Origin of the sequence: Candidatus Poriferisodalis sp. (genome assembly GCF_965208485.1) — a bacterium.
In the GTDB taxonomy this organism is placed as follows: Bacteria; Actinomycetota; Acidimicrobiia; order Acidimicrobiales; family Poriferisodalaceae; genus Poriferisodalis.
The window spans coordinates 1,038,089-1,153,431 of record NZ_OZ242344.1 but is presented as its reverse complement, the minus strand read 5'-3'; the positions used below and the strand labels follow the sequence as shown (position 1 = coordinate 1,153,431).

At 66.9% G+C, this 115,343-nt stretch carries 82 protein-coding genes, 3 pseudogenes and 1 other annotated feature (2 of these 86 running past the window's edge); of the genes and pseudogenes, 45 read left to right on the top strand and 40 right to left on the bottom strand.

The window, feature by feature from the left end; genetic code table 11:
* On the bottom strand, window positions 1–1,112 hold the 5' portion of the coding sequence (locus ACOGXQ_RS05190) for an amidase (RefSeq protein WP_419946374.1). It extends 289 nt beyond the left edge of the window; the window shows 1,112 of its 1,401 coding nt (coding positions 1–1,112); it begins with the start codon at window positions 1,110–1,112; its stop codon lies beyond the left edge, outside the window.
* A gap of 201 nt (window positions 1,113–1,313) precedes the next feature.
* Window positions 1,314–2,810, bottom strand: a complete 1,497-nt coding sequence (locus ACOGXQ_RS05185) for an amidase (RefSeq protein ID WP_419946373.1) — start codon at window positions 2,808–2,810, stop codon at window positions 1,314–1,316.
* Window positions 2,811–3,228: 418 nt separating this feature from the next.
* Here ACOGXQ_RS05185 and ACOGXQ_RS05180 point away from each other — a divergent pair, with 418 nt between their 5' ends.
* The 4 genes from ACOGXQ_RS05180 (at window position 3,229) to ACOGXQ_RS05165 (ending at window position 6,225) form a co-directional block, all read left to right on the top strand.
* A complete protein-coding gene (locus ACOGXQ_RS05180; protein ID WP_419946372.1) occupies window positions 3,229–3,399 on the top strand; it encodes a hypothetical protein in 171 nt (56 codons plus the stop codon).
* 70 nt (window positions 3,400–3,469) lie between these two features.
* Complete coding sequence (locus ACOGXQ_RS05175) at window positions 3,470–4,666, top strand: steroid 3-ketoacyl-CoA thiolase (RefSeq protein WP_419946371.1); 1,197 nt, start codon at window positions 3,470–3,472, stop codon at window positions 4,664–4,666.
* A gap of 119 nt (window positions 4,667–4,785) precedes the next feature.
* A complete protein-coding gene (locus tag ACOGXQ_RS05170) occupies window positions 4,786–5,364 on the top strand; it encodes a thermonuclease family protein (RefSeq protein WP_419946370.1) in 579 nt (192 codons plus the stop codon).
* Between the two features lie 9 nt (window positions 5,365–5,373).
* Window positions 5,374–6,225: a ChbG/HpnK family deacetylase gene (locus tag ACOGXQ_RS05165; protein WP_419946369.1), complete on the top strand. Its 852-nt coding sequence runs from the start codon at window positions 5,374–5,376 to the stop codon at window positions 6,223–6,225.
* Window positions 6,226–6,268: 43 nt separating this feature from the next.
* On the opposite strand, the gene ACOGXQ_RS05160 is transcribed toward ACOGXQ_RS05165, so the two are convergent.
* The 5 genes from ACOGXQ_RS05160 to ACOGXQ_RS05140 all read right to left on the bottom strand — a co-directional run bounded on the left by ACOGXQ_RS05160 (window position 6,269) and on the right by ACOGXQ_RS05140 (window position 11,261).
* Window positions 6,269–6,622 (bottom strand): SCP2 sterol-binding domain-containing protein, encoded by a 354-nt coding sequence (locus ACOGXQ_RS05160; RefSeq protein WP_419946368.1) that lies wholly within the window; start codon window positions 6,620–6,622, stop codon window positions 6,269–6,271.
* A complete protein-coding gene (locus tag ACOGXQ_RS05155) occupies window positions 6,619–7,476 on the bottom strand; it encodes a PIG-L family deacetylase (protein ID WP_419946367.1) in 858 nt (285 codons plus the stop codon). The genes ACOGXQ_RS05160 and ACOGXQ_RS05155 overlap by 4 nt, the downstream gene beginning before the upstream one ends.
* A 74-nt stretch (window positions 7,477–7,550) precedes the next feature.
* Window positions 7,551–8,756 (bottom strand): potassium channel family protein, encoded by a 1,206-nt coding sequence (locus ACOGXQ_RS05150; protein WP_419946366.1) that lies wholly within the window; start codon window positions 8,754–8,756, stop codon window positions 7,551–7,553.
* Window positions 8,757–8,972: 216 nt separating this feature from the next.
* A complete protein-coding gene (locus ACOGXQ_RS05145; RefSeq protein WP_419946365.1) occupies window positions 8,973–10,313 on the bottom strand; it encodes a magnesium transporter in 1,341 nt (446 codons plus the stop codon).
* 261 nt (window positions 10,314–10,574) lie between these two features.
* A complete protein-coding gene (locus ACOGXQ_RS05140; protein ID WP_419946364.1) occupies window positions 10,575–11,261 on the bottom strand; it encodes a TlpA family protein disulfide reductase in 687 nt (228 codons plus the stop codon).
* Window positions 11,262–11,310: 49 nt separating this feature from the next.
* Here ACOGXQ_RS05140 and ACOGXQ_RS05135 point away from each other — a divergent pair, with 49 nt between their 5' ends.
* Complete coding sequence (locus tag ACOGXQ_RS05135; RefSeq protein ID WP_419946363.1) at window positions 11,311–12,363, top strand: hypothetical protein; 1,053 nt, start codon at window positions 11,311–11,313, stop codon at window positions 12,361–12,363.
* 240 nt (window positions 12,364–12,603) lie between these two features.
* Here the strand turns inward: ACOGXQ_RS05135 and ACOGXQ_RS05130 are convergent, their stop codons facing one another.
* Window positions 12,604–14,931: an MMPL family transporter gene (locus tag ACOGXQ_RS05130; RefSeq protein ID WP_419946362.1), complete on the bottom strand. Its 2,328-nt coding sequence runs from the start codon at window positions 14,929–14,931 to the stop codon at window positions 12,604–12,606.
* Between the two features lie 290 nt (window positions 14,932–15,221).
* Here ACOGXQ_RS05130 and ACOGXQ_RS05125 point away from each other — a divergent pair, with 290 nt between their 5' ends.
* Window positions 15,222–17,288, top strand: coding sequence for a 5'-nucleotidase C-terminal domain-containing protein (locus ACOGXQ_RS05125; RefSeq protein WP_419946361.1), 2,067 nt, complete (start codon window positions 15,222–15,224; stop codon window positions 17,286–17,288).
* On the opposite strand, the gene ACOGXQ_RS05120 is transcribed toward ACOGXQ_RS05125, so the two are convergent.
* Window positions 17,216–18,874, bottom strand: coding sequence for a Ppx/GppA phosphatase family protein (locus ACOGXQ_RS05120; RefSeq protein ID WP_419946360.1), 1,659 nt, complete (start codon window positions 18,872–18,874; stop codon window positions 17,216–17,218). The genes ACOGXQ_RS05125 and ACOGXQ_RS05120 overlap by 73 nt on opposite strands.
* A gap of 99 nt (window positions 18,875–18,973) precedes the next feature.
* Here ACOGXQ_RS05120 and ACOGXQ_RS05115 point away from each other — a divergent pair, with 99 nt between their 5' ends.
* On the top strand, window positions 18,974–19,384 hold the full coding sequence (locus ACOGXQ_RS05115) for an acyl-CoA thioesterase (protein ID WP_419946359.1): 411 nt from the start codon (window positions 18,974–18,976) through the stop codon (window positions 19,382–19,384).
* Window positions 19,385–19,388: 4 nt separating this feature from the next.
* On the opposite strand, the gene ACOGXQ_RS05110 is transcribed toward ACOGXQ_RS05115, so the two are convergent.
* Complete coding sequence (locus ACOGXQ_RS05110; RefSeq protein WP_419946358.1) at window positions 19,389–20,174, bottom strand: SDR family NAD(P)-dependent oxidoreductase; 786 nt, start codon at window positions 20,172–20,174, stop codon at window positions 19,389–19,391.
* 149 nt (window positions 20,175–20,323) lie between these two features.
* Between ACOGXQ_RS05110 and ACOGXQ_RS05105 the strand changes: the two genes are divergently transcribed.
* From ACOGXQ_RS05105 to ACOGXQ_RS05070, 8 genes are all read left to right on the top strand, one after another.
* The gene (locus ACOGXQ_RS05105) at window positions 20,324–20,485 is read left to right on the top strand and encodes a hypothetical protein (RefSeq protein WP_419947457.1); all 162 of its coding nucleotides are present in this window, start codon (window positions 20,324–20,326) and stop codon (window positions 20,483–20,485) included.
* 11 nt (window positions 20,486–20,496) lie between these two features.
* Window positions 20,497–20,715, top strand: coding sequence for a hypothetical protein (locus ACOGXQ_RS05100; RefSeq protein ID WP_419946357.1), 219 nt, complete (start codon window positions 20,497–20,499; stop codon window positions 20,713–20,715).
* Window positions 20,716–20,811: 96 nt separating this feature from the next.
* Entirely contained in the window at window positions 20,812–22,062 is a 1,251-nt protein-coding gene (locus tag ACOGXQ_RS05095) for an acyl-CoA dehydrogenase family protein (protein WP_419946356.1), read from the top strand.
* 70 nt (window positions 22,063–22,132) lie between these two features.
* Entirely contained in the window at window positions 22,133–22,915 is a 783-nt protein-coding gene (locus ACOGXQ_RS05090) for an SDR family oxidoreductase (protein ID WP_419946355.1), read from the top strand.
* A gap of 135 nt (window positions 22,916–23,050) precedes the next feature.
* Window positions 23,051–23,782, top strand: a complete 732-nt coding sequence (locus ACOGXQ_RS05085; protein ID WP_419946354.1) for a hypothetical protein — start codon at window positions 23,051–23,053, stop codon at window positions 23,780–23,782.
* 9 nt (window positions 23,783–23,791) lie between these two features.
* Window positions 23,792–25,084, top strand: coding sequence for a hypothetical protein (locus ACOGXQ_RS05080; protein ID WP_419946353.1), 1,293 nt, complete (start codon window positions 23,792–23,794; stop codon window positions 25,082–25,084).
* The gene (locus tag ACOGXQ_RS05075) at window positions 25,032–25,724 is read left to right on the top strand and encodes a hypothetical protein (RefSeq protein WP_419946352.1); all 693 of its coding nucleotides are present in this window, start codon (window positions 25,032–25,034) and stop codon (window positions 25,722–25,724) included. The genes ACOGXQ_RS05080 and ACOGXQ_RS05075 overlap by 53 nt, the downstream gene beginning before the upstream one ends.
* A gap of 83 nt (window positions 25,725–25,807) precedes the next feature.
* The gene (locus ACOGXQ_RS05070; RefSeq protein ID WP_419946351.1) at window positions 25,808–27,001 is read left to right on the top strand and encodes an ISL3 family transposase; all 1,194 of its coding nucleotides are present in this window, start codon (window positions 25,808–25,810) and stop codon (window positions 26,999–27,001) included.
* Window positions 27,002–27,006: 5 nt separating this feature from the next.
* On the opposite strand, the gene ACOGXQ_RS05065 is transcribed toward ACOGXQ_RS05070, so the two are convergent.
* The 4 genes from ACOGXQ_RS05065 to ACOGXQ_RS05050 form a co-directional block, all read right to left on the bottom strand.
* A complete protein-coding gene (locus ACOGXQ_RS05065; protein WP_419946350.1) occupies window positions 27,007–27,939 on the bottom strand; it encodes a hypothetical protein in 933 nt (310 codons plus the stop codon).
* A gap of 71 nt (window positions 27,940–28,010) precedes the next feature.
* On the bottom strand, window positions 28,011–29,312 hold the full coding sequence (locus ACOGXQ_RS05060; RefSeq protein WP_419946349.1) for a hypothetical protein: 1,302 nt from the start codon (window positions 29,310–29,312) through the stop codon (window positions 28,011–28,013).
* 593 nt (window positions 29,313–29,905) lie between these two features.
* Window positions 29,906–30,088, bottom strand: a complete 183-nt coding sequence (locus ACOGXQ_RS05055; protein WP_419946348.1) for a superinfection immunity protein — start codon at window positions 30,086–30,088, stop codon at window positions 29,906–29,908.
* An 87-nt stretch (window positions 30,089–30,175) separates the two neighbouring features.
* Complete coding sequence (locus tag ACOGXQ_RS05050) at window positions 30,176–30,691, bottom strand: DUF4190 domain-containing protein (RefSeq protein ID WP_419946347.1); 516 nt, start codon at window positions 30,689–30,691, stop codon at window positions 30,176–30,178.
* Window positions 30,692–31,042: 351 nt separating this feature from the next.
* Here ACOGXQ_RS05050 and ACOGXQ_RS05045 point away from each other — a divergent pair, with 351 nt between their 5' ends.
* The 3 genes and pseudogenes from ACOGXQ_RS05045 to ACOGXQ_RS05035 all read left to right on the top strand — a co-directional run bounded on the left by ACOGXQ_RS05045 (window position 31,043) and on the right by ACOGXQ_RS05035 (window position 36,153).
* Entirely contained in the window at window positions 31,043–34,207 is a 3,165-nt protein-coding gene (locus tag ACOGXQ_RS05045) for a hypothetical protein (RefSeq protein ID WP_419946346.1), read from the top strand.
* Between the two features lie 308 nt (window positions 34,208–34,515).
* Window positions 34,516–35,001, top strand: a pseudogene (locus ACOGXQ_RS05040) (hypothetical protein); the annotation flags it as partial.
* A 90-nt stretch (window positions 35,002–35,091) separates the two neighbouring features.
* Window positions 35,092–36,153, top strand: a complete 1,062-nt coding sequence (locus ACOGXQ_RS05035; RefSeq protein ID WP_419947340.1) for a diadenylate cyclase — start codon at window positions 35,092–35,094, stop codon at window positions 36,151–36,153.
* Window positions 36,154–36,222: 69 nt separating this feature from the next.
* Here the strand turns inward: ACOGXQ_RS05035 and ACOGXQ_RS05030 are convergent, their stop codons facing one another.
* From ACOGXQ_RS05030 to ACOGXQ_RS05020, 3 genes are read right to left on the bottom strand one after another with little or no spacing between them, the layout of a single operon-like run.
* A complete protein-coding gene (locus ACOGXQ_RS05030; RefSeq protein WP_419946345.1) occupies window positions 36,223–36,795 on the bottom strand; it encodes a DUF6642 family protein in 573 nt (190 codons plus the stop codon).
* 11 nt (window positions 36,796–36,806) lie between these two features.
* Window positions 36,807–37,007, bottom strand: a complete 201-nt coding sequence (locus tag ACOGXQ_RS05025; RefSeq protein WP_419946344.1) for a hypothetical protein — start codon at window positions 37,005–37,007, stop codon at window positions 36,807–36,809.
* A 24-nt stretch (window positions 37,008–37,031) separates the two neighbouring features.
* The gene (locus tag ACOGXQ_RS05020) at window positions 37,032–37,265 is read right to left on the bottom strand and encodes a hypothetical protein (protein ID WP_419946343.1); all 234 of its coding nucleotides are present in this window, start codon (window positions 37,263–37,265) and stop codon (window positions 37,032–37,034) included.
* 247 nt (window positions 37,266–37,512) lie between these two features.
* Between ACOGXQ_RS05020 and ACOGXQ_RS05015 the strand changes: the two genes are divergently transcribed.
* Both ACOGXQ_RS05015 and ACOGXQ_RS05010 read left to right on the top strand, forming a co-directional pair.
* Window positions 37,513–39,609 (top strand): hypothetical protein, encoded by a 2,097-nt coding sequence (locus tag ACOGXQ_RS05015; protein ID WP_419946342.1) that lies wholly within the window; start codon window positions 37,513–37,515, stop codon window positions 39,607–39,609.
* Between the two features lie 201 nt (window positions 39,610–39,810).
* Window positions 39,811–40,947, top strand: a complete 1,137-nt coding sequence (locus tag ACOGXQ_RS05010; RefSeq protein WP_419946341.1) for a Fic family protein — start codon at window positions 39,811–39,813, stop codon at window positions 40,945–40,947.
* 173 nt (window positions 40,948–41,120) lie between these two features.
* Here ACOGXQ_RS05010 and ACOGXQ_RS05005 read toward each other — a convergent pair whose 3' ends face one another.
* From ACOGXQ_RS05005 to ACOGXQ_RS04990, 4 genes are all read right to left on the bottom strand, one after another.
* Window positions 41,121–42,182 carry a hypothetical protein gene (locus ACOGXQ_RS05005; RefSeq protein WP_419946340.1) on the bottom strand — a complete coding sequence of 354 codons (1,062 nt, stop codon included), beginning with the start codon at window positions 42,180–42,182 and terminating at the stop codon, window positions 41,121–41,123.
* 378 nt (window positions 42,183–42,560) lie between these two features.
* Window positions 42,561–43,388 carry a hypothetical protein gene (locus ACOGXQ_RS05000; RefSeq protein WP_419946339.1) on the bottom strand — a complete coding sequence of 276 codons (828 nt, stop codon included), beginning with the start codon at window positions 43,386–43,388 and terminating at the stop codon, window positions 42,561–42,563.
* Window positions 43,389–43,783: 395 nt separating this feature from the next.
* The gene (locus ACOGXQ_RS04995; RefSeq protein WP_419946338.1) at window positions 43,784–44,461 is read right to left on the bottom strand and encodes a hypothetical protein; all 678 of its coding nucleotides are present in this window, start codon (window positions 44,459–44,461) and stop codon (window positions 43,784–43,786) included.
* Window positions 44,442–44,687 (bottom strand): hypothetical protein, encoded by a 246-nt coding sequence (locus tag ACOGXQ_RS04990; RefSeq protein ID WP_419946337.1) that lies wholly within the window; start codon window positions 44,685–44,687, stop codon window positions 44,442–44,444. Before ACOGXQ_RS04990 ends, ACOGXQ_RS04995 begins: the two co-directional genes overlap by 20 nt.
* A 398-nt stretch (window positions 44,688–45,085) precedes the next feature.
* Between ACOGXQ_RS04990 and ACOGXQ_RS04985 the strand changes: the two genes are divergently transcribed.
* Window positions 45,086–45,973: a hypothetical protein gene (locus tag ACOGXQ_RS04985; RefSeq protein WP_419946336.1), complete on the top strand. Its 888-nt coding sequence runs from the start codon at window positions 45,086–45,088 to the stop codon at window positions 45,971–45,973.
* Between the two features lie 202 nt (window positions 45,974–46,175).
* Window positions 46,176–46,442, top strand: a complete 267-nt coding sequence (locus ACOGXQ_RS04980) for a hypothetical protein (protein ID WP_419946335.1) — start codon at window positions 46,176–46,178, stop codon at window positions 46,440–46,442.
* Window positions 46,443–46,585: 143 nt separating this feature from the next.
* Here the strand turns inward: ACOGXQ_RS04980 and ACOGXQ_RS04975 are convergent, their stop codons facing one another.
* Window positions 46,586–48,043, bottom strand: coding sequence for a hypothetical protein (locus ACOGXQ_RS04975; protein WP_419946334.1), 1,458 nt, complete (start codon window positions 48,041–48,043; stop codon window positions 46,586–46,588).
* A 394-nt stretch (window positions 48,044–48,437) separates the two neighbouring features.
* On the opposite strand from ACOGXQ_RS04975, the gene ACOGXQ_RS04970 reads away from it, so the two are divergent.
* The 7 genes from ACOGXQ_RS04970 (at window position 48,438) to ACOGXQ_RS04940 (ending at window position 54,536) form a co-directional block, all read left to right on the top strand.
* A complete protein-coding gene (locus ACOGXQ_RS04970; RefSeq protein ID WP_419946333.1) occupies window positions 48,438–48,881 on the top strand; it encodes a hypothetical protein in 444 nt (147 codons plus the stop codon).
* 47 nt (window positions 48,882–48,928) lie between these two features.
* A protein-coding gene (locus ACOGXQ_RS04965) for an IS3 family transposase (protein WP_419946332.1) occupies window positions 48,929–50,208 on the top strand; the annotation gives its coding sequence in 2 pieces (ribosomal slippage) (window positions 48,929–49,208 and window positions 49,208–50,208; 1,281 coding nt in all).
* Window positions 49,207–49,335: a sequence feature (AL1L pseudoknot), on the top strand. It overlaps the preceding gene by 129 nt.
* A gap of 223 nt (window positions 50,209–50,431) precedes the next feature.
* Window positions 50,432–51,763 carry an IS1380 family transposase gene (locus ACOGXQ_RS04960; RefSeq protein WP_419946331.1) on the top strand — a complete coding sequence of 444 codons (1,332 nt, stop codon included), beginning with the start codon at window positions 50,432–50,434 and terminating at the stop codon, window positions 51,761–51,763.
* Window positions 51,764–52,226: 463 nt separating this feature from the next.
* The gene (locus ACOGXQ_RS04955; RefSeq protein ID WP_419946330.1) at window positions 52,227–52,550 is read left to right on the top strand and encodes a hypothetical protein; all 324 of its coding nucleotides are present in this window, start codon (window positions 52,227–52,229) and stop codon (window positions 52,548–52,550) included.
* A gap of 32 nt (window positions 52,551–52,582) precedes the next feature.
* Complete coding sequence (locus ACOGXQ_RS04950) at window positions 52,583–53,074, top strand: hypothetical protein (protein ID WP_419943787.1); 492 nt, start codon at window positions 52,583–52,585, stop codon at window positions 53,072–53,074.
* 74 nt (window positions 53,075–53,148) lie between these two features.
* Complete coding sequence (locus tag ACOGXQ_RS04945) at window positions 53,149–53,481, top strand: helix-turn-helix domain-containing protein (protein ID WP_419943765.1); 333 nt, start codon at window positions 53,149–53,151, stop codon at window positions 53,479–53,481.
* On the top strand, window positions 53,478–54,536 hold the full coding sequence (locus ACOGXQ_RS04940; RefSeq protein ID WP_419946329.1) for a transposase: 1,059 nt from the start codon (window positions 53,478–53,480) through the stop codon (window positions 54,534–54,536). Before ACOGXQ_RS04945 ends, ACOGXQ_RS04940 begins: the two co-directional genes overlap by 4 nt.
* Before the next feature lie 505 nt (window positions 54,537–55,041).
* On the opposite strand, the gene ACOGXQ_RS04935 is transcribed toward ACOGXQ_RS04940, so the two are convergent.
* Entirely contained in the window at window positions 55,042–56,436 is a 1,395-nt protein-coding gene (locus tag ACOGXQ_RS04935) for an RNA-binding domain-containing protein (protein WP_419946328.1), read from the bottom strand.
* Window positions 56,437–56,740: 304 nt separating this feature from the next.
* Between ACOGXQ_RS04935 and ACOGXQ_RS04930 the strand changes: the two genes are divergently transcribed.
* The 10 genes and pseudogenes from ACOGXQ_RS04930 (at window position 56,741) to ACOGXQ_RS04885 (ending at window position 69,365) form a co-directional block, all read left to right on the top strand.
* Window positions 56,741–57,313 (top strand): MarR family transcriptional regulator, encoded by a 573-nt coding sequence (locus tag ACOGXQ_RS04930; RefSeq protein WP_419946327.1) that lies wholly within the window; start codon window positions 56,741–56,743, stop codon window positions 57,311–57,313.
* Window positions 57,314–57,712: 399 nt separating this feature from the next.
* Window positions 57,713–57,994 carry a nucleotidyltransferase family protein gene (locus ACOGXQ_RS04925; protein ID WP_419946326.1) on the top strand — a complete coding sequence of 94 codons (282 nt, stop codon included), beginning with the start codon at window positions 57,713–57,715 and terminating at the stop codon, window positions 57,992–57,994.
* A gap of 300 nt (window positions 57,995–58,294) precedes the next feature.
* Window positions 58,295–59,473: a cysteine desulfurase family protein gene (locus ACOGXQ_RS04920; RefSeq protein ID WP_419946325.1), complete on the top strand. Its 1,179-nt coding sequence runs from the start codon at window positions 58,295–58,297 to the stop codon at window positions 59,471–59,473.
* A 1-nt stretch (window position 59,474) separates the two neighbouring features.
* Entirely contained in the window at window positions 59,475–60,551 is a 1,077-nt protein-coding gene (locus ACOGXQ_RS04915; protein ID WP_419946324.1) for a DUF4007 family protein, read from the top strand.
* Complete coding sequence (locus ACOGXQ_RS04910) at window positions 60,548–64,129, top strand: hypothetical protein (RefSeq protein WP_419946323.1); 3,582 nt, start codon at window positions 60,548–60,550, stop codon at window positions 64,127–64,129. The genes ACOGXQ_RS04915 and ACOGXQ_RS04910 overlap by 4 nt, the downstream gene beginning before the upstream one ends.
* On the top strand, window positions 64,122–64,970 hold the full coding sequence (locus ACOGXQ_RS04905; protein WP_419946322.1) for a phosphoadenosine phosphosulfate reductase family protein: 849 nt from the start codon (window positions 64,122–64,124) through the stop codon (window positions 64,968–64,970). Before ACOGXQ_RS04910 ends, ACOGXQ_RS04905 begins: the two co-directional genes overlap by 8 nt.
* A 47-nt stretch (window positions 64,971–65,017) precedes the next feature.
* Window positions 65,018–66,568, top strand: coding sequence for a DEAD/DEAH box helicase (locus tag ACOGXQ_RS04900; protein ID WP_419946321.1), 1,551 nt, complete (start codon window positions 65,018–65,020; stop codon window positions 66,566–66,568).
* Window positions 66,556–67,017 (top strand): annotated as a pseudogene (locus ACOGXQ_RS04895) (ATP-binding protein); the annotation flags it as partial. The gene ACOGXQ_RS04900 and the pseudogene ACOGXQ_RS04895, both read left to right, overlap by 13 nt.
* A gap of 180 nt (window positions 67,018–67,197) precedes the next feature.
* On the top strand, window positions 67,198–68,439 hold the full coding sequence (locus ACOGXQ_RS04890) for a hypothetical protein (RefSeq protein WP_419947456.1): 1,242 nt from the start codon (window positions 67,198–67,200) through the stop codon (window positions 68,437–68,439).
* 53 nt (window positions 68,440–68,492) lie between these two features.
* The gene (locus tag ACOGXQ_RS04885) at window positions 68,493–69,365 is read left to right on the top strand and encodes a phospholipase D family protein (protein WP_419946320.1); all 873 of its coding nucleotides are present in this window, start codon (window positions 68,493–68,495) and stop codon (window positions 69,363–69,365) included.
* A 53-nt stretch (window positions 69,366–69,418) separates the two neighbouring features.
* Here ACOGXQ_RS04885 and ACOGXQ_RS04880 read toward each other — a convergent pair whose 3' ends face one another.
* The 3 genes and pseudogenes from ACOGXQ_RS04880 to ACOGXQ_RS04870 all read right to left on the bottom strand — a co-directional run.
* Window positions 69,419–70,579 (bottom strand): exonuclease domain-containing protein, encoded by a 1,161-nt coding sequence (locus ACOGXQ_RS04880; RefSeq protein ID WP_419946319.1) that lies wholly within the window; start codon window positions 70,577–70,579, stop codon window positions 69,419–69,421.
* Between the two features lie 134 nt (window positions 70,580–70,713).
* Entirely contained in the window at window positions 70,714–71,811 is a 1,098-nt protein-coding gene (locus ACOGXQ_RS04875) for an ion transporter (RefSeq protein WP_419947339.1), read from the bottom strand.
* Window positions 71,812–71,826: 15 nt separating this feature from the next.
* Window positions 71,827–72,914, bottom strand: a pseudogene (locus ACOGXQ_RS04870) (IS3 family transposase); the annotation flags it as partial.
* Here ACOGXQ_RS04870 and ACOGXQ_RS04865 point away from each other — a divergent pair.
* Window positions 72,907–73,197: a hypothetical protein gene (locus ACOGXQ_RS04865; protein ID WP_419946318.1), complete on the top strand. Its 291-nt coding sequence runs from the start codon at window positions 72,907–72,909 to the stop codon at window positions 73,195–73,197. The pseudogene ACOGXQ_RS04870 and the gene ACOGXQ_RS04865 sit on opposite strands and share 8 nt — an antisense overlap.
* A gap of 38 nt (window positions 73,198–73,235) precedes the next feature.
* Here the strand turns inward: ACOGXQ_RS04865 and ACOGXQ_RS04860 are convergent, their stop codons facing one another.
* Window positions 73,236–73,796, bottom strand: coding sequence for a hypothetical protein (locus tag ACOGXQ_RS04860; protein WP_419946317.1), 561 nt, complete (start codon window positions 73,794–73,796; stop codon window positions 73,236–73,238).
* 311 nt (window positions 73,797–74,107) lie between these two features.
* On the opposite strand from ACOGXQ_RS04860, the gene ACOGXQ_RS04855 reads away from it, so the two are divergent.
* The 4 genes from ACOGXQ_RS04855 to ACOGXQ_RS04840 all read left to right on the top strand — a co-directional run bounded on the left by ACOGXQ_RS04855 (window position 74,108) and on the right by ACOGXQ_RS04840 (window position 77,373).
* Complete coding sequence (locus ACOGXQ_RS04855) at window positions 74,108–74,749, top strand: nitroreductase family protein (RefSeq protein WP_419946316.1); 642 nt, start codon at window positions 74,108–74,110, stop codon at window positions 74,747–74,749.
* A 290-nt stretch (window positions 74,750–75,039) separates the two neighbouring features.
* On the top strand, window positions 75,040–75,171 hold the full coding sequence (locus ACOGXQ_RS04850; RefSeq protein ID WP_419946315.1) for a hypothetical protein: 132 nt from the start codon (window positions 75,040–75,042) through the stop codon (window positions 75,169–75,171).
* Window positions 75,164–76,471, top strand: a complete 1,308-nt coding sequence (locus tag ACOGXQ_RS04845) for a hypothetical protein (RefSeq protein ID WP_419946314.1) — start codon at window positions 75,164–75,166, stop codon at window positions 76,469–76,471. Before ACOGXQ_RS04850 ends, ACOGXQ_RS04845 begins: the two co-directional genes overlap by 8 nt.
* A gap of 95 nt (window positions 76,472–76,566) precedes the next feature.
* Entirely contained in the window at window positions 76,567–77,373 is an 807-nt protein-coding gene (locus tag ACOGXQ_RS04840) for a 2-keto-4-pentenoate hydratase (RefSeq protein ID WP_419946313.1), read from the top strand.
* 55 nt (window positions 77,374–77,428) lie between these two features.
* On the opposite strand, the gene ACOGXQ_RS04835 is transcribed toward ACOGXQ_RS04840, so the two are convergent.
* The 13 genes from ACOGXQ_RS04835 to ACOGXQ_RS04775 all read right to left on the bottom strand — a co-directional run bounded on the left by ACOGXQ_RS04835 (window position 77,429) and on the right by ACOGXQ_RS04775 (window position 112,430).
* Window positions 77,429–77,815, bottom strand: coding sequence for a RidA family protein (locus ACOGXQ_RS04835; protein ID WP_419946312.1), 387 nt, complete (start codon window positions 77,813–77,815; stop codon window positions 77,429–77,431).
* Between the two features lie 157 nt (window positions 77,816–77,972).
* On the bottom strand, window positions 77,973–78,260 hold the full coding sequence (locus tag ACOGXQ_RS04830; protein ID WP_419946311.1) for a DUF1330 domain-containing protein: 288 nt from the start codon (window positions 78,258–78,260) through the stop codon (window positions 77,973–77,975).
* Window positions 78,261–78,315: 55 nt separating this feature from the next.
* Window positions 78,316–79,236, bottom strand: coding sequence for a TauD/TfdA dioxygenase family protein (locus ACOGXQ_RS04825; protein WP_419946310.1), 921 nt, complete (start codon window positions 79,234–79,236; stop codon window positions 78,316–78,318).
* A 189-nt stretch (window positions 79,237–79,425) separates the two neighbouring features.
* A complete protein-coding gene (locus ACOGXQ_RS04820) occupies window positions 79,426–81,159 on the bottom strand; it encodes a ribonuclease J (RefSeq protein ID WP_419946309.1) in 1,734 nt (577 codons plus the stop codon).
* Entirely contained in the window at window positions 81,156–82,040 is an 885-nt protein-coding gene (dapA, locus tag ACOGXQ_RS04815; protein ID WP_419946308.1) for a 4-hydroxy-tetrahydrodipicolinate synthase, read from the bottom strand. The genes ACOGXQ_RS04820 and dapA overlap by 4 nt, the downstream gene beginning before the upstream one ends.
* A 258-nt stretch (window positions 82,041–82,298) precedes the next feature.
* Window positions 82,299–83,156, bottom strand: a complete 858-nt coding sequence (locus tag ACOGXQ_RS04810; protein ID WP_419946307.1) for a transcriptional regulator — start codon at window positions 83,154–83,156, stop codon at window positions 82,299–82,301.
* A 7-nt stretch (window positions 83,157–83,163) separates the two neighbouring features.
* Window positions 83,164–84,792, bottom strand: coding sequence for a long-chain fatty acid--CoA ligase (locus tag ACOGXQ_RS04805; protein WP_419946306.1), 1,629 nt, complete (start codon window positions 84,790–84,792; stop codon window positions 83,164–83,166).
* A gap of 115 nt (window positions 84,793–84,907) precedes the next feature.
* Window positions 84,908–88,375, bottom strand: a complete 3,468-nt coding sequence (locus ACOGXQ_RS04800; RefSeq protein WP_419946305.1) for a Calx-beta domain-containing protein — start codon at window positions 88,373–88,375, stop codon at window positions 84,908–84,910.
* A 177-nt stretch (window positions 88,376–88,552) separates the two neighbouring features.
* On the bottom strand, window positions 88,553–92,332 hold the full coding sequence (locus ACOGXQ_RS04795; protein ID WP_419946304.1) for a Calx-beta domain-containing protein: 3,780 nt from the start codon (window positions 92,330–92,332) through the stop codon (window positions 88,553–88,555).
* A 177-nt stretch (window positions 92,333–92,509) separates the two neighbouring features.
* Window positions 92,510–95,980: a Calx-beta domain-containing protein gene (locus tag ACOGXQ_RS04790; RefSeq protein WP_419946303.1), complete on the bottom strand. Its 3,471-nt coding sequence runs from the start codon at window positions 95,978–95,980 to the stop codon at window positions 92,510–92,512.
* A 226-nt stretch (window positions 95,981–96,206) separates the two neighbouring features.
* Window positions 96,207–103,757: a fibronectin type III domain-containing protein gene (locus ACOGXQ_RS04785; protein ID WP_419944991.1), complete on the bottom strand. Its 7,551-nt coding sequence runs from the start codon at window positions 103,755–103,757 to the stop codon at window positions 96,207–96,209.
* 292 nt (window positions 103,758–104,049) lie between these two features.
* On the bottom strand, window positions 104,050–111,567 hold the full coding sequence (locus ACOGXQ_RS04780; protein WP_419946302.1) for a S8 family serine peptidase: 7,518 nt from the start codon (window positions 111,565–111,567) through the stop codon (window positions 104,050–104,052).
* Window positions 111,568–111,587: 20 nt separating this feature from the next.
* Window positions 111,588–112,430, bottom strand: a complete 843-nt coding sequence (locus ACOGXQ_RS04775) for a hypothetical protein (protein ID WP_419946301.1) — start codon at window positions 112,428–112,430, stop codon at window positions 111,588–111,590.
* A 535-nt stretch (window positions 112,431–112,965) separates the two neighbouring features.
* On the opposite strand from ACOGXQ_RS04775, the gene ACOGXQ_RS04770 reads away from it, so the two are divergent.
* On the top strand, window positions 112,966–115,343 hold the 5' portion of the coding sequence (locus ACOGXQ_RS04770) for a cadherin-like beta sandwich domain-containing protein (protein WP_419946300.1). It continues 133 nt past the right edge of the window; 2,378 of the gene's 2,511 nt are visible here — the first part of the coding sequence; its start codon is at window positions 112,966–112,968; the stop codon falls past the right edge of the window.

The following is a 115,343-nucleotide window of genomic DNA, read 5'->3' as shown; positions in this document are numbered from 1 at the left end:
AGGTCAAAGCCGCCGGGCTGCCAGAACGCCATGACCCGTCGGCGCCAGCGGGCAAGTTCTTCGAGTGCGCCGACATAGGCGGCCGCCGGCAGCGAATTGCCCAATTCTGCGGACCACCAGTTGGCCGGCTCGATGTCGTCGGCGGTCATCGGGCGGCCCAGCCGCTCGGTCCATCCTGCCAACTCGGTGGCCATGGCGACGGTGCGAACGACGATGGTGTGGTCGGCGAGTTCCGGGGTGTGCCAGCCGTCGGGAGCGGTGTCGGGCTCGACGTGATGGCCCAGCGCATCCAGCAGCGCCGCTGCCTGGGTGAGGGCGTGCCGGACCGGCTCGCCGGCGCGGCCCCGCGGTCCCGCTGACACTGCAATGCGCAGCGGCGGCACAGGCGCAATCAGCGCGCCAGAGAACGTCTCTCCGCTGCCCAGCGGGGGAGCGACATAGGGATCGCCTAGCGCGGGGCGGCTGATGATGTCGAGGCACCGCGCAGCGTCGCGCACGGTCCGCGTGAGCATCCCGTCCACCGCGAAGCCGCCGCGGTGCTCGCCCAGTCGGGGCGCAGTCGAAACTCGGCCCCGGGTCGGCTTGAGGCCCACCAGGCCGCAGGCGGCAGCAGGAATGCGGATCGACCCGCCCCCGTCGTTGCCGTGCGCGATCGGCACGATGCCCGAGGCCACCGCCGCCGCGGAACCGCCGCTGGAACCGCCCGGCGAGCGGTCGAGCGCCCACGGGTTTGCCGTGGGGCCGTAGGAAGCAGGCTCGGTGGTGATGGTGGTGCCGAACTCAGGCGTGTTCGTGCGCCCCACCGAGATCAGCCCGGCGCTGCGGAGCTGCCGGTACAGATGGCTGTCGACGGTGCCGCGCCAGCCCAGATCGACCAGGAATCGGGCGCCGGCATGGTGGTACTCGCCGGCTTGCTCGCAGCCGAGGTCCTTGACCGCCATCGGAACACCGTCGAACGGGACATTCTGTGATCGCGACGCCTGTGAGCTCGGTGCTTCATGCTGTCCCGCCTGGCGTGCTTGCCAGCGCGACATGGCCTCGTCCGCTTCGGCCAGTGCACACTCGGGCCGGGGATGGATGATCGCGTTCAGTGCTGGATTCAGACTCTCCATTCGTTCGAGAGCGGCATGCATCGCCTCGCCTGGATTCGTTTCACCGGATGCGAACGCTTGCGCCAGCGCTGTCGCGTCGGAGGAACGCAGATCGGCGGAATGTACGTCGAGGGAGCGTCGTTCGTCCGGCCGTATGCCAAGGGAGTCTCTGTCGGCGGGCATGTCGCCGTTCTCCGATGCTCCAGCCTCAGCAAGCGGGCCTCAGCCGCTTCCGGCCCACACGGGGGGTGTGCGGTCGGCCCACGGCGCAGCCTGCTCGAGTTGGCCCGCCAGCGACAGCAACAGTTCCTCGCTGGCGTGGGCACCGACGAACTGCACGCCGACGGGCAGGCCGGCAGCGGTCCAATGCAGGGGCACTGACATTGCCGGCTGGCCGGTCACGTTGAACTGCGGCGTGAACTGCAGCAGGTCCGTGAGCCGATCGCGGCCGGTCTCAGGACTGCGCAATTCGCCGAGCCGGGGCGGCGGCTCGGCCATGATCGGCGAGATCAGCACGTCATGGTCGCTCCACCATGCGGCCACCGCTCTGGTCCACGCGTGGCACCACTCGACGGCTGAGAGGTACTGGGTTCCGCTGATGTCGCGGCCGATCTGCATCAGCGCCCAAGTGTCGCCTTCGGTGTCTTCCCGGTTCATCGCTCGGCCCAGCGCCGCCTCGTAGCCAGCCAGAGCCACCACATTGCACACCGCCACGACGGTGCGGAAGTGCTCGAAGAAGTCGTCATCGAACAACTCATCGGGCTTCGAATACTCCACCTGGTGACCGAGGCTCTCCAGCAGTCGTCCGGCGTCTTCGACTGCCCCGGCGCACTCGGGATCAGTCGGGCCCCACCCGGAGTGCGGGCACAGACCGACGCGCAGCGGCTGCGGTTCGCGCCCCGCTGCAGCCTCGAACGTGCCTGCCGGGGGTGGCGCCCAGTACGGATCGCCCGGCCACGGTCGGCTGATGCCGTCGAGTACCCGGGCGCTGTCGCGGACGCTGCGGCTCACCACGCCGTCGACGCTGAACCCGGCCCAGCCGTCGCCCCCCTCGGGTCCCAGCGACACGCGGCCCCGGTTCGGCTTGAGCCCGAACAGTCCGCAGTTCGCTGCGGGAACGCGGATCGAGCCGCCCCCGTCGTTGGCATGGGCGATGGGCACGATGCCGGTCGCCACCGCTGCTGCCGAGCCTCCGCTGGAACCGCCGGTCGAATAGCCGGTGTCCCAAGGGTTGGCCGTCGCCCCGTAGGCCAGCGGCTCGGTCGTGATGGTCAGACCGAATTCGGGCGTGTTCGTTCGCCCGAAGTTCACGAGTCCCAACTCGGCAAACATCGTGGCGAGGTGCGACGTGCTCGACGCGACGTGCCCTGCCTCCTTGAGCGCTGCGTTGCCTGCGTGGTAGGGCTGACCCTCCGTTGTGCAGGTCAGATCCTTGGTCAGGAAGGGAACGCCTGCCAGCGAGCCGCTCCAATCTCCTGCGCTGCGCGTGTCGTCGAGTCGTTCAGCTGCTTGACGCCCGCTGTCGTCGAGGCGCCCGATGATGGCGTTGATCTGGTGGTTCCACCGGTCTGCCCGGGCGATGGCCTCGTCGAGCAGCTCGACTGCCGAGGCCGCGCCCGAGGCGAACAGCTCGTGGGTAGCCACGCCGTCAGGCAGGTCTTCCCCAAGAGCACTCGGAGATGTGGCAGTCGCGACGTCCTGGTTCGAGATCCCGTTCACGCTGAGCAACGTACTCGGCTTGTCGATTGCTCGAACCCGAAGCGAAGAGTTTCAGCTGTCACCAGCCGGATGCAAGGCTGCGGGCCATTGCGGCGGCATCACAGCACGCATTCCCCGTCGAGATGGCCTACTTCGATATGCGTGCTGGATGATTGTTGTTGACTGTTCTGGTTTTCTGGTCTTCGGTCCGGCGCATGTCGTCGTTTGGGCTTGGCGCGTCTCGGCTTGCGTGATGGCGCGGGATTCGGACGGTCGCAGGCACTGGGCGGTTCCAAGCGGAACCGGTTGTCGCGGTCGGTGGCCTGCCTGCAGCTCAGCAGCCGAGCCGGACCCATCGGACCCCATCGAACCTAGGGTGATTCATCCAACCGCCGACCCAAACATCCTGGCTGTCACACCCCCTCGATGTACTGGACGCATGGCAGAACAGCTTGAACTCGGACCCCAGCTCCGGTTGGTGTCGACTGGCCGGACGCCGCACCGGCTGAGCCGGGCCACCCGCCAGGTCGGCTTGGCTGGTGTGGCACGGGCGCGCGAGGTGCTGGCTTCGACGGCACGCCCGCCGGATATCGACCTCGACGCCGCTTGAGCACCGCTGGGAACTCCACGACAGCAAACCCTCGGGCGGGGTGTGCAGGCGCGCAGGTACAGTTCCGGCCATGAGCAGCGCTTCCACCTCCCAGATCCACGACGGCGACATCGTCATCGTCGACGCCGTCCGTTCCCCCGTCGGCCGCCGCGGAGGCGATCTGAGCGGCATTCATCCCTCCGACCTGCTCAGCGACGTGCTCACGTCGCTGATGGAGCGAACCCAGGCCGACCCAGCCGGCATCGGTCAACTCGTGGGCGGCTGCGTCAGCCAAGCCGGCGAGCAGACGGCCAACATCGCGCGCACAGCGTGGCTGGGCGCCGGTTTCCCGCTCTCGGTAGCTGCCACCACGGTCGACGCGCAGTGCGGGTCAAGTCAGCAGGCCACAACCTTGGCGTACGGTCTCGTGCGCAGCGGCGTGGCCGATTCCGCTATTGGATGCGGCGTCGAGTCGATGACGCGAAACCCGATGGGCTCCAGCTACAAGAAGGGTCAGCGCACAGCGACATCCCGCTACAAGGAGCACTACGAGTACACGACGCAGTTCCAAGGCGCGGAGATGATGGCCAAGAAATGGGGCATCAGCCGCGAGGAGTGCGATGCCTACGGCCTGCGCAGCCAGAACAACGCCGCCCGGGCGTGGGAAGAAGACCGCTTCGGCACCCAGATCGTCGAGATCGATGCTCCGGTGCTCGATGACGACGGCAAGCCCACCGACGAGATCCGCCATGTGGTGCGCGACGGCGGCATCAGGCCCACTACGGCGGAGGGGCTTGCCGGGCTCAAGCCCGTGATGGACGGCGGCGTGCACACCGCCGGCAGCTCGTCGCAGATCAGCGACGGCTCGGGAGCGGTGCTGCTGATGCGAGCTGGTCGTGCCGCCGAACTGGGGCTGCGCTCGCTCGCCCGCATCGTCGACACCTGCTTGGTCGGCAGCGATCCCGTGCTGATGCTGACCGGGCCGATCGAAGCCACCAACTACTTGCTCGATCGCAACGGCATGGCGATGTCCGACATCGACCTTGTCGAGATCAACGAGGCGTTCGCGTCGGTGGTGTTGGCCTGGGAGCGCGAGATCAACCCCGACATGGACACCGTCAACCCCAACGGCGGTGCGATCGCTTTGGGCCACCCGCTCGGCGGCACCGGAGCAATTCTGCTGACCAAGGCAGTGCACGAACTGCACCGCGCCGACAAGAGCACTGCGCTGGTGACGATGTGCTGCGGCGGCGGGCTCGGCACCGGCACCATCATCGAGCGGCTCTGAGCGACGGCAAGGCATTCTCGGGGTCCGGCCCGGCTGGCGCCGAATTCGGCGGCGTCGGCCGCTGCCCGAGCACCAGTCGCTCCAAGGGCGGACGCAGAGCGATCCAAGTCGCGGCGGTCGTGGCAGCGTGCGCAGGTGGGTTGGCCGGTTGGCAGCACCTCAATGACGACGAGTCCGCACCGGCTGCCCGGACCGTTCTCTCGGTGCTGTCCGAGACGGCGAGCAGATCGGATGTCGCTGCTCCCAGCGGAGCGCTGCCGCCGAATGCCGTCGTGCTGGCGGTGATCGACGGCGACACGATGGACGTCGATCTGGACGGGCGTCGAGCCACCGTGAGATTCCTCGGCATCGACACGCCCGAGAAGACCGGCGGCTACCTGCCGGCCGAGTGCGGGGGCGATGCCGCCACCCGGCGAACGTCCGAACTGCTGCCGCCCGGCACTGAGGTATTCCTCCAGCGCGACGACGAGCCCTATGACCGCTACGACCGGCTGCTGGCCTACGTGTACCGGGCCGACGACGGGTTGTTCGTGAACCGTTATCTCGTGCTCGACGGCTACGCCGCCACCATGCACTTCGAGCCCAACACCCATCACCGGGCCGTGCTCGACGCGGCCCAAGCGGATGCCCGGGCTGCTGATCGGGGCATCTGGTCGGACTGCGGCGGGCCGGATCAGCCGCTTGCGAGCGCGGGTTAGCTTGTCGGCGTGGCACCGCTTGCCGAGCGGCTCGGTTACGGCCCTCAAGACAGGCTGCTGATCATCAGCGTCGCCGGGCTCGGCGGCTGTCATGCCATGAACGAGGGCGTCTATGCCGCACTGCGCGACGGCTTGGCGACCACGGGGACACTGCTCGTGCCATGCCCGTGGTCACGCGAGGCGGCCGCCCGGTTCCGCGGCGAGGATGTCGGCGTCGCGCTCACCCTGAACGCAGAGTTCGAGCTGTACCGGTGGGGGCCGATCACCCAGGCCCCGTCATTGCTGGACGGCAACGGTGGGATGCCTGCCACGGTGTCCGACGTCTGGGATCACGCCGACCTTGACGAGGTCCGCCGGGAATGCCGGGCACAGATCGAGCGGGCGATCCTGTGGGGATTCGACGTCACCCATCTCGACAGCCACCTCGATGTGCTGAGCGTGCGGCCCGAGTTCTTCGATGTGTACTTGGAGCTGGCGGTCGAGTTCGGCCTGCCGGCACGGCTGATCGAGACCGGCGCCCGGAGGCAGTTGGGCTTCCCCCTCGAAGACCTTGTTGCGGCAGCAGGGGTGGTGACACCGGACCGGGTGATGCGCATCGCGCCGGGCGCGATGGGCCGCTACCGCCGCATCGAGGCGCTGCTCGACTCGCTCGGGCCGGGCGTGACCGAGCTGCAGTTGCAGCCCGCAGCAGACCTGCCGGAACTGCGGTCGCTGACCGCCGAGTGGGGGTCCCGTGTCGAGGACCTGCTGCACCTGCGTGACAACGCTGAACTGCGCACCTTCCTCGAGCGCAGCGGCATCAAGCTGATCGGCTACCGGGGGCTGCGGCGGCTGCAGCGGGCCGAGACGGACCGTCGCTGAGCCAAGCGCCGTTGCGTCTGCCCGACTCCGAGGGAGCGCCGGATCAAGCCGGCGCTCCGAGCGCACCGGCGGCCCGCCAGGCCGGAAGCAGCTCCAGCCACAGCGCCATGTCGCCGGACGCCTTGAGATCGCCTGCCATGTAGTGCTGGGCGGGGTCGGCATCGCCGCGCACCACATCGGCTGCGAGCTGCCACGGCGCCTCCAGGGTCAGATCAGCGCCCCTGGTGGCACCAGCAGACGCAGACCGCAGGACGCCGGACTCGAAGATCAGGCTGACGGCGACTTTGCCCTCGGGACCGCCGCTGGTTTTCATCACCACGGTGCCCGAGACGCCGCCCAACGGCTCATGGCCGGCGTCTGCCCACGCCGACAGGAACTCGTCGTCCAGGAAGCTCACGGACGCAGCCCGGCGAAGAGGTCGTATTCCATCGGCTCCGTGGGGATGCGCGACTCGAGGAGCATGTACTCCTCGCGGGGATGAATGGCATCGGCAACGTCGTCGGGCAGGCCGAACCAGAACGGCGAGCCGGGGTCGACCTGGGTGGCGTGAGCCAGCAGCGCCTTGCGCCGCACCGCGTTGTCGACCTCGATGACGGCCGTTATGCGATCGTCCCGGCTGGGACGCCCCAGCCACTTCTCGTCGAACGGCGAGGGGAGGCTGAGGTCCAGGAAGGCCTGGTGGATGAGCTTCATGCGCTTGTGGGACCACACCGGCGCATACATCTTCATCGGCGTGAAGGGTGGGCCGCACTCGGGACGCCACGCCGACTCGCCGGCATGGGCGAAGGCGGGAATGCAGATGGCCGTGACCTGCAGGTGATCGGGATGGGGATAGCGGGACTGCACCAGCGGGTACGTCAGGATGACCTGCGGGCGCACCCGGCGGATCACTGTGACCAGCTTGGCGACCGCCTCGTCGAGATCGGCGTTCGCAAAGGCGTCAGGGCGGGCGTTGGACTCGGTGTCGGGCATGCCCGAGTCGCGGTAGCCGAGCATGACGACCTCGTCGTAGCCGATTTCGACCGCAGAGGCGTCGAGCTCGGCACGGCGGACCTCGGCCAGATTCGCAGTGACCTCGGGCCGGTCCATGGCTGGGTTCAGGATGTCGCCCTCCTCGCCGCCGGTGCAGCACACCAGCGTCGTGCGGATGCCTTCATCGGCATAGCGTCGAATGGTGCCTGCCCCCTTCGACGCTTCATCGTCGGGGTGCGCATGCACCGCAAGGATCGACAGTCCGGTGTCCAGCGACATCGGCGGTCAACCTATCGGCGTCGCCGCTGTGCTGGCCGTCCGCCCCGCGCTGTCTGCCAAGATCTCAGCGGAACTCACATCGGCGTCAGCTCGACCACTCCAGTCTCGTCGTCGACGTCCATGGCGTACCCGCAGACGGCGGCCAGCCGGTCGCGCCCTTCCTCAGGTCCCGACGCCAGCAACTCGTCGCCGACCCACAGGCGCACCGTGCGCGGCGGGTTGTAGATGTAGCTGGCAGACCGGCGGATGGCCAGCACGTGATAGCCGGGATCAACCGCCAGGCCCAGCGATCCCAGCGTCGAGTCGTCCGCTTCTGATCCCGGCGCGACCGGCACCTGCACGACGACGTCGTCGGTGTCGCCGAGTGCGAGCGCAAGCACCGGGTGGATGTCCTCGTCCTCCAGCACGAGCGAGGTGATGTTGCGAGCCTGATCGCCGATGTCCTCAGCCGCCTCGGCGACATGCAGCAACCCGCGCAACCCCGCTGGGTCGGCGTCTGGCATGTCGGCCATGTCCGCAGCCGCACGCAGCACCCATGTCTGCATCGAGACCTTCATGCCGTCGAGCCGTTCCTGCATCGAGCGGACCTCGCGTGCCAGCGAGAGATCAGCCAACACCAGAGCCGAATAGGCCAGCCCGATCGCGGCCTCCGACAGGTTCTTCATGTCGACGAGCGTGTCCACGGCCCGGTCGAGATCGCTGAGCGCGTGCGCATCGTCGGCCTTGGGGGAATTCCAGCGCTCCATGGCAGCCAGCTCCCGCAGGCGCACGATGCCCGCGGGATCACCGCGCATGAACAGCACGTCGCCCGGCTCGACGATGCTGTCGCCGCCGACGTCAGTGATCCAGCGGCGGCCGCGCTGGATCGCCACCACTCGCATTCCGACGGCCACCGGCAGCTCCATGTCGCGCAGCGGCCGGTTCGCCAAGTGACTGCCGGGGGCCACTACCAGCCGATGCGACACTTCGGCCGCCTGCGCCAAGTCCACGATGAGGGCGCGGGGGATGCCCAGATGGTGCAGCACGATCTTGGCGATATCCACCGCGGCATTGGCGATCTGCTCGATGGACGACACTACTTGCAGCACCGAGCTCATGCCGTCGACCTCGCGCGGATGGCGTACTGCCAGCATCGCTAGGGAACGCATCTCGTGCACCAGCGCGGACATGTCCTCTTCGAGTCCCAGCACGGCATCGGCCATGCCTTCGTCGTCGAAGTAGAGCGCGGCGTAGGCCAAGTCGACCATGAGCTCGGAGGCGTCCTTCGCTTCCGAGAGCATGGACTTCAGGTTTCGGGGTCTGTCTTCGTGGTCTGATCGCATTTCAGATCGTCAGCAAGCGACGCGACGAACTCCGTTCAAGTCGGGGACACGCTCTCACCCGGGGCGGACAGGTCGCTGTGCCAAGCGTAGGCACTGCAGACATGGGGTGAGGAAGGAATTCACGACAGTCGGCGCGATTGGCCTGTCTCACGACAAGCTGCGGCATCGCGTCTGTCACGACAGGCCGATCCAGCCGACGGCGAGCACGAGCGCCGCTGCGCCCGCAAGGTCGACCGTGCTGTTCACCAGCGGGATGCCGTAGGTGTCGGGGTCGACGCCGATGCGGGTCGCCACCACCGTGCCGTAGTAGGCGATGACTCCCGCCAGCGCCGTCGCGATCATGCCGCCGATGAGCGAGATGGCCACTAGGCGCAGCATCCCGGGCGTGGACAGCGAGAACAAGGTGCCGAAGGCGCTCGCGAGCATGCCGTTGAGCACGAATACGGGCACCGTCAGGGTGAAAGCGAACAGGATGTCGAGACGCGCGCCTCGTTGAGGCAGCGCCCGTGGCTCGATGACGCCCAGATGCAGCTTGGTCGACAGCCGGCTCGACAGGATTCCGCCGATGGCACCCGCTGCGGCGAGACATGCGGGCACCAAGATGAGCACGGCACGCTTGTCGGCAAGGTCCTCGAGACGGTGCTCGATCACCACGCCGGCCACGATGAGCACGAGACCGCCGGCGCCCAGCACCGGTATCGATTCGCGCAGGATCTGCCAGAGCTGTTGGAGTCCAGAGCGCCACGCCCAGAACATGGCAGCGGCAGCTCCCACGACACTGGCGGCTGCAATGATCGGTGTGAGGGCGGTGATGCCGACCAGATAGGTGGCCAGGAAGAGCGCCGGCAGCGTGACCACATCGCCGACCGCAGAGATGAGCGGCGCGCTGACATTGTCGAGGTCCCAGCCCCGGCGCGTGCAACTGGCAGCGAGACCGAGCGTGACGACCAGCACCACAATCGAGGCCAGTTGGGCGCCGACGACCGACACCACGATGAGGTCGGTGATGCCGATGATGTCCGACAGGCCGAACACCGGTGCCATCACCTTGGCCATGACGCCGAGCCCCACGGCGGTCACCAGTGTCAGCACGGCCGCAGCGATGATGTTCTGGCCCACGATCGTGTCGCTGCGAGCCGTGGCCCTGAAGGTCCCCGCGTGAATCGTGGTGGCGAGGCGGCTGCCCAGTGCGCCGAAGATGTCGCCGCGCATGCCGATCGCGGCGGGGACGAGCACGAGCAGGCCCGGCAACCGCTCCAGCGTGCCGGTGACCGCTGCGAGCAGGACGCCTGCCGCAGTGGCAGTCAGGCTGCTGACTGCCAGCGCTGTGAGACTCTGGCGGGCACCGGTGACGTCGGGGCCGAGCAGGCCGCGCAAGAAGCCCAGCGGATGCAGACGGCCCACTGGGCGCAGCACTCGGGCCCGCCCGAATGCGCTGGCCCGCCCGACGAGCCGTGCGCTCTCGCGACCCAGCCGGGCGCCCTCACGGCCGATGTGGGCGGCCTTGCCCCGCACCCGCCGGTTCCGCGCGGCTTGCGGGGAGCGGATCGCGCGATCGCCGCGCCGCCGCTCCGGGCTGTGACATGCAGCGCCGCGGCGTGGCGGACTCGCGTCACCGCGAGCCGTCCGATTCTTCACACGCTTGAGGGAGCGGCGCGGCGCAGCATCGCCCTCGGCCATGAGCAAGAGGGTGGCATCCTCATCGTCACGGTCGCGAGATCCGGTCTCGACAAGTGCGAACTGAGGCACCGGCTCGCCGGGATCCGCGGTGCTGGGTCAGGTGGCGGACTCGAGCAGTTCGGCGAAGAAATCCGCGAGCCGGTCGGGGCCGAGGTTGCCGGCGTACCGCAGGACGACTGCGTTGTTCGCGTCGATCGCCACGAGATAGGGCACGGACTGCAAGCCGAAGGCATCGACGACGGAACGCGCCGGGGTGTCGGCAACTACGGGATGCTGCCAGCCTTCCTCACGCAACCATTTCTCCGGGGGATGATTGCCCCGCGTGGCGTCCTCGAGGACCGACACAGCATAGAAATCCACGCCGGCGGGCAGCTCGTTGGATTCCATCCAGCCCGTGAGCTCGGCCACCTCGGCTTGGCAATGCGGGCACCAGTGGGCATAGAACGCAACGACCACCGGACGTCCTCGGGGGGTGATCTGCACCACGTCGCCCGTGAGCAGATCAGCGCCCACAACCACCGGAGGTGTCCGGCCGACGGCCGGGTCGCCCTCCGGTTGCTCGAAGCGGGGCAGCGCAGCGCCGATCACTTCGGTTGGGCGCGGTGCTGCGACGGTGGAGGAGGCAGTGGTCGCCGACTCGGCTGCTGTGGTGGCTGCTGGGTCGGCGGCAGTCACAACCGCGCTGTCGGGTGCGCTGGTGGCCGCCGTCGTCTCATCGCCGCCGCAGGCCGCAGGGAACCCCGCGGAACACAGGAGGATTGCCCCGATTACTGCTCGTCGCACGAGCCACAAGGCTAGACACACCGGCGAGCGCGGCTGGCAGACTTGGCCTGTGGAGACCCGCCAGCTCGAATCGACACCCGGCTTCGTGATCTATGACCTGCCCGACGCCCAGCACTACGTCGGGGAGACCCGCCTCGGCAGCAGGCTCATTCCTGGCAATGCGACGATGCTGGTCCGACATGTCACCTATGTGTTCGCCATGCTCGAACAGCGGCGCAGCGGTGCCGGCGTCGGCCTGAAATCTGACCCGTCCGAGGCCGCCGCAGCGGTCGATGCTCTGGCAGGCGAGCTCGCTGACGACTTCAGATCCGGTCGGCTCTCCACCAGTCCGGGCTTGCGGCTGAACACCGAGTTGCTTGCACCGGTGCTGGCTCACGACCAGCGCAATCTGATCGGCAACGACGACCGCGACGGCATCTCGCTCAACGACGAGCTCATCGGCGTCGGCGCGGCGGCGGCGGCGGCCAGCCTGCTCGGCGGCCTCGACGGCAAGCGCGTCGCCATCGAGGGATTCGGGCCGGCCGGTGTGGGCATAGCTCGCGAAGCTGCGGCGGCCGGGGCCAAGATCGTCCGGATCGCCACCGCGCAGGGCTGCGCTGGCACTCAGACTGATGGCGACCGGCTCGACCCGACGGCGCTCGCGGAGGCCTGGCTGGCGGACGGCGAGAGGTGCGTGGCGTCGCTGTCGCCCAACGGCGAGCCCGCCAAGCCGTGGACGGTCTGGAAGGACGACGTCGACGTGCTGTTCTGCGGCTCGAAGCCCGGCGCTATGTCCGGCGAGGGCGCGTCGATGGCGGGTGCCACGCCCGTCGTCGCGTTCTCAGCAGCGGCTGTGTCTTCCAAGGCGCTGGCCGTGCTGCGGGCGGCGGGCGTGCCAGTCGTTGCTGACTTCGTTGTTGCGGCGGGGCCGGCGTTGGGCTGGTGGGCCGACGCGGCGCTCACGCACAGCGGCCTGCGTTCGGCCACTGCGGACGCCGTGAACGCTGTCATGTCCGAGACCCTCGGCCATGACGACGGCCCATTCATGGCTGCCTGCTACCGGGCCGAGGCCTTCCTGCGGACATGGCAGGACGAGCTGCCCTTTGGCCGGCCACTCGGATGACTCCTCATGACTCCTCAGAGCCGGCGCCGAGCGACGTGCAGCCGGCTCACGAGCGGGACCGGCTGGCCGGCGGCTCGGGGCGGCATGCTCGTCCGATGCTGACGGAGGCTGCGGACTCGCGTGGAAGCTCTGTCGGCGGCACCTTCGCCTCGCCGGATGCTCATGCCTGTGGTCGGCGATGCTGAGGCGACTCTTCACGACATCATCCAACGGCAGCTCACCGCCCGCTGTCCGGACGCTTCAGGCGTCGTCGGGAGACCGGCTTGCCGCGGCATCAGGCAATTCGCCTTCGACGCGCAGGTTGGGGATGATGCGGTCGAGCCAAGCCGGCAGCCACCAGTTGCGGACGCCGAGCAACTCCATCGTGGACGGCACGATCAGCATCCGCACGAGGGTGGCGTCGATGGCGATTGCCGTGGCGAGGCCCAGGCCGAACAGCTTGACGACCCGTTCCTCCTCCAAGACGAAGCTGCCGAAGACGACGATCATGATCGCCGCGGCCGCGGTGATGACCCTGGCGGTCGCAGCCAGCCCGTCGGCGACGGAGTTGACCGGGTCGCCGGTGCGCTCGTACTCCTCCTTCATGCGTGACAGCAGGAAGACTTCGTAGTCCATCGACAGCCCGAACAGCACCGCGAACAGCATCATCGGGATGAACGGCTCGATCGGCGCCGGCTGGATGCCGAGCAGGCTGCCGAACCAGCCCCACTGGAAGACAGCCACGAGCACGCCGTAGGACGCGCCGATGGACAGCATGTTCATGACGACAGCCTTGAGCGGAACCACCAGCGAGCGGAACACGGCCATCAGCAGCAGGAATGAGGCCCCGAGGACCGCTCCGAAGAAAATCTGCATGCGTCCGGCGAGGTAGTCGCTGAAGTCGATCTGGAATGCCACGGTGCCGCCCACCAGCGCATCGACGCCGGTGCCGTCCAGCGCAGTCGGGATGACCTGGCTGCGCAGCGTGTGGACGAGTGTCTCGGTTTCGGCGTCCTGGGGACCGGTTGCGGGCAGCACCCGGATCATCGCCGCCTGGCCATCGGGACTCGGGAACGGGGGAGAGGCCGCCACGACGCCATCGGTCCGGTTCAGCGTCTCGGTCAGCTCCAAGAGCGCGAGGAGGTCCTGGTTGCCTGACGTCTCGGCGACGATCAAGAGCGGCCCGTTCGCTCCCGGGCCGAAGCCGTCGGCGATGAGGTCGTAGGCCTTGCGGGTTGTGCTGTCGGGCGGGAAGTTGCCCTCGTCGGAGAACCCGAGGCGCAACGCGAAGACGGGGGCGGCCATCAGGACCAGCACGACGGTGCCGCCGAGCGCGAACAGCCAGGCTCGGCGCTGTACGACCCGGCTGAGCCGGTACCAAGCGGTGGCGCGCAATGGCTTGGGCTGGCGGTGGTGCAGGATTCGCCTCAGTGGGTTGCGCGGCCCGCCGAAGGCCCCCGCCAAGAGCACTGCAGCGGCTGCGGGCAGCCCGGCCAGCAGCGGACCGATGCCGATGCCGAAGCCCAGCAGCGCCACCGCCACCAGCGCCGCGGCGAGCATGCCGCGGACCCTGGTGGTCGTCATCCGGTTTCTCATCACTCCCAGCACGGCCGGCAGCAGGGTCATCGACCCCGCCATCACGATGGCGACGGTGATTGCCGCAGAGAGCCCCATTCCGGCGACGAAGGGCAACCCCATGAGCAGCAGACCCAGCAGCGACACCACCACGGTCGCACCGGCGAAGACCACCGAACGGCCCGCAGAATCCAGCGCCGCACCCACAGCGTCGAGCGGTCCGAATCCGCTCCGAACCCACTCTCGGTAGCGGTTGAGGATGATCAGTGCGTAGTCGATGCCCACCCCGAGACCGATCATGACCCCGAGCGTCGGGGCGACGTCGGGCACGGTTGCCACGTTGCTGAGGATCGTGATGGTGAGCGCGCCGATGCCGACGCCGATGAGCGCCGTGCCGACGGTCACGCCCATGGCGACGACCGATCCGACGGCCGCTATCAGCACGAACACGGCAAAGGCGAGCCCAATGGCCTCGGTCTCGGGAGGCTCCTGGCCCGAGAGCCATGCACCGCCGACCTCCACCTGGACGCCGGGTATCTCGCGCACGCCGCTGCGGTCGATGAGCTCGCTGATGTGCTCGCCGAGACTGCCCGCTTCGTCGACATTGAACGAGCGGCTGATCTGGACCTCGGCGACGGCGATCTGACCCGCATACGGACCTTGCTGCGCGACGAATTGGCGGCCACCGGGGTCGTACGGCGAGTTGACCGTCACTTCGTCGATGGCGTCGACGGTGGCGAACAACTCGGTGAGTGTCGATCGCACGGCGGGATTGTCCACACCAGAGCTGGACTTGACCACAATCGAGCCGCCGATGTTGGCGCCAATGTCGCCGAAGTGTGCGTGCAGCACATCGCCGGCGCGGTCGCTCTCGGAATCGGGAGTGCTCAGCGCCGCACCGAACGACGGTCCTACGAGTCCCGCGAGCAGCGCGGCAGCGACGGCGAGTGCCAGCCACCCAGCGAAGACGCGCCATGGGTTCCGGAAGCACCACTTGCCGAGTGCGGTGTACATCGGCGGCATCCTTTCGTGCCGGCGAGCGTCGCCGCGGCCCAGCGTGGTATCTGGTTCCCGGCACAGAGCGCTCGGAGAGGATCAGCCGGGCACGCTACCGTCGCATCGGGTTGCGCGGCGCACGCCCGGATGCTGTGCGCTCGAGTGCGCCGGGCGGTCCAGGCGACGACGAACGGAGCGCGCCATCAGCGTTCCCCCTATACGTTTCCTGCCCGTGAATACTCTGTCACACCGTGCCGCGACACTGTGCGGCGCGACATATTGCGACGGGTGAGCCGAGGAGGCAGCAGGTGGCTGTGAGCGAGTCGAACAACGCAGGAAGGCGTCGGCGCCGAGTCGGTCTTGGCCGATGGGCATCGGCGGCCCTCGCCGTGCTGCTGGCGATCCCGCTGGCAGCGGTGCCGTCGGGTGCCCAGGCCGATGAAGAGGGTGCTCAGCCGACGCTCATCTCAGCGGATTCGGTCACGGTGACGATCCTGCACAACAACGACGGGGAATCGAAGCTGCTCGCGGATGTCGAGTCGGGATTCCCGGGTGTCGCGAGGTTCGTCGCAGCGATGCGTGAGCTGCAGGCAGCGGCCGCCGACGCCGGACCCGTGGTGACGCTGACCTCTGGCGACAACTTCCTCGCCTCGCTGGTGTTGAGCGTGTCGCTCGGCCGTGAGGGTCCCATGTACGACTCGATCGCGCTGAGCGGTGTCTACGACGCGATGGCGCTGGGCAACCACGACTTCGACTTCGGTCCCGATGTGACGGCTCGATTCATCGAGGGGTTCGATCCGTCGATCCCGTTCCTGAGCGCGAACATCGGCGTCTCGGCCGAGCCTGCCTTGGCTGCGCTGGCCGAGCGTGGACTGGTGGCGCCGTCGACGGTGATCGAGACCGGCGGTGAGCGCATCGGCGTCATCGGTGCGGTCACCCCACGGCTGGCCAACATCTCGAGTCCGCGCAACGTGATGGTGAGCGCCGTGCTCGAGGCCGTGCAGGGCGAGGCCGACCGGCTCGGGGCGGACGGCGTCGACAAGATCATCCTCGTCAGCCACCTGCAGGCCGTGGACGAAGAGGTGGCGCTCGTTGCCGAGCTCACCGGCGTGGATGTCGTGATCGCAGGCGGCGGCGACGACCTGCTGGCGAACCCGGGCGACACCTGCCAAGCGGGCGAAGCGCCGGTCTCGCCGTATCCGATGTGGGTCGATGACGCGGCCGGCAGCCGGGTGCCGGTGGTCACCGCACCGGGCGGCTACCGCTGCATCGGCAAGCTGGAGGTGACCTTCGACGCCGACGGGAACGTCACCGCTGCGGCGGGTGCCTCGATCGGCGTCGCGCTCGACCGCGATCCCGATGCGACGGTGCAGACGACGGCAGTGGAACCGCTGACGGCCGAGGTGGAGCTGATCGGGGCCACCCAGATCGGCACGAGCGACGTCGGCCTCGAAGGCCGCAAGCCGGTCTTGCGCACTCAGTCGACCAACGTCGGCAGCCTGATGGCGGACGCGCTGCGGGTGCGAGGCCGGCACCTCGCCCCGGGCTTCGGCGTGCCTGCGCCGCAGGTCGCCGTCACGAACGGCGGCGGGCTGCGCAACGACTCAGTCATCGCTGCGGGCACGGTGACCGTGGGCGCCACCTGGGACATCGCACCGTTCAACAACGTGCTGGTGACCGGCTCGGTGTCTCGTGCCACGCTGGCGGAGCTGCTCGAACGGGCGCTGAGTGCGCTGCCGGGCGCGTCGGGCCAGTTCCCGCACGTCTCGGGCATGACGGTGGCCTACGACCCGGACGGCGTGGGCCAGGGAATCGATCGCGACGGCGACTGCGGGCTGATCGATCCCGTCGGCACGCGGCTGCGCAGCGTCACCCTGGATGACGGCACCGAGATCGTCCGCGACGGCGAGGTTGTGGAGGGCGATCCGTTGGCGTTGGCGACGGTCGACTTCCTCGCAGGCGGGGGAGACTGCTATCCGCTGAGAGATCTCGCCTTCACCCGTCTCGGCGCGACGTACCAGCAGGCCCTCGCGGACTACATCGCCGAGGATCTCGGCGGCGCGATCACGGCCGAGCAGTATCCGGTCGACGGCGGCAGCCGGGTCTTGGCACTGCCGGCCCAAGACGGCCCAGAAGACGGGGCCGACGACGAGATGCCCGACAGCGGCGATGCTGCCGGGAGCGATTTCCTGCCCTACACCGTGCGCCCTGGTGACACGCTCAAGAAGATCGCTGCGGCGCATCTCGGGAGCAGCCGCCGCTGGCCGGAGATCTTCGAGGCCAGCAAGGGCCGCGCGCAGGCCTACGGCGGAGCGCTTGCCAACCCGGACTTGATCTTGGTCGGCTGGGTGCTGCGCATCCCGTTGGTGGGGTGAATCGGCCTGCCGGTCACGCCGACTTCAGGTTCGAGCACCACGCTTCGCCCGCTGATCGCCTCGAGCAGGTCGCTGCGGTTCTGGGCGGTGAACAACTCCACTGAGGTGTCGGCGCCGGGTGAGACGCGCGCCATCAGGCGGAGTTCGCCGTTCTGCCTTGGCGGCGACTCGTCGTCTGCCACCCGCACGCGGGTCACCACCTGACGATTCGAGCGGTCCAGGCCGATGGCGACCCGCAGCATGGCCGCCATCCACCGCACCCTGTTCTGGTCGGCCGAATCCAGCGACGCAAACTCGGCGTGCTTGGACTTGGGGGCGCTTTTTCGGTGGTAGCGGGCGACTTGGGCGATGATCTCGATCTCTCGCTCGGTGAAGCCGGTGAGGTGCTCGCTGTTGCGAATGATGTAGTAGCTGTGGCGGTGGTGGGCGCTGTGGGAGATGAAGATGCCCACGTTGTGCAGCAATGAGGCCGCCTCGAACAGTTCCCGGTCCTCGTCGCCGAAGCCGTGCAGCGGGCACAGGCCGTCGAACAGTTCGAGCGCCAGATCGGTGATGTGCTCTGCGTGACGCAGGTCCTCGTGGAAGCTGTTGGCCACGTACATCACGCCTGAGCGCCGCAGGTCCTCGAGGCGGTGGAACGGATCGCCTCCCGGTGCTGTGGCCCGGCGCAGTTGCTCGAACAAGATGCCCTCGCGCAATGCGTAGTCGGACACCTCCATGCGGTTGATGCCCAGCAGATCGAAGGTCTCCTCCAGCAGGAGCGCGCCGCCCACGATGATGTCGGCCCTGCGTACATCCAGTCCTTCGACGGCAAGCCGATCCTCGGGCGTCTTGGCAGCCCACAAGTCCTCAGTGAGCTTGCGGAGTTCCTTCGCTGTGAACGACAGCCTGCCGGTACGGCTGTCGCGGTCGCCGCGCCGGATGGCGCACATGCGTGCCAGCGCGGTGATGGTTCCCGACGAGCCGACTGCGGTCTCGAAGCCGAGCGCTGTGATCTCGGCAGGCAGATGCCCGAGGAACGATCTGATGTGGTTGCGGCACTCGCGCACCGAGCGCTTGCGCGTGCGGCCCTCGGGGAAGAAGCGATCGGTCAGCCGGATCGAGCCCAGCTTGAGGCTGCGCAGCAGCAGCGGCTCGGACCCGTCAGCGATGACGAACTCGGTGGAGCCGCCGCCGATGTCGACGAGCAGGTGGCGCTTGTCCAGCAGCGGCACCGCTGCCAGAACGCCGAGGTGGATGAGCCGGGCCTCCTCGACACCGGACACCACCTCGATGTCCACACCGGCTCGGACGCGGGCCCGCTCGGTGAGTTCGTCGCGATTGGCGGCCTCGCGTACCGCGCTTGTGGCGACCGCGGTGATGCTCTGCGCACCTGCGTGGACGGCGATTCGCTGCATCCGGCCGAGCGCCGAGATGCCACGCTCGATGGCTTCGGGTGCGAGCACCTTCATGTCCTCGCCGCCTGAGCCGAGCCGCACCGGCTCGCGTTCTCGTGTCAATACCTCGAAATGGCCCTCGTCGTCGACGTCGGCGACCACGAGATGGAACGAATTCGTGCCCACGTCGATCGCTGCGATGACGCTCACGCACCGCAACGCTAGAGGGAGCACTGAGCGGCCCAAATGATGTCGGCTCAGCAGATGGGCTCAGCCGGCCCGCCATGATGCCCCACTAGCGTTCCGCCGATGGCGACGCACGCGACCCAAGTCGTGCCCCGATTCGGCGAGCTGGATCCGTACAACCACGTCAACCACGCGGTGTATGTGTCGTACTTCGAGGCCGCCCGCTGCCTGGCGCTGGAATCCGCCGATCTCGCGTTGCCGGACTTGTCGGATCAGGACGTCCAGATTGTGGTGACGAACTTGGAGGTGCGTTTCCGGGTTCCCGCGACCGCTCGAGACACGCTGCGTGTCGAGACCGAGCTGGTCGAGCGCCGTCGCGCGAGCACACGGTGGCAGCAGCGGATCATCCGCGAATCTGACGACATTGTGCTGGTGGAGGGTCAATTGACCGCAGCCATCTGCGACAACAGCGGCAAGCCCCGTCGGCCGCCGCCCGGCCTGATGAACCGGTTCGACGCACTCGCCCCCGGCTAGAGCTTCAGACGACGGGGGAATATCCCCCATCGACATTGATGGCGGTGCCGGTGATGTAGCTGGCTGCGTCGCTGGCGAGGAACAGGGCGAGGTTGGCGAATTCCTGGGCGTCGCCCATGCGGCCGAGGGGAATGCGCTCCCCGACCGCGGCGGTGTACTCCTCGAACGACTGGTCGGCCACGGTGCGCTCCCAGCGGGCCTGCCACTGATGGGTCACCAGCAAGCCCGTGCTGAGTGCATTCACCAGCACGCCGTCCGCGGCGAACTCCGATGCGAGCGCCTTGGTCATCGCCATGCCGGCGGCACGGGTCGCCGAGGTCGGGCACGTCCGCGCTCTCGGGGACTTGGCCTCAGTGTTCAGCGAGTTGAGGATGCGACCCCAGCCTTGGCTGCGCATGTGGGGGAGGCAGAGTCGGCAGAGGCGTATCGCCGAGAACAGCTTCAGGTCGAAGTCGTCCTGCCAGCTCTCGTCGGTGATGTCCAGGAACGGCTGCGCGTTGGACGTCCCGCAGTTGTTGACGAGAATGTCGATCGCCCCGCAGGTCGCCACTGCGTCGGCGTGAGCTCGGCTGATCTCGTCGGCCACGCGGACATCGGCCGAGATCGCTGCGTGAGCGACATTTGGGTTCGCCGCATCGAGCGCCGCGAGCGTCTCGTCGAGCACGGCCTGATCGCGTGCCACCACTGCCACGGAGGCACCGGCAGCAGCGAACGTCTCAGCCATCGCCCGGCCGAGGCCGCGGCTGCCTCCGGTGATCAGCGCCGTGCGACCGTCAAGTCTCAATTCCATGCGCGCACCATATGGCTCGGCACCGACGGCGATGTTCCGAGCGCCCAGTGCGGCAGCGACGCTCCGGCGAGGACCCGAGGTCAGACTGCGGAGGAGTCCTCTGCGCTGATCGATGCCAGAGCGGATGCCGCCAGCACTTCTTCGGCAAGATGACCGTGCGCGAGCGCATCGACGCCATGGCGGACAAGGGCTCGTTTCACGAGATCGGCAAGACCGCCGGCGGCTCGGTCAAGTCGATCGAGATGGCCGGCCGCACGTACATTCCAGAGATCCGCGGCTGGGACACCGTGGTCAACCATCTCTCTCGGTAGCGCCGTCGGTGTTGTTGGCTCTGGGTTCGGACAGCGACACCCCCGACGAGCTGCTGACGGAGATCCGGGAGCGGCTCAACAGCGTCCGATCGCCGCACCGCTCCGCCGAGTTCTTCGAGATCGAGGAGATCATCGACCCCCGTGACACCCGTCCGGTGCAGTGCGAATGGGTTGACCTCGCCCGTCGCACCCTGCGGCCCGGGCCGAGTTCCTTCGGCTACCGGCCGTAGGCCGGTGCCGAAGCGACCAGCACAGTGTCATGGGCCCTGAGCCAGCGCAACCGGTCGCGTGGCAGACTCAGCGGCGGATAACAGGGGAGCGCAACCATGGATCCCACCTATACCGACGAGGCCGAGGACTACCGGGAGAAGATCCAGGCATTCCTGGCCGAGCACCTCCCGGAGAACTGGGGCGGCATGGGCCGGCTCTCGGACGAGGCCAGCGAGACCTTCGTTGAGGAGTGGCGTGCGCTGTTGGCGGAGAACCAGCTCCTCGCGGTGTCCTGGCCGGTTGAGTACGGCGGCGCTGGGCTCAGCGAGGTCGAGCGGATCGTGCTGGCCGAGGAATTCGCCAAAGCCGGCGTGCCCACGGGCGGCAACAACGATGGCTTCAGCATCACGATGGTCGGCAACGCCATCATCGAGTGCGGCACCGAAGAGCAGAAGCGCCACTTCCTGCCCCGGATCATCTCGGGCGAGCACCGCTGGTGCCAGGGCTACAGCGAGCCCGACAGCGGCTCGGACCTCGCCAACCTGGGCACCCGAGCGGTGCTGGACGGCGACGAGTGGGTGATCAACGGGCAGAAGATCTGGACGTCCAGCGGCCATACCGCCAACTGGATCTTCGTGCTGTGCCGCACCAACCCCACCGAGGCGAAGCACCGGGGCATCTCGTTCCTGCTGGTGCCGGTGGACCAGCCCGGCGTCGAGATGCGCCCGATCATCAACATCAACAACCGGCACGACTTCAACGAGGTGTTCTTCACCGACGCCAAGACAGCCAAGGAGAACGTGGTCGGCGACGTGAACGACGGCTGGCGGGTGGCCAACGTGCTGCTCGGATTCGAGCGCGGCCACGGTGCCACCACCGATGCGCTGCGCTTCCGTGACGAGCTCGACCGGATCACCGCTGAGGCCGTGGAGCGGGGCGCCGCCGACGATCCGCTCACGCGCCAGGATCTCGCCCGGGCCCACACCAAGGTGGAGATCATGCGGTGGATGGGCCAGCGCAACGTCACCAATGTGCTGGCGGGCAACGCACCCGGGCCCGAGTCGTCGCTGCACAAGCTGCTGTGGAGCGAGTACCACCAGTGGGTGACCGAGCTGTCGATGGAACTGCTGGGCATGGAGGCGACCGCGCCGAGCGGGCATCCCGCAGCGCACGGCATCAACACTGACGCGGTCGGTGTCGAGTTCTCGTCGCTGGCGTGGGTGCAGACCTTCATGGGCGCCCGGCCGGGCACGATCTACGCGGGCACGTCGGAGATCCAGCGCAACATCATCGGCGACCGGGTGCTCGGGCTGCCGCGTGAGCCGCGCGCCGACGGCGGCCCGTGGAACCAGATCGGCAAGAACTGACCTAGGCAGCACTCGAACTGCACGTATCACGCGCGCACGCGCGCTCGCCCACGACTGAAGGAGACTGACCGTGGAACTGCGACTGGACGGCAAGACCGCGTTGGTGACCGGCGGTTCGGCCGGCATCGGCAAGGGCATCGCGAAGTCGTTCGCCGATGCGGGCGCGAACGTGATGATCACGAGCCGCAAGGCCGACAAGTGCGAGGCGGCAGTGGCCGACCTGGCCGAGACCGCCAGCGGCGAGGTGAGCTACGTCGCCGCGCACATCGGCCACCTCGATCAGGCCGAGCAGGTGATGGGCGAGACCATCGAGCGCTTCGGATCGCTGGACATCCTGGTCAACAACGCGGCGACGAACCCGTGGGCAGGCCCGATGATGGATTGCGACATCCCGCGGCTCGACAAGACCTACGAGGTGAACCTGCGCGCACCGCTGCAGTGGTCGCAGGTCGCATGGGACAAGTGGATGGGCACCCACGGCGGCTCTGTCATCAACATCGCCTCAGTGGGCGGGCATCACACGTCCGAGGCGCTGGGCGTCTACTGCATGTTCAAAGATGCGCTCATGCACATGACCCGCCAGCTCGCAGCGGAGATGGGGCCCAAGGTGCGGGTGAACTGCATCGCGCCGGGACTGATCCGCACTGATTTCGCTCGTGTTCTCTGGGATGGACCCCGCGGCCAGATGATCGCCGACCAGCTGCCGCTCGGGCGGCTCGGCGAGCCGTCCGACATCGGTGAGGCTGCGCTGTTCCTCTCTGCTGCCGGCTCGTGGATGACCGGTCACGTCATGGACATTGACGGCGGCGAATGCGTGAAGATCTCCGGAGAGCTGCCGCTCGAAGAGGGCTGAGCCAGCCTGCCTTAGCCCTGATCCACCGGTGTGATGTGGGTGGGTGGTGTGGCGCGTCCACGAGAAAGGCCTCCTGAGGTGGCGTTTTGCCGTTTGTGGATGTTCGGCGTGATGTCATGACGGGAGGCGCTTTCTGTGAGCACTGTAGTTGGGGGTTTGGACCGGATCGGGGCTGTGTTCGACGACGGGTCTGTGGTCGGCGACGGGGGGCTGGTGCTGGCGGGCACGCTGGTGGGCCGGCTGGGCTTGGAGGGTCTGGTCGGCGAGGCGGTGCGCCCGCCGGGGGCTGGGCGCGGGTCGGGCGCGAAGGTGCTCGCGGCGGTGTGCTCGATGCTGGTGGGCGGGTCGTTCTTTTCTGACGCGGACAGGCTGCGGGCGGGCTCGGCTGGGGCGGTGGTGGGGTTCGCGCCGGTGGCGCCGTCCACGCTGGGGACCTTCGCCCGGTCGTTCGCGTGGGGTCGTGTGCGCCGACTGGACCGCGTCGGGAGTGAATCACCCCACCCCACCGGTGGATCTGGGTTTAGTGCTGCGCCGTTGCTCTCCGAGCGTTGCGCGCCGCTGGTGCTCAGCGAACGGGAAGCTGTCCCCGGGTCCACCGCCGCGTTCCTCGACAACATCCGCGCTGGCGGGGACATTGCAACGTTCACGGTCTTCGGCGGCAACGCCGCCATCACCGCTGGCGCAATCGAGTCCTATCTGGAACCGGCGTCTCGCGCCGAGTTGTCAGCCGTGCCCGGCGAAGCGACCCTGACACCGCACCTCGGGCAGGTGTCGGTGTCGTGGCCGTCCACCGAGGCGCTGGAGGGATCGCCGGTAGCCGGTTATGAGGTCCAGTGGAGGCCTCTCGGCGGGGTGTGGGGTCTATAACAGCGCGCAGTGGTGACCAGGCTGTCCTACGAGGTGGGGGGCCTGGGCGGGGATGTCCACGAGGTGCGTGTTCGGCGCGCCGTCGTGGAGCGGGCCGAGTTCGCGGGAGCCTCGATCGTCTCAGCCCAGGGCACCGGCCCCACGGCGGCGCTTGTTGCCTCGCCTGCTGGAGTCGACGAGGCCAGCAACGTGTCAGCCTTCGATGGCGCGGTGAGTTTCGAGATGACCGGGGAGCCTGTGTGGCCAGCCACCATCGAGCTGCCTGTCGACATGGCCGAGGTCCAAGACGACGACTTCATCTTCCTGATGTCGTTCAACGAGGAACTCGGGGTTTGGCTGCCTGAACCCGGAGCCGTGTTCGATGCCGAACGGGGGGTCGTCACCGCTGAGGTGCACCACCTGTCGGATTGGTTCACAAAGAAAGTTCGGTCGATCGGGTCAGGAATTCGCGGGGGTGCCTCGGCGGCCGTTTCGGGAATTCGCGAGGTCGGCCGCGGTTTTCTCGACACGGTTGACACCGCCGGTGAGGTCATCGTCGAACCGATCGTGAACACGGTCGACATGGGCATCGAGGGCATCAGGACGGCTACCAAGTACGTCTGGGACAGGACCAGTGCAGGTGTCATATACGTGGTCGAGAAGGGTCGCACGTTCGTGGTGAACACCTACGCGGTCACGCGCGAAGCCGCGCTCGTGGCAGCACGGGCCGCCTGGGAGGCGACGAAGCTGGCCGTTGCGATGAGCTGGGAAGCTCTGAACGAGACCGTGGCGGCATGGTTCGAACGGCTCGCTCCGGGCCATGCAAGCTGCGACGACACGCAGCCCGCTTGGGTGGCAGGCGTTGAGCTGCCCGAGCGGGGCGCGCCGGTGGCCGCGTGCGCTGAGGCAGTGAGCGCCGACAGCAGCCAAGACCTGAGGCTGAAGGTGGCGGCGCAGCGCCTATATCCGATGCTGTTCACAGCAATCGACCCGGCGACCCACAAGAAGATCAACATCTCGACCGGCGACGACCCTGGACGCGTCCGCATCGAGAAAACCGAAGGCGGCCCGAGGCTCGGCGAAGTGATAGCCGCTTGGCACTACGCCTCATATGACTCCGACACGCCGGGCCTGCCCGACGTTGGCACGCCATTGCTGCCCGCGAGCGCGACCCACTGGATTCGCATACCCCGATCAGCGCTCGCTGACCCCCTCGCTGACACTGGAAGCCAGCTTGGACAGCTACGCCGCGAACCTCAACACGGTCGTCATGAGCGTCGACCTGCTCGCCGATATCTACGGTGTTCCTATCGGCTCCGATGACATCTCGCAATGGCAAAGCCTGACCAATGAAGTCGAAGACTGCTTCGAGCACGAACGCACCACGCCAAGCACCGAAGCCGAACACTGGCGCTCCTTCGTCGAGACCTTCGCATGCCTGCAGCCGGTCATCCACAAATCGACCTCGTCGAAGGTCATCAAGACGCTGCTCAGCCCCGTCACATTCCTGGTCGGCAGCATCACCGAACTATGGGGCTACCTCAACGCAGGCTACGAAACCCTCACTAGCCAAGCCACCGCCACCGCCAAGATCCACGGCACGCCCGCCTCCGACGATCAATCCGACGGCCCGGAGTCCCAGAATGGACTTGCCGACACCCTTGGCATTATCAGCGCCGTGTCCGCCGGGTGGGGCCATTCGTGCGGGTTGCGCACTGACGGCACCGCGACCTGCTGGGGCGACAACCGCTTGGGGCAGGCGGATGCGCCGTCAGGCAGTTTCGGATCCGGAAACGGCGACGGTCGAACAGTCACATTGACTCAGGGCGGGCTCGGCCCCACATCGCTCAGACCGGGCGAGGGAATCCCGTGCGCGCCGAACACGCCCACGTCCCCCTCTGATCATGCCGCCACTCTCACAAACCCAGACCACAAACAGGCCCTTCGCGATTTCGTGGGATGAGGGTGGGTTGAGGGTCCGTTTGTAGGGGTCGAGGCCCTGCTGGGATCGGTGTTCGTGACAACGCCGAGCCTCAGGGGGCCTCGATGGCGAGTGATGTTATGTCGGTGCGGCTGTGGCTGTCGCAGACCAAGGTGAGCGGGGTGCTCGTCGACGAGCCCGGGGAGCTGGTGGTGGGGGTGCGCTCGACGGTGACGCGTCCGGTGTGCCCGCATTGCGGGGCGAAGAGCGGGCGTGTTCATGACCGGCGAGCCAAGAGGGTCCGTGACCTGGAGGTCTCGGGCCGGCCGACCACGCTGGTGTGGGACCGGCGCAGAATGGCATGCGACGGCTGCGGCCGGCGGTTCTTGGAGGACCATCGGGCGTTCGAGGGCCGCTTCACGGCCCGTCTGGCGCGCCGGGTCGTCGCCGACGCCGGTGACATGTCCGTGCGTGCGGCGGCGCGTCGGCATCGGGTGGGCTGGCATGTCGTGATGGGCCTGGTGATCGCGTGTGCGGGCCTGGCGGGCGAGCATCGCCGCCGGCAGCGGTGCCGGGTGCTTTTGGTCGACGAGACCTCGATCCGCAAACGGCACCGCTACGTCACGGTGCTCGTGAACGGCGACACCGGCAAGGTGCTCGCCATGGTGCCTCATCGCAGCGAAGCCGCCCTGTCGGGGTTCTTGGCCGCCCAGGGGCACCGCTGGTGCAAGGCCGTCAAGATCGTCGTGTCCGACGGGTCGGCGGCCTATGCCGCAGCGATCGCCAAGCGGCTCGGCCACGCCCGCCACGTGCTGGACCGGTTCCACGTGATCCGCTGGTTCGCAGCCGGGCTCACCGCAGTGCGCCGCGACGTCCAGCGCCGCCCCGAGGGCCCAAAGCCCGCCTTCGATCCCGCAGCGTTCCGGGCACGGTTCCTGCTCATGAGACGCCCCGACACCCTCGACGGCGCCGAGCGCAAACGGCTCGAGGACCTGTTCGCCGCCCACCCTCGGCTCAAAGCAGCATGGGACGCGCTCAGCGAGCTGCACGGCCTCTATCTCGCGAAGGACCGCAAAGGCGCCCTCGAAGCCCTCGACCGGTTCGCCGACATCTACGGCGCCGGCCAGATACCCGAGTTCAGCAGTGTCGTTGACACCTTCCTCGCCTGGCATGACCAGATCCTCGGCTGGCACCAAGCCGGGCGGCCCAGCAACGGCCGCATCGAAGGCACCAACAACCTGCTCCAGGCCCTACGACGCCAAGCCCACGGCCTCACCAACCACGCCAACTTCGAAGCCCGCGGCATCCTCGTCACCTAACCTGCTCAAACCGAACCCAGCAACCCGAATCCCACAAAAACGCGAAGGCTCGACATGTTGCCGATCAGGTTGCCCACCGCGTTGACCTCGTCCGTCCACAGGACCCAGCCGGTGCCGACACGCCACGACAAGCCCGGCGGCACCGTCCAGGTGACCTCGACGCCGCCGGCCGAGCGGCACGCGCTCACCGTCGGAGTGGGGAACGGCCGAGTCGGGCACGTGTCGGTGACAGTGCGCCACGAGGTCCATGCGCTCGGAGGCGACCATCCCGACCAGCCGATCGCGTTGCCGTGGCGGCGCTGCGCTCGGCCGCGCACCTGCACCTCGATCGTCTCGCCCGGCTCGGGGCCGCCCGAGACAACGGCGGCTGTGCCCGAGATGGTCGGGGTCTCGGGCCGCCACAGGCCCGCGGGGTCCGAGCCGGCCCGCCACTGCGCCTCCCACTCCGCGTCGTACTCCACGGTCGACGTCGATGCCCACTCGTTCCACTCGGCCTGCCACCCCGACTGCGTGCATGACAGAGCCACAGACGGCGTCGCCAAGGTCGGCGCAGACGGGATCGGTGGCGGGGTGGTGGGCGTCTGCTGCGGCGTGTAGCCGCCCCCTCCGGAGTTGCAGTTGTACTGGCACATCACATGCTGCGAGTGAATGATCTCGCCCTGCTCATTGAACACCTGCACCCGGCATCCGTTCGGGTCGGTGCAGCCCGGTGTGTGGTCGCTCTCGATGATCTGGTCGGCGATCTCCTCGGCCTCGTACGGCTCGCCCGAATGCTCGATGTTTGTCTCCACCTGAACATTGCCGTCAGAGTCCTGCTCGACGTTCTCGATCTGGGTTCCACCGTCTCCGTCGTGGTTGGTGGCGGCTGTGGCGGCTTGCGCCCACAGCAGCGTCGTCAGGCAAACCGCTCCGGTTGCGCTCGCGATCCAGCGACGCATGCAGCTCGTTCTATCCGGTCGTGTTCCCTTCTGTCGGTGGTCTGATTCCATTCATCAACTTCTCCGTTCCGTTACTCCCCGCACGCGAGCGAGCGCAGCACCCGCCCGATCGGATGGTCCGAAGCGAGCACCGGCGAGGGCGTATCGTCTGACGCGCACATCTCGATCAATGCCTCGCCCACGCACGTGGATTCGCGAGCTTGGAACAGCGACCGCAGCGGCCACGCCACCGGTTCGTGGATCGTCGGCGGCCGGCTGGACCGCCACCTCATCCAGTCAGTCAGCAGCAAACCGACATGAACGTCATCGGGCCACGCGCCTGAGCCGGCGATGCCGTCCCGGGTTGCGCGCAGCAGCACCGACAGCGGGGCATGCGGGTCATGGCCGCGGTGTTCCATCGCTGCTTTCAGCGTCGGCAGATGCTCAGGCGCCTCGACGTTCATCGAGGTCGGTGCCATCGTGTCGGGCCACAGCCCCACGGTGTCCATGATCGGGTGGTAGTTGGCGTGCTCGCGCGCCATCTGCGCGGTCACGCCTGCACCGGGCAGCCACATGTCCAACTGCTCGTCGGTCCACCATCCCGATGCAATGTGGTAGCCCTCTAGCTCCACGACTTCGCTGTCCCAGCCGTCCCAGACTCCCAGATAGCGGTCGAGACGGGCGATCAGTGTCGATGTCCACTGTTCGGGCGGACAATGGCTCCACAACGGCAGGTCGATCAGCGCCTGATGATTCCATCGACGCAGTTGCACGTCCACGACCTTCAAGCCGATCTCTTCCTCTGGCTCCGGCTCGGTTGTAATCGGCTCCTGCTCGCCCTGTTCGCCGGTCTTGCCTTCGATGTCGTCACCGGCCTTCGCTTGATCGTCACCGGCCGCGGCTGACTGCTCGGCCGCCTGTTCGCCGCCGGTCTGTGCGGCTTCGTCGGCTGTCCCGCAGCCGGGCTCAGTCTGAGCGGTGAGCGTCAGCGCTGCTGTGTCGTCGCCGGATACCACCGTGTGGACGATGGCCACGCTCGCTGCGTCGCCGTCGGGATCGGGGGTGATCTCTGCCGACTCAAGCTGGAGACTCCATTCGCGTGCATCGAAATAGGGATGCTCAGAAGGAGAGACTTCGCCTTGCCACGAGGCGGGATCGATCACACACGACGCCCACGCTCCCAGAAGCGTGACCCGCACCGAGACCGGAAACACATCGGTATCACCGCCGTCGAAATGCCGCGCGATGCCGACATGGCCCACATGGACCCCGTCGCCGGCGGCCGTGATGTCCGCATAGGCGGCAGACCAGCGCTCGGTCGCGAGTTCGGTGACCGGCGGCTCGGTATCACTGACCGTCGTCATTGTTGTCGTCGGCGACCCGGAATCACTCATCACCGTCGTCGTTGTCGCAGGCGCTGCGGTGGTCTCCGGCGCCGATGTGGCCGGCGCGACCGTTGGCGCCGCCGGCTGCGGCTCCGGATCAGTGCTGCTGCAAGCGGCAATCAGTGTCGCAGCCGAGACGAGTGATGCAATGAGTCTGTGCGGTCGATTAGTCATAGGTGATTCCCCTGTGGTTCGGACAATCACCCGGCAGGTGATTGGCTCAATGAACCCGCGGTCAGAGTGGCCGTATTTTTGATTGATCTGCCCTCAAATGGGGGCTGATCAGGGGATTGATGAACGGCCGCGTGTGCCCGCAGATTCGACGATCGACGGTACTGCAGCTCCGAAATAGGCGTCGTGGGGTTTCCGGGAACTCCGGGACAGCCAGACGCAGCGCCAAGCGGTGATTTTCTGCGCGTGAGCAGGCCATTCACTGAGCGCCCTCGGGGGGCCGATGCCACATCCCGCCGACATGCCCACACGCCAGAGCGGTGCTCCTGCGCGCAATGCGGCCCTGATGCAGCGGTCCTTGCCTGCTTGGCCGGGAACGGCCTGACCGGATACGCCGCGAAGCCACGTGGGCCTCGGACGGCACTCGTGAATCAGCGGTCCTGCGCGAGCGACCACACCAGCGACCCGACCCACCCCAAGAACGTCCAGCCGAGCAGGATGTTCAGCGTGAGGATCGCGACTCGCTGCCGGTGTGCGCGCTTGAAGGCGATGATGCTCGGCAGGAAATAGAGCGGGATTCCGACCAGGACGATGAGAACGATGAGGCCTTCCACGGTTGGCTCCTTTGGCTAGCGGTTCGGTTCAGCAGGCTCGGGCGCCGCGTCGGGGTGCGGCGTGCAGTGCTGCGTTGACGGTTCGAGTCAGGAGAAGAGCTGCCAGATTGCCCATCGCAGCCAGATCGACACGATCCACATCACCGCCCAGGCGCCGATCACGATCCAGCCCAGCACCACCCCAGCCGTGGCCCGTGTCCAGCCGTACCGCGCCCGCAGCAGCGGGTAGCGGCTCAGGGTCCTCCGGGACTTGTGCCCGATGGGCACCGCGAACAGCGCCAAGATCCCGAAGAGAACGATGCCGATGATGCCCAGCACCATCGACGTTGTCGCTCGGCTGCGGGCGTGCGCAAGCTCAGCACGCTGAGTCGGGGTCAGCTCTTCCTCGCTGACGTTGAACTCGGTGGGGGCGGCCGCAGAACGACCCGTGCGAGCTGCAGCGAGGCCTTGCTCGTCTGCGAGGCGGGCAAGGGACCGACGCACCTCGCGGTTGTTTGGCGGCAGCAGTTCTCGCAGTCGAGCCGCAGCCGGACTTAGCTCGCCGTATTCCCGACGAGCGGCCCGAAGCCGGTCGAGGGTCTCAGTGTCAAGGGTCTCGCTCACGGGTGGGTCCCTCCGGTAGCAGGTCAACGATCGCCTTGAACGCAAACACAACTGAACCCGAAGGGACCCCCGGTGGGGGACCCGCTGCTTGTCAGTTGTGTTGCTCCGCCCACGAGAGGACGTTGCGTTCAAGGCGAGCGCAACGGTAGCCGCCGGGTGCTCCTGCCGCGGCCCGAACGCGGCACAAACAACGAATCAGGCGGCAATTGCGTGCTCCGCCGACATCGAAGCCGGTGCACGAGCGTCTTGGTTGGCGCCTTGAGTCATGAGCCAATTGCGAGAGTTTCGAGGACGACGCCAAGCCAAGAAAACCCCACTGGATATTCACAGACTTCGTGAGATCATCGGCAGATGGATTTGCCTGAGCTTGACGCTGCGCTCTCGGACCAGTTGACAGAGGAGTTCCCTGCGCGCGGGCGGCGTGCTATCGAGTCGTTGAGGGCGGCGCACGCGCTGCTGCGGCTCGAACCGGATTCGCTTCCGCAGCATGGTGCATTGGTGGCGTACTGCCTTCGCGATGTGCTCGTCGAGATCGCGAAGACGTCCGAAATCAGCGTCGAGAACAGACGGAATGCGCTGTCGGGGGCGGTCGTCGAGGCGAAGGCTCAGTACGAGAGGGCGTTGGAGTCCTCTGACGAGGAGACGGTCCGGATCGCCCGGCAGGAGTTGTTCTCGCGTATCGACGATCTGGGGGCGTTCTTGGACGAGCCGGGAAGTGTTAATCAGGAGCGCTTGAAGGCGTTGTTCAGGCAGCGGACCGGCACCGAGCCGCTGTCGTCGGGTACGGCTCCGCTGCGGGAGTATCAGCGCTTGCTTGACGCATGCAGTAGCGCGGGGCATAACGGTTGCTCGCTGGACGAGGCCCGGAGGCTGTCGTCCGCATCCCTAGAGTTGCTGCAACGCTTCTTTCTCGCGCACGATCGCGACCCGGAGCCGCTGCGGCAACTCGCTGGCGTCGAGTCCCCGAGCGACGACGACCTGGACGATCTGCGGCGGCGCCTGACCACTCCGGTCGAGTTGCAGGCGTTTCTCCGCCGAGTGGAGGCGCCGGGTTGGCTGTGGAAGCTGGCGCAGTCCGGCGCGTTGGAGATGCCGGACAGCAGCCTGTGGTGGGCTGCGTGCACCGCAGCGATCCGAGTCAGCGATGCTCACCGAGACGAGGTCGTGCGGTGGCTTGAGGAGATGCACCCCCGGCATGCAGCCAAGCCAGCCCACGTCCGGTGCTTCGCATACGCGGCTCGCCGGATCGGCGCAGATGCGCTGGATCTGCTGTTGCGGATTGTGCAAAGGCACCCGACCGATGAGCGAATCGCGCTGGAGGGCCTCGACGCCGCACTCGGTCTGGAGGCAGCGCATCCGATGGTCATCGAGTTCGCCGATGCACTGCTCAACATGTCCAGTTGGGATCTGCTCCATACCGCTGACGACCTGGCGGCTCATGCCGCGAGCGGCGTCGACGAGGACAACGCGCTCGATCGGGTCAGGCGAATCGGCCTCAAGCTGCGCCAGGTCGAGGACGACATAGCGATCAGGGATCTTCGGTCGACTCCATCGGGAACGATGGACGACGCGCACACGGTCTTCCCGCGCGAGCGGGCTTCGGCGGTGCTGGAAAGTCTCACGCGCATGCTCCGGGCAGCTTGGGAGTGGCATCCGGCCTCGGCGCTGCTGGCGTGCATCGACGATGTGCCCGAGCCGGCCCGCGCCCGGTTGCGGGCATGGGTCTTCGGCAACGCTCCCGATGTCGACGCTGACGCGCTCGCCGCAGAAGTGGCCGCGGCGATTGCCACGAGGGAAGCGACCGGCGACGACGTAGCGCTCGTTGAGCGGGCATTGGCCCTCGGCGACAGCGACGTGCTCAGAGCGAGTTGGCTCGACGCCATGGGCGACGCCCCCGATGCCGCCGAGGTGGGGCGCGCTCTCGACGACAGAGAGCCGCTGCCTCGACATACGTGGCGGGTCTCGTCGTGGGTTCCGATCCTGCCGGAGAAGCTCGCCGGGGCGTGGGCTGGCCCGTGTCAGGTTCTCAGCGACGAGTTCGGGGAGGTCAGCCGCGAGGAGCTGCTGACGCGTGACCTGCCTCGAATGCGCCAAGTTGGCAGCCCGGTGGCCGAGCCGCATTTTGCCGACATGTCGCCGATGGATGCGGCCGCGGCTATCGCGCAGTGGCGTTTCGCCGCCGCCGACTTCTATGTCAGCGCCAGGGGCCTCGGCAGAGTCCTGCAGAAGCTGGTCGCCGAGAACCCTGCGGATTGGCTCGCCGACCCCGTCGGCATTGTCAGGGCGCTGCATCATCCCACCTACATCAGCGCCTATCTCAGGGCCGCTGAGACGCCCACGGACTTCACCGCGACGGTCGCAGCGCGTCTTGTTGACGCAGCCGGACTAGCGGCATCCGAACCATGGGAGGTCGTGCGCCTGGGCCGCAGCGGGCATCACTATGAGCCGGACTGGAGAGAGACACGGCGAGCGGCCATCGAGCTGATCGGCAAGATCGCAGCAGCCGGAGCACGATTTGGTGGCCGAGCCGACGACGCATGGAAGCTGATCGAGGACGCCGCGAGACGCCGAACGTCGTCCGGCGATGAGCGCAGAGACGACCAGCAGTCGGCACAGGCAGACGCCCAAGCCAGCGCCCGCGCGCTGGAACTGGCGGTGCGATTCGCAGACGCCGAGCTTCGGGCATCGAGGCCGCTGCGCCCCGAGCTTGAGCCGCTCCTGGACCACAGCCTCAGGCTGAGCGGCGAACTCGGCCTCGAACACCGCAACGTGATCGCATCGCACATCCGCTGGCTGCGCTACTGGCTGCCCGAATGGACAGACGCCGCGATGGCACGCATCATCGGCAGCGACGCGCCCGGCGGCCTCGGCGAGGCCACCTTCGAATCGGTGCTGCGGCTCAACGCACCCAGCCGATGGCTCTGCGAGACCTACCCCGACAGAATCCGCGACGCAGCGAGACGGCAGCGCGAATCAGCGCTGAGACACGTCCTGGTGGCGATGCTGTACGGCTGGGACGCCTACAGCATCGAAGCCGTCGCACAGTTCCTGCAGCGGAACACCGAACTGATCCCCGAAGCCGCCCGGCAGATCGCGGGACTTCTCGGTCACGAGGAAGTCGACCAAGGCCAACTCGCCGTCGGCGTCGAACTGTGGGAAACGCTTCTCGATTCCACTGCCGCATCGTCTCTCGCCGCATTCGGCTGGATGTCCATCGTCGACGCCCTCGAAGACGCACGCTGGACCAAGCTCACGAGAAAGACCGTCGAAGCGGCCAAGGGCCAGTACGGCTGGGACGAACAAGTCGCCAAGCGGGCAATGGCCGAGCCGCTGACCGCGGACAAGCTCGCTATCCTCGATTTGCTCGTGCGCCACACACCCAGCGACTGGGTCCGTCGGATCATCGCCGACAACTCAGAGGCACTCCTCGGCGTCGGACCGGGCCTCGCTGCGACGCCCGAATACCGGCGCCTCCGCACAGCGCTCATCGGACACGGACTGGCAAAGGCAGGCTGACATGTGCGACGGCAACGGCCCAAGATCGCGACCATGACAACTCGGCTCTCAACGCACCAGCCCGGTCGCCGGAGCTTTCGGCTCCGGCGCGGTCGGCAGGTCAACAGAGCGGCCTGAACAGATGCGAATGCCAGACTCACGGAATGGCGGAGCGCACGATGTCCGATGGGCACAAGGCAGGGATCGTGCGTGGGCAGTAGGTCGAGTCGCCTCATCATGAATTCACGTCGAGTGCTTCGGTGATCTGACCGTTCCAGAGGCACTTCCGGTTCAGCGTCGAGAGGGCGGCGCAGCATGCCTTCGATCGAGCCGGCCTGAAGGTCAACACGGCGGTTGTCATCGTCGGGTTCCCCGACAATGACGCGAACGGCCGGAGCGTCAGCTTCGAGTGCAGAGGCGAGCCGGTCCGGCTGAGCGAGCTTGACGGTGTGGGTGCTCGCGCGGATGAGCTGTGTCGGGCTGATCCGCGTTCGGAATCGATCTACGGACACCCTTGGCATCATGAGCGAATTCACGCCGGTCTGAGGCGTCGCGCCATGGCATCGGCGATAGCGGAAGTCCTCAATGCCAACGACAATCTCGCACGTTTCTCGTTCTTCGCGAGCAGCGGAGCGCCGATCGGCGGGCATTACGTGCACACCTGCTTGGGGATCGAGTCGGCCAGGTTCGAGGCGCTGCCGGTCTTCGAGCACACAGATGAGCGATTCAAGAGTCCGCCCTCGCTGCAGCACGCAATCGTCGCCGAGTGTCTGGCTCGGGCCGACGCGGAGTTGCACCAGCCCGATGCAGGCTCCCGGCTCAGCGATGCTCTGGGCGGCCCGCAGGAAATTGTCGCCAGCGCAGCAGAGGCCTTCACTGGGCATCTCGTGCTCTCGGTCGCGGGGATGCCGAACGACCTGCTGAGCATCATGAACAACAGCACCGCGCACGCCTACGAGCGGACCGAGGCCTCAGCGCCTCTGCACATCGTGAACTCGCGCGATGGCGGATATGAGCTTCGGGTGCCGCTGGAGACGCCTATCTCGTTGGGATACTCCAGAGCGCTTCGGAAACTGCTGGAGGCAAGCGACTCGGATTTGGCCGTCATCGCCGACGAGGGCTGCGTGTTGGGGCTGGGAGGCGTCAGCCTGCAGACGCTGTCGCTGGACATCGAGGTGCGGGGGAAGCTGGACTGGAGTCTGTCTGTGGAGGGCACGACGCTCCTGCGCAGCTACGCCGGTGAGGTCTCCTTTCCCCGGCGGCCGTTGGAGCGGGTGGACTTGGCCGACGTCGCTGCGCGCACGATCGGCCAGTGCGACATGGACCGCATCTGGCACTTTGTCGAGGCCGCCCGAGACAGCGATCACGGCATGACGCTCGTCGTGTCATCCGATGCAGCGAGCGAAGCACAGCGGCTGGGTTCCGCGGCTTTCGTCCTGGAACCTTGCGATCTGGATGACGCCGACGTGCAGCGGCTGGGCGCGGTGGACGGTGCTGTCCTCATCGACCCCGAGGGACGCTGCCACGCATTCGGGATCATCCTCGACGGAGAGGCCTCAGGCCAAGGCGACCCTGCGCGAGGATCGCGCTACAACTCCGCGGTCCGCTACCAGCGCGCCCACCCCGACACGTCGTTCATCGTCGTCGTGTCGGTAGACGGCAACGTCAACCTGCTGCCCGCACTGCGGCCCCGTGTGTCGCGTGCCGAGGTCGCAGCGGCCGTCGACCGCTTCTGCGACATCTGCGCACAGGACGAACCTGACGGGGAGGACTACGCCGAAGCGCATCACCTCGTCAGGGACTTTGCCTTCTATCTCGACGCTGATCAGTGCGAGCGCGTCAACCAGGCTGACGAACAGGAGCAGCAGCGACGGCTCGATGCCGGCGGCATCGCAGCGAGGGGGCCGCTGCTTCGTCCGGACCCAGAGATGAACGACTCCTACTTCCATCCCGACGAACCAAGCTGAGGGCCGTCGGAGGGCCGGTGATTCGCACAGGTCGTGCCCTCAACGCCGATACTCGAAGCCAAGGCGTTCCTACAGGCCGGTCGCGTTCTCCCACAGATAGTTGTCGGGTCCGCTGATCTGCCGATAGGTGCTGAACGCCTGCAGCAGCAGTTCGAAGGCGAAGGCCTCGATGTTGTCGACGTCTTTGCGGTAGCCAGTCACGGCGCGTGCCCCGGTGTGCTTGCGGAACTCCTCGATTCGGTCCGGTCCGGCTCGCATTACAGAGCACGAACTGAAGTGGATCACACGGCCGCGGGCGCGTCCGTCGATCATCTCTTCGAGGTCGCCCAAGCGGACCCGGCGTTCGTCGTCGAGCCACAGGTTGCCCGCAGTGCCGTGGAAGCCGAAATACCCGACTTGGTAGTCGTCGTAGTCGTCGAGCCACCGGTCGATGTAGTGCCGCAGCTCTTCTTCGGTGCCGATGTCGCGACGGATGAAGTCGATGCTGATCCACTCATGCAGCGTCTGCAGCAGCGCCGCGATGCTCGCCTTGTCGCTGAGGTCAGCTTCCCAGTTGCCTTCGAAAGCGAACAGGCCCGTCGCTATCGGCTGCGACAGCGAATGTCCGCGGCTCGACGCTGTGAACGATGGCTTGCCGGTCACGACGGACTCCCTCAGTCGTCAGGCACAGTGGCTGTGCCTCGGGCCTGCTCGGCGTCGGAGGCAGGCGTCCCGGCGCAACGTGTCGGCCGGAACCATCCCCAGTCGTGCTGCTCGTCGCGGTCGAGCATGCCCGCCTCGGCGATTTCGAGCATGTTGGCGATCTTGCCGAGCGGCATGGATTCTTCTTCGTCTGCCCACCAAGGCGGGGACACTGCGACGACGCCGATGAATGCGGCCTACACCGGCGGCAGGCTCCGGATGAGGTCGAGCAGCGCGCAGCTCCAGATGATGCTGTCGGGCACGTCGTCTTCATTGCTCGACGCCGTTGGTCCCGGCTTGGGCACCGGGCCGTTCCAGCAGTCCGCGAGACCGAGATAGGACTCGATGTCCAGCGCTGCAGCTCCTTGGCCGCTCGCATTGAGGTAGCTCACGACGATTCGCGCCGCTTGATGATCCATGGCTTCGCTCATGCGGTCTTGGTGGTCTCGGTGTTGTTGCTCGGTGCTCAAGTTCTGGACGCGTCAGGCTGGCACAGCGAAACAGCAGTCGCATCAGTTGCCCCACGAGGCAGGCTGACGGCCGCCAGCGGTTCGGCGAATCAGACCGTCCGCGCAGGTGGTGCTACCTCGTTCGATCCGCGGCGGACAGGTGTCGCCCACCCCGCCAAGAGCCAACAGCCTGTGCCCTCCCCGCCCTGCCTGTCAAGATGGCCAAGCCATGCAGCACGAGCCGGCCGTCACGGGGGATTCCGAAACGTCGGCTGGGGACCGCAAGCTCCTGTCGGCCTTCTACACCGAGCCATCTTCGGCGGCCCTGCTGGCCGAGTTGGCTGTCGCCCGAGTGGACACCGATTGGGGCGACGCCGACAAGCTCGCCAAGCTGCGGATCGCCGACCTGGCGTGCGGCACAGGAGCGCTTCTGGTTGCCGCGTACCGGCGCATAGCGGAGCGCCATCGGGCGAGAGGAGGCGCAGACGGCGCTGCGCACAGTGCGCTGGTCTCCCACGCGTTGATCGGCTGCGACGTCGTGGCGTCGGCGGTGCAGCAGACGGCGACGCGACTGGCGGGCGAACGCCCCGAGGGCGGATGCCGCAGGACCAAGGCGTGGCTGATGCCGTACGGTCTGTCGCCTGGCAGCGACACTGCGCGCATCGGCGCGCTCGATCTCCTGAACACCGACTGCGTGAGCGCCCAGCGGTGCGACGTCGGCATCAGCCCGCGGGACGACGTGGCGACGCTGACGGCATCGGTGCCGCATGGATCGCTGGACGCAGCGATCATGAATCCGCCTTACGCCCGCCCCACCGGCCATGAGGGGGCTAGGCGAGGCACCGCCAATCCGGCGTTCGCCGCGCTCGGGCAGGACAGGGAATCCCAGCGGGCCATGGGGCGGGCCTTGGATCAGCAGGTAGAGCTGCTCAAGGCCGCGGCTCGACGCGAGGCCCGCGACGCCGATCTGTCGGCTGTGCCAGTCGCCTGGAACGGCAACGCTGGACTCGGCACTGCCTTCGTGGACCTCGCTCACGCGAAGCTGAGTGAGGGCGGGACGCTCGCGCTTGTTCTGCCTGCTGCCGTGGCGTCGGGCCGCGCATGGCGTCGGACTCGGGAATTGCTCGCCGGCCACTATCAGAACGTCACGATCGTCATGATTGCAGAGCGCGGGGCCGAGGGATCAAGCGGGCGAGCCTTCTCCGCGGACACCCGGATCGCAGAGGCGATCGTCGTGGCCACCAAGCTCGAAAAGCAGTTTCGCGAGCACATCGCGGAGTCAGTCGCGACCTACGTGATGCTGGACAGAGCGCCCGCTTCGGTCACCGAAGCCGTGGCGATCGCTCGGTGCGTCACAGAGACAGCCGCGTCGACCTGCCCGACGGTGCTCAGGATCGGGGAGTCGCGGGTCGGCTGGGCGCTCGCTGCGCCCTTCGGACCTGGTGTGTCGGGTCAGCCGGGCGGGGTGTCAGAGCCGGGTGTCGCGGCGACCGCGGCGGGACTGACGCAAGGCAGGCTCGTACTGCCGCGGCACACAGAACTGCCTGTCCCGATCACGCGGCTGGACTCGCTCGGCCAACTAGGCCCCTACCACTCCGACATCGACGGCATCAGGTCAGACGGCTCCCTACGAGGACCATTCGACATTGACTTCCTGCCCGACAGGCGTCGCTGTGCGAGCGCGAGCTGGCCCATTCTGTGGTCCCACGATCACCGTTTCGAGAGCACGATGCGGGTCTTGCCGTGTTCGTACGGCACGATCCGACCAGGGGCACGGCCTAAGGCCTTGGCCCGGGCGCTGTGGGACGGGATGCCCGGGATCTGCGGTGCCACAAGGCTGCACATCAGCCGAGACGCGCGGCTGAACTCGGGGTCCATCGCCGCCTGCATGACGCCTGTCGCGTGCATCGGCGGCCGTGCATGGCCGTCGGTCGCGCTGGCATCGCTCGCTCACGAGAAAGCGATGTGCGCGTGGCTCAACTCCACGGTCGGACTCATCGGCCGGTGGTGGGTGTCGAGCCGCCAGCAAGGCGGACGCGTCAATCTCGGCGTCGCCGCGCTCGGGTCGATTCCAGTCATCGACCTCAGCCGGCTGCCCGACGATGCGCTCGGCCGACTGGCAGCCGTCTTCGACGTCTTTGAGGACCAACCAATGCGCCCGGCCAACGAAGCATTCGCAGACGACGTACGCGACGCCTTGGATCAGGAAGTTCTCTGCGACGCGCTTCAACTCCCCGAGTCAATCCTCGACCCACTCAGCACGGTTCGGCTGCAGTGGTGCAGCGAGCCGAGCGTCCACGGCGGCAAGGCGACGAGGCCGACCTGACACAGCCAGCGGGTATCGCTCTGATCCCGTCAGAGCGCCAGATCTGCCTGCGTCGTCAGACGGTCCGCGCGGGAGTGCTGCAGGAAGTCGGCCAAGTCGCGCGGCTCGATCCTTGGCAAACGAGCACAGTTTTCCAAGGATGAATTATGATCCTTGGAAAACCAGCAATGTTTTACAGGGTTGTCGCTCTATAGTTGAAAAATGAGCTTGCTCGATGACGGCGGCGCCGGCATGGTCGTTCTCGGCGACTGGAACGGCACCGAGGTCCGCGCGTGGAAACCAGCGAAGCTCGCAGAACGCGACTTCAGCCTCGATGCATCAGCCGTCCGCGCCACCGAGCAGGCAGCGGCGGCCGTGCGGGCCGCCGACCAGCAGGTGCCGAACACATGGGAGGCGCTGGCACGGCTGCTGCTGCGCCACGAGGGCGTCGCCTCGTCGGGCATCGAGGGCCTCCGCGAGCCGCTGGTGTCGGTGCTGATCGCCGAGCGGACCGGCGCCGGAGGCGCCGCAGGATGGGTCGCGGACAATCTCGCCGTGATCGACGCAGCGCACGATGCTGCCCATCTGCCGCTGAGCGTCGAAACGCTGCACACCTGGCATGCACGTCTGATGCGCAACAGTGACCTTGACCCCGACCTGATCGGCGTGTTCCGCCCCCGGGTCGGCTGGGTCGGCGGAAGCTCGCCCCTCGATGCGGCCTATGTCCCGCCGCCGCCGGGCGAGATCGGCGAACTGATGGACGACTTCATCGCCTTCGCGAACGAGCCGGGAGACCTGGACCCGATCTCTCACGCGGCGATCCTGCATGCGCAATTCGAGGCCATCCACCCATTCGGCGACGGCAACGGGCGGCTCGGGCGCATCCTCGTCAGCAGGAGCCTGCGGCGGGCGCACCTGACGCGTCACTCGACCGTCCCCATCAGCGTCGCCATCGCACGCGACACCGGCGGCTACCTCTCGGGGCTTTACGACTTCGAGCGCGGCGCAGTCGGCCCCTGGGTCAGATGGTTCGCCGAGGTCGCCAAACGAGGCGCAGAGGTGACCGACCGGCTCGCCGACCGCACACGCCAGATCGTCGACTCGTGGAACGACACGCTGAGGCGATTGCGTTCCGACAGCGCCGCCCGTGCCCTGCTGCCGATGCTGATCGCCCACCCGGTCCTCAGCGCACCCGACGCAAGCGATCTGCTGGGCGTCAGCAACACAGCAGCAGCCAACGCCCTGCAATCCCTCGCCGACCACGGCATCCTCGAACCGATCCAAGCACAAACGCCCGGCACCGGGCGCAACCGCAACTGGTACGCCGCCACCGAACTCGTCAACATCTGGACGAACTGACCGGCCGCGCGGCCGACGCGACGGCCCACCAAACCGCAGACGCGCACAAGCCCCCGGACGGGGTGTGAAGCCTGTCCGGGGGCCTGTGCTCGCTGACGCTGCAGACGCAAAACCGCAGGGTGCCAGCGGGTCCGAGAGGGCGCTATGACCAGACGCCCTCAGTACCTGTCAGATCACTGAGGCTCTGGCCATTTGCCTCCGCGGCGGGGCAGGTTGACCCCGGTGCCGTCGGCGCCGGCGCCGCAGGTCGTGAACTGGAAATCGTCCGTGGCCAGACGTGACAGCCGGTATTCCCCGATCTGGTCGTTGTTCGAAGCGTCGAACACCTTGATGAGGCAGAAGCTGTCGCCGCTGGGGGACATGCCGCCGAACACCAGGAACTCGGTGCCGAAGTCCCTCGCACCATCTGGGTCGAAGGTCGTGTCGGTCCCTGCCGGCACGAAACCGCTGATCGCTGAGCCGCTGCCGTACTGGGCCATCCAGACCGTCTTGGTCGACAGCAGGCCCGCTGCCTCCAAGGCGTTGTTGTGATCGTCTGCGCTCTGAGTTCCCGTTGACCCGGTGTAGTCGAACACTGTCGCGGCTTCGTTGGCCGAGCCGGTCGAAGCAAGCTGACCTGCACCCACAGAGGTGGAAGCCGTGCCGTCACCGTCGCGGGCCAGGATGTCGTGGTAGTACTCATCCAAACTGGAGACGTTGGCATCGGTGCCGTTCAGTCCGTTCAAGTTCGGGCAGTTCGCCGTCGAACGCGGTGTCGAGATTGTTCGTGTGATCACGCTGTCGGCCATGTCAAATGTGTCCGACGGGGCCGCGATCGCAGGCGCGGCTGCCGCAGAGACCAGTTGCAGCGTCCGCAGGTTGAGATCTTCTGCCGCCACTTGGCTGTTGGCGAACTGACAGAAGCCCGCGAGCGAGATTTTCCGACGGCCGTCCACATCTGCCGCGTAGTTCTGCCAGTAGCTGTCGGCCAGCTTCGCGACCTCGTCGATGTTCCTCTGCACCACCGAGTTCTCCGAGGACCCGCGGATGAACCGCAGGTACACGAACGTGCCGCCCGCCAACAGCGCGATCAGCAGGATCACGCCGATCAACTGCACCATCTCGGTCGACCCGAGCGCGCCGCGGCGGTCGCTGCGCCGCTTGGCGAGCACACGGCGCAGGGTCCCCGGCCGCGCTGGCGTGTCGGCCGCGTCCTGCGCGGTCTCTGTGTCGATCCGGTCGTCCGTCATCGTCATCGCAATCACCCTCCGGTGCCGATTGCCGGGGGAGTGTGGTGAGCACTGGCTGTGCAGGGAAATCAAACGGCGGTCGCCAACACGGGCCATGCGTGCTGGCGGATGCTCAGATTGCCGAAATGGCGCTTCGCGGGGCCGATTTGCGCCCTCGGAGGGGCATTTCGGGGCCAGAACACGGTCGGACGGCCCTGAGAAGGGCCATGTGATCGGGCGAGGATGTGGAATCGAGCCTGTCTTGCGCGCATTCGGCTGGCTGTATCGCCGACTAGAGCGACAGCGCCGTGCTCGGCGAGCATCATTCTGATCGGCGCCTAGACGACCTTGAGTTCTTCTCGCGGGGGCCAGATGCCGTGCGGCTCGAACGAGCCGGATGCCCCCTTACGTCATGAGGGATGCCGCGAGCGCTTCGGGGTGCTGACCCCACAGCACTTTGCGTTCGCTGTCCACCCAAGCGGCGTCGGAAGGTTCGAGGGGTCTTCGCCCGGACCGGCGCAGCCGAATCCACGCATCGCCTCGTCTGGCGCGCACGATGTCCGTCCACTGGTCAGGGACACGGCTCAAGGCGTCGCTGGGGTCGCTGGCGGCGAGGCGGCGCAGCGCGTCCGCGATGGACGACAGGCGGCGCAGTCCTGCCCGCATCTGCAACGCGTCGCTGATCTCGACGGCTTCCTCGGGGTCGAGCAGGGAGCCACCGTCCTCTGCGAACACCCAGGCGATGCGTTCATCCCATCGAGGCGCAGTCATGTCGTGCTGGGCGGTCTCGATTGCAGCGCGCGCGGGAGACGACATCCATGTGCGCTCGGTCAGCCTCGTTGCGAACAGCGGCACCCGCTCGCTGGGTTCGCGGAACACCGTGATGCCCAGCGGCATCGCTGTCCTGGCGGATTCACGCGGGAACGACAGTTGCGGCCCGATGACCAACGGCACGCCCGCTGCTTCGAGCGCCATCATGTGCGAGATCCGGCGCGGCACAGCACCGAAGACTGCATCGAGGAGGCATTCGTTGGCGTTCATCCACGCAGGCGGGAACGGATGAGGCGCATGGCATTCGACGGCAGGCCCTTCGATGTCGCGGCGCTGCCACAGACCCCGCCCGATTCTTGAGACAGCGCCTTGGGCGACTGCGGCCCGCAGCGCACGCGACGCAGACGACGGCTCGATGCCCGCACGCGCGCAGAACTCACACGTCCGGAATACGAACGGCATGCTGGCGAGCGCCTCCGCAGAATTCACACGAGCAGTAAACACGTGCGGACGCAGATGCGGCGATCCCCTAGCCGATTGCGGCGTTAGCGCCGCATCCACCACTCTTCGTTCTCCCTGCGCAGCGCCGGGGTTCGGACCGTGTCGCTGTCGACGCCCGACACGGCCGCAGCGTCCGCCGACGAACGCCCGCTAGCGGGTCTCTGTGGTGACCGACCCAACGGCGACATCGCCTGCCGCGCGTCGAGTCCGGGCCGGCCGCAGAGCCGTGAGTCGTGCGGCCGGACCGGACCTCATGCTCACACCGTGGGCATTGTGGCGTCGATGGCGCGATCCGAGCCAGTTCGCTTAGCCGGGAAGTCGCTGTGTGAACCCAGGAGTCGGAGGACGAAGTGCCTCTAGATGTAACCCTCGTCTTGGAGTGTTGCGATCGCTGCTTCAGGACTGCGTCGCACTGCTGCCTTCAGTTGGCGTAGGTAGAAGCGCCCTCGGGCCTCATCGAGCACTCCCTTCCATCCCGGGTGCGAATCGACGAGGCGTTCCGTCACGCAGAACTCGATGATGTCCTCAAGGCACGGCCGAAAGCGTCGTCCCCCGACTGGAAGGTGGAGTCGCCGCGAGTTGCGCTTCTTCTGGCCCGACAGGTCGAGCAGGCGTTGAAGGGACTCCGACTTGCCGTCGATGTGCAGGTGGGCCTCCGGGTACGCGTTGGGGGCCGGCCGCACATAGTCGTAGGTGAAGACTGCTTCTCCATCGGCGGTGGCGAGCACGAAGGAACTCTGAGTGTTGCGCAGGTACTTGCACTCCTCGTCGAACGTCAAGGTGTGGTACACGCGCAGTCCGAAGCATTCCGGCTTTTTCGAGATCGTCAGCGGGATGAGATCGCCGCTGCTCCGCTTGACGCCATCCGAAGCGTCGTCCGAGAGCGGTCTTTCGTAGCGGACGAGTGCGCGTCCTCTTTCGTCGATCCTGGCACTGAGATGGATTCCGTTGGTGACCGTATTGTTCAGCAGGCCCGTGATTTCCGCAGCGAAACGACGGGCTTCCTGCTCTAGGTCACCGCGCCGGCTGGTCAAAGGACGAAACGAGGAACCACATGCGTCGGGCGAGTTCGCTCGTGAAGTCGCCCGACTCGGCTTGCTGCTCAAGTTCCTCCCGCGTGCAGCCAGCAGCAGCGAGAGCATCGCTCACGAATTCGCTCACATCCTCGTCGGTGAGATGAATGACCTCGATCTCTTCGGGGTCCGCTGCGTAGGAAGGCAGCTCATCCAAGGTGCGGCCAGCGACCATAAGGGCAGTCATTGCAGGGTTCCTGTGTTCGGGGGGTAGCGACGAGTTTCGCGCTACCCGATGCGACTCCGCGTGAGTCGATGACCTACAGGATATTCACAGGCAGTGACAAATTGCGGCGCTTGTGGTGCCGGCCTCGTCACGGTCTGGTCTGCAGCATCTCCTCTGACCTGCATGTTCATGCTTCGACGCAGCCTCCCGATGCCAGGTGATCTCGCCTGAAGGGGCGCGCTCGCGGCCGCTGTTGCCCACAACCTCAGGCTCGTTCGCACCCGAGGGGCTAGGGCGACGGCGGCGATCGGCCGGTGCGGCATGGCGGGCGCGGCGGGGTGGGACGGCTTGAGCGGGCGGGCTGAGCCGTTTCGAACGCACCGGCTTGACTCGCGGGACTGCGGGATACGGTGCACGCCGTGACTGTCGGCGGCGACTCGTTTCTCAAGATGGACGAGGCCTGCAAGGCCACTCGCAAGCTCATCTCCGATAACCCGATACAGCGCGACGGCTGGGACGGATTCATGGCCGCTCGGGCGTGGCCGTTCGTTACTGCGCTGTACAGCGGCATCGAGCAAGCGCTGAAGATGCTGCTGCAGTTGACGGATTCGAACTTCACTCTCCAAACGTTGAAGGCGTCGCCATACGCGCACAACCTGCAGCGACTGCATGCCGATCTGTCACCGGCGGACAAAGAGCACATCGAGCTGCATTTCGGGGAGCACTGGGGCCTGTTCGAGTTCGAGCAGCTCGATCTCACGTTCGACACTGCCGAGGGGTTCATCTCCCACGTCAACGGCAGCGGCAATGGGCACGGCTACATCTCGTGGAGGTACACGCTGGTCGACCCGTCGGTACAGATCCCTGCGACGGACCTGTGGACAATGTGGGAGATCTGGGAAGCAGTGTGTTGTCGCATTCGAGCCAGACTGTCCAAGCGCGGCGGGACCTGCTTGGCGCTGAGCCAGAGGCTCATTGCCCGGCTTGACGATCTGATCCCGGAAGTAAGTCCGTATGTGAACTTCAGCGACGATTTGCTTCGGTGGCGGGCGAGCGATGACAACGGTGCGCTCGGCGCGTGGTTGGATGTGCTGGTCAAAGCGAATCGCGGCGCCGTGGATCAAGTGCGGGCACCGGAGCGTCTGCGCCCTGAACTCGCACTCATGGCCGACCGCGCCATCGAAGAACTGTCACAAGAATCAGCCGGCCCTGACGAGAAGCAGTTCCTCTGGCAGGTCCAGCGAACTGATCGGGACCTGGTCTGGGATGCCCGCAGCCACGAGTTCGGCTGGGCCGACACGGGATGAACGTGAGCGTGCGGGAAACCGCAGAGACGCTGCCGGTGCTGGCCGACGCGGGCTACAGCAGCGGCCACGAGTGTCCTGAGCGCCGTGCGGGAGGGTTCGCCCGTGTGGTGCTGGTCAAGGTCAACAAGGCAGGCTGGCCGAACTGGGACGTGCAGCACGGCATCGGGGCATTGGCGGCCGGTGAGTGCTTGGGCGGCTCGGCATGCCGGATCGACGGGACCCAGTTGTGCCGATGGTGTTGCGGCGCCAGCCCGCGGGACGCGGACGTTACGCCTGGGGATGGACATGCCTGGTGTGCGGCTGGTGCCATTGGCAGAGCAAGACGCCCAATGTGTGGTTCGAATCGCTCACAGACTGGACCGGGCGAAGCCTCGACGTTCGTGCAGACCTCGGCCTCGTGTGGATCGACGGTGTGCCGTGGCGGTCAGACCGGGCGGAGCAGGAAGGCATGCTGGGAGAGCGGGCGTGACCGTCGTCTAGACCCGGTTTCGTCGAGCGCGTCGTCTCGCACTTCTCGCCGGGACATCGACATCGCCGCCCGTCGTGAATCCCCCTTGTCGGCTGATCTACCCAACGAGGCCGCTGCTACGCAGTGAAGCAAGGGGTGCTTCGCTACGGCCCCGCGGTGGCGGTGGTTGTCCAGTCCCAGATCGGGGTCTCGGATTCGGGCATCGTCACGCTCGCTCCGAGGGTGTTCTCGTAGTGCTTCTTGAGGTCGCGGTTGATGTCCAGCAGTGTGATGTCCTTGGGTGCGTATGTTCTGAGCATCTGCACGACCGCGGTGTCCGCGGGCGGCAGCGAGTACCCCATGACGACGAGTTTGTCGGCACGTTCGAGTCCGCGGCGGGCGACGTGCCAGTTCTCGCGGATGATCTCGTGATCGAACAGGGGGACCTTCGCGAAGCAGGGCGGGATGATGTAGGGAACGAGGTGCGCTATGCGTCCTTTGGTCTCGTCATCGTGGTCGGTGTCGATGGCGTAGATCGGCTGACCTCGCCCGCTTTCGCCAGGGAATTGCCAGTCGATTGATCCGTGCAGCTTCGCAAGGCGGAATGCCGCCGGGAGGGTGCCGTCGCCTATGCGCATGGTGCCGCTGTACTCACTTGTCGGCGTCAGAGGCGCTGCTCGAATCGCGTTCGCGACAAGGACTCCGGCTCCACCTAGGCCGATGTGGTCAGGACGGGCCTCGACGCATCGTTCGATGATCGTGTCGTAGTTCAGCGTGATTACCGTGGCCAAGTTCGACTGCCAGAGCTTGAGCAGGTCGAAGACCAGTGCCGGAAGCCCGACCTGGAACGATTCGCGCTCGACTTCGGCGATGTAGCGCCCCACCCAATCGGCGACGCGCTGGAACATGGCGGCCGCTTCGGTGTTCTCGGCATCGCTCCGGTACGGCTGCGGAGACGCCAGCGAATCGAGCCATGATTCGAAGTCGACTGCTTCCGCCAGGCCGAAACGCCGCGCCAGCGGCCAGTCCTCATCATTGGCTGTGAAGCGCAACGCGGAGAGCAGAGCAGGCATCGTGGGCATCGCGTCACTCAGCGCGCGAGAAAAACCCGCACCCAGCAGGAAGACCTCGCCGCTGCGCTGGCGGCACGGCGAAGGCGGCACAGACTCGTATCCGGCGACCAGCCATTCTCGCGACTCGTCGGCGGTGCGTTGCTCACTGATCCACCAGTCCCAGCTATCTGGGAATCCTTCCTCCGAGGCCCGTTGGCTCATGAGCGTGAACAGGTGATCTACAGCGGCGCCGCCGAGAGGCGTGTTCTGCGGTCCTGTATTGCCCGGCGCGTCGTACAGCGGTCTCGGCAACTGGTGCATCACGCGCACCGCTGCATGAATCGCCTCAAAGAGCGGATACCCGTCCTCAGGGTTGCCCCAGGAACCCCAGGCGTCTGTGGATGAGCTGAGCATTTGTTCAGTCAGTTCGTACACATGAGACAGGAAGCGCTCGGGTGCATCGCGACAGGACTCGCACGCATCCGGATCGACTCGGTCCCACACATGTCGGCGGGCTTCGGCCGCAGCATCCGACATCAGGGAGATGCCCGGATCGTGGTGGTCGCTCATGAATCGAACGCGCTCGCCTTGTGGTGCTTGCGCAAGAGGCGCATCCTCGGAGGGTAGGCACGGCTCCGAGGCAAGCCACTGCCTTGCCGATCGGTCGTCATGCAACACCGAGACTGCTACGCGACCCGGCGTCCTAGAGATCCCGGATACTTGGGTCTCATCTGCCGATTGGACCGCGACGGCTGGCACCGGTTCTGGCGAGGATGGGAAGCGGAGTAGCGGGCCGCGCTGCGATGGCCAAGCGCGCCGGAACCCGATCTACGACCTTCGGGAGTTCCCGGCCTCGAAAGCAAGTGTCGGTGCTCCGAGGCAGGAATCGACTACCTGCCCGCACGCTTCGTCCCCGGCTCGTCGCTCTAGCCTCAGCCGTTCGTCGTGCTCGGGGGTGAGAGAAGTGGAGATGTTGCTTGGCGAATGGTGGGTCGCCAACCCGACCGACGGCACTGGGCACTACGAAGCTCCTGATCCGGCACAGCGCGTTCCCGGTGCGCTGCGGGAGGTTGCCTCTGGTGAGTTCGTCCTGGAGACCATCGGGTACCTCGGAGACCGGCCGGCCATCGCCGGCGGCCCGGAAGGCGAACCGGTCGGGCCGCGTCCTGACATCTGGGGCACTGATCGCGATGCGACCTGCTACAGCCTCTTCGACAACATCAGGTCGCATACGCAGTGGCGTCTCGCGAACGTGTCGGTGTCGGAAGGGCGCGAGGACTGGAGCGTGGGATGGTTGGCCAAGGGCAACGCTTGGGTGACCCCGGGTGAAGAGTGTCGGAGTGCTCGGATTCGAGTCGACGAACTGTCGTCGTGGGCCTTGTACAGACAGCCCAGCAACGTCGAGTGAATCACCCCGGTTTTGGTGGAGGCTCTGTTCCTTGAGAGGATGGAGCGATGCCAGGAAATGGGAGATATCCAGTCGAGCTGCGTGAGCGCGCGGTGAGGATGGTGCTGGAGAACCAGCGTCTGTATGGGTCTCAGTGGGAGGCGATCTGCTCGGTCGCCGGCAAGCTGGGTCCGACGGCGGAGACGGTGCGCAAGTGGGTGCGTCGTGCTGAGATCGACGGCGGCGTCCGCCCGGGGGTGAGCTCGGCGGATCGTGCTCGGATCACCGAGCTCGAGCGCGAGAACCGTGAGTTGCGCCGGGCGAACGGGATCTTGAAGGCGGCGTCGGCTTTCTTCGGGGCGGAGCTCGACCGCCAGTCTCAGAGATAGTGGCGTTCGTGGACGTTCACCGGGACCGGTTCGGGGTCGAGCCGATCTGCGCTGTGCTCGCCGAGCACGGTGTCGGGATCGCCCCGTCCACCTATTACGCCGCCAAGGCCAGGCCGCCGTCGGCTCGGGCGCTGCGGGACGCGTGGCTGCGCGTCGAGACCGCCAGGGTGCACAAGGCGAACTACGACGCTTATGGGGCGGCGAAGGTGTGGGACCACCTCAACCGCGTCGAGGGCGTGCGGGTGGCGCGCTGCACTGTGGAGCGCCTCATGGGCGAGCTGGGCCTGCGGGGCGTGCGGCGGGGCGCAAAGGTGCGCACCACCGTCGGCGGTCCCGACGCCGAACGCCCCGACGACCTCGTCAAGCGGGACTTCGCGGTGCCGGCCCCGGACCGGCTGTGGCTGGCGGACCTCACCTATGTGCGCACCGCAAGCGGCTTCGTGTACGTGTCGTTCGTGATCGACGCCTACAGCCGCCGCGTGATCGGCTGGCAGGCGTCGCGGTCGATGCGCGCCGACCTGGCCCTCGACGCCCTGGAGATGGCCATCTCCGCTCGCCGCCGCGACGGGCGCTGCATCGAGGGGGTCACCCATCACAGCGACATGGGATCGCAGTACCTGTCGATCCGCTACAGCCAGCGGCTCGCCGACAACGACATCGTCGCCTCGGTCGGCTCCAAAGGCGACAGCTACGACAACTCCATGATCGAGAGCCTCAACGGGCTCTACAAATGGGAGCTCATCTACCCACGCGGACCCTGGCAAGGACTGTCCGACGTCGAGTTCGCCACCCTCGAACGGGTCGACTGGTACAACCACCGACGCAGCCACAGCGCCCTGATCGCCGGCCGCGGCAACTACACCACCCCCGCCGAACACGAGACCACCTACTACCGTCAACACAGCACAGCCACCCCGGCCGTGACACAACAACCCGAGTCTCTACAAAACACGGGGTGATTCAACGCGTCCGAACCCACCAAACCCGCCCCAGCCACAAACCAACCCACCCACAACCCGCCCAACACCACACCACCCACCCCACCGGTGGATCCGGGCTAAGCCCTGATCCACCGGTGTGATGTGGGTGGGTGGTGTGGCGCGTCCACCAGAAAGGCCTCCTGAGGTGGCATTTTGCCGTTTGTGAGATCGCGGCGTGATGCCATGACGGGAGGCGCTTTCTGTGAGCACTGTAGTTGGGGGGTTGGACCGGATCGAGGCTGTGTTCGACGACGGGTCTGTGGTCGGCGACGCGGGGCTGGTGCTGGCGGGCACGCTGGTGGGTCGGCTGGGCTTGGAGGAGTTGATCGACGAGGCGGTGCGCCCGCCGGGGGCTGGGCGCGGGTCGGGCGCGAAGGCGCTCACGGCGGTGTGCTCGATGCTGGTGGGCGGGTCGTTCTTCGCTGACGCGGACCGGCTGCGGGCGGGCTCGGCTGGGGCGGTGCTGGGGTTCGCGCCGGTGGCGCCGTCCACGCTGGGGACCTTCGCCCGGTCGTTCGCGTGGGGTCATGTGCGCCGGCTCGACCGCGTCGGGGAGCTGGCTTTGGGCCGCGCATGGACTGCCGGGGCGGCCCCGGCGGCGAAGGCGGTCACGGTCGATGTCGACTCCACGCTGTGCGAGGTGCACAGCGACGCGAAGCACGGCGCCGCGTACGGTCACGGCGGGCGGCTGGGGTATCACCCGCTGGTCGCGGTCCGCGACGACACCGGCGAGATCGTGCACTCCCCGATGCGCAAGGGCTCCTCCCAGCGCGGGAACGCCGGCTTCGCTGTTGAGACCCTGTGCCGGGTGCGTCGCCTGGCGCCCGACGCGGCGCTGACGCTGCGCGCGGACGCGGGGTTCTTCTCCTGGGATCTGATCGACAAGCTCGAAGCGCACGACACCAGGTTCGCGGTCGCTGTCGCCCCCAACCCCAGCGTCACAGCGGCCGTCGCGGCCATCGGCGAGCACGAGTGGGAGCCCATCGACTACACCGACCACGGCGAAGCCCAAGTCGCCGAGGCCACGCTGACCAGCGGCCGACGCGCTGCGGGCAAGCCCAAGCGCACGGTCCGCCTCGTGGTGCGCCGCACCCGCCTCGTCGGCGACCAAGCCGAGCTGTGGCCGAACTGGCGCCACCACGCGTTCGTCACCGACATCGACGACGACGAGCTCGACACCAAAGCAGCCGACACCGCCTACCGCGCCCACGCCCGCGTCGAACAAGCAATCAAGGACCTCAAAGCCGGCGGCCTCGCCCACAGCCCCTCAGGACGGTTCGCGGCCAACGCCGCCTGGCTCGCCTTCGCCGTCCTCGCCCACAACATCGCACGCTGGACCGCGCGCATCGGCCGGGTCCACGAACCCCGCAAGCTCACCGTTGGGGCCACCATCGCCCGACGCCTGCTCAACATCCCCGCCCGGCTCGTCAACCGCAGCGGCCGACCCACCCTGCGGCTGCCCGCCAAATGGCCCTGGGCAGCCCAGTTCACCGCCGCGCTGCGACACATCCGCAACCTGCCCCAGCGCTGCTGAGCAAACCCCAGCGCCACGCAGCGCCGCGCAGCACACCCCAGGCGCAGCACACAAACCAACCCCCGAGCCGACGCCGACCAACCACGCGTCCGCCCAGCCCTCACCCCGCCCCCACGACAAACCGCGCCACCGACATCCCGCCCAACCCGACACCACCCACCCCACCGGTGGATCAGGGCTTAGAGCAGCCAATGCCGCCGCGGCTCACTGACGCAGTGTCGACACCCCCCTCGCCGAATTCCCGGCGGACTCCGGGCGCTCGGGCCGCACTACATTCCCGGGGCAACTCCCATGCTCGAAGCTCCGAGAAGGCCGCCACGGGTCCTAGAGCCAATGTGGAGATTCGCAAGAAATAATGTGGAGATTGCGAAGGCGTGTGTTGCGTCTGACTTCGCCGCGGAGTGTGGGGCAGGAAATGGTTCAAGTCTGGTTGTGTTCTCGCTGAGGAGCGAAGGAGCATCAGATGACGATCAGCGAGGGTCGGCGACGGCCCAAGAAGCTGTCCGCGGAGACGAAGTGGGAGATTTATCTGCAGGTCACGAGCGGGGCGATCACTCAGGCCGATGCCGCCCGCAAGTGGGGGGTGGACGTGTCGACGGTGATCACGATCCGGCGCACGGTCAAAGACGCTGCTTTGGCTGCGTTGTCCCGCAAGCCGGGGCGGCCTGGGGGGGAGCGGTACTGGGAGCTCGAAGAGGCCCAGGCGGAGATCGGCCGGCTCACCGAGGCGGTCAAGGCCCAAGCGATCGAGTTGGCGATCGTGCGGGGAGAATCCGGCTGGGACTGAGCGGGCCGGTCCCGGCGAGAGTCCCCGCCGAGGTGAAAGAACTGGTCCTCAAGACTGTCGACGACGCTGTCGCCGCCGGTTTGTCGCACAGGTGGGCTGCTGGGGTGTGGCAGGTCTCCGACGACCGGGTGCATCGCTGGCGGGCCCGCCGCCGCGAGCTGGGCACTCTCAGCGACCTTGCCCCGGGCGGCGCTGCGGTCCATGGGCTGCTGGGGTGGGAGATCGAGGAGATCCTCGCGGTCGCCGAGGAATGGGGGCCGACCGACCGGTCCCACCGCAAGCTCGCCCACCGAGGCTCCTACGAGGGCCGGGTATGGGTGGCGCCCTCGACGTTCCGGCGCGTTCTGGCTGCTCACGGCCTTGTGCCGGCTCAGCGGCCCCCGGTACCGAAACAGCCAAAGACGCCGTGGCCGCACTGGCTGGTCTGGGCGCCGAACCGGGTCTGGATCTGGGACGTCACCCACTTCGGGCGCGCCCGGCGCTGCGTGTTCGCCATCGTCGACATGGTCTTGTGTTGCGTCTGATTTCGCGCGACGGGTTCTGAGTTTTTTCGAGCAGCGTCGGTCAGGGTTGGCGGTCTCAGCGCAGGAGGCTGCCGATGACCGCTCCGCCGGGCCGGAGACCGAGGAAGATGCTCACAGCGGAGCAGAAGTACGACTTGTGGGTGCGGATGCTGACTGGGCAGATCACCCAGGCCGAGGCGGCGGCGGAGGCCGGCGTGGATCGGTCGGTGGTGTCTCGTTTGCGTGCGGTGGCACGCGACGGGGCGATCGCTGCGTTGGGGGCGTCGAAGCCTGGGCGGCCACGCCGGACGCGGGCCGAGGCGTCCGAGGCGGCGGCGTTGCGGGCGGAGGTGGAGCGGCTGGGCCGCACTGTTGTGGAGCAGGCCGTGGAGCTGGCGGTGCTGCGGGGAAAAACGGGCTGGGGATGAGCGGCCCTGTTCCCGCCCGCGTCGATGGGGCCGCCAAGGAGTGCTTGCTGGGGCTGATCGACGACGCCACCGCAGCGGGATGGACCCACGGCCGGGTGTGCGCGGTGCTGGGCATCGATCGGCGCCGGGCGTGGCGCTGGTCCCGGCGCCGCGACGCGGGGCAGCTCGATGACGCCCGCCCCGGGGGCCGTGCGGTCCATGGGCTGCTGGGGTGGGAACGCGACGAGATCGTGAAGCTGTTCGACGAATGGGGCGACGTCGACCGGTCCCATCGCAAGCTCGCCCACCGGGGCTCCTGTCTGGGCCGGGTGTGGGTGTCGCCGTCCAGCGTGGACCGCGTTCTCGCAGGCCACGGCCTCGCCCTGGCAGGCGTGCCGCGCCCCAAGCGGACGGCTCGCTCGCCGTGGCCCGGCTGGTGCGAGTGGCGCCCCAACCAGCTGTGGTGCTGGGACGGCACCCAGTTCCCCCGATGCCGGCCCGCCAAGCACGCCTACGCGATCGTTGATGTCGTGTCCCGCAAGTGGATCGCCGCCCACCTCACCGGCACCCCGGACTCGGTCGCCGCTCGAGTGCTGTCCGCCGAAGCGCTCCAAGCCGAGGGGCTGCTCACCGACGAGATCGCGGCCCGCTTGGCCGATCCCGACGCCGAGCCGCCTCAGCACGACGACATCCCGCTGCTGCTGGCGCTGTCGGACAACGGCCCCGAGATGCGCGCCGGCGACACCGCCCGCTTCATGGCCGCCTGCTCGATCGCCCAGCACTTCGGCCGCCCATCCACGCCCACCGACCAAGCCTGGATCGAGTCACTCTTCGGGCACCTCAAAGACGAGCACCCCTACCTCGACACGCTGGACCGTCCCGCCGATCTCGCCCGGGAGCCCGAACGCGTCCGGACCCACTACAACGAGAACCGGCTGCACGAAGGCATCGGATACGTCACCCCCCAAGACGAGCACCAAGGCCGAGGAGAACAGATCCGCCGAGCCCGCCGAGACGGCCTCCGACAAGCCGACGCCCAACGCCGCCACGCCCGCCGAAACCGACCACTGCCATGACCAACCCAACACCACCGCCAGCACGCCGACGCTGCTTGAAAAACCCGGCAATCTGTCGCGAAAAGTCAGAAACACCTCAACAGCCCAGCACCCCAACCGAACACCCCACACCCCCTACCCCCCAACGCACCACCCACCCCGCGGCCGGCCCCGTCGCGCCCCCACACCCAAACCCCGACCGCCCAACCCCGCCACCGGCCCCCATCACCTCGCGTTCTTCAGCGTCAGTTGCCTCGCTCACCCGCCCTCCCAGGCCGTCCCGCTCCGTACTGCCCCGAACCTAGGCGCGCGCCGCCTGTTCCCGTGCGATTCCGCCGCTTCGTTTCTATTCCGGTTCTATTCGGGGGTACCTACAAGTGTTCGTTGCAGCGTTCTGACCTGCGGTTTCGCTCTTTGGGGCGCGGTTGCTCGTTCTATTCCGGTTCTATTCGGGGGTACCTACAAATGTTCGCAATACGCCTCTGGCCCGGAGCATCGCGTCATGGGCAGGGTGCTCGGGTTCCATTCAGGGAGTGTCGAGCAGCCAGAACGAACCTCGGCCGTGACCCTCGACCCGAACGAGGCCCATTTCTCGCAGTTCGACGAGCGCTTCGCGCACGTCGGCTGCATCGGCCATGAGCGCATCGGCAAGCTCGCCCCGCGAAGCAGGGCCGACGATCAGCGCCGACAGCACCGCCGCTTCGAGCTTGGAGACCTCCACGCTCGTCCCGTCCGGCCTCAGCCAGTGTCCCCAGCGCGGCACGCTGCAGGCGACCGACGCAGCGCCGGCCACAAAGACCGGGCGGCCGAGGCCTTCCTCGGCGCACCTTCGGATCATGCGCAACGTTCCCGAGCCCAGCTGCTCGACGATGCCTCGCCGGTACAGGCAGCCGAGCATCACCGGATTCCACGGGTGCGAACTGTGCGGCACGTACAGGTCAGCGGGGGTGAGGCCAAAATGCAGCTGACCGGGCGACGACACCTCGAGGCGGTCGGCATACAGCCGTACTTGCACCAGTCCGGCAACTGCGTAGTCGCGATGGCCGAAGGCGTTGGCCAGTGCCTCACGCACGACGGCCCGCGGGATCTCCGAGTCGGTCTCGGACTGCAGGCCGCTGCCGATCTGTGTACGCCAACTCAAGTGCCGGTCGCAGAACGCCATTGCCTTGCGCAGTGAGGCGTACACGTTGTCGTTCACGAGCACATCGTCGCGGAGCTCGTCTGCAAGCTCTGTGCCGTCCACGACCACGAGCCGGCAGCCGAGTGTCGGGTAGCGACCGCCTAACTCCCCGACACGTCCGAAGAGCGCGATGGCACCACGGTTCGGCAAGCCTTCGCCATCCAAGAGGCCGAGCGCCAGCAGCACGTCAGGCACCGAGGCATCTGCATCGAAAGCAGCACGCCCCGCTGCTATGGCGTCGTCTCGAAACTGCTGCACTTCGCGTTCGTCGACTGCTTCGAAGCCGAGTCCCGATGTCTCGAGTTCCCACCGCGCCGTGCCGTGAACCCGTTCCAGCACCAGCGACAACTGGGTCTCCTCGGGCATGTCGAGGGTCGCAGCCCCAGCGCGCACATAGTGACGACCGCGATAGGCGTATGGCTTGCGCGTGCCGGACGGAACCCCTGCCACGATGACCTCGCGGCCGGCACAGTCGGGGAGAGGGACTCGATCAATCGACGGGGGATACCGCGGGTGAATCTCCTGGCATGCGTTGGTGATGTCAGTGAGGGTGTCTTCGCCTACCTGCTGGCCAGTGACGTTGCCCTTCGGGTTGACCCCGAAGATCACCTGGCCGCCCCGGCCGTTGAGCATCGCCGAGAGCGTCTTGACTGCCTCGTGCCGCTGGCCCGTGGTCGCCTTGAACTCGACGGTCTCGGACTCGCCTCGCTGAGCGAGGCGCTCAATCTCCTCGGGCGTCATCGCCTGCCAGTATCGCCGCAGCGCTGATCGGTCCGCGGCACCAGGTCGCGCGGGCGACGGCTGCACCCGCTCATGTCGGTTGCACAGTCATCCGCGGATGATCCCCGCCGACGAGTCCGCGATCCTGCGTTCTCGCTTACCCCGTTCTATTCCGGTTCTATTCGGGGTACCTACAAGTGTTCGCAACAGCGTCCTGACCTGCGGTTTCGCGCTATGGACTATCGCTGCTGGTTCTATTCCCGTTCTACATCCGTTCAATTAGCAGGGATTATCATCTCACATTCTCGATGATATAATCGATTGTATGAGTGAATCAGCGCCGGCTCTGGCTCCGCTCTTCAGGTCCGACCAGCAGTTTCGTCTCCTCGGCGTTCTGTTTGCGGGCACTGGTGCAGAGGTCTCCATCGGGGAACTCGCGGAACGCGCAAGCGTCGCGCAGGCAACCGCAAGTCGAGAAGTAGCACGCTTGGAGCAGCACGGTCTCGTGGTGACTCGCCTACTGGGCCGCAACAGGCTGGTCAGCCCCAACTGGAGCCTCCCGTGGGCGCCCGAACTGCGCTCCATCCTCATGCAAACCGTCGGCGTGGTGGGACGCCTCGGCGATGCGCTTCGGGGGATCGACGGAGTCCACGAGGCGTTCGTATTCGGTTCGTGGGCTGCGCGACTCGAAGGTGAACCGGGTCCGTTCCCAAATGACGTCGACGTTGCAGTGATCGGCACGGCGTCGCTGCGGACGATCCGCCAGGCTTGCCGCAAGGTGGAGCAGGACCTTCGAGTTGATATCAACCCCGTCGTGATTGATCAGACGAGCTGGGACTCCGACGCGCCGGAGCCATTCGTCGCGCACATCAAGGAACACCCGCTGGCAGGCTGCTGAAGAAGAAGGCAGTTTCGAGCGTGCCTGCAACTCTCTGACCTGCGGTTCTGCCTTGGCGATTCCGCGATTTGGCGCATTCTTCAGCTGCCTGCTGGGGTGCTTTCTTGCGCCGAAATTCCGGCTCGGATCCGCAACGCAGGAACTAGCGTCCTGACTTCGCCAGCCGACCTCGGGATGCACCACGACAAGTACGGTGAGCACGCGTCTTCTCTTCCTCGATCACTCAGGTAAGCCTGATGCGAGCCATCCCTCGCGCGCCGTCGTGCTCGGCGGACTGTCGATTCCGTCGGTGCATGTGCCGTCACTCGCACGAAGGTTGCAGTACTCCAAGACCGGCCATCATGACCGATCACTCGCAACCACCAATGGAGTTCGCCCACCGATAGAGCTTGCCCTGCTTTGGACAGATTCATCGAAGCGCAGCCCGTCGCGCCGTCGATTACCGCTGTGCTGCAGCCCAGCTTGAAGCACTTCCTGGAGCCATGCGCAAGCGCCGAGAGCGCGGACCTGCTGAACCGAGTGCTGCGTAGCCGCCGCCGGGTCGTTGAGATCGCGCACGCCAAGGGCGCCAGCAACGTGCGCGTTGTCGGATCAGTCGCTCGTGGGGAAGCGCGCAACGACAGTGACATCGACGTTCTGATCACCGCAGTTCCCGGGGCGAGCCTCTTCGATAGTCGCTGACTTGTAGATGGAACTGGAGCAATTGCTCAACGCACCTGTGCACGCTGCCACTGATGGCGGCATGACCGACGAGGAGCGCGAGGCAGTGGACGCCGAGGCAATCGCACTCTGAGGGGTGTCGCTGCGTCGCGTCATTTCCGAACAGGTTTCCCGCTCCGTCGTTGAGGTTCGTCACACTCTCGAGTTTGGAAACTGGCTGTTCGGCATGGGCAATGCGAAATTCATGGGGTCCATGGGTTGCGGAGGTGCTTGAGCTACGCTCGCCGCAAGGCTGATGCCGCTACCGGTCCGGGGTCTTGAGTGAACGAGATCTATCTCGACTACAACGCGTCCGCACCCTGCGATCCGCGGGTGACCGAAGCGGTGGCGAAGGCCATGACCGACGGGTTCGGTAACGCATCGTCGGCTCATCGGTTCGGCCGGCGGCAGGATGCTGCTGTCAGCGACGCTCGCGAACAAGTGGCCGAGCTTGTGGGTGGGTCACCCAGTGGGGTGATCTTCACTGCGGGCGCGACAGAAGCCAACAATCTGGCGCTCGGCGGATTTGCTGCCGCTGATTCTGAGACCCTGAGTCGCGCCCAATCGACACTCGTGACCTCGGCGGTCGAGCACGCATCCGTGGGTCGGACGGCCGAGGCGCTCGCCGCAGCCGGCCGCTGCCATCTGCAGATCGCGCCCGTGACGCCGGGCGGCTTCGTCGACTTGGAGGCGCTGGTAAGCATGGTGCAGGCGACCGAGGGCGGGCTGCTGGTGTCGGTCATGGCCGCCAACAGCGAAACGGGCGTCCTGAATCCGATCGCCGAGATTGCCAACCTGGTTCACGAAGCCGGTGGGCTCTTCCACTGTGACGCGACGCAGATGGTGGGTCGCCTGCCGTTCGATATGACGGCGCTGGGGTGCGATCTCGTTTCGCTCAGCGGCCACAAGGTCTGCGGTCCGACGGGCGTGGGAGCGCTGGTGGGAACCCGGGAGGCGCTCGCGACCTTGCGTCCGGCAGTGTGGGGCGGCGGCCATGAACGCGGCCTTCGCTCGGGCTCACTGAACGTGGCGGGAATCGTCGGATTGGGAGTCGCAGCCGAGATCGCTGGCGATGAGCAGCCGACCGAGGCCGAGCGACTGGGCGCGTTGCGTGACCGGTTCGTGGCCGCGCTGGAAGGCGAGCTGGCAGACGTCGTGCAGAACGGCGATGTCGAGCGACGCCTGCCCAACACCGCGAACCTGCGATTCAGCGGAGCAGACGCTGACGCTGTGCTAGTGAACATGGATCCCGTCGCAGCGTCGGCGGGGAGCGCCTGCAGCACGGGCGCCATCGAGCCCTCGCCCGTGCTGACGGCGATGGGGCTCTCGCGGGATGCGGCCTTTGAGTCGGTCCGGTTCAGCCTTGGCCGCTTCACGACTGCTGCCGAAATCGAAGTCGCCGCCCGAGAGGTTGTCACAGCCGTTCGTTACGTTCGCCTCATGACCTCCGAGGTGGCATGACATGCAGTTGAGCGAAGCAGCACAGCCGGTGTTCGCACGCCACGAGACCTTCCACCCTCGCTACGGCTGGTTCAGGAAGGCCTACGTCGCGGCGTCACGCGACCCTTACGTGTTTGCGAGCGAAGACGCTCCGGTGCGACTGGGTGTCGGCAAGAACATGGTCCGGTCGATTCGCTTCTGGGGACTGGCCGCGAAGGTCGTCACGGAAACGCCTGATCCCGAAGCGGCATCGAATCGCAAGCCGAACATCGTCGTGCCGACCCGGTTCGGAGAGGCGCTGTTCGGCGATGGCGGCTGGGACCCGTGGATGGAAGACCCAGGCACGCTGTGGCTGCTGCACTGGCGGATGCTGGCTCAGCCGTGCAGGTTGCCTGTCTGGTGGCTGGCGCTCTGCGACTTCAATGCGGTTGAGTTCGAGCTGGAGGACCTCAACAGGACCGTCATGACACAGCTGCGCGCCGTGCCGGACTGGAAGGAGCCGAGCGAGTCCGCAGTCCAGAAAGACCTCAGCGCATTCATGCGCACCTACGCACCGACCGCGCGTGTCGGCAGGGAAACGCTCGACGATGCTGCCGACTGCCCACTGCGGGAACTGCGCCTGGTCGGCCGCTCCGAGGCAACGGGAGCCCATCGCTACAAGCTGGGTCCGAAGCCGACTCTGGCCTCAGCGGTCGCGACGCACGCCGTGCTCGACTGGATCGCACGCATCGGATTGACAGGTCAGACGATCACGCTCGAACGAATTGCGGCAGAACGAGGCTCGGCGGCGAGTGTCTTCAAGCTGAGTGCCGCCGACCTGCTTGTCGCATTGACTCCCGCAGTTGAAGCCTCGAACTCACTCGACCTAGCGACGCCCACCGGGGTACCCCAGCTGTCGTGGGAAGGAGATGCGGCGGCGGTTGCTGCCGATCTGCTGTCCGAGCACTTTGCCGCCACCCCTGCAGTTCCAGTCGCGGGGCTGAGGGGCGATAAGCCGGTGGACTACACAAGCGACTCAGCCGACAGCGACGAGCCGGAAGACACATTGACCCGTCTTGACGCTCTGCAGCAGAAGCGCAACCCGGGGAGACGACGGTGACGACCTTGGCCGACGTCCTGACTGTGCGAAGCCAGTTCGCCCGGTCGGCAAACTTCGAACGCGACGCTGAGAGCGCTGAATCCCTCGACGGATATGTCGTCACAGCGCGAGCGCTCGACGTAGTAGGTCGTGTCGCCGACACGGCCGCAGGGCCGGCCGGAGGCGCCTGGTCCGTCACCGGTCCGTACGGCTCAGGCAAGTCGTCGCTGGGTCTCCTGCTCGACGCGGCCTTCGGGTCGCCGGGTATCGCGCGTGAACGCGCGCTCGACAAGATCTCCGAAGCCTCGTCGGCCGCCAAGGAGGCGGTACTTGAGGCACTGTCGAATCACCAAGCCCGTTCGCACGGCTTCTATCGGGCGCTGGTCACCGCAGATCGTGAACCGGTGGCGCGCACCGTATTGCGCGGGCTGCATCGTGCCGTGGTGCGTCGCCACGGCACGATTCCCGGTTCTGCCGAATTCCCGGCTTCTTCGGTGCTCAAGCTTGCTCAGCGACGCGCAGGCCGGAAGGAGGACCCGGTCGATCCATCAGTCAGCGAACTGGTGGACATCGCAAGCTGTATGGCCTCGCGGGCGCCGCTGCTCATCGTCATCGACGAATTCGGGAAGAACCTCGAGGCAGCCCGCGACAACGAGTCAAGCGACACCTACCTCCTGCAGCGACTGGCCGAAGCTGGCCAGGGCTTTGGCTTGCCGATCTTTGTCGTCACGCTCCAGCACCTGTCGTTCGAGGAGTACCTCGCGGATGTCGATGACCGTCGACGCCGCGACTGGGCCAAAGTGCAAGGTCGATTCGTGGACATCGCATTCACCGAGTCGGCAGCTCAGACGCGTGCGTTGATCGCTCAAGCGTTTGATGTGGGTGAAGAAATCCGTCTGCGAATCGACGATTGGGCCGAGTCGCATGCGCAGGCACTTGCGTCCGCGGGTATCGCCGATCTCAGCGATCCCGCTGCGATCGCTTCATGTTGGCCGCTGCATCCAGTCTCGACATTGGTGTTGCCCGAGCTGTGCAATCGGTTCGGCCAGCATGAGCGGACGCTGTTCTCATTCCTGGCTGGCAATGAGTCCGGCACGGTCGCAACGCTTGCTTCTGGCATCGACATGGACGCTGCAGGTGAGCTCCCGTCGATCGGCCCTGAGGCTGTGTACGACTACTTCATGGGCACCGATGGTGCCGGTGTGAGTGTCACCGGTCGCTCAAGTCGATGGATGGAAATCGCGAGCCGGCTGCGTGATGCCAATGGCCTTACTGACGCTGAGCAGCGTCTCGCCAAGTCGGTCGCGTTGCTGAATTTGGTGTCTGCATCCGGCGCAGTCAGGGCCAGCGCATCCGTGCTTCAGCTCGTCGATCCTGAATCGAGCGCGGTGCTTTCCGGCCTCGAGCAGCGAGGCCTAGTGACATACCGGGCCTTTGCTGACGAGTATCGAATCTGGCAAGGCACTGATGTCAACGTCGTTGAGCTGACGGCAGCGGCGCATGACCGGATCGCCGACCAGCCATTGCACCGAGTACTGGAGACTGCCCACGCGCTTGAGCCCATGGTTGCTGCTCGTCACAGCGCTCAGAACGACACCGTTCGGTTGTTCAGGCGCCGCTTCGCTAATGGTGATGAGACGGTTGAGCCACCCGCTGCACTCGACAGTGTCGACGGTGACCTCTTGCTCGTCACCAACGCCGAAGGCGAGATTCCGACGTTGTCGGACACGGTGCTGGGTTCGTTTGCTGCTGCCAGAAACGCATCGCGTCAGGAATGGAATCTGCGTTCCAAGCCCGTTGTCGTCGCTCTGCCCGACGATGTCGGCGAGCTTGATCGCGCTGCGCGTGAGGTAGCGGCTCTGAGCGATGTGCTTACGGCGCCGCAAGTCGAGGCCGATTGGGTGGCTCGCCGCGAAGTCGGAGAGCGACTGGCCTCGGCAAGATCGCAGTTGGACGCGGCCGTCTCACAGGCATTCAGCACTAACGCCTGCCGCTGGAAGCTGCTCGACAGCGGAGTAGGCGTGCCCCTGAGGCCAGGCCGGGGGAGCGCGCCGCTCTCGGAAGCGGCAGACCTCGCCTACCCGTATGCACCACGCGTGCCAAACGAGATGCTGAATCGCTCTGATCTGACCTCACAAGGCGCAAAGGCTCGGAAAATCCTGTTGACAGCCATGATCGAGCACGGCGTCGAGTACCGGCTCGGTCTCAAGGGTTACGGGCCCGAAGTTGCGATGTACGAGGCTGCGTTGAAGCACGCAGGATTGCATCGCCCCCAAAGGGTTGGCGGCGATCTGGCGTTCGGCAAGCCGCGAATCCGCAGCAACAGCAAGGTCACTGAGGGCCTCAAGCAGATTGAGCAGATTCGCTTCGCACCGGTCTGGGGGGCGATCGAGGGCGCGTTTGAGTCTGCGAAGAAGGCGCGACTCAATGTCCGGGACCTGTACCTCACGCTGGCTCTGCCGCCGTACGGCGTCAAGGCCGGCGTCATCCCCGTCATCGTCACGGCAGCTCTGTTGGCGCGAGCTGACCGAATCGCGATCTACGAACACGGCACCTTCCAGCTCGGCCTCTCTCCGGAGCTGTCCGAGCGCATGGTTCGCAACCCTGAGCACTTCGAGATCAAGCACTTCGCGAACATCTCGGGCCGCCGCCGCGATGCGCTCGACGTGCTTGCGGATCGGTTCGGCATCGACGCGGGACTCGGTGGTCGCCGGGTTGGCAACGTGCTCGCCGTAACTCTCTACCTAGCCGGACGGATGCGCGGCCTTGAGCAGTGGACGCGCCGAACGTCGCATCTGTCGGCCCATGCGCTCGCAGTCCGAGACGCCCTGAACGAGGCAACGGAGCCCGATGTCTTGCTCTTTGAGCTCTTGCCCGTCGCTCTCGGTTATGCGCCCATCGCACCGGGTCGCAAGGGCGCAAAGACGCGACAGGTATCACGGAAGGGCGAATTTGACGCTTTTGCCGACAGGCTTGCCCGATGCATCGACGAACTCACTTCTCGCTGTCGTGTGATGATCGGCGAGCTTCGCGACGAATTGCTCGCTTCCGCAGGTGAACGCACGCGGCTCGCGGTTAGCGGCCCGGCCGCAGGTCTCGTCGATGAAGTACTCGATCGCGAGATGCGCGCGTTCATCTTGACGTTGTCAAACGAGGTGTACGACGACGATTACGACTGGATGGCATCCGTCGTGACGGTGGTCGCCAAGAAGGCACCAACGGAGTGGAGCGATGACGACCTGGCGAGCGTGCGGTCAGAGCTCCCGCGCCGGCTGGCGGCGTTCAACCGCCTCAGAGCACTGCACGCCGAGCACCGAGCCGTTGGAGGAACGCCATTCAACGCCCTGCGAATAGCCGTTACGCATCAATCTGGTAGCGAGGCTGTGCGACTCGTCGACGTGGCTCAAGACGAAGACACGCTCGTGAGAGACGCTGTCTCGCGAATGCTCGGGGACCTGACCGGGAAAATCGGTTCCCCCCAGCGGGCTCTCCATGTTGTACTTGCCGATCTTGGCAAGCGGCTCCTCGAACAGGGCGACGCAATCGACATCGGCCCGTCTCAGGACTCGATGCCATGGGAGGCGGCCGGTCATGGCTGATCAGACACGTCACATCTGTGGCATCTCAGGTGGCAAGGACTCGAGCGCGCTGGCGCTGTACCTGAGGGATCGCGTGCCCGAGATGGAGTACTTCTTCTGTGACACCGGTGCAGAACTGCCTGAGACGTACGAGTTCCTCACCCGGCTCGAGGTCATCTTGGGCAAGCCGATCGCCCGCCTCAACTCTGAGCGAGGGTTCGACCACTGGTTCGAAGTCTTCCGTGGCGCTCTGCCGTCGCCTCAGATGCGTTGGTGCACGAAGGTGATGAAGATCAAGCCCATCGAGGCGTGGATCGGCGACGAGCCTGCAATCTCGTATGTGGCCATCCGTGCCGACGAAGCCAACCGCAAGGGCTACATCTCGACGAAGCCGAACATCGAGAGCCGCTTCCCGTTCGTCGAGGACGGCGTAGACCACGACGGAGTCATGAAGATCCTCGACGACGCCGGAATCGGTTTGCCCGACTACTACGAGTGGCGAACGCGCTCGGGTTGCTACTTCTGCTTCTACCAACGCAAGGCCGAGTGGGTCGGCCTCGCTGAGCGCCACCCGGAGCTATACGAGCGCGCCATCGCTATCGAGCAGAAGGTGCTTCTCGACGCCGGTGCCGACGGGGACGCTGATTTCAGCGAACGTGCGATGTCAGGTCGCCAGTACACGTGGAGCGGCGGCGAAACCCTCGTGCAGTTACGGGACCGACGAGACGACATACTTGCCAAGCACCAAGATGCGCTCGCCCGGGCCAAGTCTGCCCGGCGCAACCTTCCGCTCATTCAGGTGCTCGCTGGTGCTCTCGACGAAGATGACGACGCAGGTGCCTGCACGGTTTGTGCCCTGTAGACATGCATTTCGAACCGGGCGTACGCCCTGAGGAGCTTCTCAGCAGCGTGGACGATCGCCTCGCGAGTCGTCTGTTGCCGCCGGGTGCGTACCGATTGATGCGTACGTTGCAGCCAAGTCTGCTTGAGGGGCCGGATAGACCTCGAACGTTGGCGAGGCTCTTCTCCGCCGAGACGGCAATTGACGACCCCATACGGCGTGGCGACGTTCTAGGTCTTCTGCCCGCAGCCAAGAAGGCGGAACTTGCTGAACGCCTCGGATGTGGGGTAGACGAACTGGGCGATCCCCTCAGTGCCGCCCAGCGCCGGGCAATTCTCGGATTCTTGGGGATCGCCACAACTCCCGAGACGGCAGTGGTCGGTGCTTCGCCACCAGACGTCGTCGAGTCACGTCGGAGCCTGTTTCCCCATCAGAAGCGAGTTGCATCGCGGGTCGAGCAGTTCCTCTATAGGGAGTCGGGCCGAGTGATGCTGCATCTCCCGACGGGCGTCGGGAAGACCCGGACGGCGATGAGCATCGTCGCAACACACCTACGCCAGCGGTCGGACGGGCTAGTTGTCTGGCTGGCCGCCGGCCGTGAACTGCTCGAGCAAGCGGCCGAAGAGTTTCAGGAAACGTGGACGGCTGTCGGGGACAGGCCCGCTCCTTGCCTCCGATTCTGGGCCGACCACAGCCCCAACATCGAGGACATCACCGACGGCATTGTCATTGCAGGCTTAGCAAGACTTCACTTCTATGGGCGCGAACGCGAGAGAATCTGGAACCTTGGGGATCGCACGTCGCTTGTTGTGTTCGACGAGGCCCATCAGGCCGTAGCGGCGACATACATCGATCTCGTTCAGACACTGGTCACCCGTAATCCCAAAACAGGCCTGCTGGGCCTCAGCGCCACGCCGGGGCGAACGTGGGCCGACATTGATGCTGACCTTGTTGTGGCTGAACTGTTCGACCGAAACAAGGTCACGCTGGAGTTTGGTGGGGCGAATCCGATCGAGAAACTGACCGCGGACGGCTACTTGGCGCAAGTCAGCTTTGACCTGCTGAATGTCGAGCCAGGGTTGGCCTTGGCTGCGGAGGATCTGCGCATCCTGCAAGCCACGCTCGACATCTCTGACGAAGTCAGCGAATCACTCGGCGATGACGAGCAGCGCAATCTTCGGATCGTTCAACGCCTGCTGGAGATGGTCGAAAGACACGATCGAGTATTGGTGTTCGCAGCTTCGGTCCGCAACGCGTCGCTTTTGGCCAGCGTTCTACGAGCGCTCGGAATCGACGCAGACGCGATCACTGGTACGACCGAAGCAGGACAGCGCGCCCGTGCGATCAGCAAATTCAAGCGGGCTGGAGGGAAGCGAGTCCTCGTCAACTACGGCGTGCTGACCACTGGTTTCGACGCTCCCTCGGCCAGCGCCGCCCTCATTGCTCGGCCCACCAGGTCGCTCGTGCTCTACAGCCAGATGGTAGGACGAGTGATTCGTGGTCCCAAAGCGGGCGGAACGGAGACATGTGAGGTCGTCACAGTCGTCGACACAACGATGCCCGGCTTCGGTGATGTAGCCCAGGCGTTCATGAATTGGGAGGACATATGGACGGTGTAGCGGAGCAGCTCGACTTCTCGGTGGTCTCACCAGCACTGACCATCGAAGCGCTGCGGGACTCGGGTTACAAGGACACCGATCATGCGCTAGCGGAATTGATCGACAACTCAATTGAGGCCAATGCGGCGCTCGTCGAGCTGATCGCCTGCGAGGTGCCACCAGATCCCGACCAGCCGTACTCGCGGGCTCGCGTCAACGAGATAGCGGTCGTCGATGACGGCGACGGGATGGACCCGGTGACACTGCGTCGCGCCCTTCGGTTCGGTGACGGGACACGGCTCGACCGCCGCACCAGAGGAATCGGACGATTTGGCGTAGGGCTTCCAAATGCCTCGATCTCACAATGTCGGCGCGTTGACATTTGGACATGGAGGAATGGTCCTGACAATGCAATGCGGTGCCACCTCGACCTTGACGCTGTGCGAGCCGGCCAAGGAGACATCCCCGAACCGGTTCCGGCCCCGGTACCTGATCGCTGGCGGGCGGTATCGGAGGCGACGTCGGGTACGTCGGGCACTTTGGTCGTGTGGTCACAACTTGACCGGGTCCGATGGAGAGGCGGCGAAAAGACCCTCGAGCGCACCGCCGAACTCTGCGGTCGCGTGTACCGGAAGTTCTTGAGCGGATCGATGCGGTCGATCGAGATCTCACTGAAGCTTGCGCGAGAGAAAAGCGACGAACTTGAACTCGTTGGGGAGCCACGTCTGTGCCCGCCGAACGACCCGCTGTACTTGATGGCCGGATCATCAACGCCTCCACCGTTTTCCGACAGGCCGATGTTCCAGCTATTCAATGAACGCAACTGGACTATCGAGGTGCGCGACTCCGACGGCGAACTCGTTGGAGGCGAAGTGCAGGTGCGATGTGCCTTGGCAAGGCCCGATGCGATCAACGAGAAGAAATCTGACGTTGCCTGGCCGAAGTCATACCCCAAGGCTGGCGACGCGCCGTGGGGCAAGCACGCTGACCGCAACAAGGGTGTGTCGATCGTCCGGGCTGGACGTGAACTTGAGCTCAGCCAGTCATGGGTGAACAGCTATGAGCCCGAGGAACGGTGGTGGAGTGTTGAGGTCGAGTTCGATCCACTTCTCGACGACATTTTCGGCGTAGTCAACAACAAGCAACATGCTCACGCCTTCGTGTCCGGCGCGGGTTTCGAGTGGGAGGAAGTCGCCGACCCTGGCGAGACGCTTTCCATGTTTCGGGAGCGCCTGATCGAGACATCAGATCCGCGCGGTCATCTGCTTGAGATCTGGGATTGGATCGACGATCAGATCAGCCAAATGCGCAAAGAACGCAAGGCGATCATGAAGGGCACGGGTCCAAGCGGTGGGTCCCGACACCCGACAACCGGCGAATCCGTCGAAGACATCGCGACCAACGTCATCAAGGATCAGAGCGAGCAGGGTGTGAAGGGCTCGACTGACGTCGCGCCGAAGACGAGCGACGAGGAAAAGATCGCCGACATAGCGGAATCGGCACAGCAGGTCCGCGTGGATCCTCAGATCGCCAAGCAATGGGCCGAAGAGACGGTCCACAGTGGCCGGCGCATCCTCATGAAGGGTGCAACGCTTGGTCACGATCACGCATTCTTCGATGTTGAATCCGTCAACGACGTGATTGAGGTCTGGGTCAACGACAAACACCCCGTGTACGCACATCTCATCGAGGTGCTTGACGATGAGACCAGCGGCCAGTCCCTTCAAGAACTTGTCGACCGCCTCGAGAAGGCCAGCTTCACGCTGCGCATGATCATGATTGCTTGGGCCCGCTACGAGGACAAGACGCCACCCGATCTGAAAATGACACTCGAGGATCTGCGTATGGACTGGGGTCGAGAAGCGCGGGACTTCCTTCGAACGATCGAATGACGCGACCCGGCGAGGCAGTTACCGCCCTTTTGGGATCGGCCGAGGAGACATGCTTGATCGTCGCGCCCTTCATCCGGTCTAGTGCGTTGCAGGCCGTGCTCGAAGCTATTCCCGAGGACGTCGAGGTCTCCATCGTTACGCGATGGCGACCCCTCGACCTCCTTGCCGGCGCGAGCGATCTCGACGTGTTTGACGTCGCCGCCGCGCGCAATATTGCGCTCTATCTGCGTTACGACCTACACGCCAAGGTTTTTGCGGCAGATCGCAATTGCCTCGTTGGCTCGGCGAATGTCACTGAAACTGCCCTCGGGTGGCGTGATCCTGCAAATCTTGAGCTCCTAACTGTGGCCAGCCGCGATGATTTCGAGATAGCGGCCTTCGAGGAGGAACTGTTTCGGCTGGCAATCCGAGCAACCCCGGAACACCGAGACGCCATGAAGCGCCTCGTCGCCGATCTGGCCGATGTCGTGCAACCGCTGCCAGACGCGGAGGTCGCGACGGAGGATCTCGCCGCGGGGTTGATGTCGGGAAACTGGATTCCGCGCTCAAAGAACCCTGAGGATTTGTACGCCGTGTATCGGGGGGAGCCTGATGCGGTTGGTCGTGCGGGTTTGCCGGGCATGGAAGCAGAATTGCTGCACATGGGCTTGCCCCCCGCATTGCCGGAACCGCACTTCAACTCGTGGGTGCGCGCAGCAATCGGCCAAAACCCTCTCGTGGCCGAGGTCTTGCGCCTCATCGACGAGAACGGTGCAATTGACGAGTCCGAGGTCGGTGCGACATTAGAGACCTTGGGATCTGCCTACGCGAGCGAGGCCCCCGCCGAAGTCCTAGAGGTGCTTCGTCGCTGGTTCAACCACTTCATGGCCGATCATTTTGAGACGAAGCAAGACTCGATTCGCCTCGTCAGAACCAGATCCATCTAAGGCAGCGCTGCACTGTCGGGCGTCCGAACTCGACTGCCGACTCAGCCCGCTGTTCACCCGAGTTGTTCGACGAATTCTGCGACGGACAGCACTGGGATGCCGTAGTCGCGGGCCTTGCGAGCCTTGCCTGAGCTGCTTGATGCGTCGGCTGCAACCAGCAGGTCGCAGTTCTTCTTGGTGACCGAGCTGACTGGGACAAGTCCGGCCAGCGCTGCCAAGCGCTCCAGCACGTCTCGTCCGACGGCTTCGCCCCCGATGGTCGCTGTGCCGGTGAAGCAGACGCGGGTGCCTTCCGCCAAGGCGACGGAAGGCTGAGTCTCGGTCACCTCTGGGATCGTCGCATCGGTGATGTCGAGCGCTAGCGCGATGCGCTCCATGAGTTCATGCTCTTCACGGGTGATGATGTGGTCGCGTTGTGCCGCGGCAACGATGGAGTCGAAGTAGGCACGATGCGCTTGGTCGATTTGCCGCTGGTTGATGCCGAGATCTTGCGCTGTCTCCAGCAGTTCGCGTCGTTCGGTGTCGGTGACGATGTGGTCGTCGAGTACCCAGTCGAGCAGGTCGAGATAGCTCAAGAGCGCCTCGTCGGAGAAGGGGTAGTGGGCACGCGACACGGTCCGAACCATGTCGTTGGTGCTTGCGGCGCCGCTCGGGCGTCGGAGCGTTCTCGGTCGAGAGCCTTGTTCGATGTAGCCGATGCGGCATGCCTCGGCACTGTTGCTCGGCAGCGCATCATCGTCGAGCAGCAGCGACGCGAGCTGTGCAGTAGCTCGCGCGTCCGAGAGCGCACGATGCTGGTCGGCATGGGCAATGCCGAAGCTCTCGCAAGCCAGTCCGAGCTTCTGCGACGTGGCGCGCAAGGTGCAATATCCCGCTCCGGGATCAAATGCGGTTCCGAGGCGCTGGAACTCTTGACCAAGCAACCGGGCGTCGAACGCCAGATTGTGCGCCGCCAGAACGGTCCCCTGCAGACGCCGGCCGAGCGCTCCTGCCACTTCCTCGAAGGTCGGGGCCGCGGAGACCATCGATGCGGTGACGCCGTGCACATTGACCGGGCCCACATCACGTTCAGGATTGACGAGGGTGTCGATCTCGTCCACCACCTGCCCGGTGTCGATGTCGACTTCGACAGCTGCGAACTCAACGATTCGGTCGTGTCTGCCGAAGCCGGTTGTCTCACAGTCGATGGCGACGATCCGTTGCTGAAGTGACATGGCTGACCTCGCCTGCTTCAACGCTGATTGAGCAAAGTTGATTGTGTTGGCTGGCTGAGTCTGACATTGCCGCCGTGCGCCAGCAAAGCCGGTGGCTGCCGCGGCTGGCGAAGGGTGGCTGCCGATTTAGGGGCTCAGGCGTTGCCCACCGACTCGGAGAGTCCCGGCTGTGATGCTTCCTGCGAGTCGTGCTTGTACAGCGCTGAGGCCAGCAGACCTGATGGCACGGCGACCACGCCGAGGCCGATCAGCACGATGAAGATGCTGAGCAGCTTGCCGCCGAAGCTGAGCGGCTGATAGCCCTCGGCGCCGGCGGTCAGCGACAGCACTGCCCAGTAGAAGCTGTCGAAGATGCTGACGTACAGCGTGTCGGGCTGATCGTGCTCGAGCTCGTAGATGCCCACCGATGCGATGAACATCAGAATCCCCGAGGCCGACACATACACCAGCAGCTCGTCGGCGATGTCCCGGAAGGCTGCACGAAAGCGGTCGAGTGCGGCGCTGCCTCGCACCAGCTTCACGACGCGGAACACTCGCAGCAGTCGCAGCAAGCGCAGAGAGGTGCCGGCCGGGACGTTCGCGAAGCCGCCGAGCACCGCTAGCAAGTCCACGATGCCGTAGAAGGAGAAGACGTAACGCCACGCAGACGGTGCGAGGGCGATGCGCAACACGTACTCGACGGCGAACAGCACCCAGATGACGAGTTCCAGTGTCCACAGCCATCCCGGCAGGCCACCGTCAGCTGCGGTGTAGTGCGTGTCGGCCACCAGGGTGGCCATCGAGAGCACGATGACGACACTGATGAACACGTTGACCCGACGGCCGCGCCGGGTGTCCAAATCGAAGATCTCCCGCACGCATCGCTCCTCTCGCTGCCGCCGTGGGGTGCGAGTCTGGCAACTCCGTCCCACGCTTGGACGACTGCTGGTGGCTGCTGTGGCGCTGTCGGCGGCGGTGCTCCCGACGGGTGAGCGCGCCCCGGTCCGTGACCGCGGCGTGGTGCTGGTTCGTGCGTTGTTGACGGCGGCAGGGGGCGGTGAGGCGTGCAGCGATATCGAAGGGCTGAGAGCGCAGCGGGAGCTGTTCGGCGGCGCGGCGTCGGACTCGACGCTGTGGCGGGTGATCGCCGGGCTGGGCGCGGGCGGTCCGGCGGTGCTGCTGGGCGCGGCTGGGCGGGTGCGCGAGCGGGTGTGGGCGGGCGGGGACCGCAGCAGCGCTCTGGTGGTCGGCATCGACTCGACGCCGGCGGGTGTGAGTCCGCGGAGTGATCGGTGGGGCCGGTAGTGGTTGTAGTCGTGTCGTCGGTCCTCGATGACGACTCGGGCTTCGAGGAGATTGGCGAAGTCCTCGATGTTGAGGCATTCGTCGCGGAGCCGGCCGGGTAAGGACTCGATCCAGCCGTTCTCCCATGGAGCTCCGGACTCGATGTAGGCGGTGTGGGTGCGGGAGGCTCGACACCAGTCGCGTAGTGCGTCGGCGGTGAGCTCGGGGCCGTTGTCCATGCGCAGCCGCTTGGGCGCTCCCCGTGTGGCGGCGATCTGGTCGACGACTCCGACGACCCTGTCGGCGTCGATGCTGTGATCGACCCAGATGGCCAGGGCCTCGCGGGTGAACTCGTCGATGACGTTGAGCAGCTTGAGGCGGCGCCGGGCGGCGGTCTCGTCGAACTGGAAGTCCAGCGCCCATACATGGTTGGGATGCTCGGCGCGCGGCTTCGCCGCGGCACCGTCGCCGAGCCGCTGCCGCTTGCGCCGCTGGGGGCCAGGACGCTGCAGTCGGTGGGCGCGCCACAGCCGCAGGGTGCGCTGGGGGTTGACGGCCAAGCCCTCTCTGGCGGCGATGTCGTGGGCTTTGCGCCATCCCCAGCGAGGATGGGACCGCGCGAAGCGGCACAGCCACTCCCCATAGGCGACGTCCGCGTCCGCCCGAACTGCTGGAGGACGCCGCTGGGCCGAGCGATGCTGACCCGCCACCGCGCACGCCCGGCGCTGCGACACCCCGAACCGGTCCTGGAGCCGCACTGCAGCGGCCCGACGGCGGTCCGGGGTCACCATTTTCCCTCGGTGAGGTCCTTGAGCATCGCCTTGTCCAGCTCGGCCTCAGCGAGCAGCTTCTCCAGCCGGGCGTTCTCGGACTCAAGCTCCTTGAGGCGCTTCACATCAGCGACCCTCATCCCGCCATAGGCGCTGCGCCACCGACTCCAAGCGGACTCGGTGATCTCCAACGCTCGCAGCACCGAGTCCAGCTCCTCGCCGCCGTTCAGACGCTTCTCGCCCTCGCGCAGCTTGCGAACCGCCTGCCCGGGCGTATGACGCCTTCTCCTCATCGTGGTCATCCTCCCATCCACCGGGAATCAGACCCACAACTCATGGACCCAAACCCGGGACCCCTGTCAGCCCTACGGCAGCGATTCCTACGAGTTGGCCGACGGCAGCAGCCAGACCGCCGAGTTCACCGGTGCCCGGCTCGAGTTCATGGACTCGGATGCCTTCGTGCGGGTGGTGTACGGTCCGCCGGGCTGCGAGCCGCTGCTCGGTGTGCTGGCGCTTGAGCCGACGCGATTCGAGGTGGATCCGGTCAGCCAAGAGATCAGACGCACCAAGCGGCCTCGCCTCTGAGGCACCGCGGTGATGACGACCGGGGCCTCGCGGTTGCGCTAGCTGGCTGGGCGAATGTCGAGGTGGGTCTCGATGCGGGCCAACCGGTCGGTGTGATCTAGCAGCACCGCGTTGATGGCATCGAGCCGTGTGTTGACCGCTTCGAAACGTGCGTCGGTGTCTTCGCGGAAGCCGGCCATCTCGCTGCGCAGGGTGCCTGCTTCGTTGTTCATGTCGCTGCGCAGGGTGCCTGCTTCGTTGTTCATGTCGCTGCGCAGGGTGCCTATCTCGTTGTTCATGTCGCTGCGCAGGGTGCCTATCTCGTTGTTCATGTCGCTGCGCAGGGTGCCTATCTCGGTCTTCATGTCGCTGCGCAGGGTGCCTATCTCGGTCTTCATGTCATCGCGCAGCGATTGGATGTCGCTACGCAGCGTGTTGAAGCCGGCGACAGCGAGCAGGAAGACGCCGGCGATGAGCGCACCGAGGACGGTTGTCAGCACGGGGACGAGCAACCGGCGATTCGCGGCGTCGAGGCCGCTCGTCTGCTCGGACGGCTGCCTGATTGCGGGCACAGGTGCCGTCGATGGCGACTCGGTGTCGGAGTCACCTTCTGTCGTCATGGTTGCGATGGTAGTCATGCAGCCTCCAAATGCCGACCATGACCAAGGTTCGTCAATTGCCAGTTAATCTAGATATATTTCAGCCACAAGACCAAGCGACTATCGAGTGCCGTGCATCCCGTCGTTACTGGCGACGTCGCCCGTGTGCGCTGCTGTCGCGTTGCGCTTCCCTGTCGATCGCAGCGAGACCTCCTCGTTACTCGGCGCGGACGCGGGCGGCCAGGGACGCGCTCGGTGGGTACTGTGGCGCCGCCGTCGGCGGGGGTCGGCGTCGGGCCGGCAACGGCGCAATCCAAGGAAACGAGGAAGCCATGGAACTTGGCGAGGCAGCACTGACGTCGATGACGACGAGGTACTTCACAACCGATCCGGTGTCGGACGAGACGCTGGAGCGGGCGTTCGACTATGCGCGGCATGCGCCCCAGGGCGGCAACCGCCAGCCGGTGCGGTTCATCGTGGTGCGCGACGAGGCGAAGAAGCGGCAGCTGCAGGAGTGGTACCTGGAGCCGTGGAAGGCCTACCTGGGCATGGCCCGGTCGGGCGACATCGAGATCGTCGGCGAGAGGGCCAACCGCCTGCTTGACAGCGCTGACCACTTCGCGGAGCACTTCGCCGAGGTGCCGGTGATCGTGGTGGCCTGCGGCTACCTCGACGGCGTGCATCCCACCGACACCGAGCTGGGACGGCTCAGCGTCGTGGGCGGCGGCTCGATCTACCCGGCCGTGCAGAACTTCCTGCTCGGCTGCCGTGAGGCCGGCCTGGGCACGGCGCTCACGACGCTGCTGTGCATGTACGAGCCGCAGGTCGCCGAGATGCTGGACGTTCCCGAGGGCGTGGCCACGGCGGCCCACATTGCCGTCGGCTACCGGTCCACGCCGTTCCCGCGCAAGCTGGACCGCCTGCCGCTGTCGGAGATCGTCTTCGACGAGACCTGGGGCAACCCGACCTACTAGTCCGTACAACAACAGAACCACTCGACGGGTGCATGCCATCGAGTTGTGACGTTGCGGTGTCATAGTGAAGAGATGCGAACGACACTCGACCTAGACGACGATGTGCTTGCCGTAGCGCGCTCGCTGGCACGGAAGCGAGGCGTTTCGATTGGGGCAGCCATGTCGGAACTGGCTCGTCGCGGATGCCGGCAACGCCCGCCGGCTGATTCTGGGGGAGTGCCTGGGTTCGAGGCCGACCTTGACAGCGGCCCGATAACGCCGGAGATGGTTCGCGCAGCGAGCGCGGGTTGGTGACGCCTCTTTCTGATGTCGCACACCTCATCGCCTTGGCCGAACGTCACGGCGGCTGCGTCGCGACCTTCGACAGTGCCATGGCTTCGCTGGCAGACAATGAGTCGCGGGTGCTCGTTCTGAATGCCTGATGACGACGACCCGGCCGCATTCGTCTCGGATCGGTTGGGTGGCCTGCTGGCCCCCGAAAGCGAGATGTTGCGGGCGGCGGGACTTGCCGCCGACGAAGCTGATCTGATTGCTGCCAAGCGACGGTCGCTGAGTGATCCGGTCGTGCGGCAACTGGCACGAGAGCGCTTCGCCGGGCTGTGGGACGAACCCGAGCCGGCGCCGACAGAGGCCGACGAGCGGGGTTCTGAGCGACGCGGCCGGGCCCTGGCGGCGTTCGCCGTCGCGGCGGCTGTGGCTGTGCGCCTGCCCGAGGCGTTCGGATTCGGCTTGGTCGACTCCGACGACGCCGGCTTCTATGCGCGCAACGTCAGCTTGCTTGTCTTGGCTCCGCTGGGCGGCTGGTTCGTCTGGCTGAAGAGGCCGCCGCATTGGGCAACGGCCGTGATCGTCGCCGTCTTCGCAGCTTCCGCAGCCGTCATCAACGCCTATCCGTTCGATGATGACGGTTCGACTTTCGTGTTGGCGGCGCTCCACCTGCCCGTGCTGTTGTGGCTGGTCCTCGGCCTCGCTCGGACCGGAGCGTGCTGGCGGCTGTCAGACCAGCGCATGGACTATGTGCGCTTCACCGGCGAAATGAGCGTCTACTACGTGCTGATCGCACTGGCGGGCGCCGTGTTCAGCGCACTCACCGTCGGCGCCTTCGTTGCCCTCGACGTCGACACGAGGTGGATGACCGAGTGGGTGATGGTGGCCGGGGCGGCAGGCGCAGTGGTCGTCACCGCCTGGCTTGTCGAGTTCTGGGCCGGCGCTGTCTCGAAGTTCGCTTCGATGCTGGCGTACATCTTCACGCCGCTGTTCGCCGCGATGCTGGTGGTGTTCCTCGTCGCTGTACCGGCGACGGGTCGCAGCATCGAGGGCGAACGGGAGGCGCTCATCCTGTTCAACGTGATGCTTGGCTTCGTCGTCGGCCTTCTGCTGTTCTATGGCGCCGCTCGACGCCCGAGCGATCGGCCGGGATTCTTCGATGGAGCTGCGACGGTGCTCGCCGCTGCAGGGCTGCTCACCGGCGTTTTGACGTTTGCGGCCGTGATCGGGCGCATCGCGGACTTCGGTTGGAGTCCGAACCGAGCGGCAATTGCGGGCATCAATGCCATCTTCTTGGTGAACCTGGCCGGGAGTGTTTGGCTCTGCATGGCGTTATGGCGTCGCCAACGTCCATTCGACGATCTCGTTCGCTGGCAGACGGCCCACTTCGTGATCTACGCGGCATGGGCTGGCATCGTCGTCGTGGCCTTCCCGCCGATCTTCGGCTTCGCGTGACTCACCTTGGCGGGTGAGCAGTGTGGCGGAAGCTCTAGCGTTCTCGGCTGGTTGGCGATGAGGCGCGCTGGAGCGCCGGCGACGGGGAGCACGACATGGCGATGACCGACGAGCAGCGGCGGGAAGCGGCCGCGGCGCTGCTGCACGCCGAGAACACCCGCGAGTGGATCGACCCGATCACCGACACCTACCCAGGCGCCGAAATCTCCGACGCCTATGCCATCGGCCAGTACGTCACCGAGGCCAAGGTGGCGGCCGGCCGGATCGTCAAAGGTCACAAGGTCGGGCTGACCTCCAAGGCCATGCGCTCGACCACGGGCGCCACCGAGCCCGACTACGGCACGCTGTTCGACAACTGGTTCCTCGACGAGGGTTCGATCGTGCCGGCCTCGATCCTGAACGTGCCGCTCGTCGAGATCGAGTTCGTGTTCGTGCTGAAGTCCGACCTCGGCGGCCCCGGCACGAATGCCGTGGACGTGATGCGGGCCACCGACTTCATCGTTCCCGCCGTCGAAGTGGTGGACCGGCGCTACAACCGCCGCAGCACCCAGGCCGGCGTGGTCGACAGCATCGCCGACGCCGCCTCGTGCGGCTTCATCATCGTCGGCGGCCGCCCCCAGCGCCTCGACGACGTGGACATCCGGCACCTCGGCGGTGCGCTGTACATCAACGGCGACCTCGAGGAATCCGGCACGGCCGCCGCCGTGATGGGCAACCCCATCAACTCAGTGGCGTGGCTCGCCAGAAAGCTCCACGAATTCGGCGTCACCATGTCCGCCGGCCACTCGATCCTGTCCGGCTCGTTCATCCGTGCGCGCACCATCCGGCACGGCGACGCCATCGTCGCCGACTTCGGCCCCCTGGGCCAGATCAGCTTCGGCGTCGGCTTGCCCGAGGACTGAGATCTCGGCACTGGTGCATATGCACACAGGTGCATATACACACCGACAGGGCGGCTCAGTCTTCGACGTAGGCCTCGAAGGTGCAGGAGATCTGCACCGGGCCGCCGCCTTCCACCTTCATGTTGTGGCGAGCGGGCCGCGACTCGGGGTCGGGGAAGCGCTCCAGCCACGGCCCGTTCAGCGCCGGTCGTGATGCCGCCGGGTCGGTGACGTAGAACGTCATCTTGGCCATGTCGTCCCAGGTGGCGCCGGCCCCTTCGAGCATCTGGCCGACGTGGGTGAACAGGTTCTCGATCTGCTCCTCCAGGGAGTCCGGGATGTCGCGGCCCCCGGGATTGGTCGGCGGTGTGATGCTGCTGGTGATGAACGGCCCGATCCGCGTCGCGGCGGGAATCGGATTCGCGTGCTGGAAGCTCTCGATCTCAATCGACGTGCGCGCCATAGTGCTCGCTCCTGGTTGGGTAGTGCCGGAACGCAACCGTAGACGCGGGTCGGGCTAGGAGACTGCTGAGCAATTGCCGAAATCGCCGATTCACGGACACAAAGCCGCAGGTCAGAGCGTTGCAGACTTGCCCGGATCCGAATAAATCAGCAGTTTCCTAGACGCCCTCGACGACCACCATCTGGAATTCGGCTGCACCAGCCCTGACATCGCGGGCGTGGCGGTATTTCTCGGAGTCGTAGAACCCCTTCGCCGAGTCCACGTCGGGGAACTCCAGCACGACGAGGCGTCGGGTCTCCTCGGGGCCCTCGAGGGTCACCGATTCGCCGCCTCGCACGATGAACCTGCCACCGCTCTCGGCAACAGCGGCCGGCGACAGCGCCTTGTATTTCTCGTACTGGTCGGGGTCGGTCACGTCGACCCGCGTGATGACGTAAGCAGTCACATGGCTCCTCTCACAGCCGGATGGATGCTGGCAGTCCCGGAAACAAGCGCCGCCGCTAGCCCGAGTTGAGCAAGTGCTCGCGATCGTGCTTGAACCCAGCGGACTCTGCCGTGTGGTTCAGTGCCAGCTCGGCAGCCAGATCGCCCGCAATACAGGTGTGCCGCATCTTGCGAGGCTGGGACATGTCGAACGGCACGCCCTGATGCATCAGACGGCGGTTGTCCCAGATCACCGCCTCGCCCGCGGTCCAGGCGTGCTGGTAGATGCGCGGCGGCTGGCAGGCCTCCCGGTTCAGTCGGTCCAACAGCGCCACCGACTCGTCGGGATCCATGCCGATGATGTCGTGCGCATGGCGGCCGATGAGCAGGTTCGGGCGCCCGGTATCGGGATGGACCTTCACCAGCGGCCGGACTGAGACGTCCATGTCGTGGCAGCCGTACATGCCGTAGCTGCCGTCGTCCTTCTGCTTCGGCAGCAGCCCCGCCCGACCCTGGCTGTAGTAGAGCGAATGGTGCGCTTCGAGCGTGTGCACCAGATCGCGGTCTTCTTCTGAAAGCGCCTCGTATGCCGCTCGCATGTCGGCCCAGCCGGTGTCCGCGCCGTCGCGGGGCACCAACTCGGCGGTGAACACTGCGCCCTTGGCCTGCGGGGGCATGTAGGTGCTGTCGTGGTGCCAGCCCCAGTTGCCCTTCAGCGACTTGACCAAGTCGTCGCCGGACTCGTGGTGGACTTCGCCGTCCTTGCCGACATTGGAGATCGGCGCCGCATTGAATTCCAGATTGCCGAAACGCCGTGCAAATGCGTCCTGCTCGTCGCTGGTCAGGAACAGGCCCGAGAAGATCAGCAGCGCGTACTCCAGCCAGGTTTCGTGCAGTGCGGCAAAGGTGGCGTCGTCGATGGAGCGCAGCTCGATGTCGTGCCCCCACGCTCCGAACGTGGCATCGAGCGGCTCGATGTCGAGCGTGACAGCCGTCATGGCCGGACCGTGCCACCGGTTCCGAATTGGCTTCGGGGTGCGCTGGATCGGTCCAGGGTTCAGCTTCCGGCCGAAGTCGGTCTGCGGTCTGGCCGCCGGCATTCTCGACACCGATGCAGAGGCCTTCTCCCACGGGTTCGAGTCTCCGGAAATGGTCGGTCGAAGCTTCCCGAACTGATCGGTCGAAGCTCACATGAGGGAGATGACGGCAGCGGAGATGGCGGGACGGCGCTGGGTGCGGGTGCCGACGAAGCGGCCCGCAGCGCGGCGGATCGCCCGCTCGATCTCTTCCGCGTCAGGGCTGGCCCGTGATGCGTTGACAGTCCGCTCGACGGACTCGGCGACCTCGTCGGCTAGGGCTTCGACCACGTCGGCGTGCTTCGTCGTGTCGAGCCAGCCGCGCGAAGCGACATCGGGTGCCGCTGCCAGGCGGCCTTGGGTGTCAAGCACGACGGTCACGTGCACGAAACCTGACGTGAGGGCAAGTCGTTCGCCGATGACCTCAGCATCGGGGTCGTCGAGGGTCCCGTCCACGTAGTGATACGGCGCCGGGACGCCGGCGCGCACTTGGAGCTCGTTGCCTTTGAGCGTGATCTGTGCTCCATCGGTCAGCGTCAGCACCCGCTTGGCTTTCATGCCGAGTTCGCGGGCGAGCTGCGCGTGACGAGCCAGCATGTGGAACTCGCCCTCGATCGGCACGAACCAGCGCGGTCGGCACGCTTCGTGCAGGTCACGCAGTTCGTCACGCTGTGCGTGGCCTGAGGTGTGCACCATCTCGTGGCCGTCGTGAATCACCTCAGCACCTTGGCGGGCCAGACGGGACACCATGCGGAACACGGCTCGCTCGTTGCCCGGGATCGGATGACTCGACAGGATGACCGTGTCGCCGTCTCGGGGCGTCACGTCGGAGTGCGCTCCGCTGGCGATCTGCGAGAGTGCTGCGCCAGGTTCGCCCTGGCTGCCGGTACAGACGATGCAGAGCTCGGAAGGCGCGAAGCGTTCGAGCTGCTCGACGCCGTACAGCGCATGCTCCGGAAGGTCCAGAACACCCAGTTGGCGTGCGATGCGGAAGTTGTTCACCATTGAGCGACCCACAGGGACCACGACGCGGCCTTCGTCGGCTGCGGCGTCGCAGACCTGCTGGATCCGGTGCAGGTGACTGGCGAAGCAGCTCACGATCAGACGCCGATCTGGGCGCTCGCTGAACAGCCGGCGGAGCGTGGCGCCGATCTCGGTCTCCGACGCACTGCGGCCCGGGCGGTCAGCATTGGTGGAATCGGCCATCAGCAGGGCGATGCCCTCGTCGCCCAGTGCTCGCAGGCGTCCCAAGTCGGTCAGCCGACCGTCCACCGGCGAGGGGTCGATCTTGAAGTCGCCCGTGTGCACGAGCGCGCCGGCGGGCGTGTGCAGCACGACGCACAGGCTCTGGGGCACCGAGTGGGTGATCGGCAGCACCTCGACGTCGAACGGGCCGATCCGGCGTCGCTGGCCGTCGTGGAGCAAGTGGTAGCTCGTGCGGTGGCTCAGCTGGGCTTCGGTCACCTTGTGCTCGGCGAGCGCCATCGTCAGCGCCGAGCCATACAGCGGCGTGGCGATGCTGCGCAGGAAATGCGGCACCCCGCCGAGGTGATCCTCGTGGCCGTGGGTGAGGACGAGGCCGACGACGTCGTCGGCTCTCGATTTCAGCCACTCCATGTCGGGCAGAATCTGGCGCACGCCGGGTATCACGGCCGGATCGGGGAACATCACCCCGAAGTCGATGACGAGCAGCTTGCCGTCCTGGGAGACGACGGTGCAGTTGCGCCCGACATCGCCTAGCCCGCCGAGGAAGGTGACGGTGACCGGCGACGAGGTCGTGCCGCCCCGCTGCCCGCTCCGGCTATTGCTCCGCTTGCGGCCCGTTGTGGGTCTGGGCGCGCTCAAGTCTGCTTCAGCCGGGCGTAGACCTCACGAGCGCGGTCTTCGAGACCCTCAGGCGTCGGGCCCATCGGCAGTCGCGGCTCGCCGACCGGCAGGCCGAGCGTGCGCAGCATCGCCTTGGTCGGCACCGGGTTGGGTGCTGCGTCGCCGGTTTCGAAGTCGAAGCTCTCGAGCAGGGTGGCGTTGATCTCCCGGGCCTTGGTGGTGTCGCCCGCTTCCCAAGCGTCGAACATGGCGATGTGCTCGGAAATGGCCCAGTGCGCAGCGACGCTGATCACGCCCACCGCGCCGACGGCCAGCAGTGGCAGCGTGAAGCTGTCGTCACCGCTGTACACCTCGAACCCCTCAGGTGCCTCGGCGATGACCCTCGCGGTCTCGCCGGGGTTGCCCGCAGCGTCCTTCACCCCCACGATGTTGGGGACCTGCGCCAGCTCCAGCAGCGTGGGCGTGTTGATCTTGCGCCCCGTGCGGATCGGGATGTCGTACATGATGACCGGCAGGTCGGTGCACTCGGCGACTGCGCTGAAGTGGGCCTTGATGCCGACTTGCGAGGGGCGGTTGTAGTACGGCGTGACGGCCAGGATGCCGTCCACGCCGAGTTCGGCTGCCTTGCGGGTCTGGCTCACCGAATGCGCTGTGTCGTTGGTGGTGGTGCCCGCCACGACTGGGACTGTGACGGCTTCTGCGACCGCGCGCCAGAGATCCCAGTCTTCTTTGTCGGTGATGGTGGGGGCCTCACCGGTCGTGCCGGTGATGACCAGGCCTTCGGCGCCTTCGCCTACGAGCCAGCGGGCCAGCGTCACCCCTGCGTCGACATCCAGCGAACCGTCCGCCGCAAAGGGCGTGATCATCGCCGGAACCACTCGTCCGAATCGCGCGCTCATGGGTTGGAGACTACTGCGGTGCCCGCGACCGCCTGCAACTGATAGCGATCCGCCACTCGGAGTCGCCGCAGCAACTTCTGGCCTCCTAGTGCCGCGTCAGCAAACGTTTGCGCGGTTGCTGGCGCCGTCGCTTCGCCTGCGAGCAGGCCCTCCAGCGATCCCCGCCACAGCGAAGGTTGCTTGACACGGCACTAGCACCAGGGCGAAGCGAGCTTCAATGTGGTTTCGCTTTGTCGGAATGTCGCATCTCCGCCGGACTCAGACGCTGCCTTCGTCGGCCCGGTTGATGCCGAGCGTGGCCAGCAGATCCTCGTGCAGCTCGAACCACACCGTGTGATAGCTGGGCATCATCGGCTTGGTGAGGTAGTCCAGCTCGCCGGCCTGCAATCTGGTGAGCGCCTCAGCAAATCTGGGCGCGTAGTTGTCGTAGCGAGCCATCACGCTGCAGAGCTGGTCGAGCACCCCGCTGAGTTCGCCGTGCAGCGACTCCAGCCGGTTGATGATGGCTGCGTCATAGTCAGGGTCGCTGTGGTCGTTGAGCCGTCCGCCGTCTCCCGGTCCGTCGGTGTCGGCAGCGGGATGATCTTCTGACAGCACCTGCCAGTCGGTGCACAACAGCAGCATCTTGGGGTTCAGCGTCCAGAAATCCCGGTATGCCGCGGTGACGGTTTCGCGGGTGCCTGCGGCATCCAGCTCGGCCGCCAGGGCGGCTTCGCCGTCGTCGCGACCAGTTGGCGTCAGGATGAACTTCGGCACGCCGCCGACTTCGCGGAACATGCAGTGGCCGGCTGCGTCCAGTTCGGCGAGCAGCCACTCGGTCTCGTCGGGATCGAGCCCGTGGACAGCGGCCACATCGTCGACCTCGCCGAGCCCCTTCAGGCGAAGGGCGAGCCAGACCAACAGGCGCGGTTCGGAGCGGTGTGAGCCGCTCGCATCGGGTTCGGAGCGGTGTGAGCCGCTCGCATCGGGTTCGGAGCGGTGTGAGCCGCTCGCATCGGGTTCGGAGCGGTGTGAGCCGCTCGCATCGGGTTCGGAGCGGTGTGAGCCGCTCGCATCGGGTTCGGAGCGGTGTGAGCCGCTCGCATCGGGTTCGGAGCGGTGTGCGGTGTCGCTCATCCTCGCCTCACTCCACGACGAGATCCGCAAAGCGGTCCCGCAGCGTCTTCTTGGAGAACTTGCCCGTCGAGGTCTTGGGCACCTCTTCGATGATCTGGGTTGCGCTCGGCAGCCACCACCTAGCCATTCGTGGCGTCAGGTACTCGATGAGCTCGTCGTGTGTGACGGTCTCGCCCTCGACGGGCACCACGCATGCCATCGGCCGTTCCATCCAGCGTTCCGATGCCACTGCCACGACGGCTGCCTCGGCCACCTTGGGGTGGCTCATGATCTCGTTCTCGACTTCGGCAGAGCTGATCCACTCGCCGCCGGACTTGATGAGATCCTTCGTGCGGTCCACGAGGCGGATGTACCCGTTGGGGTCACAGGTGGCCACGTCGCCGGTCCGCAGCCAGCCGTCGGCGGTGAATGAGTCGGAGGCGTCGGGGCGCTTGTAGTACGAGCCGGTCACATACGGGCCGCGCACGTGCAGTTCGCCGGACGACTCGCCGTCGCGCGGCAGTTCATCGGCGGTGTCGGGCTCGCAGATGCGGAACTCGACGGTCGGCAGGATCGTGCCGACCGTGGTGCGCAGGTCGGCCTTGGCCTCATCGTCGAGGTCTTGCTGGCCGGAGCGGATGTGGGCGATCGAGCACAGCGGACTGGTCTCGGTCATGCCCCAAGCCTGCAGGATCGGCAGCCCGACCGCTTCCCGGTAGCCCTCCGACAATGCCTTGGGCACTGCCGATCCGCCGCATGGGATGGCGCGCAGGCTGGAGGTGTCACGCCCCTCCAGTTCGCCGAGCACGCCCATCCAGATCGTGGGAACCCCAGCGGCGACCGTCACCCGCTCGGTCTCGATGAGCTCGGCCAGCGCCTTGGGGGCCAGGTTCGGGCCGGGATTGACCAGCTTCGCGCCCGCTGCGACGGCGGCATGGGCGAGGCCCCAGGCGTTCGCGTGGAACATCGGCACGACCGGCAGGATCACATCGCTCTCGCAGACTCCCGCCGAGTCGACCAGCATCGCGGCCAGCGTGTGGAGGTAGGTGGAGCGGTGGCTGTAAACGACGCCTTTCGGCTCGCCGGTGGTGCCGCTCGTGTAGCACATCGACGCCGCTTGGGTCTCGCCGGCGACACGAAAGCCCGACGGCGACGCCGTCGAGATCAGGTCCTCGTAGTCGACGATGCGGGAGTCGTCGGGAATCTCGGGAGCGTCGTCGCCGCCGCCCGAGTCGTCCATGACGACGACATGGCGGACGGTTGACATGGTGTCGACCAGCGGCCACAGCAGCGGCAGCAGGGAACGGTCGACGAAGACCACCTCGTCTTCGGCGTGGTTCGCGATGTAGGTGACCTGCTCGGCGAACAGCCGGATGTTCAGCGTGTGCAGCACCCGGCCCGAGCACGGCGCAGCGAAGTACAGCTCGAGGTGGCGGTCGGTGTTCCACGCGAAGGTGGCGACTCGCCCGTCGGCGGAGATTCCGAGGTCGTCGAGTGCGCCCCCTAGCCGACGGGTTCGTTCGGCCCAGCGCCCGTAGTTCGTGCGCTCGATGCCCGTCGCAGTGGCGGTGACGATCTCCTTGTCCGCGAAGAGCGTCTCGGCGCGCTCGAACAGCGGATCAAGGGTGAGCGGCAGGTCCATCATCGTCGAGTCCATGACGCCGCAGGTTAGGAGGCTCGCCGGCAGTTGCCGAAATCTGCTGACTTGAATGGTGGCGAACCCTTGCCGACAGACGGCGGCTTTGGTTGCCCAGACGGCGCCGAGATTCGGCTCAGCTGTTGTCGGCTGCTGGGGGCACGGTGACCGTCACGGTGTAGACGCGCACATCCGCGTTGTCGGTGTCGGAGTCGCCGTCGGCGTCATAGGACGACGTCACCGTGATCGTGTTGTCGCCAGCGCTGAGCGTCGCCGTGGTCCCCGTGCCGGTCGTGCCGTCGGCTGCCTCCCACGCGACCGTCACCGTCGCGTCGTCCGCGAACGCCGCCGCCGCGGTCACCGTCGCCGCCGTCGTGCCCGCCGCTGCGGTGCCCTCATAGGAGAAGATGCCCGTCTGGAACACCCCGAACTCCGCACCCGACACCGACAGCGACCTCAACGCCGCCGAAGTCGGCATGTTGTAGGCGTAGATCTTCTCGGAATAGTTGGTGCGATAGTTGGTCACCCACATGGTGCGCCCGTCGGACCAGATGTCCGCCGGCCAGGCGTTGCCCGTTCTCCCGAGATTGTCGAAGTCCAGATGACTGCGGCGGACGCCGGTGGCGAGGTCGTACGCGTAGAGCTTCTTGTCGACGATGTGCGAGACCCACATGGTGATCCCGTCCGACCAGATGCCTTGGGCGTCAACGGTGTGCGAGAACTTCGGCTTGAGACTGATGCTGCGCGAGCTCATGTGGTCGCCGCTGTCGAAGTCGTAGGCACGTACGACACGGAACGCTTGGTCGAGCACCCACATGAGTTCGCCGTCAGACCACACCGATTCGGGATCGGGCGGGAAGCGCCCCTGGTTCCAGGCGAGGGCGAAGTCCCTGTCGGGCACCCTGTTGCCGGTGTCGACGTCGACAGCGACGACGTTCCAGTCGCGGCCGCGGTCGTTCGCCAGCCACATGGTCTCGCCGTCAGACCACAGCCCGCTGATCTGGTTCGTCCTGGGAGCGGTGATGTCGTCGTCGGGCCGCCTTGTCAGGGTGTCCAAGTCAAGCGCATAGATGCCGTGATCGGTTCCCAGCACCCACAACGTCGTCCCGTCGGACCACAGATCGTCCGGGATCACTCCGGGAATCAGCGACTCGAAGTCCTTGTCGGGCCGGCGCGAGAACGGTCCGTCGTCGTCGATGAGGTGGATCGTGACCGACGTGGCGGTGGTGCTGACGAAGCTGGGGGGCAGGTCTCCCAAGGCGAAGACCACGTGTTCGCCGTCGTCGTGGTCGGTGTCGTCGAGGGCGGTCACCGTGAAGGCCTTGACCGTCTCGCCCACGCCGAAGTCGAAGCTGAGGTCATCGGTTGAGTAGCTGAAGTCCTCAGAGGCAGCGTCGCCCCGCAGCGCCGCAGTCAGCGGAACCGTGACCGCTTCTTCGGGCGGGCTGTCGAGGCGCAACCGGACCTGCACAGCGTCGCCGCCCTCGTATGCGTAGTCGTTCGCGAGCACTCTCGCCTGGCACAACGCTTGGTCACTCTGCCCAAAGCACTCGTCCGCGTACGGGCGCGCCCTCTCCAGCCTCACTCCGATGTCGTCGTCGACGATTTCTACAAGCGCGGTGGTCTGGACTGCCGCACGGAACCCCGGCGGCAGATCGCCGAAGCTCAGGGTCAGCCGGTGGCCGTCGTTGTTGAGGCTGTCGTCGGGAACGGTCACGGTGAACGTCGCGCTGGTCTGGTCCGCAGCGAACACCAACGTCGTGCGCGACAGCGAGTACTGGCGGCCCTCGCCGCTCAAAGCGATCCTCAGCGGCACCGACACCTGCCGCTGGGGCAACTCGTACAGCTCCACGGTGATCGTCACCGGCGCGCCGCCCTCGGTGACCCGGTACCTCCCTTCGGCGAAGCTGGCAGCCACGTCGGGGGCGTCGGTGTCGACCAGCGTCACTCCCGCCGACCCCGACCACGTCAGCCGGGAGCACGACGGGATCGACGGGCCGAGGAGGCTGAGGGTGAGCGTCTCGTCGTGCTCGAATCGGCTGTCGTCGTTCGCGGCCACGGTGAACGTCGCCTGGGTCTGGCCTGCCGCGAATGTGAGCGTCGAGGGCGCCAGCGTGTAGTCGTCGTCGCTCACGCCGTTGCCGTGGGTCGCGCGCAGCCGGAGTGTGACCGGCGTCTGGAGTGCCTCGGACAGGGTCGCCGTGATTGTCGCCGCCGGGCCTCCCTCGGTGACGCGGACTCGGGTGACGCGGGCCTGGTTCGGGCTGAGCCAGGCAAACAGCCTCGAGCACACCTCATGAAGAGAAGCAGTGTCCCCGGTGCCGCTGCTGTCCGGTGGGTTGGTGTTGTCGGTGTCCGGTGGAGTGCTGCTGTCGGTGTTGTCGGTGTCTGGTGGAGTGCTGCTGTCGGTGTTGTCGGTGTCCGGGGTGGTGTTGTCTGGTGTGTTGTTGTCGTTGGGGGTTTCTGTGCCGGTGGGGCTGCGGGGTGCGGTGGTGGTGGTGCGGCAGTTGCGGAGGTCGTTGTCGAGTGCGTAGCGGGCAGCAGCAGCAGCGTCGGTGACGCGTGCGGCGGGGTAGCCGAGCTCGGCGAGCTCGTCGGAGATGTCGTCGCTGATCGTGTCGGTGTCGCCGACCACGACCGCGAGCTGCGGGCGGACGCGTCCCAGCGCCGAGCGCGTGTCGCTGCCCAGCCCGTCCGCGCTCGCCGTGTAGAGCACCACGCTGTCGCCCAGCGCCGCCGCCAGCGCCGCTGCCGTGCCGACGTCGGCCTGCGACCAGCCGTTCGCGATCACCGCGGCCTCCGCGCAGCCGGACGCCCACCGGCGGGCCGCCAGCGCGGCTGTCGTCACCCGGTCCTTGCCGCCCACACGCTCTGTCCCGACGCCGCCGGCCGCCTCGGCCGCCGCAGCGACAACCGAGTCAGGCACCGCCGCCGCGCCGCCCACCACCACGATCCCGCCGACCGCCTCACCAGCGAGCACCTGCCGCGTCTGGTCCGGCAGCGAACCCGAACCCGAATACAGCACCACATCCGCGCCGCCCGCAGCCGCCACCGCAGCCGCCACACCCACATCAGCCAACGACCACCCATCCGCCAACACCACCCCCGCAGCGGCCCCGCCCGAACGGCCCGCCAGCACCCGACGCGCCGCAGCAGCCGCCGTCGCCACCCGATCCGCGCCGCTCACACGCTCCACCACAACACCGGGCGCCAACGACTCCAACTCCGCAGCCACACCACCGCCCAACGCAGCCTCACCGCCCACCAGCACCACACCCGACACCACACCCGCATCCCGAACCACACCCCCAGCCGCCTCGCCCAGACCCCCAGCCGACTCCGCCGCCACCACCACATCACCCACACCGCCACCCACCAGCCCAGCCGCCACACCCACATCAGCCAACGACGAACCATTCACCACCACCAACACCACACCACCCGACCCAGACTCCCCGCCAGACTGCGCGCCCACCGACGGCACCGCACCCACCGCCAACACCACCACCGCGACAAGCACACCCCACAGACCCCTGCCGCGGCCCGGCGAAACGCCGCGCCGACACCTCACCCCACCCGCAAGACCCCGAACCAACCCCAGCACCGAACCAACCCCAACGCTCCCGCCGCCAACACAGGAACGAGACAGAGACAACAAACGAACCCGCACAACCCGCGACCCTACAACCCCGCCGTACCGCGTCCGGATTGGCCCGACAAGCCGGCCCACCCAGCCAAAGAACAACGGCCTGACAGACAGCGCCGAGACTCGGCTCAGCCGTTAGTCGTCGGCTGCTGGGGGCACGGTGACCGTCACCGTGTAGACGCGCACATCCGCGTTGTCGGTGTCCGCGTCGCCGTCGGCGTCATACGACGACGACACCGTGATCGTGTTGTCGCCCGCGCTGAGCGTCGCCGAGGCGCCCGTGCCGGTCGTGCCGTCGGCGGCCTCCCACGCGATCGTGACCGTCGCGTCGTCCGCGAACGCCGCCGCAGCAGTCACCGTCACAGACGTCGTGCCCGCCGCTGCGGTGCCCTCATAGGAGAAGATGCCCGTCTGGAACACCCCGAACTCCACGTCGGAGATCGACAGCGATTTCAGCGCCGCCGAGACCGGCATGTTGTAGGCATAGATCTTCTCGGAATAGTTGGCCACCCACATGGTGCGCCCGTCGGACCAGATGCCCGCCGGCCAGGCGTTGCCCGTTGCCCCGAGATTGACGAAGTCCAGATGACTGCGGCGGACACCGGTGGCGAGGTCGTACGCGTAGAGCTTTGCTTGGAAGGTGTTCGACACCCACATGGTGACACCGTCGGACCAGATGCCCCTGGCGTCCCTATTCTGCGAAAACTGCGGGTAGAGATTGATGGTGCGGGAACTCACGCGCTCGCCGCTGCCGAAGTCGTAGGCGTGCACCCGCTCCGTCAGTTGGTCGAGCACCCACATGAGCTCGCCGTCAGACCACACCGATTCGGGATCGGGCGGGTATGCCTCAATAGCCCGGAAGAGGGCGAAGTCCCTGTCGGGCAGCCTGTCGCCGGTATCGACGTCGACAGCGACGACGCTCCAGTTGGGGGAGCTGTCGTCCGCCAGCCACATGGTCTCTCCGTCAGACCACAGCCCGCTGACTTTGGAGGTCGGAGGCGATTGATTCCCAAACTGGAGCGTGGTGATGTCGTCGCCTTGCCGCCTGGTGAGAGCGTCCATGTCAAGCGCGTAGATCCCGCGATCGGTTCCCAGCACCCACAGAGTCGTCCCGTCGGACCACAGATCGTCCAGGGTCTCCCCGGGAATCAACCGATCGAAGTCCTTGTCGGTCTGGCGTGAGAACGCTCCGTCATCGTCGATGAGGTGGATCGTGGCTGATGTTGCGGTGGTGCTGAGGACGCTGTCGGGCAGGTCTCCCAAGGCGAAGACCAGGTCTTCGCCGTCGTCGTCGTCTGAGTCGTCGACAGCGGTCACGGTGAAGGTCTTCGCGGTTTCTCCGACGCCGAAGTCGAAGCTGAGGTCCTCGACGGAGTAGCTGACATCGTCGGCGACGGCGCCGCCCCGCAGTTCCGCTGTCAGCGGAATCGTGATCGCCTCTTCGGGCGGGCTGTCGAGCCGGACGCGGACCTGCGCGGCGTCGCCGCCCTCCAGCGCGTACGCGCTCACCGTCTCCAGCCGCACCCCGACCTCGTCGTCGACGATGTCGACCGTCACGTGGGTCCGACCTGCCGCGGTGAACCCCGCCGGCAGGGCGAACCCCGTTCCGAAACCCAAGGACAGCCGGTGGCCGTCATTGTTGATGCTGTCGTCCGCGACGCTCACGGTGAGCGACGCGCTGGTCTGGTCCGCCGCGAACGTCAGCTCCGTGCGCGACACGGAGTAGCGGTCCGCTCTGTCGGTGCCACGCAACGCAAACGTCAGCGGCACCGACACCTGCCGCTGAGGCGCCTCGGACAGCTCCGCGGTGACCGTCACCGGCGCGCCGCCCTCCTCGACCCGGTAGGACTCTTTGCTGAAGCCGACGACCACGTCGGGGGCGTCGGTGTCGACCAGCGTCACCCACGCTGTCCTCCACACATCCCACACCCGGACGCACGGCTTCGATGTGCTGACAACGTCGAGTCCGAGGCGGACCACCTCATCGCGCTCGAATCGGCTGTCGTCACTCGCGGCAATAGTGAACGACGCCTGGGTCTGATCGGCCGCGAACACAAGCGTCGAGTGCGACAACTCATAGTCGTCGTCGCTCGCTCCGTAGAGATGGGTCGCGGTCAGCCGCAACGTCACCCGCGCTTGAGGCGCCTCGGACAGGGTCACCGTGATCGTCCCCGCCGCGCCGCCCTCAGTGACGCTGACCGGACTCGGGCTGAGCGAAACAGCCGGCGCCGAGCACACCCCATTCGCAGAATCGGTGTCGACCAGCACCGCTTGGGATCTCTCTGTCCCGGACAGCCGGACACACGAACTCGACGGGCTGGCGAGGCGGACCATGAGCGTCTCGTTGTACTCGAATCGGCTGTCGTCGTCCGCGGCAATAGTGAACGACGCCTGGGTCTGATCGGCCGCGAACACGAGCGTCGAGGGCGTCAGCGTGTAGTCGTCGTCGCTCACGTCGCCGCCGTGGGTCACGCTCAGCTGGAACGTGACCGGCACCGTCGGCGCCTCCGACAAGGTCACGATGACCGTCTCCGCCGCACCGCCCTCAGTGACCCAGACTTGGCCCGGACTGAACGAGGCGGACAGCCTCGAACACACCTCATCACCAGAAGTCAGACGCAACACAGAAGCAACGCCCCCGGTGTTGGTTTTGTCTGGGTTGGTGTTGTCTTGTGGGGTGCTGTTGCCGCTGCTGTCCGGTGGGGTGCTGTCTGGTGGAGTGCTGCTGTCGGTGTTGTCGGTGTCCGGGGTGGTGTTGTCTGGTGTGTTGTTGTCGTTGGGGGTTTCTGTGCCGGTGGGGCTGCGGGGTGCGGTGGTGGTGGTGCGGCAGTTGCGGAGGTCGTTGTCGAGTGCGTAGCGGGCAGCAGCAGCAGCGTCGGTGACGCGTGCGGCGGGGTAGCCGAGCTCGGCGAGCTCGTCGGAGATGTCGTCGCTGATCGTGTCGGTGTCGCCGACCACGACCGCGAGCTGCGGGCGGACGCGTCCCAGCGCCGAGCGCGTGTCGCTGCCCAGCCCGTCCGCGCTCGCCGTGTAGAGCACCACGCTGTCGCCCAGCGCCGCCGCCAGCGCCGCTGCCGTGCCGACGTCGGCCTGCGACCAGCCGTTCGCGATCACAGCGGCCTCCGCGCAGCCGGACGCCCACCGGCGGGCCGCCAGCGCGGCTGTCGTCACCCGGTCCTTGCCGCCCACACGCTCTGTCCCGACGCCGCCGGCCGCCCCGGCCGCCGCAGCGACAACCGAGTCAGGCACCGCCGCCGCGCCGCCCACCACCACGATCCCGCCGACCGCCTCACCAGCGAGCACCTGCCGCGTCTGGTCCGGCAGCGAACCCGAACCCGAATACAGCACCACATCCGCGCCGCCCGCAGCCGCCACCGCAGCCGCCACACCCACATCAGCCAACGACCACCCATCCGCCAACACCACCCCCGCAGCGGCCCCGCCCGAACGGCCCGCCAGCACCCGACGCGCCGCAGCAGCCGCCGTCGCCACCCGATCCGCGCCGCTCACACGCTCCACCACAACACCGGGCGCCAACGACTCCAACTCCGCAGCCACAGCACCGCCCAACGCAGCCTCACCGCCCACCAGCACCACACCCGACACCACACCCGCATCCCGAACCACACCCCCAGCCGCCTCGCCCAGACCCCCAGCCGACTCCGCCGCCACCACCACATCACCCACACCGCCACCCACCAGCCCAGCCGCCACACCCACATCAGCCAACGACGAACCATTCACCACCACCAACACCACACCACCCGACCCCGACTGTGCGCCCGCCGACGGCACCGCACCCACCGCCAACACCACCACCGCGACAAGCACACCCCACAGACCCCTGCCGCGGCCCGGCGAAACGCCGCGCCGACACCTCACCCCACCCGCAAGACCCCGAACCAACCCCAGCACCGAACCAACCCCAACGCTCCCGCCGCCAACACAGGAACGAGACAGAGACAACAAACGAACCCGCACAACCCGCGACCCTACAACCCCGCTGTACCGCGTCCGGATTGGCCCGACAAGCCGGCCCACCCAGCCAAAGAACAACGGCCTGACAGACAGCGCCGAGACTCGGCTCAGCCGTTAGTCGTCGGCTGCTGGGGGCACGGTGACCGTCACCGTGTAGACGCGCACATCCGCGTTGTCGGTGTCCGCGTCGCCGTCGGCGTCATACGACGACGACACCGTGATCGTGTTGTCGCCCGCGCTGAGCGTCGCCGAGGCGCCCGTGCCGGTCGTGCCGTCGGCGGCCTCCCACGCGATCGTGACCGTCGCGTCGTCCGCGAACGCCGCCGCAGCAGTCACCGTCACAGACGTCGTGCCCGCCGCTGCGGTGCCCTCATAGGAGAAGATGCCCGTCTGGAACACCCCGAACTCCACGTCGGAGATCGACAGCGATTTCAGCGCCGCCGAGACCGGCATGTTGTAGGCATAGAACTTGCCGGAGACGGTGTCGGCCACCCACATGGTGCGCCCGTCGGACCAGATGCCCGCCGGCCAGGCGTTGCCCGTTGCCCCGAGATTGACGAAGTCTGCCCCGAGATTGACGAAGTCCAGATGACTGCGGCGGACACCGGTGGCGAGGTCGTACGCGTAGAGCTTCTCGTGGACGACGTGCGAGACCCACATGGTGATCCCGTCGGACCAGATGCCCTGAGCGTCAAAGTTGCGCGAGAACTCTGATTCGAGATTGATGGTGCGGGAGCTCATGTGGTCGCCGCTGTCGAAGTCGTAGGCATGCACGCGCCGGAATGCTTGGTCGAGCACCCACATGAGGTCGCCGTCAGACCACACCGACTCGGGATCGGGCGGGTATTCCGCCACAGACCGGACGAGGGCGAAGTTCCTGTCGGGCACCGTGTTGCCGGTGTCGACGTCGACAGCGACGACGTTCCAGTCGGGGCCGAGGTCGTCGGCCAGCCACATGGTCTCACCGTCAGACCAGAACCCCTTGATGTTCACATTTCGATCCAGCAATTCTTGATAAGCGAATGTGCTGAGGCAGGCGCCGGAGTCTGAATCGACGTTGAGGCAGGCGCCGGTGTCCAAGTCGAGCTCGTAGACCCAATGGGAGTTCACCTGCACCCAGACCGTGGTCCCATCGGACCACAGATCGGTCACGCCGCCCTGGTCTCGCGGAAGCACCGGAGAGACGTCCTTGCCGGCCTGGCGCGAGAACGCTCCGTCATCGTTGATGAGGTGGATCGTGACCGACGTGGCGGTGGTGCTGACGAAGCCGTCGGGCAGGTCTCCCAAGCCGAAGACCACATGCTCGCCGTCGTTGTGCTCGGTGTCGTCGACGGCGGTCACCGTGAAGGTCTTGGCGGTCTCGCCCACGCCGAAGCTGAAGCTGAGGTCCTCGACGGAGTAGCTGACGTCGTCGGCGACGGCGCCGCCCCGCAGTTCGGATGTCAGCGGAATCGTGACCGGCGCTGTGGGCGGGCTGTCGAGGCGGACACGGACCTGCACAGCGTCGCCGCCCTCGTACGCGTAGTCGTTCGCGAGCACCCTCGCCCGGCACTGCGCCTGATAACTCTGCGCAAAGCACTCGTCCGCGTACCGGCGCGCCCTTTCCAGTCTCACTTCAATGTCGTCGTCGACGATCTCCACCGTCGCGGTGGTCTGGACTGCCGCACGGAACCCCGGCGGCAGATCGCCGAAGCTCAGGGTCAGCCGGTGGCCGTCGTTGTTGAGGCTGTCGTCGGGAACGGTCACGGTGAACGTCGCGCTGGTCTGGTCCGCAGCGAACACCAACGTCGTGCGCGACAGCGAGTACTGGCGGCCCTCGCCGCTCAAAGCGATCCTCAGCGGCACCGACACCTGCCGCTGGGGCAACTCGTACAGCTCCACGGTGATCGTCACCGGCGCGCCGCCCTCGGTGACCCGGTACCTCCCTTCGGCGAAGCTGGCAGCCACGTCGGGAGCGTCGGTGTCCACCAGCGTCACCAACGCCGTCGCCGACCACGACAGCCGGGAGCACGACGGGATCGACGGGCCGAGGAGGCTGAGGGTGAGCGTCTCGTCGTGCTCGAATCGGCTGTCGTCGTTCGCGGCCACGGTGAACGACGCCTGGGTCTGGCCTGCCGCGAATGTGAGCGTCGAGGGCGCCAGCGTGTAGTCGTCGTCGCTCACGCCGTCGCCGTGGGTCGCGCTCAGCCGGAGTGTGACCGGCGTCTGGAGTGCCTCGGACAGGGTCGCCGTGATTGTCGCCGCCGGGCCTCCCTCGGTGACGCGGACTCGGGTGACGCGGGCCTGGTTCGGGCTGAGCCAGGCAAACAGCCTCGAGCACACCTCATGAAGAGAAGCAGTGTCCCCGGTGCCGCTGCTGTCCGGTGGGTTGGTGTTGTCGGTGTCCGGTGGAGTGCTGCTGTCGGTGTTGTCGGTGTCTGGTGGAGTGCTGCTGTCGGTGTTGTCGGTGTCCGGGTTGGTGTTGTCTGGTGTGTTGTTGTCGTTGGGGGTTTCTGTGCCGGTGGGGCTGCGGGGTGCGGTGGTGGTGGTGCGGCAGTTGCGGAGGTCGTTGTCGAGTGCGTAGCGGGCAGCAGCAGCAGCGTCGGTGACGCGTGCGGCGGGGTAGCCGAGCTCGGCGAGCTCGCCGGAGATGTCGTCGCTGATCGTGTCGGTGTCGCCGACCACGACCGCGAGCTGCGGGCGGACGCGTCCCAGCGCGGAGCGCGTGTCGCTGCCCAGCCCGTCCGCGCTCGCCGTGTAGAGCACCACGCTGTCGCCCAGCGCCGCCGCCAGCGCCGCTGCCGTGCCGACGTCGGCCTGCGACCAGCCGTTCGCGATCACCGCGGCCTCCGCGCAGCCGGGCGCCCACCGGCGGGCCGCCAGCGCGGCTGTCGTCACCCGGTCCTTGCCGCCCACACGCTCTGTCCCGACGCCGCCGGCCGCCCCGGCCGCCGCAGCGACAACCGAGTCAGGCACCGCCGCCGCGCCGCCCACCACCACGATCCCGCCGACCGCCTCACCAGCGAGCACCTGCCGCGTCTGGTCCGGCAACGAACCCGAACCCGAATACAGCACCACATCCGCGCCGCCCGCAGCCGCCACCGCAGCCGCCACACCCACATCAGCCAACGACCACCCATCCGCCAACACCACCCCCGCAGCGGCCCCGCCCGAACGGCCCGCCAGCACCCGACGCGCCGCAGCAGCCGCCGTCGCCACCCGATCCGCGCCGCTCACACGCTCCACCACAACACCGGGCGCCAACGACTCCAACTCCGCAGCCACAGCACCGCCCAACGCAGCCTCGCCGCCCACCAGCACCACACCCGACACCACACCCGCAGCCCGAACCACACCCCCAGCCGCCTCGCCCAGACCCCCAGCCGACTCCGCCGCCACCACCACATCACCCACACCGCCACCCACCAACCCAGCCGCCACACCCACATCAGCCAACGACGAACCATTCACCACCACCAACACCACACCACCAGAACCCTCCGACTGCGCGCCAGACTGCGCACCCGCCGACGGCACCGCACCCACCGCCAACACCACCACGCACGCAACGCATCCTGCCGCCGAAACCGAACGCCTCAAACGCATCACTTCAGCATGCTACCCCCGGCTTGCAACGCTCACCTGTCCTGTGTGCGGCACAGTGCCGCACACACCTGCTCCAACAGCGCGTCGGGGGTCCGTTTGCGGTTGTCGGGGTCAGGGCGGTGCGGGCGGGGCTTGTCGGGAAGCTGTGGGGTTGTCTGCGTGGGGCTTGTCGGGCGCGTTGTGCCCGGGGTTTTGGGGTTGGGCGTTCTTGTCGGCTGTTGTGGTGTCAGTTGCGTTGGCGGAGGATGCTGCGGGCGGCTTGTGCGGCGGTGTGGGTGCGGGTGGTGCCGGTGATGCGGCGTGTTTCGGCGTCGGCGGGCACGTGGTCGGCGATCTCGGCGCGCACCGCGTCGGCGACGGCTGTTCTGCCGCCGATGATGATCACTTGGGCGGGCTGGTAGTCGCGTATGAGCGCTGCGGTCGTCTCGGGCAGCGAACCCGGGGCGGTGTACGCGACTGCGGCTTTGTCGGTGGCTGCTGCCAGTGCTGCTGCTACGCCCACGTCGGGCGGGGACCAGCCGTTCGCGATCACCAGTGTGAGGTTTTCAGGTGCGTCGGCGGCGCTGCCGAGCACTTGGCGCGCGGCGCCGGCGGCGGTCTCGGCGCGGCCGGCGCCGGTCAGTCGTGTCATGTCGGGGTCGCTCGCTGCTGCTTTGATCTCGTCCTCGGCGCTGCCGCTGACAGCGGCAGTGCCTCCGATGAGGATCACGCGGGACACGTCGTAGTCGCGCAGCGCTTCCGCGGTGGGCTGGGGCAGCGAGTCGTGCTGGGTGTACAGCACCGCGGAGCGGGGGGTGCTCGCTGCGAGCGCGGCCGCTGCGCCGATGTCGGGCGGGGACCAGCCGTTGGCCACGATCAGGGTCACTCTGCCGGCGTCCGCGGGCAGGCCCAGGACGCGGCGTGCTGTGCGCGCGGCGGTGTCGGAGCGGTCGGCGCCGGTGACGCGCTCGATGTCCGACGGAGGCGACGCTGCGCCGATCTGGGTGCGCACGAGGTTGGACACTGCGGCGGTGCCGCCCACGATGAGCACCTCAGCGGGGGAGGCGTCGCGCAGCAGGCCGGCTGTCTCGGCGGACAGCGCGTCGCCGGCGGTGTAGGTCACCACGGCATTGTCGGTGCGCGCCGCGAGCACCGACGCCGTGCCCACGTCGGCGGGACTCCAGCCGTTCGCGACCACGAACGTGGCCACGCCCACGTCCAGATCGCCGCCCCCGCCGCCGCCGCCGCCGCCGGTGCTGCCGGTGGTGCCGCCGGTGGTGGTGGTGGTGGTGTCTGCGGTGTGGGGTGTCAGCACGAGGCGGGGGGGGGCGTCGTTGTCGATGATGGTGCCGGTGGCGCTGGCGGCTTCGCTGAGCACTGCGTTGTCGGGGTTCGCGAGCTCGATCGTGAAGTCCTCTGCTGGTTCTTGTGTCTGGTCGTCGGTGATCTCGACGCGGATGTCCGCGGTGGTGTCTCCCGCGTCGATGGAGACCTGCCCTGAGGCCGACGCGTAGTCGCTGCCCGCGGTGGCGGTGCCGTCGGCGGTCGCGTAGTCGACGGTGACGTCCGAGCGGGCGCGGCGCGACAGCGACACGGTGAACACGATCTCGCCGGCGTCCTCGCGTGCTGAGGAACGCGCTATCGAGACGCCTTCGAGCGGCGCCGTGGTCGCGTCGGCGTGCGCCCACGGCCCGGGGGCCGCAGCGGCGTTGACCGCGCGCACCCGCACGCGGTACTCGGTCCCGCCGAGCAGCTCGTCGACGGTGACAGCGAACCCGCCGTCGGCTCGCGGCTGCGGGTCGAGGCCGGTCGCCTGCTGCCACGGCGCGCCGGGCTGCGCCAAGGCGAACTCGATCTCGTAGCTCGAGGCCTGCTGTGCGCTGTTGCCCGCTGGCGGCTGCCACCGCACCTCCAGCTCAGCCACTGTGGCAACAATCTGGAGTTCTCCCACACGGCCCGGCGGGGCGAGCGGGGTGACGCTCACGACGCTCCACGGACCGCCGCCGACGCGGTTCACCGCGCGCACCTCGACGCTGTACCGCGCCTCGTTGGTCAGCCCGCTCAAGACGGTCTGGACGCGGCCGCCGCCGGGGGGGGCGCTCACCGTGGTGGTGCGTACCGCGCTCGAGCTGCCGAAGCTGTATCTGATGTCATAGCCGGTGACCGCAGCGCCGCCGTCGGCGCCCGGCGGATCCCACGCGACAGCCGCTCGTGCGCTGCCTGGGCTGGCCGCGAGCTCCTCCACCGCTCCGGGTGTCGTCGCAGGGGTGGCATTTGCGTTCGCGCATTCGCTGCCGCCGTTCATATTGGACGCGGCGACGCACACCACATAGTCGACGCCGTTGTCGGCGCCGGTGATCTCGACGCGCAGCGGATCAGCCGCGTCCACCGGCGGCAGGTCGGTCCAGTTCAGCGCCGCTGCGGTGCGGTACGCGACCCGGTACTCGGTGATCGGGGCGCCGCCGTCGCTGGGACTCGGCTGCCACGACACCTCGATGCTCCCGTCGCCGCCGACGACGTCGGCCAGCCTCGGCGGCGACGGCACAGTCGACGGGGTGCCGACGTCTTGGCCGGGCGGGCCGTGGCCGTTCGCGTTGCGGGCCTGCACCTGCACGTCATAAGCGGTCCCGTTGGCCAGCCCGTCGATCGTCCACGCGAACGTGTCGGCCGCCGCGGCGCCGCCGTCGACCCAGCCGCCGACCGGCCGCGCGACCCGATAGCGGACCCGGTAGCCCTCGATCGCGGCGCCGTTGTCGGCGGGCTCGGCCCACGCCAGCGCCAGCGTCCGGTCGCCGTGAGTCACCGACGACACGAGCGGGGCGTCGGGCGCCGAGGCGGGAGTGCCGCTGCCCACGGCGCAGTCGCCGTCGCCGACCGCGTTGTACGCCCGCACGCACACGTCGTAGCCGGTGCCGTTGGTCAGCGACCGGACCGTCGCCTGGCCGCCCGCCGCGGCCGGGCCGCGGCTGTGCCTGCGCCACGACCCCTGAGGGCTGCTGGTGCGCCAGCTCACCTCATAGCCCAGCACCGCGCTGCCCCCGTCCGCCGCGGGCGCGCTCCACTGCACCGCCAGCAGGGCCTCGCCAGAGCTCACCTCCAGGCCGCTGGGCCGCCCCGGCACCGTGGCCGGCGTCCCCGGCGCCGCAGCCGACCACGGACCGGCGCCCGCAGCGTTGCGGGCCGACACCGACACCTCATAGGACCTGCCGTTCACCAGCCCGCCCACAGTGTGCGGCGACGCGGCGCCCTCGCCGCCCGACGCCCACGCAGCGTCCTCGTCGTCGGCCGCCCGGTAGCGCACGTCGTAGTCCAGCACCCCGCCGGCGCCCTCATGAGACGGCGGCTGCCAGCTCACGCTCAGCTCCCCGCCGGCGCCGCGCGCCGCGGCCACCGACCTCGGCGCCGACGGCCGGTCCAGCGGCGTCGCGGCGCCCGACGCCCACGCGCCGTCCTCGCCCGAGCCGTTCACCGCGCGCACCCGCACCTCATGGGACACGCCGTTCGGCAGCCCCGAGATGGTCTCCTCCAGCGCAGCAGGGTCCGTGCGCGACACGGGGATCCAAGGCCCCGGCGGCGCGGCTGCGGCGCGGTGCTCGACCTCGTAGCCGGTGATGGGCGAGCCTCCGTCGTCGGCCGGCTCGCGCCACGCCAGCTTCAGCTCGCCCGACGCCCCCGCAGCAGCAGCCAGCGACAGCGGCGCGGACGCAGGACCCAATGGCGTCACCGTCACCGTCGTCGGCTCGCCGAACGTCTGCTCGTTGCGAGGACGGATCGTGACCGTGTACTCCTGCCCGTTCACCAGGCCCGTCAGCACCTCAGACGTGGAATCCGGGTCCTCGCGGTCCACCGTCCCGGGATCGTTGCGAGGCACGATGCGCCTGCGGTGTGCGTCATCTGGGTTGCCGTTGTCCGGCAGCACTGTCAGCGTCTCGGTGCGACTCCTCTGCACCAACGTGTTCTCGGAGTCGCTCTCCTCGCTCTCGGACTCTGAGATCGTCATCTCGTACAAACGCACGTCGCTGCTGCCGACGTCACTTGGGGGCGACCACCGCACCGTCGCCGTCGTGTCGCCCGGCTCAGCATCAGCGTTCGTGACCTCATCAGGAGGCTCAGACAGGACCGAAGTCACGATCCGCGGCCCAGCAACACCCGCGTCGAGCATGTACAGCAGACGTGAAGCCGTGTCGCCCCACAGTCCCCTGATATCCATGCCCACCTCAGGCAGCAGCACGTCGCGCAGCACGTCGCGCTGCCGGGTGGCGAGGTTGAACGCGTACACGCGGTCCGCCGACGCGCCGGCCACCCACATCGTGGCGCCGTCGGACCACATCCCCCGCGGCTGCTGCACGCTGCGCAGCGGGTCGAGCCGCGCCTCGGGATCCCGAAGCCAGAAGAACTCCCGAGGATCCGGATCCGCGGCCTCGCTGATCAGCCCGGGAAGCACGTTCGTCCCGACGTCGGTCCCGGTTCCCTCCGCCAGGCGGTAGGCGAAGATCTCCCTGAAGTCCGTGTCGTTGACGTAGATGTCGGTCCCGTCGCCCCACACGCCCCACGGCTGATGGTTGACACTGACCCTCAGCGGCGAGCCGGGAAGCGCGAGGTGCGCGCCGGGCTCGGTCAGATCCGCCGACCTGACCCAGCGCGGCGACAGCACGTGCTTCACCAGCGCGTGGGTCTCGCGGTCGATCACCCGGATGCCGATCCCCGACTCGCCGAAGTACCAGGTGGCCGGCTCCGCCACGTACAGGTTGTCCTCGTCGCCCCACAGGCCGCTGCTCGGCGCCCACGTGCCGGTGTCGCCGATGTCCTTGTCCGGGTCGCGCAGCTTGGTCGCCATGTCGAAAGCCCTGATGACAAGCGGGAACTCGACGTCGAGAACCCACATCGTGGCGCCGTCGCTCCAGATGCCCTGCGGCGACGTCTGCGCCGCCCCGAGGTCCTCAGCAGCCAAGTTGTAGAAGCCGTCCCCCGCATAGCTCGCCGTGACAGCCCACCTGCCCTGGCGGGCGCTGGAATCGACGGCTCTCACATGCACGTCATAGAGCCGGCCCGCCTCGAGCCGCGTCAGACGCGCCGACGTCGCGCCGTCGGCCACCGTCTGGGCGGCCCACGCACCGCGGCGGTCGCCGTCGCGGGTCCTGTAGCGCAGCTCATAGGACACCGCCCCCGCAACCGCGTCCCATTCCACGCTGATGGCGCGGTCCTCCAGGACCGGATCCGCGGGATCCTCGTCCGGGTCCTCCTCGAACAGCTCAGCATCGCCCGCCGCTGAGATGTTCGCCGGCGCCGCGGGCGAGCCCGGCGCCGCGGGCGAGCCCTCGACCGGCACCAGCCCCGGAACAGGCGACCACGGGCCCGCCAGCCCGTCGCCGTCGACAGCCCTCACCCGAACCTCGTAGTTGCCGCCGTTGTCCAGCCCGGTGACGGTCTCGCTCAGCAGCGCGCCGTCAGAGCGGGTCACCGCGGTCCACTCAGCCGCCGCAGCAGAGTTGTCGCGGTACTCCAGCTCGTACCGGCCCGCGAAACCGGACGCGGGAGCGGCCCAAGCCACTTCCAGCTCGGCGTCGCCCGCGGTCACCGCCGGGTCGCCGGGCCGCGCGGGGCGCCGCGCGAGCCGCTGCGAGAGCAGCGTGCCGCCGTCGACCACCACAGCGGTCTCCCCGTCGGACCACAGCGCGCTGCGCACCGCGAACGCCTCGGCATTGCCGCGCGCGTTCGCCGGGACCTCTGCATCCAGCGCGCTGACGCGCTCGCCGGACTCGAGGTCGTACGCCGCCAGCCTGCCCGAAGCGATCTCGTACACCCACATCGTGGTGCCGTCGGACCAGACGCCCGCCGAGTCGACATCGACGACGCCGATGTCCCTGTCGCTGCGGCGGGTGCCGTTCGACATGCGATACGCCCGAATCCTGCGGCTGGCGTCGTCGTAGACCCAGAACGTCTCCCCGTCGGACCACGCGCCGCGCAGCACCGAGTCGCCGTCCCCCACGCTGAAGGCCCTGTTGCGGTCACCGCTGCGGGCGGACAGGCTGAAAGGAGTCGCCCTGTTCTCGACGACCACCCACAGATCGGTCCCATCAGACCACAGCCCCCCGACGCCGTGCCTGGGGACATGAGTGAGGTGAATGCTCCCCGGTATCACCCCCGTGCCGATGGTCCCGAGGTCGAGATCGGCGCTCTCCTTGCGCGCGCCGGTGGTCGAGTCGAACGCGTACACCCACCTGACGCCGACATGAGGGCGTCCCTTCGGAGCGACCCACAGCGTCGAAGCCGACGTGTCGGCCCACATCCCGCCCACCTCGCCGATGCCCAGACCCGACAGGTCCACAGCGCCCGTGCTCGCCACAGCCGACCTGCCCGCGCCGGCGGCGTTGACAGCGCGGACCGCGAAGTCGTACGGCGCCAGCCGCAGCAAGCCCTCCAGCGTCGCCGACGTGCCAGACACCATGCTCTCGGCCCACTCCGACCCGGCCAGCTGAGAATCGCGGTAGCGCACCGCATAGCCCGTCGGCGCGTCCGCCCCGACCACCGCGTCGGGCGCATCCCAAGCCAGCACGGCGCCGCTGCCGGTCCGCGTCACCGCCAGATTCCTCGGCGGGCCCGGCGCGCCGTCGGCGATGTCGTCCGCGGGCGTGCCCGTCACCTCCGCCCAACCGCTGGTCGTCTCCCGGTTGACCGCGCGCACCTGCACCTGGTGCGAGATGTCGTTCGCCAGGCGCAGCGTCTGGCTCGTGGACAGGCGGCTGGCACGACGGACATCAGTCCACTCCACCGACCCGTCCCTGCGATAGCGCATCTCATAAGCCGTCACCGCGCTGGAGCCGACATCCGCGGCCGGCACCGCATCCCAGCTCACATCGAGGCGACCGTCGCTCTCGGCGGCCGCGAGGTTCGCCGGGACGGCGGGAGCACGAGGCAGCACATAGGCCTCGAGCCTCGAACCCGCGGCCACCCACATCGTGGCGCCGTCAGACCAGATGCCCCGCAAGGAACCCCAGACATCGTAATCCGCGTCCCATACGGTCTGCGGCAGCACGCCGACGTCCAAGAGCTCCTTCCGCTCCAAAGCGGACGAGCCCAGCGTCGACAGGTCATAAGCCCAGATGCCCCAAGAACTGATGGCCTCACGCCATGCCAGCACCCACAGCGTCCGCGAAGCCGTGTCGCCCCAGAGGTCATAGACCCAAGTGGTGCTGCCCCCGTCGCCGAAGCCGAAATCGCCCCTCCCATAGGTGACCGAACCGGCCGCGCCCGTCGCGAGATCGTACGAGCGCAGCCACGTCGACGACCCGGACGACTGATCGGCCACCCAGGCAGTCGTGCCGTCGGACCACATTCCCCACGGGAACGACGAGTCCACGCCGAAATCGCCGGCAGTGTTCCGCGTCCCGTCCAGACCGTACGCCTCGACCCTCTCATCGGTGTGGTTCGTGACGTACATCGTCGTCCCGTCGGACCACAGGCCGTTCGCCGTGAAATCAGAGCCCAAAGCGAACTCCTTGGACACGTCCCTCGCCTTGGTGTCCATCGAGTACGCGAAGACCCGCGGCGTGTACACATCCGCGACATACATCGTCGCCCCGTCGGACCAGATGCCCGACGGAGTCGCGTTCCGCGCCGCGAGCTCGAAATCGAGATTGTTCGCATCGGTCACCGCCCCGCTCGGCGCCGCCGGCACGACCGCCAACACCGCAGCCGCGCACACCACAGCCGCCAACACGCGCACACACACGCCCGGCCCCGAACCGCCGCGCCCCCGAACCGCCGCCCCGATGCCGCCAGCCGCCCGCCCCGTCATGTCCGACCCGCCATGTCCGACTCCTCTCGGGAAGACCGCCCGACTCTCCCGGGAACGCTACACCGCAGCGCCCAGCCGAACAGGAAAGCCTGCACAGGACCCATCCGAGGCCTGCACAGGACCCATCCGAGGGAAGAGGGATCGGAGTCGGCTGAGCGACTGCCGAAACAGCCGACCCACAGACACAAAGCCGCAGGCCGGAGCATCGCAGACAAGCCCGGAACCGAGCAGACCAGCAGCCCCCCGCCCCAACAGCAGGCCCCGGCTCAGGACACCGCCGGCCGCCGCGGCGTCAGCCGCGCTCGCGCAGGACAGTGCGGGCCGCCCGCGCGGCGGTGTCGATACGAGTGCTGCCAGTGACGCGGCGCACCTCAGCCCCGGCAGGCACAAGACCCGCGATCTCGGCGCGCACAGCATCAGCCACCGCCGCGCGACCGCCGACCACCACCACCCGAGCAGGCCGATAATCGCGAATCAGCGCCGCCGTCGCCTCAGGCAGCGAACCCGGCGACGTGTACGCGACCGCAGCACCGCCCGTCGCAGCCGCGAACGCCGCCGCCACACCCACATCAGGCGGCGACCACCCATTCGCCACCACCACCGTCACCCCCCCCGCCGCACCAGGATCGCCCAGCACACGCCGCGCCGCAGCCGCCGCCGTCTCCACACGATCCGCCCCCGTCAAACGCGACACCAGCGCTCCGCCCGCAGCCGCCGCGACCTGCCCCTCCACGACAACGCCGACCGCCGCCGACCCGCCGACCACAACCACCCGCGACACGCCATAACCGCGCAGCACACCAGCCGACGCCTCAGGCAGCCAACCCCGCTGCGTGTACAGCACCGCCGAACGCGGCGTGCGCGCCGCCAACGCCGCCGCCACACCCACATCAGACGACGACCACCCATTCGCCAACACCACCGTCACCCCCCCCACACCCGACGCATCCCCCAGCACACGCCGCGCCGCAGCCGCCGCCGTCTCCGCGCGGCCCGCCCCCATCACACGCTCCACACCCGAACCCGGCGACACCCCACGAACCCCAGAACGCACATCACGCGACACCGCCGCCGTGCCCCCCACAATCAACACCTCAGCCGGCAACACATCACCCAACAACACCGCCGTCCCAGCCGACAGCACATCACCCGCCGTATAAGCCACCACCCCGCCATCAAGCCGAGCCGCCAACACCGACGCCACACCCACATCAGCCGACGACCACCCATTCGCCAACACAAACACCCCAACACCCACATCCAAACCACCACCACCACCAGAACCACCACCACCGCCGCCACCAGAACCACCGCCACCGCCGCCACCGCCGCCACCACCGCCGCTGGGCACAAAGAGATTATCCGAACCAGTGATTGTCACCAGCGATGCGGGACCTGCCTTCTCCTGCACGGCGTTGACCGATGTGGCCTCCAAGGTCTTGTCGCCCGGCACATTCGGGTCCTGTGGACTGTGGGCGTCCTTGTACTTGGCCCGCACTCGCAGCCAGTAGCCCAGATCAGCGGTGACGGGCCGATAGCTGGGACCGGTCACACCGTCGATCACGGTCCAGCTGGATGCGTTTGCGCGGTCATCGGAACGCCACCAGGTCCATTGCGCGTCGGTGACGGGGACATCGGGCTCGCGCAGGACCGCCACGAGCGTCGAGCCCACGCCGGGCGAGATGTTCGAGAACTCCAAGGTGCCGAGCTCGTCGATGTCGGTGACCGTGACCGTGACGTCCAGCGTGCCGTGGTTCGCTCCGTCGAAGGCACGAATGGTGATCCGGTAGTCGTTGCGACGGTTCGCGTCGGCGGGCGCTTCGTAGTCGGGCGGCACAACGAACGCGAGATCGCCGGAGTGCTCGTCGATCTCGAAGTCATCCCGGTCGGCCCCAGCCAGCGACCAGGTGACGGCCACACCCTCCGGATCGGCCGCCGAGTAACGCTCGAGCACGCCCTCACGGTTCTCCTGCCACGAGATGTCGTCAGCGCCGTTCACCACCGAGGGCTCGTTCACGTCGGTCACCCTCACGACGACATCGAGTTCGCCGCACAGTGTTGTGCCGATGGTGTCGCCGTCACAGGCTCGGACCGTGATCTCGTAGCCGTTGCCGGATGCGGTGTCGAAGTCGGGCCGGCTGACGAATCTCAGAGTCCCCGAGGCAGCGTCGATGTCGAATTCGCTGCTGCTGGGTCCGCGCAGGGACCACTCGATGGTCTCTCGCTCAGGATCGGCAGCGGTGTATCGCGCTACCGCATCGGTCCGGCTCTCCGCATAGGCGGGCGTTGAGGGCCCCGACACGACCGGAGGCTCGTCGACGTCGTCGATCGTGATGGTCACGCTCCGCGTCGCGGTCAGGCCCGCGGGATCGCGCACGGTCACCGAGACGAGATAACGCGACTTGCGCTCGTGATCGAGCGCAGATTTGGTGCTCAGCTGGCCGGTTGCGGCGTTGATGTCGAAGGACGATCTGTCGGCGCCGCCCAGCGAGTAGACCAAGCTGCCTTGATCGGCGGCATCGACATCTTCGGCCTCCACCGGATCGCCGACGAGGGATCCTTCTGGTGAATTCTCTGCGATGCTGCGCTCGCCCGTTTCGTCCGCCGGGAACGCGGGCGCGTGGTTGATCCCTTCTTGGAGTCGCACCGTGTTGTCCGACACCTGCGCTGCCGATCGCTGCTGCGTGCCGCTCTCACGGTCCCGGTAGGACACTGTCGCCCGCAGGAAGTGGCCTATGTCGCCGGCTGACGGCGTATACGACGAGGTCGTGGTGCCAGACGCGGCGCCGGAGACGGCAGACCACGAAGCCGGCACCAGCGGGGTCTGCGAGCGTTCCCAGGTCCACGCCGTCCCGGTGATGCCTCCGTCGGGGTCGCTCAGCGTCGCCGTCAGCTGAGCATTGCTTTGCGGCTGTCTCGACGAGAATTGCACCGAGCCGGCTTCGGCGGCGTTCGAGACTGTCACGGTCAGCGTCCGTGTCGCTGTGTTCGGGCCGTCGGACGCCTCCACCGCGACGGTGTAGGAATTGTTGCGACCCGAGTCGACCGGACTCTCGAAGTCTGGGACGCTCACGAATTCCACCACGCCGCTGTCGTCGCCGATCCTCAGGCCTGCCGAGTCTGTGCCAGACAGTGTCCAGATGATGTCGTCGCCCTCGGGATCGGTGGCAGCAAAAGCGGCCACAACGCCGGTGTGCCCTTCGGTGACGCTCTCAGCAGCAGGACCCGAGGTGATGACCGGATGCTCGTTCTCGTCGGTGACCGTGACCGTGACGTCGAATATGTCATCGATGTCGGGGTCAGCGGCGAGCACTGCAACGCCGTCTGCGTCCTTGCGGTCCGATGCCTGAATGGCAACCCCGTACGCATTCCCTCGAATCGCCTCATGATCCGGCGGCGCCGCAAAGCGCAGCGCTCCGTCGGTGCCGATCTCGAAGAAGTCGGCGTCAGCGCCGGCAAGCGACCACGTCACGCTCTCACGCTCCTCGGGGTCGTTGGCGCTGAAGTCAGCGACGATGCGCGTGGCGTTCTCCGGGAAGTTGACGGCGGAACTGCCGGTGATCTCCGCAGGCTCGTTGAGATCCCTGACCTCGACTTCTACCGAGATGACGCTGACGCCTTGGCCGTCGGAGGCCTCCACGTTCACCTGGTAGTGATTGTCGCGGTCTCGGTCGGCGGGCGACTCGAAGTCAGGTGCGGATGCGAAGTGAAGCAGCCCTCCCGAGATCTCGAAGGCGGCTGAGTCCTCGCCTGAGAGCGTCCAGGTGATCGCCGCTCCCTCAGGATCGGACGCAACAAAACTGGCTACGTACGTACCCGCGTTCTCGCGCGTCTCGAATTTGTCCCCGCCGGTCAGGGTCGGCCTCTCGTCGACGTTCTCGACGCTTACTTCGATCTCCAGCGATGTCGCCGACGTTCCGTCGAAGACCCTGAGCGTCATGTCGTAGACGTTGTTTCCATCGCTGTCCGTAGGTGCTTCGAAGTCTGGTATCTCGACGAAGCGAAGCTGCGAGTCAGCATCGAACTCGAAGTCATCGGCATCGGTACCGTCGAGTCCGGCGATCACGTAGGTCGAGTCTTGGTCATAGTAGCGGTAGGCGGCGACCGGGTCGTCGGCGCCCTCGCTGAGGGTCAGCTCGTGCGGGCCGGTGATGAAAGCGCAGTCGTTCGGCAGGGCCGAGCAGGCAAGGATCGCTGGGGGATCGTCGATATCGAGGACCTCGATCGCCACGGCGATGGTGTCGTCGATGACGGTGTCGGCGTTGTCCTCGTTGTCCTTGCTGTCGGTGACGGTGACCGTGACCGAGTAGGAGTGCTTCTGGTCGCTCGCCTCGTAGTCGGGGTCGAACTTCGTGGTGAGCTGGCCGGTCGAGTCGTCGATCTCGAAAGAGGCGGCATCGGCGCCGCTCAGGCTGTACGTGAAGGTCTCCGTCGACGTCTCGCTCTCGTAGTCCCTCGCCTCGATCGGATCGCCCACGGCTGCGCCGGACCCGGAGTTCTCCACAACCTCACGCGTCGAACGCTCGCCATCGGCGAAGAACGGCTCGCTGTTCAATGTGGCCGATGTGCCCGGCGTGCCGTGTCCCGTGACCGACCAGTCGCTCGGCGCGGCCGATGCGCCGGCGACCGCACGCACCTGCACGTCGTAGCGGGTGCCGTTGGTCAATCCCGTCGTAATCGTGCCGGTGCATGCCGAGGAGGTGCAATTGCTGGTGGTCGTCTGCCAGTTGGCATCGGACTTGTCGGCGGCGGCGCTGGCGATGTGCCGGATCTCGTAGCCGGAGACCGTCGTCGAGCCTGTGAGTCCGGGCTTCTTCCACGCCACCGTCAGCGAGCCCGAACCGGGCCGCACGTAGCTCAGCTCGGGGCCGTCGAAGGGACGCTGATGCCCGTAGACCTTCAGTGCCCACGATCGGATCGTGTTGGAGGCGCCGCCGGCGACTTCGTCGTTGGCTCGCAGCGTCCACGTGCCTCGGGGGTCTTCGCCGAGATGGCGGGCCGAGCCGAACCTGAACGTGCCGGTCAGCTGACACTGGGTGCCTGTGCAGTCGGTGTCGTTCGGAACTGTCAGCACCGAGACTGCGCCTGCAGGAGACTCCAGCTCCATCCTGAGGTCGCGCAGGCGGGGCGCAGTGAAGTCCACTTCGACCTCGACGAATTCCACGAAGCTCACGCTTCCGCCGAGCTCGACCGTGCTCGTCACGCTTCCGCCGGTCGCGGCGACCGTGCGCGACGTGTCGAACGACGCCGTCGAAGTCAGGAATTCGGGCAGGTTGTCCCAGTCCTGCGCGAGCGCCACCGCTGCAGATGCATCCACCATGCCGAAGCCGTACTGGTGGTTGTAGCTGTAGCTCCCCGCAGCGCCGTACTTCGACGCACCCTGCACCCAGCCGCTGTCAGAAGCGTCGTTCTGCCTGGCCGACGCCGCGAGGACCAGCTTGACGTCGCGCCACGTCAGCCTGCCGTTCACGGCGCGCATGAGTGCCACGACGCCCGACACCAGGGGCGCAGCAGCACTCGTGCCGTCGAAGAACTTGGTGTAACGGCTGTAGGGACGCGTGGTTGCGATACTCGGGAGAACGCCGCCTGCAGGGGCGCACAGCCACAGATGCGGTCCCTGCTCGGAGTAGTAGGAGCGCTCGCCGTCGTCGTCGACCCCGCACACTGTTGTGACTCCGTAGTAGCTCTTGTGCTCCACGAGGTTGCCCCAGCGTCCGTCATTGTCGGCGTTGCCTGCAGCGAAGACGTAGACCACGCCGTTGCCACCGTCCCCTTCCTGCAGCCCCGCGTCGATCGCCGATTCCCACAGTGTGCTCGCTCTTTCCGCCCCGGGTCCGTCCAGAGCGCCCCAGCTGTTGTTGGACACCGATGTCGTCTCGCGGTTCCGGGCCATGGCGTTGGCTTCAGTGAGGATGGTTGCGCGAGCAAGGAAGTTGTAGGCGTAGATCGTCGCCCGGGGCGCGACACCGCGCATGCCGATGCTGTTGTCGCGAGCCGCTATCAGCCCTGCGACCTTGGTGCCGTGGCCATCATCTCGATCGAAGACATCACCGGCGTCGAGGTAGCTGTGGTTCTTGGCTGTGTCCACGTTGTCCTTGAGGTCCTCGTGGAGGTAATCCAAGCCGGAGTCGACGACCGCCACGTTCACGCCGGCGCCCATCGTGGTGCTCCAGACGCTTCCCAAGTTGATGTCCTCGCCTGCGGTGCCGCCGAACTGTCCCGTGTTGTCGAAGTGCCATTGGCATCCGTAGAAGGTGTCGTCGATGCCGGGCGGCGGTGATGGGCACTCGTCCTGCAAGTAGTCGTGGATGCCGTCAGGCCGCAACAGCACCAAGTAGTCGCCAGTGCCTGTCGCTTGCGAGGCCTCGACCTTCAGGTAGTAGGCGCCGGGCGCCAATGTGTCGAAGACCGCGAACGTGAATGCGGACGGCGGGGGCACCCCGAGCGTGTTCGACGCCGCATCAGAGTAGAAGGTGACGTGGTAGCTGTTGACGTCGACGGGCGAGCCGCCCGAGTCCTGCAGTTCGGCCTGGATCTCGAAATCCCGGCTGGAACCGGCCAGCGCCACGCGGGCTTCCTCAGCGAGCGTGAAGCTGAAGTAGTCGGTCTCGCCGGCAGCGCTTATCTCGCCGCCCGCGGTGCGGCTGAAGTCGATGCCTGCCGCAGCAGAGCGTGAGTTGCCGGGTTCGGGCGACTCGTAGACGTACAGGAAATACATGCCGTGCTCGTCAGCGTCGCGTGGCTGCACCCGGATGTAGTACGTGCCTGTCGGCAGTGTCTCCCGCACGGCGCACTGATGCTTGGCCGGTTCCAAGTATCCGTCGTCATTCTGGGCGATGGGAGAGCCGCCGGCATTCAGGATGGCGCAGCGCGTATCGGGAACGAAACCCGACACCCGAGCGGTGACGGTGGTCTCGGCTGTCAGTACAAGCTTGAAGTAGTCGATGTCGCCGGTACTCGAAGCCCCTGTGTCGCGAAACACGGCCCGCGTCACGCTGCCCAGCTCTGTCCCGGCGGCGCTGTGGATGCTCGTGGTGTCGGCAGCCGTTCCGAGGTGCAGCGTGTACGGCCCCGTGCTGGCGCCGGAGCTGCTGACCCTGATGTAGTAGGTGCCGCCGGGCAGTTCGCCGTCGAGCTGGAAGTTGTGCAGATCGGGCAGCAGGTACCCGTCGTCGTTGAGACGCACGAGGCGGCCGTCGCTGCGGTACAGCCTGCCGACCGTGTCGGTGCTGCCGGTCGTCAAGACGAAGAACTCGCGCGTGCCGCTGAACGAGAACTGGTAGTAGTCCACATCGTCGGCGGAGGCGATTCTGCCCCGGACGGGCAGCTCTCCGACGATGGCCGTCGCCGTGGCCCGAGTCGGGCCCGGCTCGCGTGGCGTCCCGGTCGATGTGGGCGACCACCCGCCGTCGGTGCTGGTCACCGCCCGGACTTGCACGTCGTAGGTTGTGCCATTGGCGAGCGGGCTCACGATCACACGCAGGCGACCCTCCGTCCAGGCATTGTCGATTTCGGTCCACTTGGCGGGATCGGCTTTGTCGGTGTCGCTGGCGCTCGTGTCGATGTAGCGCAGGTCGTACGCCGTGATGTCGGCGACTGCGACCCCGGCGGGACGGGTCCATGAAACCGTCAGCGACTCGTCGCCCGACGCCACGGCGCTGATCGTCGGCGCAGTAAGCGACTGCGCCTGAGCCTCGTGACTCTCCAGCACCGGCCAGACGAGCGCTCCGGCCAGCAGGCACAGCACGAGAATCGGCCGTCTCAGCGGCGCCTGCATGGCCGCAGCCGGGGCAATCAGCCTGGTCCTCACTCGGTCGGCCGAACCCTCACTCAGCTGGCGGTTCGCTCAAACCACCAGTTGGGGCTGGAGAGCTCGACGCCGTCTTGGGAGGCCAGCGAGTTTGCCAGATTCAGCGATGGGAAGCCCGGGTCGGTCTCGATGAAGAAGCCATTGGCGACAAAGTCCAATTCGGTCACGAGGCTGGAAGCGATACCGTTGCGGCGCAGGAACTCATCGACGGCCGCTTGATCCCAGTCGGCGTCCAACACCAGCACGATTCCGCCCGGCAAGGCCATCATCTGGCCGCTCTCGGACCAGAACACAGGTTCGGACTCGGTCGACCGCTGTTCGGTCCCGTCGCTGCGCACTGCGGATCGGCCATGCGCCGCGGTGCGGTCGGAGCGTGTGACGATGTCGTCTCGGGTGATCCCGTCACCGTCGGACTGGACGGTCAGGTTCGGGTCGAGCCTGACCTGCAAGACCCGGTCACCGTCATGCCAAGTGTACAGAGGGCCCGGCGACGGCTGAACAGGCTCGGCTTCCTCGTCGTTCGTCTCGCCAGCGGTCGGCGGCACCTCGTCCGAGTCCGGCTCCTCTGTGAGCCGCCGAGGCTTCGGCGCCGTCGCGCCGCCGAGTGCTCCGCTCCGCGGGACACGCGGCTCGACCAGAGGGAATTCGGCGGAGTACGCCGATGCCGGACCCGGTGCGGTGTCGGCAGCAACCCTCTGAGCTGTGCCCGCCGCTTGCGGAGCGACGGCAAGAACGACTGCGCCGTCGTCGATGCCAGAGTGCCGTGAAGCCTGAAGGCTCCAGTACAGGAGGCCGCTCACGACGAGCGACAGCGACACGGCGGCCAGCGTGGCCGCTCTCGCGGGCGGCAAGCGGTTTCTCACTATCCCATTCTGCCATGACAGGTTCTGCCATGACAGGTCCGCGATATGTCCGCAGGCTCGTCAGTTTTTCCTCGGGTGGGGCCTGGTCGAGGCGCTGGCCGTCTCGCAGGAGGAGCGCTTCGCTGCTGCGATGCAGTTCGATTGACTGAAAATTGCCAGAATGTTGCCTTCGCTCGGATGCCGGCGGTGCGACAGGCGACACGGATCGTCACCGCCGATGGCTGACAATCGTGGAGTGCGCGTGGCAGTCATCACCTGCCTGATGCAGTCTGGCTACAATCGCCGTCGCCTGATTGATGCAGCACTTGGAGTTGCGGGCGGCCGCTGCGTGTCTGCGGTCGCCCGGTCAGCGATCAGGTCTGTCGGTCAGCGATCAGGTCTGTCTCAGCCAACTATCTCACGAAGGAAGCGGCGCTTGACTCACTTCCCTGACTCCCCTGATTGTCAGCGTGTTCGGCGAGTGCGAGGACGCGGATGCAGCACTGCCCGGCGCATTCTGGCCGTTTGCAGCGTCGCTGCTGTACTGGGCGGTCTGGTGCCGGTCGTGCACAGCCAGCCTGCGGCGGCCACCGTCCTCGATGCGCCGAAGTCGTTCGATCTCGACTCGGCCAACGCCATGCCGCGTGCTATCTGGTCCGACGGCACGACCGCGTGGGTGTCCGATCTCAGCGGTCGCCTGTTCGCGTACGAGCTCGCCAGCGGGAATCGGGACGCCGACAAGGACATCGGCACGTTGCGAGATGCGGAGAACCGCAACGCCAACGGCCTGTGGTCGGACGGCACCACCATCTGGGTCTCTGACGATCAAGACCACAAGATCTACGCCTACAGTCTCGACAGCGGCGCCCGCGATGCCGACAAGGACATCGACACGCTGGACGATGCAGGAAACCACAACGCGAAGGGCCTGTGGTCGGACGGAACGACGATGTGGGTCTCCGACCACTGGGACAACAAGATCTACGCCTACAGTCTCGACAGCGGCGCCCGCGATGCCGACAAGGACATCAGCAGGCTGTATGGGGCCGCCAACGACCGGGCCGCGGCGCTGTGGTCCGACGGCACCACTATGTGGGTCGTTGACGACGTGGCCGCCACGATCTTCGCGTACGATCTCGCCACGGGCGACGTCTCGTACAATCGGTTCTTCGAAGACCTGCGAAGCCACGGCAATGTGAGTCCCAAGGGCATCTGGTCCGACCAGACCACCATGTACGTCGTCGACAACAGGGCCGGCAAGGTGTTCGCCTACCACATGTTGAGCCTTTCGCAAAGTTCGCGGCTGCGGGACGTGTCACTGAGCGGCGCATACGTCTACCAGAAAGGTCCGCGTGAGTTCTCCGCATCGGCCACCAATGAGAGCTATGTCACCACCGTGCGTACGAGGACGGAAAGCCTGAACGCCACGGTCACGATCTCGCCTCCCGACGCCGACCCCGACACCGACGAGCACCAGGTCGCCCTGAACCCCGGCTACAACACCATCACCATCACGGTCATCAACGGCTCCAGCTCCACGGTCTACACCGTCCTCTTCTACCAATACGTCAGCACCCGATTCGACCCCGGCACGGTGACCGCCGAGTCCCTGTTGGACTCGCTCTCGCTCAGCGGCATCGACTTCGGCACGTTCGACAGCCAGATCGGCAGTTACTCCGCCGATGTCGCCAACGACGTCGTCTCCACGGTCGTCACCGCCACGCCCACAAACACGGGCGACTCGGTGACCATCACCCCCGCTGACGCCGACACTGACACGGCCGATGCCCACGATGTGGACCTTGCTGAGGGCGCCAACACGATCGTCGTCACCGTCGAGTCCGCCGACAGCAACAGCCAAGAGACCTACACGGTCACGGTGAACCGGGCCTCCACCGCGACTTTCGGCTGGGATCCGCCGAGTGATGTCCGTATTGATGTCTCTCGGCGGCGGATATCCAATCACCCACCGACGTTCGGCCTGTGGTCCGACGGCACCACCATGTGGGTCGCCGACGCGATCGACGACGAGGTCATCGCCTACAGCCTCGACAGCGGTGCCCGCGACGCCGACAAGGACATCTCCATGCTCGACGCAGCAGGCAATGCGAATTCTCGGGGGCTGTGGTCGGATGGGTCGACCATGTGGGTCTCCGACCACCTTTCCGCCGAGTGCGATCCGTTCTTTGGCGGGACCGCTTGCAGAGCGTGGGACGACGGGTTGAGCGAGGATGCTTCCGTTGTGGGGGGCCAACCCAAGATCTACGCCTACAGCCTCGACAGCGGTGCCCGCGACGCCGACAAGGACATCGTCACCTCGCGCGACTGTCGGCCATCAGGACAGTGCCGAGAACTCAACGTGGGTCCGTCGGGCCTGTGGTCGGACGGGTCGACCATGTGGGTCGCCGACAGGGTCATCGCCTGGATCTACGCATACAACCTCGACACCGGCGCCCGCGACGCCGACAAGGACATCCGCATGGAGACGATGCTGGAAGCGGGCAACTGGCACCCGAGTGGTCTGTGGTCCGACGGTTACACCATCTGGGCGGTCGACGACGAGGACGTCAAGATCTACGCCTACGACCTCGACACCGGCGCCCGTCAGGCTGATCTGGACTTCGACACCTTGGCAGATGCAGGCATCAGCGATCCGCGCGGGATCTGGTCGGATGGCACCACGATGTGGGTCTCCGATCCGGGCGTCCACCGGATCTTCGCGCACAACATGCCGACCTCGGCGGCGTTGAAGTCGCTGTCGGTGTCAGGGGTGGAGCTCGGAGTGTTCCAGACCGGCATCTTCTCCTATGAGGGCACCGCAGCGGCGGGCACGACCTCGGCGACGGTGACCGCGACGGCGGCGTTCGCGGACGACGCGACGGTGACGGTCGCGTGGGAGGCAGCCGACGGCACGACCGGCACGGGTGCCTCGGC

What these genes read in the sequence shown, in the direction of transcription:
- ACOGXQ_RS05180 (WP_419946372.1), top strand. Translation starts at nt 3,229, where the DNA reads ATGGCAGAACAGCTTGAACTCGGACCCCAGCTCCGGTTGGTGTCGACT.
- ACOGXQ_RS05175 (WP_419946371.1), top strand. Translation starts at nt 3,470, where the DNA reads ATGAGCAGCGCTTCCACCTCCCAGATCCACGACGGCGACATCGTCATC.
- ACOGXQ_RS05155 (WP_419946367.1), bottom strand. Translation starts at nt 7,476, where the DNA reads ATGTCGCTGGACACCGGACTGTCGATCCTTGCGGTGCATGCGCACCCC.
- ACOGXQ_RS05150 (WP_419946366.1), bottom strand. Translation starts at nt 8,756, where the DNA reads ATGCTCTCGGAAGCGAAGGACGCCTCCGAGCTCATGGTCGACTTGGCC.
- ACOGXQ_RS05130 (WP_419946362.1), bottom strand. Translation starts at nt 14,931, where the DNA reads ATGTACACCGCACTCGGCAAGTGGTGCTTCCGGAACCCATGGCGCGTC.
- ACOGXQ_RS05115 (WP_419946359.1), top strand. Translation starts at nt 18,974, where the DNA reads ATGGCGACGCACGCGACCCAAGTCGTGCCCCGATTCGGCGAGCTGGAT.
- ACOGXQ_RS05110 (WP_419946358.1), bottom strand. Translation starts at nt 20,174, where the DNA reads ATGGAATTGAGACTTGACGGTCGCACGGCGCTGATCACCGGAGGCAGC.
- ACOGXQ_RS05105 (WP_419947457.1), top strand. Translation starts at nt 20,324, where the DNA reads ATGACCGTGCGCGAGCGCATCGACGCCATGGCGGACAAGGGCTCGTTT.
- ACOGXQ_RS05095 (WP_419946356.1), top strand. Translation starts at nt 20,812, where the DNA reads ATGGATCCCACCTATACCGACGAGGCCGAGGACTACCGGGAGAAGATC.
- ACOGXQ_RS05075 (WP_419946352.1), top strand. Translation starts at nt 25,032, where the DNA reads ATGAGCGTCGACCTGCTCGCCGATATCTACGGTGTTCCTATCGGCTCC.
- ACOGXQ_RS05070 (WP_419946351.1), top strand. Translation starts at nt 25,808, where the DNA reads ATGGCGAGTGATGTTATGTCGGTGCGGCTGTGGCTGTCGCAGACCAAG.
- ACOGXQ_RS05065 (WP_419946350.1), bottom strand. Translation starts at nt 27,939, where the DNA reads ATGCGTCGCTGGATCGCGAGCGCAACCGGAGCGGTTTGCCTGACGACG.
- ACOGXQ_RS05060 (WP_419946349.1), bottom strand. Translation starts at nt 29,312, where the DNA reads ATGAGTGATTCCGGGTCGCCGACGACAACAATGACGACGGTCAGTGAT.
- ACOGXQ_RS05045 (WP_419946346.1), top strand. Translation starts at nt 31,043, where the DNA reads ATGGATTTGCCTGAGCTTGACGCTGCGCTCTCGGACCAGTTGACAGAG.
- ACOGXQ_RS05035 (WP_419947340.1), top strand. Translation starts at nt 35,092, where the DNA reads ATGCCGAACGACCTGCTGAGCATCATGAACAACAGCACCGCGCACGCC.
- ACOGXQ_RS05020 (WP_419946343.1), bottom strand. Translation starts at nt 37,265, where the DNA reads ATGAGCGAAGCCATGGATCATCAAGCGGCGCGAATCGTCGTGAGCTAC.
- ACOGXQ_RS05015 (WP_419946342.1), top strand. Translation starts at nt 37,513, where the DNA reads ATGCAGCACGAGCCGGCCGTCACGGGGGATTCCGAAACGTCGGCTGGG.
- ACOGXQ_RS05010 (WP_419946341.1), top strand. Translation starts at nt 39,811, where the DNA reads ATGAGCTTGCTCGATGACGGCGGCGCCGGCATGGTCGTTCTCGGCGAC.
- ACOGXQ_RS05005 (WP_419946340.1), bottom strand. Translation starts at nt 42,182, where the DNA reads ATGACGATGACGGACGACCGGATCGACACAGAGACCGCGCAGGACGCG.
- ACOGXQ_RS05000 (WP_419946339.1), bottom strand. Translation starts at nt 43,388, where the DNA reads ATGCCGTTCGTATTCCGGACGTGTGAGTTCTGCGCGCGTGCGGGCATC.
- ACOGXQ_RS04990 (WP_419946337.1), bottom strand. Translation starts at nt 44,687, where the DNA reads ATGACTGCCCTTATGGTCGCTGGCCGCACCTTGGATGAGCTGCCTTCC.
- ACOGXQ_RS04980 (WP_419946335.1), top strand. Translation starts at nt 46,176, where the DNA reads ATGCCGGATCGACGGGACCCAGTTGTGCCGATGGTGTTGCGGCGCCAG.
- ACOGXQ_RS04975 (WP_419946334.1), bottom strand. Translation starts at nt 48,043, where the DNA reads ATGAGCGACCACCACGATCCGGGCATCTCCCTGATGTCGGATGCTGCG.
- ACOGXQ_RS04955 (WP_419946330.1), top strand. Translation starts at nt 52,227, where the DNA reads ATGACGATCAGCGAGGGTCGGCGACGGCCCAAGAAGCTGTCCGCGGAG.
- ACOGXQ_RS04945 (WP_419943765.1), top strand. Translation starts at nt 53,149, where the DNA reads ATGACCGCTCCGCCGGGCCGGAGACCGAGGAAGATGCTCACAGCGGAG.
- ACOGXQ_RS04940 (WP_419946329.1), top strand. Translation starts at nt 53,478, where the DNA reads ATGAGCGGCCCTGTTCCCGCCCGCGTCGATGGGGCCGCCAAGGAGTGC.
- ACOGXQ_RS04935 (WP_419946328.1), bottom strand. Translation starts at nt 56,436, where the DNA reads ATGACGCCCGAGGAGATTGAGCGCCTCGCTCAGCGAGGCGAGTCCGAG.
- ACOGXQ_RS04930 (WP_419946327.1), top strand. Translation starts at nt 56,741, where the DNA reads ATGAGTGAATCAGCGCCGGCTCTGGCTCCGCTCTTCAGGTCCGACCAG.
- ACOGXQ_RS04915 (WP_419946324.1), top strand. Translation starts at nt 59,475, where the DNA reads ATGCAGTTGAGCGAAGCAGCACAGCCGGTGTTCGCACGCCACGAGACC.
- ACOGXQ_RS04905 (WP_419946322.1), top strand. Translation starts at nt 64,122, where the DNA reads ATGGCTGATCAGACACGTCACATCTGTGGCATCTCAGGTGGCAAGGAC.
- ACOGXQ_RS04890 (WP_419947456.1), top strand. Translation starts at nt 67,198, where the DNA reads ATGCGGTCGATCGAGATCTCACTGAAGCTTGCGCGAGAGAAAAGCGAC.
- ACOGXQ_RS04880 (WP_419946319.1), bottom strand. Translation starts at nt 70,579, where the DNA reads ATGTCACTTCAGCAACGGATCGTCGCCATCGACTGTGAGACAACCGGC.
- ACOGXQ_RS04875 (WP_419947339.1), bottom strand. Translation starts at nt 71,811, where the DNA reads ATGCCGACCACCAGAGCGCTGCTGCGGTCCCCGCCCGCCCACACCCGC.
- ACOGXQ_RS04860 (WP_419946317.1), bottom strand. Translation starts at nt 73,796, where the DNA reads ATGACGACAGAAGGTGACTCCGACACCGAGTCGCCATCGACGGCACCT.
- ACOGXQ_RS04855 (WP_419946316.1), top strand. Translation starts at nt 74,108, where the DNA reads ATGGAACTTGGCGAGGCAGCACTGACGTCGATGACGACGAGGTACTTC.
- ACOGXQ_RS04845 (WP_419946314.1), top strand. Translation starts at nt 75,164, where the DNA reads ATGCCTGATGACGACGACCCGGCCGCATTCGTCTCGGATCGGTTGGGT.
- ACOGXQ_RS04840 (WP_419946313.1), top strand. Translation starts at nt 76,567, where the DNA reads ATGGCGATGACCGACGAGCAGCGGCGGGAAGCGGCCGCGGCGCTGCTG.
- ACOGXQ_RS04835 (WP_419946312.1), bottom strand. Translation starts at nt 77,815, where the DNA reads ATGGCGCGCACGTCGATTGAGATCGAGAGCTTCCAGCACGCGAATCCG.
- ACOGXQ_RS04825 (WP_419946310.1), bottom strand. Translation starts at nt 79,236, where the DNA reads ATGACGGCTGTCACGCTCGACATCGAGCCGCTCGATGCCACGTTCGGA.
- dapA (WP_419946308.1), bottom strand. Translation starts at nt 82,040, where the DNA reads ATGAGCGCGCGATTCGGACGAGTGGTTCCGGCGATGATCACGCCCTTT.
- ACOGXQ_RS04810 (WP_419946307.1), bottom strand. Translation starts at nt 83,156, where the DNA reads ATGAGCGACACCGCACACCGCTCCGAACCCGATGCGAGCGGCTCACAC.
- ACOGXQ_RS04805 (WP_419946306.1), bottom strand. Translation starts at nt 84,792, where the DNA reads ATGGACTCGACGATGATGGACCTGCCGCTCACCCTTGATCCGCTGTTC.
- ACOGXQ_RS04790 (WP_419946303.1), bottom strand. Translation starts at nt 95,980, where the DNA reads ATGCGTTTGAGGCGTTCGGTTTCGGCGGCAGGATGCGTTGCGTGCGTG.
- ACOGXQ_RS04785 (WP_419944991.1), bottom strand. Translation starts at nt 103,757, where the DNA reads ATGACGGGGCGGGCGGCTGGCGGCATCGGGGCGGCGGTTCGGGGGCGC.